This is a genomic window from Blastococcus sp. SYSU D00669, assembly GCF_054050715.1.
In genome coordinates this window covers 1-96,034 of record NZ_JBJGZV010000022.1, presented here as the reverse complement: position 1 = coordinate 96,034, position 96,034 = coordinate 1, and the positions used below count along the sequence as shown (strand labels likewise).

The following is a 96,034-nucleotide window of genomic DNA, read 5'->3' as shown; positions in this document are numbered from 1 at the left end:
GGCCCGGCTCGGTCCGAGCCGGGCCCCGCGGCACGTCCGGAGGGGGGAGATCCGGGTGAGGCGTGGTGGCGGGACGGCCCGGTCCGGGGGTGCGCGCTGAGAGGATGCCGGGCGTGATCGGACGCCTCGGTGGGCTGCTCCGGCGGCCCGCCACCGGCGCGGTCACCGGGCAGGTGAGCCAGGCCCTCGCCGGGCTGGTCCTGCAGGTCGCCGCGGCCCGCTCCCTGGGCGCGGCCGGTCTGGCCACGTTCTCCCTCGTCTACGGCGCGATCGTGCTGGTGACCGCCGTCTCCAGCGGGATGGTCGGCGACTCGCTGACCGTCCTCGACCGGCACGAGCGCGGTGTGCGCGCCGGCCTGCACGTGTGGGCGCTGGCGGTCTCGGTCGGCGCGGGCCTGGTCGGTGCGGCGGTCGCCGCGGTCACCGGTGTCGTCTCCGGGTGGGCGGTGCTCGTCCTCGCCGCAGCGACGACCGCCTACGTGGTCGAGGACGTGCTGCGCCGGCTGCTCATGGCGACCGGCCGGTTCTGGGCGCTGCCGGCGGTCGACGCCACCAGCCTCGTGGTCTCCCTCGGCGCCCTCGTGCTGTGCGCGCTGGCCGGCCCGCTGACCCTGACGTCGTTCCTGGTGGCGCTGCTGGCCGGGCAGACGGCGGCCGCCGTCGTCGCCTGGTGGCGCGCACCGGCCGGCGAGCGGCCCCGCGGCCCGTGGCGCCGACCGGCGCTCGGCGAGGTGTGGTCGTTCGGCGCGTGGCGGGCGGCGGGTCAGACGGTCCGGCCGACCCTGCTCACCGCGCTGCGGCTGGTGGTCGTCGCCGGGGTGGGCGCGGCCGCCTACGGCCCGCTCGAGGCCGCCCGCGTGTACACCGCGCCGACGCTCGTGCTGGTCGCGGGCCTGGGCTCCTTCCTGCTGCCGCACTACGTGGCCACCCGCGACCGCGAGCCCCGGTGGGCGATCCGCGCGGCCGACCGGGTGGCCCTGGGGCTGGCCGCGGCGGTCGCCGCGGTCGGGGCGCTCGCCGTGCTGCTCCAGCCGGTGGTCGAGCCGCTGCTGACCGGTGGCGCCTACGCCGTCCCCGTGCTCGCCGTCGTCGGCTGGAGCACCTACGCGGTGGCGGCGGCCTTCCTGCTGCCGTACTCCGGCCTGGCGACCGTGCACCGCCGGCAGCGGCGGGTGCTCGCGTGCCGCCTGCTCGAGTTCGCCGCCCTCGGCGGGGTGTGCGCCCTGGTGCTCCTCGTCCCCGACGGCGAGCGCTGGGCGCCGCTGGCCCTGGCCGCCGGGCCGGTGCTCGCCGCCGTCGCCGTCCGGCAGCTCGTCCTGCGGCCACTGCGCCGCACCGGCGCCGCGCCGGCGGCGGCGGAGCCGGCCGTCGCCGCGGTGTGACCCGGACTAGCGCCGGGCGGCGAGCTGCTCGAGCAGCGCCTCGCGGATGCGGGTGACGACCTCCGCCCACGTCGGCACCGCGACCTCGGGGCTCGGGCTGGGGGAGGGGAGGGCCAGCTCCGCCCGCACCCCGCGGGCGATCGACGCCGGGTCGGTGGGGTCGACGAACGACGCGCCCGGCGCGAGCTCGCGGAAGGCGGGGATGTCGCTGAGCACCATGGGCGCGCCCGACAGCGCCGCCTCCACGACCGGCAGCCCGAAGCCCTCGTCCAGGGACGGGAAGACGAACAGCCGGCACTGCTCGTAGAGCCACTTGAGCCCGGCGTCGTCGATCCCGCCGAGGAACCGCACCCGCCGGTCGCCCGGGTCGGCCCCGCGGATCGCCAGCCCGTCCGGCTCGCCGACGACCACCAGCGGGAGGTCGTCGCGCAGCAGGTCGTCGGCGAGCAGCCCGTCGATCAGCCGGTCGACGTTCTTGCGGGCGTTGAGCCGGCCGACGCAGAGCAGGAAGCGCCCGGGGGTCAGCCCGACGTCGGGGTCGGCCGCCCGGCGGGTGCGGAAGGCCTCCGGGACGCTCAGCCCCACCGGCCGCACGCGGCCGGCCAGCCGCGGCCGGACCCGGGCGATCCGGGCCGCCTCGGCCGCCGTCGAGGTGAGCACGACGTCGGCGGCGCGCGCCGAGAAGGGCATGCCGGCGAAGTACAGCCGCTCGAGCCGGGTGAAGAACTCGGGGTGCTCCTCGAACATCAGGTCGTGCACGAAGACCGCCCGCACGGCCCTCGCGCGCAGCGGGGTGTAGTTCTGCGAGAGGACGACGTCGACGCCCCCGGTCAGCCGGCCGAGCTCGGTCATCACGCTGAGCCCGTGCGGCGCGCGCCGGACCGGGTGCAGCGTCAGCGCCGCGTCCCCGGCGAGCTCGCGCGCCCGGTCGAGGTGCGCGGCCCGGACGGCGGCGCTCAGCTCGTCCTCCGGGAACTCGGTGAGCCACGTGCGGAGGAACGAGTCGACGACCCGGCGGCCCGACGGCTGGCCCTCCACCCACCAGTAGGCGTCGAAGAGCACCCGCACCGGTTGTCCTCCATAAGTCTGACGTTCGCCGAGCTTGGCGCACATTCGCGCTGCGCGCCCGTAGCATGCCGCGTCGTGACCATCGAGGCCGCCGCGGGGGCGGCATGAGGCCCCTCCTCGCGCAGGGCCCGCTCGGCCGCCTCGTCATCGCGTTCCTGCTCGTCGCCAGCACGGTGGGCTGGCGGCGCGGCCAGTACTTCTCCGGAGCGCTCGACCCGGTGGTCGTCGCGAAGGGCGGGCTGTCCTTCCTCGCGCTGCTGATCGCGTTCTACGCCGCGCAGGCGGGGGCCCGCCGGCGGCTGGGCACCGGGTCGGTCTGGCTTCTGGCGGTCGTGCTCGGCGCCTCGGTGTTCGGCGCGCTCACCTACGGCACGCTGCTGGCCAGCGGCCTGGTCGCCGTCCGCGTCGTCGTCCTGGCCCTCACCGTCTTCTTCCTGCTCCGGGTCGCCACGGTCTACGAGGCGTTCTCCGCGCTCGCCGTCGCCTGCGGCGGCATCGCGCTGGTCGCGGCCGTCACCGGCCTGCCCACGCTGTCGAGCGGCCGGCTGTCCGGCGGCCTGCCGCCGCTGACCCCGAACGAGATGGCCTTGCTGGCCAGCGTCGTCGTCCTGTTCGTCGCGTGGCGGGTCGTGCTCGGCGAGGCCGGCTGGCTGCGCGCCGCGGCCGCGCTCGGCGGGCTCGGGATCATCTGGGTCACCGGCTCCCGGACGGCGCTGCTCATGCTCGTCCTCGCCCTCGCCGTCATGGCCCTGCACATCCGCCGCGCCCGGGTCGGCCTGGTCACCGGCGCCCTCGTCGTCGCGGCGGCCGGCGTGGTCGCCGTGCTGACCACCGGGGTGCTCAGCGCCTTCGTCGAGCGCAACGGCACCGGCATCAGCACGCTCGAGTCGCGGTTCATCGCCTGGCGGGCCGCGGGGCAGTGGGCCGAGTCGGTCTGGCAGCTGGTGTTCGGCGGCGGCCTGTCGGTGAAGATCATCCAGGTCCAGGGGCAGTGGTGGAACGAGCAGCCGCTGGACAGCAGCTGGGTCTCCCTGCTCGTGCAGACCGGCCTGCTCGGCCTGCTCACGGCGGCCGTCTGGGCGCTGTGGGTGCTGCGCGGCGCGGTGCGGGCGCCGCACCCGCACCGCGTGCTCTTCCTCGGCGTCGCCGTCTTCGTGATCGGCCGCAGCCTGCTGGAGAGCGGCCTGTTCGACGCGACGCCGGCGTTCCTGTGCTTCTTCGCCGTCTCGCTGCTCGTCGAGGGCGGCTCCCGCGCCCGGTTGCGGGAGGAGTTGCCCGCCGCCGCGCCGACCTCCCGGCGCGACCGCCCGCCGCTCGAGCCGGCGGCCCCCCGCCCCTTCCTCTGATCACCCGCGCCGGACGGCCGCGACCCGCACCACGCAACGCGCGGGTGGCGGCCACCCGGCGAGGACGGTCCGCTCGTGCTGCGCTCGGCACGACGGAGCCCCCGCCTCGCGGACGAGACGGGGGCTCCGGTGCGGGGAGGTCAGCGGCCGGTGCCGGCCGGCTCGCCCTGCTCCGTGCGGCTGGGCCGCCCGTCCAGCGGGGCCGCGGTGCTCGCGGGCACGCCGGGGCGCGGCGTGGCGGCGACCGGCTCGTCGGCCGCCTTCACCTTGCGCGTGCGCCGCGGGGTGACGACGACGGCGAGCGTCTCGACCGAGGTGGCGCGCAGCAGGACGCGCATCTCGTGCAGCTCGGCGGCGTCGACCCGGCCGGCCGCGGCCACCAGGACCACGCCGTCGTAGTGCTCGGCCACCGACCGCCAGAACGACAGCGGCGCCAGCGGCTCGGCGACGGTGATGAGCACACCGGGGCCGTCGTCGGCCACCAGGCGGGTGCTGCCCTCGACGTCGCTGACGGTGGCCTTCACGCCCCGGCCGCGCAGCTCCGCGGCCACGCCCTCGGCGAGAGCGCGCGGCGCGCTCGACTCGGCCGGCGACGGCGAGAGCAGCACGATGCGGACGCGGCGCTCCTCGGCGGTGAACTCCAGCCGGCGGGCCAGCTCGGCGGCCGGGTTGCCGGTCAGCGCGCTGCGGCGGGCGCGGCCGCGGCGCGGGACGAGCACCTCGAGCCCGGGCTCGTGGCCCCAGGCGCGGCGCACGTCCTCCTCGCTGCGCACCGTGGTGTCCATGCGGCTGCGCACGACGGCGAGGGCGAGGCCGAGGAACAGGCCGACGGCGAGGCCCAGGCCGACGTCGTAGAGCGCGACCGGCGAGACCGGCTCGCGCGGGGCGGACGCCGGGTCGCTCACGGTCAGGGTGACCGGGCGGTTGCCCGACGACGGCGTCTCGAGGTCCTCGACGACGGTGGTGAGCTGGTCGGCGACGGCGTTGGCGATCTGCGCGGCCTCGCGGGGGTCGGCGCCCGAGACGGTCACCTGGACCTGCGAGGTCTCCACCGGGACGTCGGCCGACACCCGCGCCTGCAGCTCGTCGAGCGACTCGTCGAGGCCCAGCTGCCCGATCACCGGGCGCAGCACGGCGGCGCTCTCCGCGATGTCGGGGTAGCTCTTGACCCGCTGGTCGACGAACTGCGCGCTGTTCGGGATCGCCGGCGACACCGACACGAACACCCGGGCGGTCGCCTCGTACGTGCGCGGGGTCAGCTGGAACGCCGTCACGCCCAGCGCGACGCCGAGCAGGGTCACGCCGACCCAGGTGAGCCAGTAGCGACGGATCGCCGCCAGGTAGTCCCTCAGTTCCATGTCCGTCCCTGGTGCTGCTGTCGTCACTGTGCAGCCGGGAGCAGGTGGTCCGAGGCCGGTGCACCCCCGCTGTTCCGTGAGCCTCTACGGGAACCGAAGCGTAAGTGCGGCCGCGCGGGCCACCAGGCGAACCGGAGCCCGGGTCACCCGTGAGGGGGAGCCCCGGCGCCCGCCGACCGCCCGTGCGGGTGGCACCGCTCAGGCCGCCTCCACCCGCCAGCCCGGCGCCCCGACGAGGGTCACCAGGTCCGGGTCGGACGCGGTGATCAGCTTCGCCCGCCCGGCCGCCTTGGGGGCGACGACGGTGATCGGGACGGTGGTGTGGATGCAGGCGCCGGTGGTGTCGGCCGCCGTCGACGAGGCGTTGGTGGCCGGGAAGCGCGGGGCGGTGAACACGATCTCCGATCCGCCGGTGACCGTGACCAGGCCGCGGCTGGCACCGCTGACGTTGGCGTTGAACACCCACAGGTCGTCGATCGTGATGTCGGTGCCGCCGCTGATCTGCACGCCGGCGAGCTGGGTGGCCCGGGCCCCGGTGCGGTTGCTCGCGTCGACCAGGGTGCCGGCCAGCCGCAGCCCGGTCCCGCTGCCGCTGATCCGGACCCCGTAGCCGCCCTGGGCGGTGACGTAGGCGCTGCCCACCACCGACTGGCCGAGGCTGTGCAGGTCGAGGAACGCCCGCTCGGGCGGGAGGGTGCCGCTGACGAAGTGCGCGCCGCGGGTGAACAACCACGAGTCGCTGCCGCCGATCCGCACCACCGAGTCGGTGACGTCGTTGACGTAGGCCGGCTGGAAGTCCAGCCGCAGGAAGGAGCCCTCGAGCAGCGTCGTGCCGCCCTTGTAGCCCCCGCCGTGCACCCGCACGTCGGTCCAGGCGCCGCGCGAGTTGTCCCGCGGGATCGGTTCGAGCAGGTGGTCGCGCACGCGGCAGGACAGGTTGTCCAGGGTGACCGACTGCACCTCGGGGTCGAAGGCGAGCAGCCCGCCGGCCGGCAGGGTGATCTGCTGGCCGTCGAAGAACTCGTCGCCGAACGGGAAGGCCTTCAGGTGCAGCCCGGGGTACGGGCGCACCCGCCGGGTCAGGTCGTAGGCGGCGTTGGCGAAGACGATCGCCGGCTTGTGCGTCTGCGCCGCGGCGTGGGACAGCGCCGCGGCGAAGGCGTCGTCGTCGCCGAGCCCCCCGCCGCGGAAGTCCTCGACCGGCAGCAGGCCCAGGCCCGCCGGGATCGGCGTCGGGGGAGCCGGAGCGGACGGCGGCGGGGGAGTCGTGGCGGCCGACGCCGGCGGGTCCGCCGGCACGGCGGCGGCGGTCCGGGTCTCGCCGGGTGCCAGCGCGGCCCCGGCCAGCGCGCCGGCGCCGGCGCCCCCGAGCAGGAGCGCGGCCCGGCGGGTCAGCCGGCGCCCGTCGCGGCGCGGCGGCAGCGCCGCTGCGTCGTCCACCCGGTACCTCCGTCGCCCCGTGCGCAGCCCCGCCCGACGGCGGGTGGCCGCATCCTGGCACCGCGGGACGGTGCGGCGGTGCACACGGCATCCGAACGGGTGAAGTGCGCCGTGAAGGTCACCGTGCGTGACACGTCCTCCGGTAACTTCCCAGCTCGGCATGCGGTCGAGCGCCACAGCAGTCGCCCGGCACCACGGAGAGTGAGCGGGCGGGCGCGTGGCAGCCGGCGCGGACCCGGGACTACGGACGCAGGGGGAAGCAAGGGAAATGACCGTGATCGGTTACGCGCCAGGGGCCTACGACCTCTTCCACATCGGGCACCTGAACATCCTCAAGCACGCCAAGGAGCACTGCGACGTCCTCATCGCCGGGGTCGTCTCCGACGAGATGCTGCTGCGGACCAAGGGCCGCCTGCCGGTGATCCCGCTGGCCGAGCGGCTGGAGATCGTGCGCAGCCTGCGCTTCGTCGACGACGTGCACGCCGAGGTGCTGCCCGACAAGCTCGACACCTGGGAGCAGGTGCGCTTCGACGTGATCTTCAAGGGCGACGACTGGCGGGGGACGCCCAAGGGCGACAAGCTCGAGCGCGACTTCGCGCGGGTCGGCGTGGAGGTCAGGTACTTCCCGTACACCATGCACACCTCGAGCACGATCCTGCGCAAGGCGCTGACGGCGATCGACGCGGAGGAGCCGGTGGGCCGCGTGGCCCGCGCGCTGACCTCCTGATCCAGGCGGTACGACCACGGCGGGGGCCGGTTCCCGGGGACTAACCTGGGAGCCGGCCCCCGCCGTGTCCGGCGCTGCGGCCTCCCCGTCCCAGGAGGAACTGCCCCGTGACCTTGCGCGGCGTGCTGGACGTCGTCCTCACCGACCCGGGCATGGCGCGCGTCGTCGCGTCGGCCGGGGCCGCCGAGCTGGCCGTCACCGCCCCGCCGCCGGTGCAGCCGCTGGTCGCGGCCGCCCTGGCCCGCGGCGGCGACGACGGCGGGGTGCCGGTGCTGGTCGTCACCGCGGGCGAGCGGGACGCCGACGCCGTCGCCGCCCAGCTGCGCTGCTTCCTCCCCGAGCGCCGGGTCGAGACCTTCCCGGCATGGGAGACCCTGCCGCACGAGCGGCTCTCGCCCCGCGCCGACACCGTCGGCCGCCGGCTCGCGGTGCTCCGCGACCTCACCCACCCCGGCGCCAACGGCACGATCGACGTGCTGGTGGCCCCGGTGCGCAGCGTGCTGCAGCCGCTGGCCCCGGGGCTGGGCGACCTGGTCCCGGTCGAGCTGGCGCCGGGGGACTCCGCCGAGCTCGACGACGTCGCCCGCGCCCTGGTCGACGCGGCGTACACCCGCGTCGAGATCGTGGAGAAGCGCGGCGAGTTCGCCGTCCGCGGTGGCCTGCTCGACGTCTTCCCCCCGACCGAGCCGCACCCCGTGCGCGTGGAGTTCTGGGGCGACGAGGTCGACGAGCTGCGCTACTTCTCCGCGGCCGACCAGCGCTCGCTCGACGAGCGGCCCGACCGGCTGTGGGCGCCGCCGTGCCGCGAGCTGCTGCTCACCGACGACGTCCGCGCCCGGGCCGCCGAGCTGGCCGCGGAGCACCCCGGCCTGGTCGACGTGCTCGGCAAGCTGGCCGAGGGCATCGCGGTGGAGGGCATGGAGTCGCTGACGCCGGCGCTGATCCGCGGCGAGCTGCAGCTGCTCACCGACCTCGTGCCGAGCGGCACGCACGTGCTGGTCTGCGACCCCGAGCGGGTGCGCAGCCGGTCGGCCGACCTGGTGCGCACCGCCGAGGAGTTCCTCGCCGCCTCCTGGGCGACCGCCGCGGAGGCCGGCGAGGCGCCGCTGGACCTCGGGGCGTCGTCCTTCCGGGAGCTGGCCGACGTCGAGACCGCCGCCCGCGGCCGCGGGCTGCCGTGGTGGACGACCGGCGCGTTCACCCTCCAGGCCGAGGACGACGAGCGGCAGGTGACCCTGGACGCGACCACGGTCGACCGCTTCTCCGGCGACCTGCCCAAGGCGATCGACCGGCTGCGCTCCTGGTCCCGCGACGGGTGGGCCGTCGTCGTCACCTTCGCCGGTCCCGGCCCGGCGCAGCGCGCCGCCGACCAGTTCACCGAGGCCGACCTCGGCGTCCGGCTGGTCCCGGACATCGGCACCGCCCCCGAGACCGGCCTGGCGCACGTGACCCAGGGCGACCTCGAGACCGGGTTCGCCTTCCCGGGCGTGGGACTGGCGCTGCTCACCGAGCACGACCTCACCGGCCAGCGCGGCACCACGATGCGCGACGCGGTGAAGATGCCGGCCCGCCGGCGCAACGCCGTCGACCTGGTGCAGCTGCAGCCCGGCGACCTCGTCGTCCACGAGCACCACGGCATCGGCCGCTACGTCGAGATGATCAGCCGCACGGTCAACGGCGGGCAGCGCGACTACCTGATCGTGGAGTACGCGCCGAGCAAGCGGAACCAGCCGCCGGACCGGCTGTTCGTGCCCACCGACTCCCTCGACCAGCTCACCCGCTACGTCGGCGGCGAGCAGCCGGCGCTGTCCAAGCTCGGCGGCACCGACTGGCAGAAGACCAAGGGCCAGGCGCGCCGGGCGGTCAAGCAGATCGCCGCCGAGCTGATCCGGCTCTACAGCGCGCGGATGGCCACCAAGGGGCACACCTTCGGGCCGGACACCGTCTGGCAGCGCGAGCTCGAGGACGCCTTCCCGTTCCAGGAGACGCCCGACCAGCTCGCCGCGATCGACGAGGTCAAGGCCGACATGATGCAGCCGGTCCCGATGGACCGGATCATCTGCGGCGACGTCGGCTACGGGAAGACCGAGATCGCGGTGCGGGCGGCGTTCAAGGCGGTGCAGGACGGCAAGCAGGTCGCCGTCCTGGTGCCGACGACGCTGCTGGCCAACCAGCACTACAAGACGTTCTCCGAGCGGGTCGCCCAGTTCCCGGTGACGGTGCGGGTGCTCTCCCGGTTCCAGTCCGACGCCGAGTCGCGGCAGATCCTGCAGGAGCTGGCCGACGGGCAGATCGACATCCTGGTCGGCACCCACCGGCTGCTGCAGCCGACCACCCGGTTCAAGGACCTCGGGCTGGTCATCGTCGACGAGGAGCAGCGCTTCGGCGTCGAGCACAAGGAGTACCTCAAGACGATGCGGACGGCGGTCGACGTCCTGTCGATGTCGGCCACCCCGATCCCGCGCACCCTGGAGATGTCGCTGACCGGCATCCGGGAGATGTCGACGATCCTCACCCCGCCCGAGGAGCGGCACCCCGTGCTGACCTACGTCGGCGCGTGGGACGACAAGCAGATGGCCGCGGCGATCCGCCGCGAGCTGCTGCGCGACGGCCAGGTCTTCGTCATCCACAACCGGGTGCAGTCGATCGACAAGGCGGCGGCGAAGATCCGCGGCCTGGTGCCCGAGGCCCGGGTGGCCGTCGGCCACGGGCAGATGAGGGAGCACGAGCTCGAGCGGATCATGGTCGGCTTCTGGGAGAAGGAGTACGACGTCCTGGTCGCGACGACGATCGTCGAGTCGGGCCTGGACATCCCCAACGCCAACACGCTGATCGTCGACCGGGCCGACACCTTCGGCCTCTCGCAGCTGCACCAGATCCGCGGCCGCGTCGGCCGCGGCCGCGAGCGCGCCTACGCCTACTTCACCTACGACCCGAGGCGGCCGCTGACCGAGACCTCGGTCGACCGGCTGACCACGATCGCGCACAACACCGACCTCGGCGCCGGCATGGCGGTGGCGATGAAGGACCTCGAGATCCGCGGCGCGGGCAACCTGCTCGGCGGTGAGCAGTCGGGGCACATCGCCGGGGTCGGCTTCGACCTCTACGTCCGGCTGGTGGGCGAGGCGGTGGCCGACTACCGCGCGCAGGTCAGCGGCGAGGCGGCGCCGGCCGAGCCGCTGGAGGTGCGGGTCGACCTGCCGGTCGACGCGCACCTGCCGCACGACTACGTGCCGGGGGAGCGGCTGCGCATGGAGGCCTACCGCAAGGTGGCATCGGTCCAGGACGACGACCAGGCGCAGGCGGTGCTCGAGGAGCTGACCGACCGCTACGGCGCCCCGCCCGCCCCGGTGCTCAACCTGCTGGCGGTCGCCCGGTTCCGCGCGGCCATGCGGGGGCTCGGCATCACCGAGGTGTCGCTGCAGGGGCGGGCGATCCGCATCTCCCCGGTCCCGCTGCCCGAGTCCAAGCAGATGCGCCTCGCCCGGCTCGCCGACGGCGCCACCTACAAGGCCGCCGTCGAGACGATCTCGCTCAAGGTGCCCGTCGGCCCCGACCGCCGGACCCCGCTGCGCGACGTCGCCCTGCTGGAGAACCTGCACGCCCTGCTGACGTCCCTCCTGCAGGAGCCGCAGAAGGCCGCTTCCTGACGGCCCCCTGCAGGGCCCCGCCGCGAGCGTGCGAGTGGTGGGGGGCAGGGGGTCCTTCCACCACTCAGGGCTTCCAGCGGGGGTCGCGGCCGAGGAAGCCCAGCAGCCGGTCCTGCAGCGGCGCCGCCTCGTCGACCGGGACCTCGGCGCCGTACACCTCGATGCCCGGCCCGAACGCACCCGGCGTGCGGAACCGCTGCATCAGCTCGGCGGGCACGGCGGTCGCGGCGGCCCACAGCTGCGCCACGTCGCCCGGGTCGATCAAGCCGTCCTGGTCGGTCGCGCGGGCGAGGTCCCACCGGTGCACGACCAGGTCGTCGCTGACCACCCGGTCGACGTGCTCCGCGACGGTCAGGCGGCCGGCCGGGGTGTCCGCGGTGGTCGCGGCCAGCCCGGGGTCGCCGAGGACGGCCTCCACCGCGGCGCGGGCCGCGCGGAAGCCCGCGAGGGGGTCGTCGCCGGTCGGCGGCAGGGCCCGCCCGACCGGCCGCAGCATCTCCGCGTGCATGCCCACCACGTGGGCGACGACGTCGCGTGCGGTCCAGGCGGCGCACGGTGACGGCTGCGACCACTGGTCGGCCCGCACGGCGGTGACCGTGCGCTCGAACGCGGCGGCGCGGCGGCGGTACCTCTCGGCGATGGTCTCCACGAGGACGACGACCCACGCGCCCCGCAGAACTCATCGCTGCCGGCCGCCTGCGACGGGCGCTCCGACCGGTGTGGGAGTCTCGCGGCGTGCGCACGCGTCGTGTTCCCCAGGTCGTCCTGGCCGGGGCCGCCGCCGTCCTCGCGGTCGCGGGGCTGGCCGGCTGCCGGACCTCGCCCAACGTGGCCGCCTACGTCGGCGAGGAGCAGATCACCGTGACCGAGCTGGAGAGCGCGGTGGACGCCCGGCTGGAGGACGAGGACGTCGCCGCGTTCGCCGAGGCCGACCCGGACGCCTTCACCCGGCAGGTGCTCAGCCTGCTCGTCGGCGAGCAGGTCTACGCCGCCGCCGCCGAGCGCTGGGACGTCTCGGTCACCGACGCGCAGGTGCGCGGCCGCATCGACGACCTGCTGGAGGGCAACGACCCCGACGAGGTCTACGCGCAGCTCGCGGCGCAGGGCATCGGCCGCGCGGACGTCTTCGAGAACGTCCGCCAGCAGCTCGTCCGGCAGGACATCGCCCGGGCCGAGGGGCTCGACGACGCCGTCTCCGAGGAGACCCTGCGGCAGCAGTACGAGGCGAACCCGGAGCAGTTCCAGCAGTACGTGTTCGGCTACATCACCGTGCCCGACCAGCCGACCGCCGACGCCGTCCTTGCCCAGCTGACCGCCGACCCGGCGAGCTACCCGGTGGTCGCGGCCGCCTTCCCCGGTGACGCCACCCTCGCCCAGCCCGAGACGCGCGCCCCCGACGCGCTGCCGCAGGCGCTGGCCGAGCAGATCCTGGCCACGCCCGCCGGGCAGGGGTTCACGCTGCCGGTCGAGGGGCTCGGCGTGGTGGTCGCCTTCGTCGCCGACGTCACCGTCCAGCCGTTCGAGGACGTGCGCGGCGACCTGGAGGAGGCCGCCTCCTCGGGGATCGACGACGAGGTCCAGGCCGTCGTGCAGGACTTCCGCGACGGTCTCGACATCACGGTGAACCCGCGCTACGGCGTCCTGGAGGAGAACGCCGTCGTCCCCGGCGACGAGGGCGTGGTCGACATCCTCGACGGCGACGAGCCCGCGTCGGGCACGACCGGGGGCTGACGCCGGTGCCCGTCGCGCTCGGCGTCCCCGTGAGCCCGTACCGGCCGGCCCTGCTGGCCCCCTCCGCGTGGCGCGCGGTCAGCGGTGGGCAGCCGGTGCTGGCCCTGCCCGGGGCCGCCGCGACCGCCGCGGCCCTGCGCGCGGCCGGGACCGCGGTCGAGGACGTGGCCGACCTCGCCACCGCGCGGGCCCGGCCGGACGACGTCGTCTGCCTCGGCACGGCCGGGGAGCTGGCGGGGGTGCCCCTGGTGCCGCCGCCGGCCGGCGCCCGGCTGCTCGACGTGGTCGCCGTCATGGACCGGCTGCGCTCGCCCGGCGGCTGCCCCTGGGACGCCGAGCAGACGCACGCCTCGCTGCGCGGCTACCTGCTGGAGGAGGCGCACGAGGCCTACGACGCCGTGGTCGACGACGACGCCGCGGCCATGCGCGAGGAGTTCGGCGACGTGCTGCTGCAGGTCGTCTTCCACGCCCGCGTCGCCGCGGAGGCCGACGGCGACCGGCGCTTCGACATCGACGACGTCGCCGGCGACCTCGTCGACAAGCTGGTCCGCCGGCACCCGCACGTCTTCGGCGACGCCGGCCCCCGTGACGTGGCCGCGGTCGAGGCGGGCTGGGAGGAGATCAAGAAGGCGGAGAAGCAGCGCCGCTCGCCCACCGAGGGCGTCTCGCGCTCGCAGCCCGCCGCCTCGTGGGGCGCCGCCCTCGTCCGCCGCGCGGCCCGGGCCGGGCTGTCGACGCCGCCGGCGGGGGAGCTGGCGGTCGACAGCCCCGAGGCGCTCGGGGAGCAGCTGCTCGGGCTGGTCGTCGCCGCCGCCGAGCGCGGCTGGGACGCCGAGGACGCGCTGCGCGAGGCGGTCCGCCGCTACGCCGGGGAGCTGGACGCCGAAGCCGGGGCGTGAGTCAGCGCCGGCCCGCGCGGGGCGGCGGGCTGGGGTCGGAGCCGAGCAGCTGCGCGAGCCAGAACAGCACCGCCGCGGCCAGCACGGTCGCGAACACGAAGCCCGCCGTCCCGCTGCCGTCGAGGTAGGCCCACAGCAGGCCGAGCACCGGCGCGGCGATCACCACGACCACGTCGCTGCGCACCTGCCGGGCCCAGGTCGGCGGCCCGGCGGGGGCGTCGGCCGGCACGACGACGGTCCGCTCGCCGCGCGGCGGGCGCGACCGCAGCCGGCCGGAGGGCCACACCTCCGCGCCGTCGACCACCGGCAGCACGGCGCGCCCGGCGAGGTCGCCGCGCAGCTGCACCGGTCCGTCGGGCTCCAGCGCGGCCAGCTCCGACGACCAGTGCACCGGCACCCACCGCTCGCCCCGGCCGGTGGCCAGCTCCAGCCAGCTGCGCACGACCAGCCCCTGGCGGACGACGACGCGGGTGCCCACCGCGTCGGTCACGGGCGCCCCGCGCAGCCGCCGCCGGGACAGCACCCGCAGCCCGGTGACCGCCGAGGCGACCAGCAGGACGGTGACGGTCACCCCGAGGCCGAACACGAGGTCGGCCACCGCGCGGTGCGCTGCGTCGCCGTCGGTGTAGACGGCGGTGTCCTCCGGCGGCGAGTCGGGGTCGTACCGCACGGCGACCTGCGCGCCGGCGGGGACGTCGACCGGCTCCCGCAGGACCAGGGTGCCGGTGCGCCGGGCGCCGTCCTCGTCGAAGCCCACCGCCACCCCGCGGCCGTCGGGGGCCCGTCCGTCGGCGACGACGTCGGCCGTGGCGGTGGCGGTCGCGGCCGCGAGCGGCTCGCGCGCCGCCGAGAGCCGCAGGGCGAGGACGGCGAGCAGCACGAGCCCGACGGCGAGCAGCGGGAGGTAGCCGAGCAGCAGCTGGGCCGCCGCCCGCCGGTGCGGTCGGGGCGGGGCGGCGGGGGTGCTCATCGCCGTCCATCGTCGCAGGACCGGCGGCACCGACGCGGTGCGCACGGCCGGCCGCGCCGGGCTGGATAGGCTGCCCCCGTGCCCAGCATCGACGCCGTAGGCGCGCGGGAGATCCTCGACTCGCGCGGAAACCCCACCGTGGAGGTCGAGGTCGCCCTCGACGACGGGACGATCGCCCGCGCGGCCGTCCCCAGCGGCGCCTCGACCGGCGCCTTCGAGGCCGTGGAGCTGCGAGACGGGGGTGAGCGCTACGGCGGCAAGGGCGTGACCAAGGCCGTCGACGGCGTCCTCGACGTCATCGGCCCCGAGCTGGTCGGCTACGACGCCGCCGAGCAGCGGCTGCTCGACCAGCGGCTGCTCGACCTCGACGGCACGCCCGACAAGTCGCGGCTCGGCGCGAACGCCCTGCTCGGCGTGAGCCTCGCCGTCGCCCGGGCGGCCGCCGACTCCGCCGGCCTGCCGCTGTTCCGCTACGTCGGCGGCCCGTCGGCGCACCTGCTGCCCGTGCCGATGATGAACATCCTCAACGGCGGCGCCCACGCCGACAGCAACGTCGACGTGCAGGAGTTCATGATCGCCCCGATCGGCGCCGGGACCTTCGCCGAGGCGCTGGCCATGGGTGCGGAGACCTACCACGCGCTCAAGTCGGTGCTGAAGAAGGAGGGCCTGGCCACGGGCCTGGGCGACGAGGGCGGCTTCGCGCCGAACCTGTCGAGCAACCGGGCGGCCCTGGACCTCATCGCGCGCGCCGTCGAGCAGGCCGGCTACACCGTCGGCGACGACATCGTCTTCGCCCTCGACGTCGCCGCCACGGAGTTCCACGGGGACGACGGCTACACCTTCGAGGGCAAGACGCTGTCCTCGGCCGAGATGACCGAGTACTACACCGAGCTCGTCGGCGCCTACCCGATCGTCTCGATCGAGGACCCGCTGTCGGAGGAGGACTGGGACGGCTGGGTGGCGCTCACCGACGCCCTCGGCGACCGGATCCAGATCGTCGGCGACGACCTGTTCGTCACCAACCCGGCGCGGCTGGCCGACGGCATCGCCCGCGGCGCGGCCAACGCCCTGCTGGTCAAGGTCAACCAGATCGGCACGCTCACCGAGACCCTCGACGCGGTCAACCTGGCCCACCGCAGCGGCTACCGCTGCATGATGAGCCACCGCTCGGGCGAGACCGAGGACACCACGATCGCCGACCTCGCCGTCGCCACCGACTGCGGGCAGATCAAGACCGGTGCGCCGGCGCGCAGCGAGCGGGTGGCCAAGTACAACCAGCTGCTGCGGATCGAGGAGGAGCTCGACGACGCCGCCCGCTACGCCGGCGCCGCCGCGTTCCCACGCCTGGCCAGCTGAGGTCCGTCGGACGATGAGCAGCGTCCGCGGTCGGCGCGGGGCCGCGGCCGGACGGCGGGCCGGCGGTCGCGGCGTTCCCCGCGCCACCGGGCCGGTGCACACCGGCCCGGTGCGCACCGGTGCCCGCTCGACCGTGCCCAGCCGGCCGGGGCAGCGGCGCTCGGTCCGCCGTCCCGCCCGCGCGACGGGCACCCGGCGGCGGCCGCTGTTCACCGGCCGGGCGGTGCTGCTCGGCGCCCTGGTGCTGCTGCTCGCGCTCACCCTGGCCGGGCCGGTGCGGCAGTTCCTCGCCGGCCGCGCGGAGCTGGTGCAGCTGGCCGCCGAGCGCGCCGAGCTCGAGCAGCGGGCGCAGGAGCTGGAGGAGGAGCTCGACCGGCAGGCCGACCCCGACCACACGGCGCGGGAGGCCCGCGAGCGGCTCACCTACGTGCTGCCCGGCGACCGGCTGGTGGTCGTCGTCGACGGCGCGACCGTCGAGGGCGACGCCGGCACCCTGCCCGAGGAGCCGACGGGTTCGGCGACCCGGCCGTCGTGGTACGAGGGGCTCATGCAGTCCGTCGCCACCGCCGACGGCGACCCGGCGGGCTCCGGTGGCTGAGCCCGCCCCCGAGCCCGCGCCCCGGCCGGTGCCCCCCGGCGCCCGGCCCGCCGTCACCCCCGCCGAGCGCGACGTCGTCGCCCGCCAGCTGGGGCGGCCGCCGCGCGCGCTGGCCGCGGTGGCCCACCGCTGCCCGTGCGGGCAGCCCGACGTCGTGGAGACGGCACCCCGCCTGGAGGACGGCACGCCGTTCCCGACGCTGTACTACCTGACCTGCCCGCGGGCGTCGGCCGCCGCGAGCCGCCTGGAGTCGACCGGGCGGATGCGGGAGTGGCAGGACGAGCTGGGCACCGACCCCGACCTGGCCGCGCGCTACCGCGCCGCGCACGAGGTCTACCTCGCCGAGCGCGACGCCCGCGGCGAGCTGCCCACCCGCAACACCGCCGGCGGCATGCCCGACCGGGTCAAGTGCCTGCACGCCCTCGCCGGGCACGCGCTGGCCGCCGGGCCGGGGGTGAACCCGATCGGCGACCGCGCGGTCGAGGCGATGGGGGAGTGGTGGGCGAACGGTCCCTGCGCCCTGCCGGAGGACGACGGATGACGCGCGCGGCCGCGATCGACTGCGGCACCAACTCGATCCGCCTGCTGGTCGCCGACGTCCCCGAGGACGGGCCGCACGTCGACCTGGTCCGCCGGATGGAGGTCGTGCGGCTCGGGCAGGGCGTCGACGCCACCGGCCGGCTCGCGCCGGAGGCGATCGAGCGGACCCGCCGGGTGCTCGAGGAGTACGCGGCCACCGCCCGCGGGCTGGGCGCCACCGCCGTGCGCATGGTGGCCACCAGCGCCACCCGCGACGCGGCCAACCGGGCGGACTTCGAGCGGATGGTCGAGGCCACCCTCGGCAAGCTGCCCGACGTCGTGACCGGCCGCGAGGAGGCCGAGCTGTCCTTCCTCGGGGCCACCGCGTCGCTGGACGCCGCCGCCCGGGCGCACGGCAACCCCGCGCCCCGGCCGCCGTTCCTCGTCGTCGACATCGGCGGCGGGTCGACCGAGTTCGTGCTCGGCGACCCCGCCGGCGTCCGCGCCGCCCGCTCGGTCGACGTCGGCTGCGTCCGGCTCACCGAGCGGCACCTGGCCGGCGACCCGCCCACCGCCGACGAGATCCAGCGCGCCGAGGCCGACATCCGGGCCGCGCTGGCGCTGGTCGCCGAGGCGGTGCCGGTCGCCGAGGCCGCCACGCTGGTGGGCCTGGCCGGGTCGGTCACCACGGTCGCGGCGCTGGCGCTGCAGCTGCCGCACTACGACGCCGCCGCCATCCACGGCTCGCGGATCCCCGTCTCCGCCGTCCGGTCGGTGACCGCCGGCCTGCTCACCGCCACCCGGTCGCGGCGGGCCGCGCTGCCGGTCATGCACCCCGGGCGGGTCGACGTGATAGGCGCCGGGGCGCTGGTGCTGCGCGTGCTCATGGACGCCTTCGCCCTGGACGAGGTCGTCGTCAGCGAGCACGACATCCTCGACGGGATCGCGCTGCGCCTCGCCCGCGGCTGATCCGTCGTCCGCCATCCGGTCGTGCCCGTCGGGAATCGGACGGCGCCGTCCGGGGTAGCTCCCCGGCATGACGCTCACCGCCGAGAGGACCGCCCGCCCGGCCGCGCCCGGCGCGACCCGGTGCGAGAGCTGCGCCGACGGTCTCGGGCGGCCGAGGCCGATCCGGCCGGGCTCCGTCCGGGAGCGGGTGCACCGGAAGCCGTCGGTGGCCCGGCTCTGGCGGGTCGGGGTCTTCCTCGCCGGGCTGCTCCTCGTCGCCCTCGGCGTCGCGCTGGCCGTGCTGCCCGGCCCGCTCACGATCCCGCCCGTGCTGGCCGGCCTCTGGGTCTGGTCGACCGAGTTCGACTGGGCGCGCCGGCTGTTCGCCTCGTTCGCCCGCAAGGCCCGGGACGCCTGGCGGCACGCCCGGCAGCACCCGGTCGGCTCCGCCGTCGTGACCGTCGGCGGCCTGCTGGCCGTCGGCGCGGCCGTGTGGGCCGTGCAGCGGTTCCAGCTCGTGACCAGGCGATGACCGCCCTGGGGCGCTGACCCGGCTCTCCCACGACCGGGGCCGGGTGATCGGATGTCGTCGTGGCCGTCGACGAGGCCGGGTTCCCGGTCACCCGCAGCGCCGCCGGCGTCGTCCGCTCCGCGGCCGGGGTCCGCGACCTGACGGTGCTCGACGCCCGGGTCTCCGGGTGCCGCGCCTGCCCGCGGCTGGTCGCCTGGCGCGAGGAGGTGGCGCGGGTCAAGCGCGCTTCCTTCCGCGACGAGGAGTACTGGGGTCGCCCGGTGCCCGGGCTCGGGCCCGCCGACGCGAGGATCGCCGTCGTCGGCCTCGCCCCGGCGGCCCACGGCGGCAACCGGACCGGCCGCGTCTTCACCGGTGACCGCAGCGGCGACTGGATCTTCGCCGCGCTGTGGCGCGCGGGGCTGGCCAACCAGCCGACCTCCACGCACATCGGGGACGGCCTGGAGCTCACCGACGTCCGCGTCGCCGCGGCGGTGCGCTGCGCCCCACCGGCGAACGCACCCACGCCCGAGGAGCGCGACACCTGCTCGCCGTGGCTGGCCCGCGAGCTGGCGCTGCTGCCGCGGCTGCGCGTCGCCGTCGTCCTCGGCGGGTTCGGGTGGACGGCGCTGTGGCCGGTGCTCGCCGCCGCCGGCTACCCGCTGCCGCGCCCCCGCCCGGCGTTCGGGCACGGGGTGGAGGTGCACCTCGAGGGGCCGCGCGGCCCGCTGACCCTGCTGGGCAGCTACCACGTGAGCCAGCAGAACACCTTCACGGGCAAGCTCACCGAGCCGATGCTCGACGCCGTCCTCTCCCGGGCGACCGAGCTCGCTCAGACCGGTTCGACCACGTAGTCGGCCGGGTCGAACCGGCGGGTGCGCCACCGGTAGGCGAAGGTGAAGTCGGGCCAGTTGTTCGTGTTGCGCCCCGACTCGGTCCGGTACCAGCTGGTGCAGCCGCGGTCCCACACGGTGCGGGTGATCCGGGCCTGGACCTCGTCGGCGGAGCGCCGCTGGACCTCCGGCCGGACGTCGAGCGTGCGGGCGCCGGCGGCCAGCCGCCGCACCGCCTGGACGACGTACCGGATCTGGCTCTCGATCATGTAGACGATCGAGTTGTGGCCCAGGTTGGTGTTCGGCCCGTAGAGCAGGAAGAGGTTCGGGAAGCCGGCCACGGCGATGCCCAGGTGGGCCTCGGCGCCGTCCCGCCACACCTCGCGCAGGTCGCGTCCGCCGGCGCCGGTGACCGTCATGGGCACGAGGAACTCGGTGGCGCGGAAGCCGGTGCCCCAGATGATCGTGTCGGCCGGGTGCTCGCGGCCGTCGGCGGTGACGACGGCGGTCGGCCGGATCCCGGTGATCGGCTCGGTGACCACGTCGACCGAGGGCCGGTCCAGCGCCGGGTAGTAGTCGTCGGACAGCAGGATCCGCTTGCAGCCGGGGACACCGTGCGGCTGCAGCCGCGCCCGGAGGTCGGGGTCGGCGACCTGGCGGGCCAGGTGCCCGCGCGCCTGGCGGTCGATCAGCGACATCAGCCCCGGCCACCGCGTGAAGCCCAGCGCCCGGGCCTCGTACTGCACGTACGTCACCGCCCGGTTGAGCGCCAGCAGGCCGGGGACGGCGCGGAACGCCGCCCGCAGCCGCGGGCCGTAGGGGCGGTCGGGCTTGGGGATCACGTGCGGGGCGTCGAGCTGGAAGACCGTGGTCGCGGCGGCCCGCTCGGCCACGTGCGGGACGAACTGGACGGCGCTGGCCCCGGTGCCCACGACGGCGACCCGCCGGCCGGTCAGGTCGTGCTCGTGCCGCCAGCCCGAGGAGTGGAACGCCGTCCCGGTGAAGGTCGCCAGCCCGGGGATCGCCGGGACGGCGGGGCGGGACAGCTGGCCGCAGGCGGCGACGACGACATCGGTCTCCAGCGTGGCGCCGTCGGCCAGGGTGAGCACCCAGCGGGCGCGCGCGTCGTCGAAGCGGGCGTCGACCACCTCGGTGCCGAAGCGCGTGCGCTCCAGCACCCCGCTGCGCCGGGCGACTTCCTCGAGGTAGTCGCGGATCTCGGCCTGCGGCGGGTAGCGGCGGGTCCAGTCGGTCTTCGGTGCGAACGAGAAGGAGTACAGCGACGCCGGGACGTCGCACGCCGCACCCGGGTACTCGTTGGCCGCCCAGACGCCGCCCACGCGGTCGGACCGCTCGAGCACCGTGACGTCCGCGAACCCGGCGCGCAGCAGCCGCGCCGCCATGCCGATCCCGCCGAAGCCGGCTCCGACGACCGTGACGGCGGGCGAGCGCATGGGACCTCCGGGACGACGACGCTGTCCCCGACACGGTAGGTGGCTCAGCGGCCGCGGCCCGGGAGGGCCCGGCCGGCCAGCACCGCGGCCGCGAGGGCGGCGGCCCCGGCCGCCGCCAGCCCGGCGCCGAGGCTCCCGGTCGCCTCCGCGACGGCCCCGACCGCGGGCGGCCCGGTGAACGAGCCCAGGTAGCCGATCGTCGTCACGGTCGCGAGCGCGGCCGGCGCCCCGCCGGCCCCGGCGCCCGGCGCGGCGGCCAGGACCACCGGCGCCAGCGGCGCGAGCGCCAGCCCGAGCACCGCCCAGCCGGCGATCGGCAGCGCGGTGCCCGGCGCCAGGACGGCGGTGGCGAGCCCTGCCGCGGCCAACCCGGCGCCGGCTCGGGTGAGCCCGCGGCGGCCGAACCGGGCGGTCAGCCGGTCCCCGGCCAGCCGGCCGGCCAGCAGCGCGGCGGTGAAGCCGAGGTAGGCCGCGGCGGCGAGCCCCTCGCTCCCGCCCGGGGTGCCGCGGACGTGCACGGCCAGCCACGTCGACGCCGTCCCGTCCAGCAGGAAGACGCAGAACGCGAGCGCGCTCAGCGCCGACAGCCCGCGGGTCGGCCGGACGGCGGAGCGGCCGCCGTCCCGCCCCGCCGACGGCAGCCCGGCGGCCGCGAGCAGGCCGGCGGCGAGCGCGGCCGCGGCGACGCCCGCCGTGTGCGCGAGGAGGGGCACCTCGGCGGCGGTGGCGGCGAATGCGACGCCGGCCCCGAGCAGCAGGCCGCAGCTCTGACCGGCGTGGAGTCCAGACAGCAGCGGCCGCCCGGCCCGCCGCTCGACGTCGACGCCCTGGGCGTTGATCGCCACGTCGAGCACGCTGTTGGCGGCGGCCCAGCCGCCCAGGCCCACGGCGAGCACGGCCAGGTCCGGCGCGAGGGCGGCGGTCGTCAGGCCGGGGGCGAAGACGGCGAGACCGGCCGCGATCGCCCGACGGGTGCCGAACCGGTCGACCACGACCGCGCCGAGCGGCAGCCCGCACAGCGCGCCTGCCTCCACCGCGAGCGCGACCACGGCCAGCGCGCCGGGGGAGAGCCCGAGCCGGTCCTGCACCGCCGGGACCCGCGCCGCCCAGGTGGCCGTGACCAGGCCGACCGCGCAGAACAGGACCCAGGTCCGCAGCCGCTCACCCATGACCGTCCCGGTGCGCAGCCGCCGCCATGCGCATCCATGCGGATCCGTCGGGGGAGTCCTACGTTCCGGTCATGCTGGACCTCGTCAAGGTGGCGACCCTGCGGGCGGTCCTCGCCCACGGCTCGTTCTCGGCGGCCGCCCAGGAGCTGCACCTCACCCAGCCCGCCGTCTCCCGCCAGATCGCCGCGCTGGAGCGGGCGGTCGGCAGCGTCCTGGTGCGCCGCACCCGCCGGGGCGTGCTGCCCACCGAGGCGGGGCGGGTCCTGCTCGGCCACGCCGACCTGATCGCCGCGCAGGTGGAGCGCGCGGAGGCCGACCTGCGCGAGCTGCGCGGCCTGTCCCGCGGCACGGTGCGGCTGGGCTCGTTCCTCTCGGCGCTGGTGCACCTCTCGGCCGAGGTCGGCGGGCGGCTGGACCGGGCGCACCCCGGGATCATGCTCGTCGACGTCCTGGTGGACCGCGCGGACGCCGTCGACGGGCTGCGCCGCGGCGAGCTCGACCTGGCCGTCGTGTTCGAGCACGACTTCGAGCCCGCGGCACCCGCTCCCGGCGTCGACGTCCTCCCGCTGTTCGCCGACCCGCTGCGGGTGCTCCTACCGGCCGGGCACCGGCTCGCCGGGCGGACCGCGGTACCGGTGGCGGCGCTGGCGGGGGAGACCTGGATCCGGGCGCACGACGGCTCGGCGGCCCGGCGGGTGGACGCCGTCCTGGGCCGGGCCGGGCTGCACCCGCCGGTGCTGCTGGCCGGCCGCGGCGACGAGCCGTTCGAGGCGCAGGCGCTGGTGGCGGCGGGGAAGGGGGTGGCGCTCACCCACGAGCTCACCGTCGTCGTCGGCGGCCACCGCCTGGTGGCGCTGCCGCTGGCCGACGTCCCGGGGGAGCGGCAGGTGCAGGCCGCCGTGCTGCCCGGTCCGCGGCCGGCCGCCGTCGAGGCGGCGCTGCGCGCGCTGCTCGCGGTCGGGGCGGCCCGCCGGGCTACCGTTCGCACACCGCCCCCGTAGCCCAACTGGCAGAGGCAGGCCCCTTAAAAGGGTCCCAGTGTCGGTTCGAACCCGACCGGGGGTACGACCCTCGGGGTGAACCCCGGGCCTCGGGAACGCGCAGGCCGCGTGTGGCGTTGACCTGACCGAGTGGAGTCCGCCACCGTGGACCCCACGGTCCGACCAGTTCCCTCAGGGAGATGACGATGCCCAGCAGCAACCCGGCTTTCGGGCGCGCGTTCGACAGCGCCACCCGAGGCGGGCAGTACGGCGGCGGCTGGGGTTCGCCCCAGCAGTACGGCGCCCCGGCCCAGTACGACCAGTACGGCGCGCCCGCCCAGCAGGCGCCGTACACCCGGTCGACCACCCGCTACATGACGATGGACGACGTCGTCACCAAGACGGGGATCTCCTTCCTGGTGACCGTCCTCGCCGCGGCGGCCACGTGGGCGCTGCCCGGGCAGGCCGCGTGGGGCTTCGCCCTGCCGGCCGTGCTGGTGGCCTTCGTCCTCGGCCTGGTGATCGCGTTCAAGCAGATCGCCAACCCGGCCGCGACGCTGGCCTACGGCGCGCTCTACGGTGTCGCGCTCGGCGCCATCAGCGAGGCGTTCAACCAGGTCTACGGCGAGGGCATCGTCGTCCAGGCCCTGATCGGCACGTTCGGCGTCTTCGCCGGCATGCTCGTGGTCTACAAGACCGGCGCCATCCGGGTGACCCCCAAGTTCACCCGCTGGATCATCGGCGCCCTGGTCGGCGTCCTCGTCCTGGTCCTGGCCAACTGGATCGCCGCGTTCTTCACCCCGGGCGGCCTCGGCCTGCGCGACGGCGGGCCCGTGGCGATCATCTTCAGCCTGGTCGTGATCGGTGTGGCGGCCCTGTCGCTGCTGCTCGACTTCGACATGGCCGACGAGGCCATCCGCCGCGGCGCCCCGGCGAAGTTCGCCTGGTACATCGCCTTCGGCCTGCTGGTCACGGTCGTCTGGCTGTACCTGGAGATCCTGCGGCTGCTCAGCTACTTCCGCGAGTGAGCTGATCGGCCTCGTCCCGGGCCCCGCCGTGAGCTTGCGGAGGGTGGGGAGGACGAGGTCCTCCAACTGACAGTGGCCCGGTCCCCGCGAGGGGGCCGGGCCACTGCGCTGTCCGGGGTCGGTCGACCGTGATCATGGCGCCGCGACCACCGGGAACGCCGGTCCGGTGGGCGCGGCGCCATGATCGCCGCGGCAACGCGCCCTAGCTGAGGCGCTCGATCACCATCGCCATGCCCTGGCCGCCGCCGACGCACATGGTCTCCAGCCCGAAGGTCTCGTCCTTGGTCTGCAGGCCGTTGATCAGCGTGCCGGTGATCCGGGCACCGGTCATGCCGAACGGGTGGCCGACGGCGATCGCGCCGCCGTGCACGTTGAGCTTGTCGATGTCGATGCCCAGGTCGCGGTAGCTCGGGATCACCTGCGCGGCGAACGCCTCGTTGATCTCGACCAGGTCGATGTCGTCGATGGTCATGCCGGCCCGCTCCAGCGCCCGCTGCGAGGCGGCCACCGGCCCGTAGCCCATGATCTCCGGCGACAGGCCGGTCACGGCGGTCGAGACGATCCGCGCCAGCGGGGTGAGGCCGAGCTCGCGGGCCTTGGTGTCGCTCATGACGACCACCGCGGCGGCGCCGTCGTTGAGCGGGCACGCGTTGCCGGCCGTCACCCGGCCGTCGGGGCGGAAGACCGGCTTGAGGCCGGAGATGCCCTCGAGGGTGGTGCCGGCGCGCGGGCCGTCGTCCTTGCTGACCACGGTGCCGTCGGGTGTGGTCACCGGGGTGATCTCGCGCTCCCAGAAGCCGTCGGCGATGGCCTGCTCGGCCAGGTTCTGGCTGCGGACGGCGAACTCGTCCATCTCCTGCCGCGAGACGTCCTTGAGCAGGGCGAGGTTCTCCGCCGTCTGCCCCATCGCGATGTAGATGTCGGGGGTCTCGCCGCTCTCCCGCGGGTCGGTCCACGAGTCGGCGCCGCTCTCGGCCACCTTGGCGACCCGGGCCTGCGCGTCGGCGAACACCGGGTTGTGGGTGTCGGGCAGCGAGTCGGAGTTGCCCTTGACGAACCGCGACACCATCTCCACGCCGGCCGAGATGAACACGTCGCCCTCGCCGGCCTTGATCGCGTGCAGCGCCATCCGGGTGGTCTGCAGCGAGGAGGAGCAGTAGCGGGTGACCGTCGTCCCCGGCAGGTGGTCCATGCCGAGCAGGACGGCGACGACGCGACCCATGTTGTAGCCCTGCTCGCCGCCGGGCAGGCCGCAGCCGAGCATCAGGTCGTCGATGTCGTGCGGGTCGAGCTCGGGCACCTTGTCCAGCGCCGCGCGCACGATCGTGGCGGCCAGGTCGTCGGGCCGCAGGTCCTTGAGCGACCCCTTGAACGCGCGACCGATGGGCGAGCGGGCGGTCGCGACGATGACGGCTTCGGGCACGGGGCCTCCCAGGGGTGCGGGCTCCGACGGTGGAGCTCCGGACGGCGGAACACCAGCGAAACTACTCCCGGGTAGCCGGGACCGGAGCCCTAGCCTCCGACGGGCGTCTCCGCCGCCTCCTGCGCCTGCTCCGGGGTGGGCAGCTCGGTGGGGCGGCGCCGGCGCAGCAGCGCCCACGGCCCGCGCGGACCGGTGTCGGACCCGCGCACCTCGGTGGGCTGGACCTCGGTGCCCGGGCGGCTGGCCGCGCGCGCCGCCGCCTGGGCGACCGGCCGCACCGTCTCGCGGCGCAGCGGCCCGCGGGCGCGGTCGGCGGCGGCCGGCCAGACCCCGACGGCGTCGGCGACCGACGGCAGCAGGCAGGCGGCGGCGGCCGCGTAGCCGGCGGCGCTGGGGTGGAACTCGTCGGAGCTGAACAGGGTGCGGTCGCTGGCGAAGGACGGCCCGAGGATCGACCCCAGCGACACGGTCCGCCCGCCGGCCGCGACGACGGCGATGGTCTGCGCGGCGGCCATCTGCCGGCTCCACCGCCGGGCCAGCAGCCGCAGCGGCTGGCCGATCGGCCGAATGGTGCCGAGGTCGGGGCAGGTGCCGACGACGACCTGGCAGCCGGCGTCGACGAGCCGGGACACGGCGTCGGCCAGGTGCCGCACCGAGACCGCCGGCCTGGTGCGGCTGGTGACGTCGTTCGCCCCGATCATGATCATGACGACGTCGGGGTGCTCGGCCAGCGCCTCGGAGACCTGGTCGTCGAGGTCGCGCGAGACCGCCCCGGAGACGGCCAGCCGCACCAGCCGGACCGGCCGCTCGGCGAGCTCGGCCAGGGCGGCGGCGATGAGCACGCCGGGGGTCTCGGTGGCCCGCTCGACGCCGAGGCCGACGGCGCTGGAGTCCCCCAGGACGGCGAGCACGAGCGGCTTGCCGCGCCCGCGGCCGTAGACGCCGTTGCCCGAGGGCGGGTCGTCCTTGGCGGTGCGGGCCTCGACCTTGCGCCGGGCGGAGCGCGCCTGCTCCCTGAGCAGGGCGAGGAGCCCGGCGCCGGCGAGGCCGACGCCCCCGCCGCCGTAGGCGGCGCCCGCCGCCAGCCGTCGTGCCACGCTCGCCCTGGTCATGCCGCCTCCCGTCCTCCCCCCGGTAGGACCTCAACCCTCCTCCGCAGGCTATCGGCCCCCTACGGTGTGCCCGTGCCGTCGTCCCCCGTAGAGGTGTCCCCCGACCAGGCCGAAGGGCGCAGCCGGGTGATCGTCGACGTCCTCGTGGACGCCTTCGCCGATCTCATGCGCGCCGACGCCGACGCCTTCCGGACGAAGTTCCGGAAGATGGCCGCGGACCCCTTCGCCTTCTACCGCGGGTCCGCCTGCCTGTTCTACGCCGACATGGCGACGTCCGACGATCCGTGGTGCGACGAGCGGACGGCCCGCGTGTGGATCCAGGGTGACCTGCACGCGGAGAACTTCGGCACCTACATGGACGGGTCGGGGCGCATCGTCTTCGACGTCAACGACTTCGACGAGGCCTACCTGGGGCACGTCAGCTGGGACCTGCGCCGGTTCGTCGCGAGCTTCGCCCTGCTGGCCTGGCGCAAGGCGCTCTCCGACGACGTCATCGAGGAGCTGCTGCGCCGCTACCTCACCGCCTACCTCGACCAGGTCGAGGCCTTCACGCACTCCGACGAGGACCGCTCCTTCGCCCTGGTGCGGGAGAACACCGAGGGCGCGGTGCACGACGTCATCCTGGAGACCAGCGCCCGCACGCGGATCGCCCTGCTCGACCGGCTGACGGTCGTCGAGCGCTTCGAGCGCCGGTTCGCCGACACCTCGCGCAACCGCCGCCTCGACGACGGCGAGCGCGAGGAGGTGCTGGCCGCCGTCGAGCGCTACCGGCAGACCGTGCACCCGCCGGCGCGCCGCCGGGACGTGGCCTACGACGTCAAGGACGTCGTCGGCACCGGCGGCTTCGGGATCGGCAGCGCGGGGCTGCCCGCCTACAACGTGCTGCTGGAGGGCTACGACCAGGCGCTGGAGAACGACGTCGTCCTGTCGATCAAGCAGGGCAACGTCGCCGCGCCCAGCCGGATCGTCACCGACCCCGAGATCAGGGGGTACTTCGAGCACGAGGGCCACCGGACGGCGACGAGCCGGCGGGCGCTGCAGGCGCACACCTCGCAGTTCGTGGGCTGGACCGAGATCGGCGGGGTGGGCTTCGGCGTGGCCGAGCTCTCGCCCTACGAGGTCGACTTCGACTGGGACGACCTCACCGAGCCGTCCCACATGCGCCCGGTGATGACCCAGCTGGGCCGGGCGACGGCGAAGATGCACTGCGTCGGGGACGCCGACAGCGACCACACCCTGGTGCCCTTCCAGACCGAGGAGGCGATCACGGCGATGATCGGCGACCGGCGGGGGGAGTTCGTCGCCGACCTCGTGCGGTTCGCGCACGACTACGCCCGCCGCACCCAGGAGGACCACCGGCTCTTCGTCGACGCCTTCCGCGCCGGGGTGATCCCGGGCGTCAGCTCGAGCGGGCCGGAGCCGGTGGCGGTCTCAGCGGATCGGTAGCTCGATCAGCATGCCGCGGTGCGGGCCCACCGGGCGCAGGTCGTACTCCTCCGTGACGATCCTGAACCCGATGCGCTCGTAGAACCCGACGGCGGCCTTGCGGGCGTCGCACCAGACCAGCTGCGCCCCCAGGGCCGAGACCCGGATCAGCCCGTCGGCGACCAGCGCCCGCCCGACGCCGAGGCCGCGCACCCGCGGGTCGGTGGCCATGCCGCGCAGCTGCCACGAGCCCTCGGTGTCCCGCCAGGGGCAGTCGCGGGGGTGGAAGCGGACGACGCCCACGATCGCGCCGTCGTCCAGCCGGGCGGCCAGGTGCAGCGTGTACGGGGCGTCGTCCTCCTCGATCTCCGGCGGCCGGCCCTCGCGGAGCTCCTGCATGCGCAGCGGGTAGGTGGCCGCCGCGTCGACCTTCTCGATCGTGATGGTGCCGGTCAACGCCTCGGAGCTCACGCCGCCATTGTCTCAGCGCGCGCGGCGGCCCCTCCGGGTCCTCAGGTAGTCCGCCACCACGTACTCGCCGAGGCGGTCGCTGTCGGGGGTGAACACCCGCCCGCCGGCCCGCTGGGTCAGGTCGTGCACGAAGTGCACCAGCCCGGGGTCGGGGTCGAGCGCGAACACGTTCACCGTCGCGCCGGACCGGGCCACCCGCTCGACCTCGCCCACGGTGCGGGCGATCGTCTCGGGCATCGGTGGCCAGCAGAAGAACGGCGTCCCGTCGTCCTCGAGGTGGGCGGTCGGCTCGCCGTCGGTGACGATCAGCACCACCGGCTCGGCGTCGCGGTGGTGGGCCAGGAACCGGCGGGCCAGCATGAGCCCGTGCTGCAGGTTGGTGCCCTGCAGCGTGTCCACCGACAGCTCGGCCAGCGTCTCGGGCCGCAGCACCTGCGCGGTGGAGGAGAAGCCGATGATCTGGATCGCGTCCTGCGGGAACCGCGTGGTCACCAGCGAGTGCAGGGCCATCGCCGTCGACTTGGCCGCCCCCCACGTGCCGCGCAGCGCCATCGAGTAGGAGAGGTCGACCAGCAGGGCCACGGCCGCACCGGTGCGCCGCTCGGTCTCGACGACCTCGAAGTCCTCGACGGCGATGTGCACGGCCCGCCCGCCGCCCGGCCTCGGCTCGTGCGCCGTCCGCAGGACGGCGTTCTTCACCGTCCGGACGACGTCGAGCGGCTGCTCGTCGCCGAAGCGCCACTCGCGCGAGCTGCCGGTGAGCTCCCCGGCGGCGCCGGCGTCGGCGACGTCGTGCTCGCCGCGCCCGGTGGCCTGCAGCTTGGCGAACACCCGGCGCAGCGCGGTGGCGCCCAGCCGCCGCACCGCCTTGGGGGAGAGCTCCAGCTTGCCGTCGCTGCGGTTGAGGAAGCCCTGCCGCTCGAGCTCCCGCTCCAGCTGGCGCAGCGCCGCGAGGTCGTCGACGGCGTCGCGGCCCAGCGCCCGCTCGAGCAGCTCCCCGTCGACGTCGGCCAGCGAGGCGCCGGCGTAGCCCTGGGAGAGCTGGTTGGACAGCGCCTCCAGGTCGGCCAGCTCGGCGACCGCCGTCGTCGCGTCACCGAGGCCGAGCGACTCGGCGCCGTCCGGGACCTGGCCGCGCTGCCCCCAGGGCAGGTCCGGCCGGGCCTGCCGCAGGGCGTCCTGCAGGTGGGCCATCTCGCTGGCCAGGCCCATGTCCTGCATGGTCTGGGCCATCAGGTCGGCCAGCTCCGCCCGCTGCTCGGGCGACATCCCGGCCATCATCCGCTCCTGCGCGGCCGCCCGGCGGGCGAGGGAGTCGATCAGCTCGTCGATCGTCTCCGGGTTCTCCGGGAAGAACTGCCCGTGCTTGTCCATGAAGTCGCGGAACTGCTCGTCGGTGTCCTCACCGCGGTTGTGCGCGTCGAGGAGGTTCGACAGGTCGGCGACCATGTCCTTGACCGCCTGCATGTCCTCGGGCGTCGCGTTCTCCAGCGCCTGCTTCATGGAGGAGAAGGAGCTGTCGAGCACCTCCCGGCGGAGCAGGTCCTGGATCTGCTCGTAGGCCTGCCGGGCCTCGGGCGAGCGCCACGGGTACTCCTTGAGCGCCCGGACGGCGCCGGCGGTGTCGTCGGGCAGCGCGTCGAGCTCGGCCTCGGCGAGCCGGGCGGCGTCGTCGGGGTCGGGGAACAGCTCCCGGCGCTCGGCCTCCAGCGCCCGGTCGAGCAGCTCGCGGACCTCCTGCAGGGTGCCGTCCATGCGGCCGGCGGTGCGGGCCTGCCGGAGCCGGTCGCGCACCGAGCGGCGCAGCTCGTCGAGGCCGCGCCGGCCCTGCATGCCGCGGCGCAGCAGCTCGCGCAGCGCCTCCCGCACCCCGCTGCCGCCGAGCACCGAGTCGCCGATCTCGTCGACGGCGTCACCCAGGTCGTAGGGCGGGGCGAGCGGGTCGGGACCGCCGCGCCACCGGCCGTAGCGGTAGCCGCGACCGCCGTGCGGGCGCGCCACCTCAGGCCCCGTACACGGTGCGGGCGCCGTCGGTGTCCTTGGCCAGCCGGCGGGTGAGGTAGAGCCCCTCGAGGGCGAACTCCACCGCCGCGGCGGCCTGCTCCGCCGACTGCTCGCCCTCGGGCACGCCGACGCGGCCGAGCAGCTCGGCGAGCTTGGGGATCGTGCCGAGCTGGCCGAGCAGGGCCGCCGCCGGCACCAGCTCGCCGGACTCGACGGTCTCCCCGCCGGTGAAGTGCTCCTGCAGCCCGGTGAGGTCGAGCCCGGCGCAGCGGGCGCGGAAGGTCTGCGCCGTCGCCTGCCGCAGCAGGTGCTCGAGCACCTCGAGCTCGCGCTCGTCGTCGGGGTCGGAGCCGGCGTCGGCGAACTCGACCTTGCCGCGGCTGGCCGGGACGATGCTCGGCAGGTCGACCACCCGCGCGACCGGCCGGGTCTCCCCGGCGACGGCGGCCCGGCGGACGGCGGACGCGGCGATCGTCTCCAGACCGGCGATGGCGAACCGGGCGCTGACGCCGGAGCGCTGGTCGACGTGGCTGGACTCGCGGACCAGCCGGGTGTAGCGGGCGACGATCTCGACGAGGTGCTCGGGGATGAGCGGGGTGTCGAGGTGCGTCGTCCCCCAGGAGGTGAGGGCCTCCTGGTGCAGCAGCCGGATCTCGTCGACGAGTTCGAGCGGGTAGTGGGTGCGCACCTCGGCGCCGAAGCGGTCCTTGAGCGGCGTGATGATCCGCCCGCGGTTGGTGTAGTCCTCCGGGTTGGCGCTCGCGACCAGGAGGAGGTCCAGCGGCAGCCGCACCCGGTAGCCGCGGATCTGGATGTCGCGCTCCTCGAGCACGTTGAGCAGCGCGACCTGGATCCGCTCGGCGAGGTCGGGCAGCTCGTTGACGCTGAAGATGCCGCGGTTGGTGCGCGGCACCAGGCCGTAGTGGACGGTCTCCGGGTCGCCCAGCGTGCGGCCCTCGGCCACCTTGATCGGGTCGACGTCGCCGATCAGGTCGCCGACGCTGGTGTCGGGGGTGGCCAGCTTCTCGCCGAAGCGGTCGCTGCGGTGCAGCCAGCCGACGGGCGTGGCGTCGCCGTGCTCGGCGATCTGCCGGTGCGCCCACACGCTCACCGGGTGCAGCGGGTGCTCGTTGAGCTCGCTGCCGACCAGCACCGGGGTCCACTGGTCGAGCAGGCCGACGAGGGTGCGGATCAGCCGGGTCTTGCCCTGGCCGCGCTCGCCGAGCAGGACGAGGTCGTGGCCGGCGATGAGGGCCCGCTCGACCTCCGGGACGACGGTGTCCTCGAAGCCGACGATGCCGGGCAGGGTGGGCTCGCCGGCGCCCAGGCGGGCGAGCAGGTTGGCGCGCAGCTCGGCCTTGACCGTGCGGTAGGTCGCCCCGCTGTCGCGGAGCTCGCCGAGGGTGGTGGGTGCGGGAGGGGTGGACTGCTGAGGAGCCGGGTCCGTCACCCCCGCCACGGTACGACGCGGAGGGGTCTCCGGTCACCGGTGCGGTGCACGTCGGGTGCGAGGATCGGCCCGTGCCCGCAGCCGACGTCCCCCTGGTCAGCGGCGCCGACGTCGAGGCCGCCGCCGCCCTGCTCGAGGGCGTGGTCCGGCGGACGCCGCTGGAGCACTCCCGCGGGCTGGCCGAGCGGGTCGGCGGCCCGGTCTGGCTCAAGTGCGAGAACCTCCAGCGGACCGGCTCGTTCAAGATCCGCGGGGCCTACACGCGGATCGCGCGGCTGACCGCCGAGGAGCGCGCCCGGGGCGTGGTGGCGGCCAGCGCCGGCAACCACGCGCAGGGCGTGGCGCTGGCCGCGCAGCTGCTCGGCGCGCACGCCACCGTCTTCATGCCCGAGACGGCGCCGCTGCCGAAGGTGGCCGCCACGAGGTCCTACGGCGCGGAGATCCACCTGCTCGGGCAGACGCTGGCCGAGCCGCTCGTCGCCGCCGCCGAGCACGCGGAGCGCACCGGCGCGGTCTTCATCCACCCCTTCGAGCACCCCGACGTGATCGCCGGGCAGGGCACCGTCGGCCTCGAGGTCCTCGACCAGTGCCCCGACACCGGCACCGTCGTCGTCTGCGCCGGCGGCGGGGGGCTCGTGTCCGGCGTCGCGGCCGCGGTGAAGAGCCGCCGGCCGGGTGTGCGGGTCGTCGCCGTGCAGGCCGAGGGGGCGGCGGCGTTCCCCGGCTCCCTGGCCGCCGGCCGGCCGGTGCCGCTGCCGGCGATGGCCACGATGGCCGACGGGATCGCCGTCCCCGCGCCCGGTGCGCTCACGTTCGCGCACGTGAGCGAGCTGGTCGACGAGGTGCGCACGGTCGGCGAGGAGGACCTCTCGCGGGCCCTGCTGTTCTGCCTGGAGCGGGCCAAGCTGGTCGTGGAGCCGGCCGGGGTGGCCGCCGTCGCCGCCGTCCTGGCCGATCCGGGGGCGTTCGCGCCACCGGTGACCGCGGTGGTCTCGGGCGGCAACATCGACCCCGTCCTGCTGCTCAAGGTGGTGCAGCACGGCATGGCGGCGGCCGGGCGCTACCTCTCGCTGCGGCTGCGGGTGCCCGACCGCCCGGGCTCGCTGGCCGCGGTCCTGGCCGAGCTGGCCGCGGTGGGGGCCAACGTGCTGGAGGTGGAGCACGAGCGGACGGCGACCCGGCTCGACCTCGGCGAGGTCGAGGTGTTCGTCGTCCTGGAGACCCGCGGGCCGGACCACGCGGCCGAGGTGACCGCCGCGCTGGTGCGTGCCGGGTACGCGCCCACGCCGGAGTGAGGCCGATGAGTTCCCGCTGACCGGGGCGTCTGCACCGGCATGGACTTCCTGCTACGCCCCTCGCGAAAAGCGGTCGGAAACGGTCACCCCCCGGGCCTACGGTCCTGCGCATGACCGACGCGATCGTCGTCGACGGCCTGGTCAAGCGCTTCGGCGACACGACAGCACTGGACGGTGTGGACCTGACGGTGACCGAGGGCAGCGTCCTCGGCCTGCTCGGCCCCAACGGGGCGGGCAAGACCACCGTCGTCCGCATCCTGACGACACTCCTGCAGCCCGACGGCGGGCGCGCGGAGGTGGTGGGTCTCGACGTGGTGCGGGACGCCGACCGGGTCCGGGCGGCCATCGGGCTGACCGGCCAGTACGCCGCGGTCGACGAGTACCTCACCGGGTTCGAGAACCTCGAGATGGTGGGGCGGCTCTACCGGCTGCCGAAGAAGGAGGCGCGGGCGCGGGCGGGTGAGCTGCTCGAGCGCTTCGACCTCACCGGCGCGGCCGACCGGCCGGCCAAGACCTACTCCGGCGGCATGCGCCGGCGGCTGGACATCGCCGCCTCGCTCATCGCCCGGCCGCGGGTGCTCTTCCTCGACGAGCCGACCACGGGGCTGGACCCGCGCAGCCGGCTGTCGATGTGGGAGTTCATCGCCGACCTCGCCGACGGCGGGACGACGATCCTGCTGACCACGCAGTACCTGGAGGAGGCCGACCGGCTGGCCGACCGGATGGTGGTCATCGACCACGGCCGGGTGATCGCCCGCGGCACCGCCGACGAGCTCAAGGCGCAGGTCGGCGGCCAGCGGCTGGAGTTCACCGTCACCAACGCCGCGATGCTGCCCGGCGTCGCCGAGCGGCTGCGCCCGCTGGCCGTCGACGAGCCGCAGGTCGACGAGCAGATCAGGCGGCTGACCCTGCCGGTGCGCGGCGGCACCGAGGTGCTCGCCGAGGCGCTGCGCCTGCTGGAGGGCAGCGACGCCGAGCTCGTCGACGCAGGGCTGCGCCGGCCCGATCTCGACGACGTCTTCCTCACGCTCACCGGGCACGCCGCCGAGGACGGCGCCGCGGCCGGGGAGCCCGAGCCGGCGCCCGCCGGGGGAGGTGCGCGATGAGCGCCCTGGCCGCGACGCTGTCCGACAGCGCCGTCATCACCAAGCGCAACCTGATCAAGGTCAAGCGGGTCCCCGACCTGCTCGTCTTCGCGACGCTGTCGCCGATCATGTTCGTGCTGCTGTTCCGCTACGTGTTCGGCGGCGCGATCGAGGTGCCGGGGGACATCAGCTACGCGGAGTTCCTGCTGCCCGGCATCTTCGCCCAGACGGTGGTCTTCGGTTCGACGATCACCGGCTACAGCCTGGCCGAGGACCTGCAGAAGGGCCTGATCGACCGGTTCCGCTCGCTGCCGATGTCCCGGGCCGCGGTGCTGGTCGGCCGCACCGTCGCCGACGCCGCGGTCAACATCATCTCCATCGCCGTGATGGCGGTGACCGGGCTGGTCGTCGGGTGGCGGATCAACACGTCGGTGCTCGAGGCGGCGGGTGGCTTCCTGCTCCTGCTGCTGTTCGCGTTCGCCATCTCTTGGCTGATGGCGCTGGTCGGGCTCGTGGTGCGGACGCCGGAGGTCGTGAACAACGCGAGCTTCATCGTGATCTTCCCGTTGACCTTCATCTCCAACGCGTTCGTGCCGCTCGAGAGCCTGCCCTCGGTGCTGCAGACGTTCGCGGAGTGGAACCCGGTGTCGACCCTGGTCCAGGCCGCCCGCGAGCTGTTCGGCAACACCCTGGGCCCGCCGCCCTCGGACGCCTGGTCGATGCAGCACTCGGCGCTCTACACGCTGATCTGGGTGGTGATCATCCTGGCGGTGTTCGTGCCGCTGTCGGTGCGCGCCTACCGGCGGGCCGCCAGCCGCTGATGCGAGGACCCTCCTGCCCCCCACCGTTCGCACGCTCACGGCGGGACCCTGCAGGAGAGCCTGGCGCGGGCCGCGGCGACGACCGTCTCGACGTCGTCGCGGCCCGGCGGTGCGACCTCCTCCCCACGGCGGGCGCGCAGCGCCGCCTCGACCCCGCGCGGGTCGGGTAGGCGGGCCATCGCCCACCGGGCGCTGTCGGTCTTCGAGCGCCAGCGGCCGTCGGTCGCCCACGCCCACGAGCGGCAGGCGCTGAGCAGGGTCTGGGCGGGGGTGCCGGAGCGCGCCGACCACCAGTCCAGCCCCTCCACGACGGCCCTGGCGACCAGGTCCCGGCGCAGTTCCGGGAACACCTCGGCGGCCGGCGGGCCGAGCAGGGGGAGCGCCGTCAACCGCGCGATGTCGAGGTCGATCGTGAACCAGAAGCCGGGGTCGTCGGCGGGGTCGACCACCACGTGCAGGTCCATCCGCGGGCCGGTGTTGAGGTTGAGCGAGAACCGCGGGCCGCCGGGCGCGGTGAGGTCCTCGGCCGCGTACAGGACGAACTCCAGGCCGCGCGCCGGGACCGGCAGCGCCTCGGTGCGCAGCCGGGCGACCAGCTCCTGGCGTTCGTCCGAGGACACCGGGCCGGCCGCGACCGCCTGGATGTCGATGTCGCTGCGCGCCGGGTCGAAGTCGCCGAGCGCGCACGAGCCGACCAGCCAGACGCCGATCAGGCGCTCGCCGAGCACCTCGGCGACCCGGCGGGCGACCTCGTCGGCGTAGCTGCGCACCGGTCGCAGTGTGCCCAGCCGGTGGCCGGTGCGCACCCGGGGCGGCGGCAGGCGCAGGATGGGCGGCGATGAGCGCCCAGATCTCCGCCGAGAACCCGCTGGCCACCCCGTCGGACCTGCCGTTCCGGCTGCCGCCGTTCGCCGACACCACGCTCGAGCACTGCCGCGAGGCGCTGCTGGCCGGCATGGCGCAGCAGCGGGCGGAGGTCGCCGCGATCGTCGCGTCCGACGAGCCGCCGACCTTCGAGAACACCGTCGTCGCCCTCGAGCGCTCCGGCGAGCTGCTCACCCGCGCCGGCCTGGTGTTCGGCAACCTCGCCTCCTCGCTGTCGACGCCGCGGCTGCGGGAGATCGAGCGGGAGCTGGCGCCGCTGGAGGCGGCCCACGCCGACGCGCTGCGGCTCGACCCGGCGCTGTTCGCCCGCATCGACGCCGTCCACGCCGGGCGGCAGGAGGCCGGTCTGGACGACGAGGCGGTGCGGCTGGTCGAGCGCTACCACCTCGACTTCGTCCTCTCCGGCGCCCAGCTCGACGACGCCGGCCGGGCCCGGCTCACCGAGCTCAACCAGCAGCTCGCCGAGCTGTCGACGACGTTCGGCCAGAACCTGCAGATGGCCACCGAGGCCGCCGCCGTCCTCGTCGGGGACCCCGCGGAGCTGGCCGGGCTCGGCGACGAGGAGATCGCCGCGGCCGAGGGTGCCGCGGCCGACCGCGGCCAGGACGGCTACCTGCTCACCCTGCTGCTGCCCACCGGCCAGCCGGTGCTGGCCAAGCTGCGCGACCGCGAGCTGCGCCGCCGGGTGTTCGAGGCGTCGGTGTCGCGGGCGTCGTCGGGCGAGCACGACAACGGGCCGGTGGCCGCGCGCATGGCGCGGCTGCGCGCCGAGCGGGCACGGCTGCTCGGCTTCGACACCCACGCCGCCCTCGTGGTCGCCGACCAGACCGCGGGCAGCGTCGAGGCGGTCGACGCGATGCTGTCGTCGATGGTCGGCCCGTCGGTCGCCAACGCCGGCACGGAGGCCGACGCGCTGCGCGAGGCCGCCGCCCGCGACGGCGTCGAGCTCGCCGCCTGGGACTGGGCGTTCTACAGCGAGCAGGTGCGCGCCGAGCGCTACGCCGTCGACACCGCCGCCCTGCGGCCCTGGTTCGAGCTGGACCGGGTGCTGGTCGACGGCGTCTTCCACGCCGCCGAGCTGCTCTACGGCTTCCGGTTCACCCCGCGGCCCGAGCTGCAGGGCTACCACCCCGACGTGCGCGTCTGGGAGGTCACCGACGCCGACGGCGGACCGGTGGGCCTCTACCTCGGCGACTTCTTCGCCCGCGAGGGCAAGCGCGGTGGGGCCTGGATGAGCTCGTTCGTCACGCAGTCGCGGCTGCTGGGCACCCGGCCGGTGGTGCTCAACAACCTGAACGTCACCAAGGCCGCCGCCGGGTCGCCGACGCTGCTGACCCTCGACGAGGTCAACACGCTCTTCCACGAGTTCGGCCACGCGCTGCACGGGCTGATGTCGGCGGTGACCTACCCGCGGTTCTCGGGCACCAGCGTGCCCCGCGACTTCGTCGAGTACCCGAGCCAGGTCAACGAGATGTGGGCGCTGTGGCCGGAGGTCCTGGCCCACTACGCCCGGCACGTGGAGACCGGGGAGCCGCTCCCGGCCAGCGTCGTCGAGGCGATCGACGCCGCGTCGCTGTGGGGCGAGGGCTTCGCGACGCTGGAGTACCTGGCGGCCACCCTGCTCGACCAGGCCTGGCACCGGATCACCCCGGACACCGAGATCGGTGACCCGGTCGCGTTCGAGCGGGCCGCGCTGGAGGAGGCCGGCGTCGCCTCCGACCTCGTGCCGCCGCGGTACCGCACCACGTACTTCCAGCACGTCTTCGCCGGGGGCTACGCCGCCGGGTACTACAGCTACATCTGGTCGGAGGTCCTCGACGCCGACACCGTCGAGTGGTTCAAGGAGAACGGCGGCCTGCGCCGGGAGAACGGCGACACGTTCCGCGCCCGGCTGCTCTCGCGCGGCGGCTCGGTCGACCCGCTCGGTGCGTTCCGCGCCGTCCGCGGCCGGGACGCCGACCCGGCCCCGCTGCTGCGCCGCCGCGGCCTGGCTGCCTGACGTCGCCCGCCCTCCTCACGCGACGCCCGCGCTGCAGCACGGGTGGAGCGGGAGGAGAGCGGGTGACGTCAGAGCCAGGGGAGCTCGAGCACCAGGTCGAGGTCGTCGGGGGAGTCGCCGTCGCGGACGAGGCGGTTGGGCTGGCGGTGGCCGCACGCGGTGCAGCGGTGGACCACCTGCCAGCCCTTGCCCGACTTCTCGACCAGGCCGATCGGCTCCATGAGCTGCCGGCACCCGCTCGCCCGGTCGCCGGGCAGGTCGTCGACGTGCAGCGACCACAGGCAGAACGGGCAGTGGTTGCGGTAGTGCCCGTCGGTGTTGGCCGGGACGTCGGCGGCGCAGTGCCCGCAGACGAAGCCCGTGTTCTCCGCCCGCCGGGAGCGGACGTGCCCGGCCACGCCGGTTCCCCGCCCGCGCGTCAGGGGACGAACGGCTCGACCGCGACGACCTCGACGGTGATGTCCTTGCCGTTGGGCGCCCGGTAGGTGACGGTGTCGCCGGGCTTGGACCCGGTGATGGCCGAGCCGAGCGCGGACTCGGGGGAGTAGACCGAGAGGCCGGTCGTGCCGGCGATCTCGCGCGAGCCGAGCAGGAACTTCTCGGTCTCGTCGTCACCCTCGAACTTGATGGTGATGACCGTGCCGGTCACCGCCGACGTGGCGGTCTTGGGGGCGTCGCCGACCCGGGCCTTGCGCAGCAGGTCGGTGAGCTGCCGGATGCGGCCCTCCTGCTTGCCCTGCTCCTCCTTGGCCGCGTGGTAGCCGCCGTTCTCCTTGAGGTCGCCCTCTTCGCGGCGGGCGTTGATCTCCGCGGCCATGGCCGGCCGGTTCGCCACCAACTGGTCGAGCTCGGCCTTGAGCCGGTCGTGGGCCTCCTGGGTCAGCCAGATGCCCTGCTGCTGCTCGTCCGTGGGGGTCGACACGTGGAGTACTCCTGAAAGTCGGGAAGCCGCCCCCCGGAGGGAACGGCCTCGGTCGATCACGCCAAGCTAACACCGCGTTCCCGGCCGGTGCACAGCTCCGGCGGGCTCGCGGAACCGAGAACGATACTCCGCGGTGTCGTGACGAGCACCACTTTTCCTCCCGGTGGGCGACCCGAACAGGGGGTTTCCGGACGGCGCCCTCCCGGCGTCCGCCGGCGCCGTCCCCGGCCGGGGGACAATGCCCGGGTGACCTCGCCCGACCAGCTGCGCCTGCTCGCCGTGCACGCCCATCCCGACGACGAGTCGAGCAAGGGCGCCGCGACCATGGCCAGGTACGTCGCCGAGGGTGCGCGCGTCCTGGTCGCCACGTGCACCGGCGGCGAGCGCGGCTCGGTGCTCAACCCGGCCATGGACCGCCCCGAGGTGTGGGAGCGGCTGCCCCAGATCCGGGTGGAGGAGATGGCGCGGGCCCGGGAGATCCTCGGGATCGAGCAGGAGTTCCTCGGCTTCGTCGACTCCGGCCTGCCCGAGGGCGACCCGCTGCCGCCGCTGCCCGAGGGCTGCTTCGCCCTGGTGCCCGTCGAGGAGGCCGCCGCGCCGCTGGTCGCGCTGATCCGCCGGTTCCGGCCGCACGTGATCACGACCTACGACGAGAACGGCGGCTACCCGCACCCCGACCACATCAAGACCCACGAGGTCTCGGTGCACGCCTTCGAGGCCGCCGGCGACCCCGACCGCTACCCCGAGCTGGGGGAGCCCTGGCAGCCGAGCAAGCTCTACTACCACATGAGCTTCACGCTCGACCGCACGCGGGCACTGCACGAGGCCATCGTCGCCCGCGGCCTGGAGTCGCCCTACGAGGAGTGGCTGGCGAACTGGGACCCCTCGCGCGACGTCTCGCACCGGGTCACCACCCGGGTGCCCTGCGCCGACTACTTCGAGGTCCGGGACGCCGCGCTGATCGCGCACGCCACCCAGATCGACCCCGACGGCCGCTGGTTCGCCTGCCCCATCGAGGTGCAGCAGGACATCTGGCCGACCGAGGACTACGAGCTCGCCCGGTCGCTGGTGGACACGCCGGTGCCGGAGGACGATCTGTTCGCCGGGATCCGCAGTGAGGTGGGTGTCCGATGAACCTGCTCGCCGTCGCCGACGAGCAGCTGCCCGAGGACGTCGGCAAGGCCGGCCCCCTTGGGCTGCTCCTCGTCGTCCTGCTCCTGATCGCCGTCGTCCTGCTGGTCAAGTCGATGAGCCGGCACCTCAAGCGGGTGCCGCCGAGCTTCGACCCGGCCGACCGCGAGCCCGAGGTCGTCGTCCCCGACGACGCCGCCGAGCTGTTCGAGCAGCCGTCCCCGCCCGGCCAGGACCTGCTCGACACGCTGCGGCGGGCGCCGCGGGCGATCGAGCCGCCCCGGCCGGACCGGCCGGCCGACCCCGACGCGCAGGGCTGACCGGCCGGCCGCGGGCCGCTACAGCGACCGCTGGTAGGCGCCGAACGCCCGCGTGGCCAGCCACGCCATGACCGCCGCCAGCGCGGTGAGCAGGCCGAGCCGCGACCACACCACCGCCCAGTCGGTGCCCGACGAGAGCGCCTCCCGGGCGGCCACGACCGCCCAGTCCACCGGGTTGTAGCGGGCGACGGTGGCCACCCAGCCGGGCGCGAGCCGGGTGTCCATCAGGGCCGAGGACAGGAACTGCAGGGGCAGCACGATGAACTGGCTGATCCCGATGAGCGCCTCCTGCTGGCGCAGCAGCAGGGCCAGCGCGTCCGACAGCGACGCGACGACCACCGAGATCAGCACGGCCGCCAGCAGCGTGACCAGCACGCCGGACGCGCCGCCGGGGAACCGGGCACCGGCGGCGAAGGCGATGAGCAGGACCACCAGCGTCTGGAGGACCGTGGTCAGCGCCTGGTGGGCCAGGGTGCCGGCGATCATCGCGCCGCGGCGCACCGGCGAGGCCAGCAGCCGGTCCATGACCCCGCGGTCCATGTCCTCGATGTAGACGGTCCCCGCCCAGCCGCTGGAGAACAGCGCGGTCATCACCACGATCCCCGGCGTGATGAACTCCAGGTAGGACCCGTGCGCGGCCGCGAAGCCCGGCACGTCGGCCACCGACTCGAACAGCGCGCCGAACAGCAGCAGCCAGATCATCGGCTGGACCAGCGTCATGACCGCGTACGCCGGCTGGCGCAGCAGCGCCCTCGTCGACCGGGCGGTCAGGAAGCCGGCGTGCCGGAGCAGCGAGGCCCGCGGTGCGCGGGGGGTGCCGACGGCGTCGGCGACGAGGGTGCTCACGCTGCCACCTCCAGGCTGCGGCCGACGTGGCGCAGGTACACGTCGTCGAGCGAGGGCCGGGCCACGGTCACCGAGGCGACCGCCACGCCGGCCCCCTCCAGCGCCGCGAGGACGGCGGGGACGGCGCCCGCCCCGCCCGTGGCCCGCGCGCGCAGCGTCGTCCCGTCGACGGCGACGTCGCTCAGCCCGCGCAGCCGCGACAACGCCCCCGCGCCCGCCGGGGCGTCGCGTTCGGCCACCTCGACGGCGACGGCGTCCCCGTGCAGTCCGCGCTTGAGGGCGTCCGGCGTCCCCTCGACGACCACCCGGCCGGCGTCGACGATCGCCAGGCGGGCGGCCAGCCGGTCGGCCTCGTCGAGGTAGTGCGTGGTGAGCAGGACGGTGACGTCCTCCTCGGCGGCGAGGTGACCGATCTCGGCCCACATCCCCGCCCGGGCCTCCGGGTCCAGCCCGGTGGTGGGTTCGTCGAGGAAGAGCACCCGCGGTGCGTGCACGAGCCCCAGGGCGACGTCGAGCTTGCGGGCCATGCCGCCGGAATAGGTCTTCACCAACCGGTCGGCGGCGCCGGTCAGGCCGAAACGGGCGAGGAGCCGGTCGGCCCGGGCGGCCGCCTCCGCGGCGGTGAGGCCCTGGATGCGGGCAGCCAGGACGAGGTTCTCCCGGCCGGTCGCCATCGGGTCGCCGGAGGGCTTCTGCGAGACCAGGCCGATCGCCCGCCGGACGGCGTCGGGCGCCCGGCGGACGTCGATGCCGGCGACGGTCGCGGCGCCGGAGTCGGCCCGGGACAGCGTGGTGAGGATCCGGACCGTCGTCGACTTGCCGGCGCCGTTGGGGCCGAGCAGGGCGAAGACGGTGCCGGGCGCGACCTCGAAGGTGAGGCCGTCGAGGGCCCGGACCGGCGGCGCGCCCCGGCCTCCCGGATAGGTCTTGACCAGGTCGGCGGCGCGGAGGGCCGCCGAGGGGTGGACGGGCATGACGGTGCTCCCTTTCGGGTGAGGGGGAGCGGGACCGGCGCGCCTATCGTGGGGGTGCGCCTCGGGACGGGCCGCGTGCGGTCCCGCTCGGGTGTTCGGGCCCCCGTCCGGTGTTGCCGCACCGGGCGGGGGTTCTGCGCTCCTACCGGCCGGTCGCCGGGGGGAGCCCTTCGAGCGGGCGGGCCTCCTCTCCGAGATGGGCGACCGGGTCGCGGAGGACCTCCTCGAAGGTCATCCCCTCGGCCACCAGTTCGTGCATCCGGCGCCAGACGGCGGTGCCGCCGAAGGCGCCGCTGCGGATGTCCTCGGCGAGCCGGCCGACGAAGGCCAGCTCGGCGGCGAGCATCGCCCGGCGGAAGTGGCTCTCGACGAGGAAGACCTCGGGGAGCTTCTGCTCGGCGGTGTAGGCGAGGACGGCGTCGAGCGCGCCGATCTCCATCTGCAGCTTGCTCGCCCGCTCGGTCAGCAACCGCGCCACCTCGTCCGGCGGCAGACCCGCCATCAGCGACAGGCCGGCCTCGAGGGAGTGGAAGTCGCGCGCGGGCGTGCTGAGCAGCTCGGCCAGCCAGTCCTCGAACTCGTCGCGGCCGGCGGCGGTGATCTCGTAGACGGTCCGCTCGGGACGCCGTCCCTCCCGCGTCGTCTCCCGGGCGGTGATCAGGCCGTGCTTCTGCAGCGACTCGACCACGGAGTAGAGCGAGCCGTAGTTGAGCCGGATGCTCGCTTCCTTGCCGCGCGTGCGCAGCGTCGTCGAGATCTCGTAGGGGTGCATGGGCCGCTCGGCCAGGCAGCCGAGCACGGCGAGGGCCAGCGGGTTGGACACCCGGCGTCGGGACATCGCTCCTCCGATTACTCCAAACCGAGTATCCGGAGGCGAGTCGTGCGGGTCAAGCCCCCCGGACGGCGGGCGGCCGGCTCCCCGGGTGGGGAACCGGCCGCCGCGTAGCGGTTCGGAGCTACCAGGCGTGCGCCACGTCCAGGACGAGCCGGTGGCCGGTGCCGGGGCCGTCGAGGACGAACACCCGGAACGGCAGCCGGGCGCGGACACCGACGCCGAGGGTGGTCAGGCCCTCGAAGGAGCCGGCGTAGGCCACCTGCCGGAACGTCCGGTAGCCGGCGACGTCCACGAGCTCCGGCCCGATCGGCGCGAACGTCGGCCGCCCGTACCGGTCGTAGGCCGCCGCGCCGGCGGTCACCTGCAGGTAGGCGCCGCCGCGCAGCGGGACGACGGCGCCGGACCCGTCGGCGGTCACCTGGGAGACGTACTCGACGCGGTAGTCCGGCGCCGGGCCGGCCACCTCGAGCACGAGGCGGTCGTAGCAGGTGTGCTGACCCGAGCGGACGTCGGTGATCGTCGTACCCGCGGCCGGCTGGACCGGCAGGTCCCCCTCGGCCGTGGAGCCCCAGGTGATGCCGCAGTACGGGGTGGTCGCGGCCTGGGCAGGAGCGGGGAGGGCGAGTGCGGCGAGCACGCTCGCCAGGGCGAGAACGAGAAGGCGGAGTGGTGTTCTCATGGCGGGACCTCCTTCGGGTGTGCGCCGACGTCAGAATCCGCCGACGCATCGGCAGGGGCCATGGGCGAGATCTCGTCACCGACACGAATTTCGTGGCCGTCGATAGGCAAGACATGACAGTTCGATTGGCGTGGCGACCGAACTCTGAGCGCGTCGTGTGCTAGTGCCACCGCCGTCTCACCGTGGGTGAGCGCCGCCCGAGCGGCTGAACGCGGGGCGCTCGACCCGGCGGCCGGCCCCGTCGTGCCCCAAGATCACCCCCGTGACGCAGCGACGCGAGGCCGATCCCGAGCAGCGGGAACGACCGTCCGCCATGGGCCGGAGGACGACCCGGGCCCTCGAGGTGGCCGAGAACGTCGTCTACGGCGGGATCGCGGTCCTGCTCCTCGGCGCGGCCGTCGTGCTGCTCGGTGTGGCGGCGAAGACGGCATGGGGTGTGGTCGGCGACTTCTCGCAGCAGCCGCTGCTGGAGATGCTCGACGTCCTGCTGCTGGTGTTCATCGTCGTCGAGCTGCTCTTCGCCGTCCGTGCCACCGTCGAGCGCCGTGAGCTGGTCGCCGAGCCGTTCCTGATCATCGGGATCATCGCCTCGATCAAGGAGATCGTCGTCCTGTCGGTCGAGGCGGCGGGCGCCGTCGCCAAGGGCCGCGAGTTCACCAACCGGATGGTCGAGATCGGCGTGCTCGGTGTCCTGGTGCTCCTGCTCGGCCTGACCTCCTGGCTGCTGCGCCGCAAGGAGCGCGAGCCCGAGGAGGCCTGACGGGGTAGGGACGGCGTGTGCCGAACCGACTCTCCCGGGCGACCAGTCCCTACCTGCTGCAGCACGCCGAGAACCCCGTCGACTGGCGGGAGTGGGGCGAGGAGGCGTTCGCCGAGGCCCGGCGGCGTGACGTCCCGCTGCTGATCTCCATCGGTTACGCGGCCTGCCACTGGTGCCACGTCATGGCCCACGAGTCGTTCGAGGACGACGCCACCGCGGCGCAGATGAACGCCGACTTCGTCTGCGTCAAGGTCGACCGCGAGGAGAGGCCGGACGTCGACGCCGTCTACATGACCGCCACCCAGGCCCTGACCGGGCACGGCGGCTGGCCGATGACCGTCTTCGCCACCCCCGACGGCCGGCCGTTCTACTGCGGCACCTACTTCCCGCCCCGCCCCGCCCACGGCATGCCCGCCTTCCGGCAGGTCCTCGCCGCCACGGCCGACGCGTGGCGCAGCAGGCGCGACGACGTCGAGGCAGCAGGTGGCCGGGTCGCCGCCGCGATCGCGGGTCGGCTGCAGCTGGAGCCCGGGCCGCTCTCGGCCGAGCTGCTCGACCGGGCGGTGGACGCGCTCGGGCGCAGCTTCGACGCGCGCGCCGGCGGGTTCGAGGGCGCGCCGAAGTTCCCCCCGTCCATGGTGCTGGAGTTCCTGCTCCGGCACTCCGCGCGGACCGGCGACGAGCGGGCGCTGCACATGGCCAGCCGCACGCTGGAGGCGATGGCCCGCGGGGGCGTGTACGACCAGCTCGCCGGCGGCTTCGCCCGCTACTCGGTCGACGCCGGCTGGGTCGTGCCGCACTTCGAGAAGATGCTCTACGACAACGCCCTGCTGCTGCGGGTCTACCTGCACCTGTGGCGCGCGACGGGTGCGGACTGGGCCCGGCGGGTCGCCGACGACACCGCCGCCTTCCTGCTGCGCGACCTGGCCACGCCCGAGGGCGGGTTCGCCTCGGCGCTGGACGCCGACACCGACGGCGTGGAGGGGCTGACCTACGTCTGGACGCCGGACCAGCTGGTCGAGGTCCTGGGTGAGGACGACGGCCGGTGGGCCGCCGGGGTGTTCGAGGTGACCGCCGCCGGCACCTTCGAGCACGGCTCGTCCACCCTGCAGCTGCTCCGCGACCCCGACGACCCCGCTCGCCTGGCCGAGGTCCGGCGTCGGCTGCTCGAGGCGCGGGGCAGGCGACCCCAGCCGGCCCGCGACGACAAGGTGGTGACCGCCTGGAACGGGCTGGCCGTCGCCGCCCTCGCCGAGCACGGCGTGCTGACCGGTGCGGGGGAGTCGCTGGCCGCCGCCCGGCGCGCGGCCGGGCTGCTCGCCGACGTGCACCTGGTCGGCCGCCGGCTGCGGCGGGTGTCCCGGGGAGGCGTCGCGGGGGTCCCGGCCGGCGTGCTCGAGGATTACGGCGACCTCACCGAGGGACTGCTCGCGCTGCACCAGGCGACCGGGGAAGGCCGGTGGCTGGAGCTGGCCGGGGATCTGCTCGACGTCGTCGTCGACCAGTTCGTCGACGCCGACGGCTGGCACGACACGGCGGCCGACGCCGAGGCGCTGGTGCACCGGCCGTTCGACCCGGGGGACGGTCCCACCCCGAGCGGCATCGCGGCGGCGGCCGGCGCGGCCGTCACCTACGGCGCGCTGGCCGGCGCCCCGCGGCACCGGGAGCTCGGGGAGGCCGCGCTCGCGCTGCTGGCGCAGCTGGTCGAGCGGGCGCCGCGCGCGGCGGGCTGGGCGGCGGCGGTCGGTGAGGCGCTGCTCGCCGGCCCGCTGGAGGTGGCGGTGAGCGGCCCGGCGGGCCCGGCGCGCGACGCGCTGGCCGCCGCGGCCCGGGCCTCGGCCAGTCCCGGCGCGGTCGTCGTCGTGGGCGAGCCCGACGCCCCGGGCGTTCCGCTGCTGGCCGACCGGCCGCCCGTGGACGGCCGGCCGGCCGCCTACGTCTGCCAGGGGTTCGTCTGCTCGGCACCGGTCACGGACGTGTCCGCTCTCAGCGCAGCGATGGCGTCTTCCTGATCCCAGTCATCGTGCTTACCGTGTAACCGTGTAATCAACGACGCCAGGGAGGGTGTCATGCACGGACATCGGTTCGCCGGAGAGCACTTCGCCCGCGAGTTCGCCCGCGCCTGGGGCGGCAAGGGTCGCGGCCGCGGTGCGGAGACCGGTCCGCCGGTCGACCGCGGCGAGGTGGCCGGCTGGTTCGCCGGGCGGCTGCCCGACGGCTGGTTCACCGGCCCCGTGGAGCTGATCGTGGACCGCGACGAGATCACGGTGATCGGCACGCTGGCCGAGCCCGAGGCCGGCGAGGGTGACCCGGCCGCCGCCCGCGCCGGGCGCATCGCGCGCTTCCGCGAGGACACCCGCGAGCAGCGGATGGCCATCGCCGACGCCGCCCAGGAGCGTTACGGCCGCTCGGTGGCCTGGGGCGCGGTCTGCGGGGACGTGCGCGAGGTCTTCACCAACCTGTCGGTGCCGGTGATGACCCGGCTGCGGCAGCCCGAGCGGCTGGTGCTCGACACCCTCGTCGACGCCGGTGTCGCCCGGTCCCGCTCCGAGGCGCTGGCCTGGGCGGTGCGGCTGGTCGGCCGGCACACCGACGACTGGCTCACCGAGCTGCGCGAGGCGATGGCGACGGTCGAGGAGGTCCGGGCCCGCGGTCCGCAGTAGGAGGACCCTCGGGGGCATGGCCGAGCTCTGGGTGCTGCGGGCGGCCTACGGCCAGCTCGCCGACGTCCTGTCCTCGGTGACCCCCGAGGAGCAGTGGCGGCCGACCGGCTGCACCGGGTGGTCGGTGCTCGACCTGGCTCTGCACCTGGTGGAGGACGCGCACCGTGCGCTGGTCGCGCTCGCGACGCCGGTCGAGGGGCCGCCCCTGCTCGACGCGGTCGCGTACTGGCGGCCGGACGCGCCACCCTCAGGGGAGGGGTCCGACGACCTGGTCGCCGTCCGCGTCGCCGCCGCGGTGCAGGGCGGGATCGAGGCTCTGGCCCGCCGGTACGCCGCCGCGTCGGCGGCCGTGCTGGTGGCGGCCGGCCGGGTGCCGGCCGGCGAGCTGGTCGGCAACCAGGGTGCGCCGATGACGCTGTCCGACCTGACCTCGACCCTCGTGGTCGAGGCGACCGTGCACCACCTCGACCTGGTCCGGCACCTCGACCGGCCCGGCCCGGTGGCCGGCCCGCTGGCCGAGGTCCGCCGGGTGTTCGAGGGGCTGTTCGGCGGGCCGCTCCCCGCCGGGTGGGACGACGCCACCGCCGCCCTGCGCGGGGCGGGACGGGAGCCGCTGACCGACGCCGACCGCGCGGAGCTCGGCGCCGCGGCGGGCCGACTGCCGGTCCTCGGCTGACCCGGGCGCCGGCAAGGGACACTGGGGGCGTGACCGCCGCCGAGCCGACCTCGACCGACGTCCTCGTCGTGGGCGCGGGGCCGGCCGGCGCCGCCGCTGCCGCGTGGGCGGCCCGGGCCGGCCGGGACGTCGTCCTGGCCGACGCCGCGGTGTTCCCCCGGGACAAGGCGTGCGGCGACGGGCTGACCCCGCGCGCGATCGCCGAGCTGGAGCTGCTCGGCCTCGGCGACTGGGTGCGCAAGCGCGGCCGCAACCGCGGGCTGCGCGCGGCGGGCTTCGGGCAGGAACTGCTGCTGCCCTGGCCCGGCGGCTCGCTGCCCGACCACGGCGGCGCCGTCCCGCGGGCGGTGCTCGACGCGCGGATCCGCGAGGTCGCCCTCGCCGACGGTGCGGTGCCGGTCGAGGGGGCGCGGGCGGTCGACGTGGAGCGGGACGGCGACCGGGTCACCGGCGTCGTGTTCGACCGCGGTGACGCCGTCCGGACGACGATCGGCTGCCGGCGGCTCGTCGTGGCCGACGGCGCGCGCTCACCGCTGGGCCGCGTGCTGGGTCGTGAGTGGCACCGGGAGACCGCCTACGGCGTCGCCGCGCGGGGCTACGTCCGGTCGGGCCGCAGCGACGACGAGTGGATCTCCTCGCACCTGGAGCTGCGCGGCGTCGACGGCGAGCTGCTGTCGGGCTACGGCTGGGTGTTCCCGCTGGGCGACGGCGAGGTCAACATCGGCGTCGGCACGCTGGCGACGGCGAAGCGGCCGGCCGGCGTGCAGCTCAAGGCGCTGATGGAGGTCTACGCCGAGAGCCGCCGCGAGGAGTGGCAGCTCGACGGGCCGGTGCGCGCGCCGGCGTCGGCGCTGCTGCCGATGGGCGGCGCCGTCTCCGGCGTGGCCGGGCGCAACTGGGCGCTGGTCGGCGACGCGGCCGGCTGCGTCAACCCGCTCAACGGCGAGGGCATCGACTACGGGCTGGAGACCGGCCGCGACCTCGCCGCGCTGGTCGACGAGCCCGACTGGTCGCAGGCGTGGCCGGCGACCCTGCGCCGCAACTACGGCACCGCGTTCTCGATCGCCCGCCGGCTGGCCGGGCTGCTCACCGTGCCGCGGCTGCTGCCGGCGGCCGGTCCGGTCGGCATGCGCTCGCGGGCGCTGATGACGCTCGCCCTGCGGGTGATGGGCAACCTCGTGACCGACGAGGACGCCGACTGGGTGGCCCGCACCTGGCGCCGCGCGGGCGCGTGGTCCACCAGGCACGACGCCCGCCCGCCCTGGACCTGACGCCCGCTTTCGGCGCCGAAAGCGGTGGGGTCTAGATGAACGGAGAGTTGTACATCGCGAAGTAGACGGCGATGTAGTGGCAGATCGCGGCCACGATGGTCATCGCGTGGAAGACCTCGTGGTAGCCGAAGACCCCCGGCCAGGGGTTCGGCTTCTTGAGCGCGTACGCCACCCCGCCGAGCGTGTAGAGGACGCCGCCGACGGCGAGCAGCACCAGCGACGCGACGCCCGCGATGTGCAGGATGTCGGTGAGCACGAAGACGGCGACCCAGCCCAGCGCCACGTACAGCGGGACGCCGACCCAGCGCGGCGCCGTCGGCCAGGTGAGCTTGAGCGTGACGCCGGCCAGCGCGCCCGCCCAGACGATGCCCAGCACCCAGTAGCCGGTCGGGTCGTCGACGGCGAGCAGGGAGAACGGCGTGTAGGTGCCGGCGATGAACAGGAAGATCATCGAGTGGTCGAGCCGCTTCATGATCTTCCAGCCGCGCGGTGACCAGCGGCGCCGGTGGTACAGCGCGCTGATGCCGAACAGCCCGCAGATGGTCACCGAGTAGACGGCCACCGAGAAGCCCGCCCGCGCGCCGAGCACCGAGGCCAGCGGGATGAGGACGGCGCCGCCGACGATCGCGCCGAAGAACGCGAACAGGTGCAGCCAGCCGCGCAGGCGCGGGCGGGTGTCGGGGTGGTCCCAGTCGTCGTCGGCGAAGTCGGCGGCGGTCCACGCGCGCTGTACCTGCTCGCCCTCCTCGAGGACGGTGGCCACGGCCTGGGTGCGCGGCGCCTCGAGTTCCGCCCCGTCGGCCTCGACCCGGACGGGCTCGCGGTCAGGGGGAAGAGCGCTCATGCCCCGAGGTTACGGACCCGTAGGTAATGCGGCACCAGGAGTGGGCTGTGAGCTCGGGAACGGACGGCGACGGCATCCGCGCAGGTACGGCGCGGTACGAGTGGGTGACCGCCCGGGGGCCTAGGGTGACCCCCGTGGGGGCGCGCCAGATCGTTCGCGACGCACTGACCCGGGTGTACGAACGACGGCTCGCGCGCGCCCTGGAGGGCGCCGACATCCCGCGCCACGTCGGCGTGATCATCGACGGCAACCGCCGCTGGGCGCGCGACATGGGGCTGGACGACGTCAGCGAGGGCCACCGCCGCGGCGCCGACACGATCGCCGACTTCCTGGGCTGGTGCGACGAGGCCGGCGTCGAGGTCGTCACGATCTTCATGCTCTCCACCGACAACCTCTCCCGCCCCGAGCCGGAGCTGCTCCCGCTGCTGCGGATCATCGAGGGCGTCGTCGAGGACCTGTCCGCCGTCCACCGCCGCTGGCACCTGCGCGCGGTCGGCGCGCTGGAGCTGCTGCCGGCCGAGACCGTCGCCGTCCTCAAGCAGGCCGAGGAGCTGACCCGCGACCGGCCGGGAGCGACGGTCAACCTCGCCGTCGGCTACGGCGGGCGGCGGGAGATCGCCGACGCCGTCCGATCCCTGCTGTCCGAGCACGCCGAGCGCGGCACGTCCCTCGACGAGCTGGTCGAGGTGCTCGACGTCGAGCACATCGCCGAGCACCTCTACACCCGCGGCCAGCCCGACCCCGACCTGATCATCCGCACCAGCGGCGAGCAGCGGCTGTCGGGCTTCCTGCTCTGGCAGACCGCGCACGCCGAGTTCTACTTCACCGACGTCTACTGGCCGGACTTCCGCCGGGTCGACTTCCTGCGGGCGTTGCGCGACTACTCCGCGAGACACCGCCGTTTCGGCTCCTGACAGACTCGCGCGCATGGTCGACGTCCCCCTGGAGTACGTGCGGTTGGGCCTGCGGTTCGACCGCCTCGAGTCCGGCTTCGTCGACGCCTACACCGGTGACCCGCGCATCCGCGCGGAGGTCCAGGACGAGCCGGCGCCCACCCCGCAGCAGCTGCGCGACCGGGCCCGCGACCTGCTCCGCGAGCTCGACTCCGCCGACCTGCCCGACGACCGGACGGCGTTCCTGCGCGGCCAGCTGACCGGCCTGGAGTGCAGCGCCCGGAAGATGAGCGGCGAGCCGGTCCGCTTCGTCGAGGAGGTGTCGGCCTACTTCCAGGTCGACGTCGAGCTCGGCGACCCGGCGGTCTACGCGGCCGCGCACGCCGAGCTGGAGACGCTGCTGCCGGGCAGCGGCCCGCTCGCCGAGCGCTACGCGGCGCACCGCCGCCGCGAGGAGTGCCCGCCGGACCGGCTGGAGGCGGCGGTGCACGCGCTGTCCAGCGCGCTGCGCGACCGGGTGCGGGTCGACTACGGGCTGCCCGAGCTGGAGACCGTCGCCTACGAGGTGGTCACCGACCAGCCCTGGTCGGGCTTCAACTACTACGAGGGCGGCTTCCGCTCTCGCGTGGCCATCAACGCCGACCTGCCTCACCGCCTCGGGCAGCTGCCGCACCTGGTCGCGCACGAGTCCTACCCGGGCCACCACACCGAGCACTGCCGGAAGGAGCAGGGCCTGGTCGACAAGGCCGGCCGGGTCGAGCACACCGTCTTCCTGGTCAACACCCCCGAGTGCCTCATGGCCGAGGGCCTCGCCGACCTTGGCGTCGAGGCCTCGATCGGGACCGGCTGGGGGCCGTGGGCCGCGGAGATCCTGGGCGACCTCGGGCTCCGGCTCGACGGCGAGCTCGCCGAGCGGATCTCCGCCGCGGCCGCCCCGCTCAACCGCGTCCGCCAGGACGCCGCCGTCCTGCTGCACGACCGCGGGGCCGACGCCGCCGAGGTGACGGCGTTCCTCCAGCGCTGGTCGCTGGTCAGCGCCGAGCGGGCGGCCCAGCAGCTGCGGTTCCTCACCCACCCGCTGTGGCGGGCCTACATCTCCACCTACGTCGAGGGCTTCGAGCTGCTGGCCCGCTGGCTGGCCGCCCGCCCGGAGGGCGTGCCGGTCGCCGACCGCTTCCTGCGCCTGCTCGACGAGCCGCTGACCCCGGCCGGGATCGCCGGCGAGCTGCGGACCGTTTGACCGGCATGGCTCGGCGCACCCCCCGTCAGGCCCGCGCCCTGGGCCTGTGGACGGCGGCGTGGCTGTTCGTGCTCCTGGTGGCGCTGCTCGTCTGGCTGGGCGACCTGACCCTGCAGTGGCCGGTGCTGCTGGTGCCCGTGCTCTGGGCGCTGGTGGCGGTCCGCCCGCGGCGGGGCAGCGGCGCCGTCCGCCGTCGTCCCCCCGACCGGTGGGACGACGAGCAGCACGACGACCGGTGGGACGACGACCGGTGGGACGACGAGTGGCCCCCTGCGCACGACGACCGGCCGCCTGCCCACGACGACTGGCCGCCTGCGCACGACGACCGACCCCCCCGGCCGCGCACCCCGCCGACCCGCGAGCTGCCGTGGCTGCCCGAGGTGCCCCGGGATCGCCGGGAGGAGTGAGCCCGCTGTCCGCGACCGCCGCCCGCGCGGCACAGTGGGCGCATGTCGACCACGCGGCTGCTGCTGCTCGGGGCGGTCCGGATCTTCCAGCCGGTCCACGGCTACCTGCTGCGCCGTGAGCTGCTGAGCTGGCAGGTGCAGGACTGGGCGCACCTCAACCCCGGCTCCATCTACTCGGGCCTGCGCACGCTGGCCAAGCAGGCGCTCGTCGAGGAGCTGCCCGGCGACACGGTCTCCTACCGGCTCACCGCCGACGGCGAGGTGGAGTACCACCGGCTGCTGGACAGCGCCCTGCGCCAGCCCCAGGCCGGCGACCCCAGCCGGCTGCTCGCCGGCCTGTGCTTCTTCACCACGCTGCCGCGGGCCGAGGTGCGGGAGGCGCTCCGCGCGCGCGACCTGGTGCTCGAGGCCACCGTGTCCACGGTGCGGTCGGCGGCGCGCAACGTCGAGACCTCCCGCCTGGCCCCGGCGAGCACGGTGGAGCTGTTCCACGTCACGCGCGCGTGGGTCGAGGGGGAGCGGGCGTGGGTGCAGGAGATCTGCGCGCGCCTGGACGCCGGTCACTACCGCTTCGCCGGCGAGCAGCCGGGCCCGGACCACCCGGTCGACGGCCTCTGGCCACCCGCCGTCCTCGGCGGTGCGCCGACGGAGAAAAGCGCTTGACCCTCGGCTAGTCAAACTTGAATACTCCGCGGCGTGATCCACGCCCGCGGGCTCGCCCGCACCTTCCGGAGGAAGAAGCAGGAGGTCCACGCCGTCGCCGGGGTGGACCTCGACGTCGAGGCCGGTGAGATCGTCGGCTTCCTGGGACCGAACGGCGCCGGCAAGACCACCACCCTGCGCATGCTCACCACGCTGCTGGAGCCCACGGCCGGCACGGCCACGGTGGCCGGCTGCGACCTGCTCGCCGACCCGGTGGGCGTGCGCCGCCGCATCGGCTACGTCTCGCAGAGCGGCTCCACCCAGCCCGAGGCCCTGGCGGGGGAGGAGGTCGTCGACCACGCCCGCCTGTACGGCATGAGCACCGCCGACGCGACCGCCCGCGGCCAGCTGCTGTTCCGCGAGCTCGACCTCGACGGGCTGTGGGACCGCAAGCCCAAGGCGATGTCCGGCGGTCAGCGCCGCCGGCTCGACATCGCGATGGGCCTGGTGCACGAGCCGGGCCTGGTGTTCCTCGACGAGCCGACCACCGGCCTGGACCCGCAGGCGCGGGCCAACCTCTGGCAGCACATCCGCGGGCTGCGCGAGGAGCGGGGGACGACGGTCTTCCTGACCACGCACTACCTGGACGAGGCCGACGCGCTCTGCGACCGCATCCTCGTCATCGACCACGGCTCGATCGTCGCCTCGGGGACGCCGGACCAGCTGAAGTCCGGCGTCGGCGGCGACGTCCTCACGGTGACCGCCGCGCGGGCCGAGCAGGCCGCGGAGGTGGCCCGGCTGGTCGGCGGGCTGCCCGGCGCCGAGCCGCCGCAGGTGCAGGACGCCCGGGTCGTGGGCCGGGTGCCCAACGGCGGCCCGGCGCTGGTGCAGCTGGTCCGCGAGCTGGACGCCGCCGGCATCGAGGTCGCCGGCATCGAGAGCCGGCGGCCCAGCCTGGACGACGTCTTCCTCGGCCTGACCGGGCGATCGCTGCGCGAGGAGGGCGCGGCCCCGGCCGCCGCGTCGGCCCCCGAACCGGAAGGAGCCCTGCGATGACCACCCCGGCGGCCCTGACCCCCGAGGAGGCGGTGCACGAGCAGGGCAGCAGCGTCGCCCGCGACACCTGGACGATCTTCGCCCGCGCCATGCGGCTGTCGCTGCGCAACCCGGCGTGGGTGGTGATCGGCCTGTCGCAGCCGGTGCTCTACATCGTGCTGTTCGGGCCGCTGCTCGAGCCGCTGTCGGGCTCGCTCGGCGCGGCCGGCAACGCCTACCAGATCTTCGTGCCCGGGATCCTGGTCCAGGTCGGCATGTTCGGCGCGCTGTTCGTCGGCTTCGGCCTGATCGCCGAGTGGCGGGCCGGCGTCGTTGAGAGCCAGCGGGTCACGCCGGCCAGCCGGACGGCGCTGCTGCTCGGGCGGGTGCTGCGCGACGTCGTCGTCCTGCTGGTTCAGGGCGTGCTGCTCGTGCTCGTCTCGGTGCTGTTCGGCCTGCGCGCCCCGCTCGTCGGCGTCGTCCTGACCCTGGTGGTGGTCGCGCTCTTGGGTGCCGCGCTGTCGGCGGTGTCCTACGCGCTGGCGCTGACCCTCAAGAGCGAGGACGCGTTCGCGCCGCTGCTCAACGCCGTCGTCTTCCCGATCCTGCTGCTCTCCGGGATCCTGCTGCCGATGAGCCTGGCCCCCGGCTGGCTGCAGGGCATCAGCGACGTGAACCCCTTCAAGCACATCGTCGAGGGGGCGCGGTCGTTCTTCGCCGGCGACTACGCCAGCGGGACGGCGTGGTGGGGGCTCGGCCTGACCGCCGCGCTGGCGGTGCTCGGCTGGTGGTTCGGCGTCCGGAGGTTCCGCCGCGAGTCCAGTTGATGCGACTGGGGCGGGTGGTTCCCTCGCAGGGGGGACACGCCGCCTGCTCGTCACGCAACTGTCACCGGGCCGTCCTACCGTCCTGCGTGGAGGGCGAGCACACCTCGTCCTCCACGGGAGGCCCGGTTGGTGCTGACGAGTTCGTCGACCAGGGGGGCCGGTGCCCGGCCCCTGCGCCGGGACCCGGTCACCTTCGAGCCGGGGCGCAGCACGCGCTCCAGGGGAGTCGACTCGTGAGTACTCGCCGCACGTACGTCCTCGACACCTCCGTCCTCCTCTCCGACCCCGGGGCGCTGCTGCGCTTCGGCGACTCCGACGTGGTGCTCCCGCTCGTCGTGATCGGGGAGCTCGAGGACAAGCGCAACCACCCCGAACTGGGCTGGTTCGCCCGTCAGGCGCTGCGGATCCTCGACGAGCTGCGGGTGGCCCACGGCCGGCTCGACGCCCCGGTGCCGGTCGGCGACTCGGGCGGCACGCTGCACGTCGAGCTCAACCACAGCGACGCCTCGGCGCTGCCGGCCGGGTTCCGCAACGACAGCAACGACTCGCGGATCATGGTCGTGGCGCTCAACCTGCGGGCCGAGGGGCGCGACGTCTGCCTGATCACCAAGGACGTGCCGCTGCGGGTCAAGGCCGCCGCCGTCGGCCTGGACACCGACGAGTACCGGGCCCTGGACGCCGTCGACGCCGGCTGGACCGGCATGGCCGAGCTGGCGCTCGACGACGCCGAGCTCGACACCCTGTACGAGGCCGGCGAGGTCTTCGTCCGGGGCGCCGCCGAGCTGCCGACGCACACCGGCCTGGTGCTGCTGTCCTCCCGCGGCTCGGCGCTGGGGCGGGTGACGCCCGACAAGCAGGTGCGGCTGGTGCGCGGCGACCGCGAGGCGTTCGGGCTGCACGGCCGCTCGGCGGAGCAGCGGGTGGCGCTGGACCTGCTGCTCGACCCGGAGATCGGCATCGTCTCCCTCGGCGGCCGGGCCGGCACCGGCAAGTCCGCGCTGGCGCTGTGCGCGGGCCTGGAGTCGGTGATGGAGCGGCGGGCGCACAAGAAGGTGGTCATCTTCCGGCCGCTGTACGCCGTCGGCGGTCAGGAGCTCGGCTACCTGCCGGGCAGCGAGGGCGAGAAGATGTCGCCCTGGGCGCAGGCCGTCTACGACACCCTCGGCGCGCTGGTCTCCAAGGACGTGCTCGACGAGATCGCCGGCCGCGAGCTGATCGAGGTCCTGCCGCTGACCCACATCCGCGGTCGCTCGCTGCACGACTCGTTCGTGATCGTCGACGAGGCGCAGTCGCTCGAGCGCGGCGTCCTGCTCACCGTGCTGTCGCGGCTGGGCAGCGGCTCGCGCGTGGTGCTCACCCACGACGTGGCGCAGCGGGACAACCTGCGGGTCGGCCGGCACGACGGCGTCACCGCGGTGGTCGAGAGCCTCAAGGGCCACCCGCTGTTCGCGCACGTGACGCTCACCCGCTCGGAGCGCTCCGCGATCGCCGCGCTGGTCACCGAGATGTTGGAGGACCTCCCCCTCTAGCGGCCTGATCGCCCGCTCTCCGCGCGCTCCACCCGTGCTGCAGTGCGGGTGCTCCGCGCGGAGAGCGGGCGATCAGCGCAGGCGGGCGAGCACCCGGCGGCCCAGCAGCCCCGGGGTGTCCAGCTCCGACCACACCCAGCGGACCATGCCGAAGCCCTCGTCGCGCAGGGCGTCCTCACGCCGCTTCTCCGCGAAGACGGCGTCCCCCGGCGACTGCCCCGGTCGCAGCAGCCGGCCGTACTTCACACGCCCGTCGAACTCACCCAGCAGTCGGGCTTCCCGCCAGCCGAAGTCGCACCGGCCCACCAGCAGCCCGTCCGGTCGGCGGACCTCCACCTGCAGATCGGGCAGCGGCAGCCCCAGTTGGATCATCACCGCTCTGCTGCGGCTCTCCCCGACGCTCTCGCTGCGGCCGTCCGCCGCCTCCACCACCCGCCTCGCGGAGCGACTCCCCCGGCTGCCGGCTGTCGCCTCGAGCACCCGGCGGAGGTCGTCGGGGGTGGTGGTGCCGGCGTGCAGCGCGGCGTCGGCGACCGCGAGGGCCGGTGCGAACGGGAGGGTCCGCGCCACGTCCACGACCGTGCGCGCGACCGCCGTGACGGGGACGGTCCCCACCGCCACGACGTCCTCGTCGGCGAGTCTGGCCGCATGGGAGCGGAGCCGGGTGCCGCTGTCGGTGCGCGCCGGTGGCCGGCGCGTGATGTGCACCTGCGTCAGCGGAACGCCCCACAACGGGAGGCCGTGCAGTGCGGCGGCGGAGGCGTGGCTGACCACGGCCGGCGTGCGCAGCCCGGCGAGCGTCGCGTGCACGACCAGCAGGTGACGAGCCCGGCGGCTCAGCGGACGGTCGCCGGCGAGGTAGGCGCCCCGCTGCAGCGGCAGCCAGTCGCCGCGTCGGCGCATCCGGGCGATCTCGTCGTCCACAAACCCCTGCCGCAGCGCCGTCCGGCGCAGCACCAGCGGGGGCAGGTCCTCGTGCGGCTCCGTGCTCACGCGGCAAGGTTCGCGGCTGGGCGCCCGGCACGGCACCGCCCGACGGGGACCTGTGCACCGCCACCGCGGCTGTGGACACGCGACGCAGCACCCGCTCTCCACGCGGACAGCACGCGCTGCAGCGCGGGCGGCGCGCGAGAAGAGCGGGCGAAGCGGGGCAGGCGGGGTCAGACGGTGGGCGTCGGGTCGGCCGGCTCGGCCGTGCGCTTGGCGGGGGCAGGGGTGCGGGGCTTGCTGGCCCAGCGGAGCAGCGCCACCGCCAGGTAGGCGGCCAGCAGGCACCAGGGCAGGCGAGCGGTCATCTCCTCGACGGTGAGGTCGCCGCGCACGTACATCGCGAGCAGCGGCAGCGACAGCAGGAAGCCCACCCCCAGGACGTCCCAGCGCAGCGGGCTCATGCCTCGAGCGTCTCCAGCCGCTCGCACAGCACCGAGGCCCAGCGGTGCGGCGTCGCCGGGACGCCGTCGAGGAGGGCCACGGGGGTGTCGATCCGCGCCAGGACGGCGGCCGGGTCGGCGGACAGGTCGCTGTCCTGGACGACGAGGGCGTCGACCCGGGGCAGCCCGCCGAGCCACTGCTCCAGGTCCTCGGGCTTGCGGGTGGCCTCGACGACCGCCCAGACCGCCGACGGCGACCAGATGGCCAGCATCTGCGACATCCAGTACGCGTCGGTGCGCAGCGGCGCGTCCACCGCGACGATCGTCATCGTGCCGGCGCGGGCGGCGTCGGACCGGCGCTCGATCGCGGCGTCGATGGTGGTGATCCGGCTGCTCTTCGCCGCCAGCGCGGCCAGGTCGCCGCGGGTCGCCCACTGCACCCGCTCGGGGTCCAGCCGCAGCGTCGCGGCCAGCGAGCGCGCCGCGCGGAGGGTCTCCACGCCCGGCCCGACGAGGAACAGCACCTCACCGGGGCCGGTGGGGACCGCCGGCGCCACCGGCAGCCCACCGGCCAGCGCCGAGGTCAGCGCGGCGTAGGTGCCCGAGGTCGCGGCCGCGCCGGCGAAGCCGTCGCCGAGCAGCCCGGCGGGGACGCCGAGGGCGGTCAGCCGGGCGGCGACGTCCGCGGCGGGCGCCGGGGCCGGAGCGGCCGGGACCGGGTCGGCGGCCGGGGCGGCCACCGGAGCGGCGGCACGGACCGGCGCCGGGGCGTCGTCCTCGAAGCGGAGGGCGGCGGAGGACTGGGGCACGGGCGTCTCCTCGACGGTGGACTCGGCCGGCTCGACGTAGTCGACGTCGGGCAGCGGCGCGAACGGCAGGCGCACCACCCGGGCCAGGGGAGCGGCCGGCGCGGGGGCCGCCATCGGCGCCGTCGTGGGCGCCGTCGTCGGCTCGACGGACCGCGCCGACGCCGAGGCGGCAGCGGGCGACGGGGCCGGGCGCGACGGGGCGGGCGGGACCGGGGGCAGTCCGCCGCGCCGCCCCGACAGCGGCGGCAGCAGCGACAGCGGGGACATGACGGTGGTGGCGTCCAGCGGCATCGGCGCCGGGTCGCTGGCCGTCCGGGCCAGCGGCGGCATCGGCAGCTCGGCACGCGCCTCGGCCACCGGCTCGGGCTCCACGGCCACCGGCTCGGGCTCCACGACCACCGGCTCCGGCTCCACGGCCACCGGCTCGGCGACGGCCTGGACCCTCGGCTCGGCGACGGCCTGGACCACCGGCTCGGCCACGGGCTCCTCGACGACCGGCTCGGCGGGCCGGGCCGGCTCGTGCAGCACGACCTCCGCGAAGATCGGCTCGTCGACCGGCGTCTCGGCCGGCAGGTCCAGCGCGACGGTCACCGACTCGGCCGTGTCGGCGGGGACGGCGGCGTCGTGGCCCGGGCCCAGGTCGGTGCCGGCGAAGACGGGCTGGACCGGCGACGGCTCGCTCCACAGCGGCTCGGCGGGCAGCTGCGGCTCGGCCAGGGCGGTGGCGGGCGAGGAGCCCGCCAGCACCGTGCGCAGCAGGTCGGCGAGCGCCTCGTCGGACTGCCCCTGCGCCAGGGCCGCGCGCAGGACGTCGGCGATCGCCTCCTCGCGGGTGGACGACGCCGGAGCCGGCTCGGGCACGGGCGCCGGCTCGGGCGCAGCAGCCTCGGCCGCCCACGCCGGGAACACCATCGGGCGCACCCCGGGGGACTGCTCGCCCTGCTCGTCCACCGGTTCCTCCTCCTGGTGCCGCGCACCCGGCTCCGGGTGCTCGGCACCCGACTGTGCTGACTTCTCGGCCGCGCGGACGATCGCCGCCCAGTTCGGCCGCGGGAGCTCGTCCTGGCCCTGCTCCCCGGCCGGCTCGGCGAGCGCTTCCTGCACCGCCTGGCGGACCTCGCGGTCCCCCGACACCATGCGCGCCAGCGCGGCCGTGAAGGGGGACGGCGCGGCCGACGCGCCGGTCTCCGGGACCACCTCTCCCTCGTCGTCCGCGTCCACCACCGGCCACACGGGCACCGCGGCCGTCGCCTTCGACCGGGCGGGCTCGGCACCGCCGGTGCGCATGGCCCGCGCCGCCATCGCCGCCGGCACGACGGCCGACCTGCGGACGCTCTCGGTGGTCGCGCGCTGGAAGGCGCTGCGCGTGTAGGTGGGCACCGGCTCGGCGGGCGTGTCCGAGCCGAGCAGGTCGGCCAGCTCGTCGACCGGGTCCGCGGTGCGGGCGGTCAGCCGCGCGAGCGACTCGGCGGCGACGCGGGCCCGCTCGTCGAGCGAGGCGGAGCGGGCGGTCGAGGGGACGGTCGACGGGGCGGCCGGGGCCTCGGGGTCGACCTCCGCGATGTAGCGCTCGGTCGCGAAGAAGCCCAGCACGCCACCCGAGCGCACCCGCCGGACGCCGACGACGCGCGCCGTGGGCCCGAACTGCTCCCGGGCCGCGGCGATGGCGTCGTCACGCGAAGCGGCCTCAACGGATCGCAACGGCACCGCTCACCACTCCCAGCGACTCGATCTGCGCTGTCCGGGAGACCTCGGTGTAGGAGATCACCGGCAGCCTGGGCAGGACCTGGCGGACGAGCCGGGCGAGGGCCGCCCGGACCTGCGGGGAGCAGACCAGGACCGGGGAGAGGCCGGAGCGCTCGGCCTCCTCGAGCATCCCGGAGCAGCCGTGGACGAGGGCGTCCACGGTGCCGGCGTCGAGGGCGAGCACCTGGCCGCCGTCGGTCTGCCGGATCGACTCCAGCAGCCGCTGCTCGAAGGCCGGCTCCAGGGTCATCACGTGCAGCCGCTCGTCGGGGGTGACGTAGGGCTGGCTGATCGCCGAGCCGAGGGCCGAGCGGGCGGCCTCGACCAGCCCGTCGAGGTCGGTGGAGGTCTTCGCGCGCAGGGACAGCGCCTCGAAGATGCGCACCAGGTCGCGGATCGAGACGTTCTCCTCGAGCAGCGCGTGCAGCACCCGCTGGATCTCGCCGAGCGTGAGCAGCGTCGGGGTGAGCTCCTCGACCACGATCGGGTGCGAGCGGCGCACCATCTCGACCAGTAGCTTGACGTCCTCCCGGCCCAGCAGGTCGGCGGCGTTCTGCCGCACGACCTCGGCCAGGTGGGTGGTGATGACCGAGGAGCGGTCGACGACGGTGGCGCCGGCCATCTCGGCCTGCCGCTGCAGCTCGACCGGCACCCACTTGGCGGGCAGCCCGAACACCGGCTCCCGGGTGGCCTTGCCCGGCAGCCCGTCGAGGTTGTCGCCGATGGCCAGGACGGTCCCGGCCGGGGAGATGCCCTTGGCCGCGGGGACGCCGTTGAGCCAGATGACGTACTGCGAGGCCGGCAGGTCGAGGTTGTCGCGGGTGCGCACCAGCGGGATCACCAGGCCGGTGTCCATGGCGACCTTCCGGCGCAGCGCCTTGACGCGGTCGAGCAGGTCGCCGCCGCGGGCGGAGTCGACCAGGTCGACCAGGTCGAAGGCGACCTCGAGCTCGAGCGGGTCGACCCGCATCTTCTCGGCGATGGCCTCGGGGGAGTCGGGCTTCGGCTCGTTCTCGGCCGCGCGCGCCCTGGCCTCGGCCTCCGGGTCGACGACCGGGGCCTCCTTGATCCGCGAGGCGATCACCAGGAAGAGCACCCCGACGGCGAGGAACGGCAGCTTCGGCAGGCCGGGGATGAGGCAGAGCGCCAGCGACGCGCCACCGGCGATGCGCAGCGGCTGCTTGTAGCGGCCGAGCTGGCTGAGCAGGTCGCTGCCCATGTCGGCGTCCGACGCCGAGCGGGTGACGATGATGCCGGTCGCGGTGGAGATCAGCAGCGCCGGGATCTGGGAGACCAGGCCGTCGCCGACGGAGAGCAGCGAGTAGGTCGTGACGGCGTCGGCGGGGGCCATGCCGAGCTGCATGACGCCGATCGCGAAGCCGCCGATGAGGTTGATCAGCGTGATGATGATCGCCGCGATCGCGTCACCCTTGACGAACTTCGAGGCGCCGTCCATCGAGCCGTAGAAGTCGGCCTCGGAGGTGACCTCCTCGCGCCGGTTGCGGGCGGTCTTCTCGTCGATCAGCCCGGCGTTGAGGTCGGCGTCGATCGCCATCTGCTTGCCGGGCATGGCGTCGAGGGTGAAGCGGGCGCCCACCTCGGCCACGCGGCCGGCACCGTTCGTGATGACGACGAACTGGATGATCGTCAGGATCACGAAGATCACGAGGCCGACGATCAGAGAGCCGCCGATGACGAAGTGGCCGAACGCCTCGATGACCTGGCCGGCGTAGCCGTCGGTGAGCACCAGGCGGGTCGAGGAGACGTTGAGCGCCAGCCGGAACAGCGTGGCGATCAGGATCAGCGACGGGAAGATCGCGAAGTCGAGCGTGCGCTTGATCTGCATCGCGACGAGCAGGATCAGCAGCGAGGCCGTGATGTTCAGGCCGATGAGCAGGTCGAGCACCGCCGCGGGCAGCGGGACGACGAGCATGAGCACGATCGCCACGACGCCGATCGGGACGGCGGCCTTGGACATCGTGCTCACGCCGTCCTACATCGGCAGGTCGGAGGGGGAGCGGTACCCCCGTCTCAGGCCGCGGCGCGGCGGCGGCCGGCCCGGGGCAGGCCCTCGACGTCGGGCGCCTCGAACCCGGGCCGGTGGAACCCGCCGCGCACGCCGCGCGCCGACAGGTGCATGACGAAGGCGAGCACGCGGGCGACCGCGGTGAACAGCTGCGCCGGCACCTCCTGGCCGATCTCGCACGAGGCGTGCAGGGCCCGGGCCAGCGGGACGTCCTGCACCATCGGCACCCGCGCCTCGGCGGCGATCTCGCGCAGCTTGGCGGCGATCACGTCGGCGCCCTTGGCGACCACCCGGGGCGCGCCCTTGTCCGGCTCGTACTTGAGGGCGACCGCGACGTGGGTGGGGTTGACCAGCAGGACGTCGGCGTCGCGGACGTCGCTCATCATGCGGTTGCGCGACATCGACATCTGCACCGACCGCCGGTGCGCCTTGACGTGCGGGTCGCCCTCGGACTGCTTGTGCTCCTGCTCGATCTCGTACTTGCTCATCTTGAGCTGCTTCATCGTGCGCATGCGCGCGATCGTGTAGTCGGCGGCGGCGATGACCAGGCCGGTGACCGCGACGGACCGCATGAGCAGGACGGCGGCGTCGGCGAACGTGCTCACCACCGTCGACAGCGGCATCGCGCCCGACGCCGAGACCAGCCCGGTCACCCGGTCGCTGAGGGTATAGACGACGGCGCCGAGCACGGCGGTCTTGATCAGCGCCTTCGCGGCCTCCCACCAGCCGTGGACGCCGAAGATCCGCTTGATCCCCTTGAGCGGGTTCATCTTCTTCAAGCTCGGCTTGATCGACTTGGTGGCGAAGAAGATGCCGCCCTGGGCGGCCGACGAGGCCACGCCCACCAGCAGCAGGCTCAGCGCCAGCGGCAGGATCGTGGTGAGGAAGACCTCCAGCGACTCGCCCAGCAGCGCGCCGATCGCCTCGATCTCGGGGTCGTCGGCTACCGCGCCCACGTGCACGAAGAGGGCGCGGACCTCGGTGAACGTGTTCTCGACCAGCACGGGCAGCAGCACGCTCGCCGCCGCGACCCCGGCCCACGTCCCCAGTTCGGGGGTGCGGGCGACCTGCCCCTCCTTGCGCGCCTCCTTCAGGCGCTTGGGAGTCGGCTTCTCCGTCTTCTCACCACCCGGTCCGTCCTTGGCCACGGGTCACCCGCTCTTCAGCGAGACGATGGCGCGGGTGGCGTGCTCGAGGAGCGTGTCCACGGCAGCGGGCAGCAGCGGGAAGCTCAGCGCCAGCATCATCAGCGTGAGGAAGATCTTCAGCGGGAAGTTGAGCGCGAAGATGTTCAGCGACGGTGCGGCGCGGTTGAGCAGGGCCAGCGCCACGTCGGCGAGCAGCAGGACGGCGACCATCGGGCCGGCGATCTGGATGGCGGCCAGGAACATCATCGACAGCGCCGTCATCAGCACCTGCGCCAGCTGCTCGGTGGGCACCTCCCCGCCGACGGGCAGGCCCTCGTAGGAGGTGGCGAAGCCGCGGACCAGCAGCAGGTGCCCCCCGCTGGTGAACAGCAGCGCGGTGGCCAGCATGTAGTGCAGGCGCCCGATCGTGCTGTTCATCGACAGCGACAGGGGGTCGTAGGCCGGCTGGAGGGAGAAACCGCCGGTCAGGTCGATGATGTTGCCCGCCAGCTGCACCGCGGAGAACAGCAGTTGGACGACGAAGCCGAGGCCGGCGCCGATGGCCACCTCGGTGACCGCGGCGACGATCAGGAACCCGGGGGTGATCGTCGCGGGGAGGCCGGGCGTCACCAGGTGCAGCAGGGCGACCGACAGCGCGAGGGCGAGCGCGCCCTTGACCGCCGCCGGGACGCCGCTGGAGCTGAACGGCGGGGCGAGCAGCACGAAGCCAGCCGCGCGGGCGGTGGCCAGCAGCAGGCCGGCCAGGGTGACCGCGGGGACCGTCAGGTCCATGGCCGCCTCAGGTCTGCCCGAGCAGGCTCGGCAGCATGTCGAACAGGCCCTGGGTGAACGAGACCATCTCCGCGAGCACCCAGTTCCCGGTCACCAGCAGGGCGATGGAGACCGCGATGACCTTGGGCACGAAGGTGAGCGTCTGCTCCTGGATCTGCGTCGCGGCCTGGAACAGCGAGATGGCGAAGCCGACCAGCAGCGCGGTCAGCAGGACGGGTGCCGAGACCTTCGCCGCCATCGTCATCGTCGCGACGGCGATCTCGGTGACCTGGGCGTCACTCATGGCGCTACCCCGCTCCGTACGAGTGGACGAGCGCCGTGGTGACCAGGGCCCAGCCGTCGACGACGACGAACAGCAGGAGCTTGAAGGGCAGCGCCACGATCGAGGGCGGCACCATCATCATGCCCATCGACATGAGCGCGGCGCTGACCAGCATGTCGAGCACCAGGAACGGGATGAAGACGACCAGCCCGATGATGAACGCGCTCTTGAGCTCGGAGAGGACGAAGGCCGGGATGAGGGTGGTCATGCTGACCTCCTGCGGGGAGGCCGGGGCCTCCTCGCCGGAGAGCCCGATCATCAGCTGCAGCTCGTCCTCGCGGGTGTTGGCCAGCAGGAACTCCCGCAGCGGGACGCTGCCGGCGTCGTAGGCCTGGCTCACGCCGATCTGCCCGTCCAGGTATGGCTGGACGGCGACGTCGTTGATGTCGGAGAACACCGGCCCCATCACGAAGAGCGTGAGGAACAGGGCGATGCCGGTCATCACCTGGTTGGGCGGTGACTGGGCCAGGCCCAGCGCGTTGCGCACCAGCGACAGGACGACGACGATCTTGGTGAACGAGGTGCACAGCAGCAGCACCGACGGCGCCACCGAGAGCACCGTGATCGCGAGGATCAGGGTGATCGACGTGCTCGGGCTGCCGCCGCCGACGGAGATGTCGACGCCGCCGTCCACGGCCGGCGCCGCGGGGTCGACCGGGGCGGTGGGCTCGGTCGGCGCGGTCGGTGCGGCGTGCGCCGGCCCGGCCACCAGCAGCGCGACCACCACGGCGGCCAGCGTCAGCAGCAGGACCAGCGCCAGCCGGCGCCGCGTGACCAGCGGGCGCCGGGCAGCCAGCGTGCCCGGGGCGCTCACGAGCGCCGGACCGTCTTCTCGCGCAGCTCCTGGACGAAGCTGCCCCAGCCGTTGCGGTCGAACACGCTGCCGGCCATCGCACCGGACGACGACCGCGCCGCGACCACCGGCGCCGCCGGGGCGAGCTCCCGGCCGCCGTCCTCGGCCGGCACCGGCACAGGCACCGGGGCCGGCCGGGGCGACTGCGCCGCCCGCGCGGCCTCGACGGTCTCGGGGTCGACCTCGGCGAGCAGGGTGACCTGCTCCTCGGTCGCCCCGACGACGAGGCAGACGTCGCCGATCCGCACCACGTTGACCGTGCTCGACCGGCCCATGCGCTGGCGGGCGACGACCTCGATGATGCCGTTGCCCGAGCCCAGCCCGCGCTTGCGGGCCACCCGCGCGGCGAACCACAGGACGAGGCCGACGAACGCCAGCGACAGGACCAGCCTGATGACCATCCACGTCATGTCGGGCGCCCGCTCAGAAGGCTTCGGCCGCGTCGGTGACGATCTCGCTGATCCGCAGGCCGAAGTCCTCGTCGACGACGACGACCTCGCCACGGGCGATCAGGGTGCCGTTGACCAGCAGGTCGGCCGGCGCGCTCGCGGCGCGGTCGAGCTCGACCACCTCACCGGGGTGCAGCGAGAGCAGCTCCTGCACGGTCATGCGGGTGCGGCCGATCTCGACGGTGACCTCCATCGCCACGTGCCGCAGCAGGTCGAGGCTGCGCGAGCCGCCGGGCGCGGCCGCCGGCCGCGGGAGGTCGACCTGGAGCGCGAAGGTGGCCTGGTGCTCGCCGTCGGCCAGCAGGGGGACGGCGACGAACATGCCCTTGTCGCGCAGCCCGTCCAGGGCGGCGACCGGCTCCTCGACCCGCTCCGAGGCGACGCGGACGCGGCCGAGGGTGGCGGCGGCGGCCTCCAGCGCGGGGCGCAGGGCGGCGGCGACGTCCAGCTTGCCGACGGGGGAGTTGGACAGGGCCTCCACGACGTCGGCCGAGACGACCAGGACGACGTCCCCGCTGACCTCGCCGGAGAGCCCGGCGGCGATCGCCGACGCGGCGGCCGGCGGGAGCGGGACGGTGTCCGGGTCGCTGACCGGCAGGCCGGGGACCAGCTCGCTGGTCGCCGGCACCAGCGCGGCCGCGGCACGCGCGGCCGCCGAGACCACCGCGGTGACGGTCTCGGTGTCGGAGTGCTCGGCGGTGCGGGGCGCGCTCATGCGGAGTCCTTCACGGATGCAGCGGGGGTGGGGACGATCGCGGCCGACAGCCGGCGGCGGTGGTTGCTGGCGATCGCGTAGGCGAAGACGGCGTCGTTGGTGGTGACCTCGAGCGGGCTGTCGCGCGGGTGCCGCAGCAGCAGCACGTCACCGACCGCCAGCGAGAGCAGGTCCTCGGAGGAGACGGTCAGCGGCGCGAAGCGGACGCTCACGTCGACCGGGACGAGGTTCAGCCGCGCGGCGAGGGCCTCCGTGGCGCGCTTGCGCTTGCGCAGCGCCGACTCCGACAGCTGCGGCGAGGCGGCGTTGTTCAGCGCGTGCGCGAACGAGGAGAACGGCAGCACCAGGGTGGCCTTGCCCTCGCGCTGGCCGATGGCCATCGTGAAGGAGGCGACCATGACCGTGTCCGAGCCGGCCGCGGCCTGGGCCAGCTGCGGGTTGTACTCGATGCTGTCTACCTCGGGGTGCACGGTCGTGACCGGCGCGAACGAGGCGGCGAACTCGTGCAGCAGGCGGTCGAGCAGGTGCCCGTGGATCGCGCTCTCCATGCCGGTCATCGGCCGGTTGGGCTGCTCCGCCGTGCCGGACCCGCCGAGCATGTGGTCGACGGTGGCCATCGCCATGTCGAGGGGGTAGGCGAGCATCCCCTTGCCGGCCAGCGGCTCGATGGTGAAGGTCGCGATGAAGACGGGCTCGGGCAGCGTCGCGACGTAGTCGTCGTAGGAGAACTGCTCGATGCCGTCGAGCTCGAGCCGGGCGCCGGCGCGCAGCATCGAGGTCAGGTGCGTGGTCGCCTGGCGGGCGAACGCCTCCTGGGCGATCTGCAGGACGCGGACGTGCTCGCGGGAGAGCTTCGTCGGCCGGCGGAAGTCGTACGTGCGGGGGGCGTGCCGCCTGCCGCGTGAGCCGAAAACCTGGGACGAGGGGCCGTCGGGGGTCACAGCCCCGGGGGCGGCACCGGTCTCGGGTCGGGTCACGTCCCCCCTCATCGGCGGGAGGGGTGGTCACCCTGACGGGCTGTCGGGACTTGCCGTCGTCCCGCGGGAGAGCTGTGACTGCTGGGACCAGCACGTGCGCGAAGTGCCAGTCCCGGGGCCCGGAACTGGCACTTCGCGCACGTGGTGGAGCCGGCTCGTCGGCTACTGGGTGACGTACTCCGTGAAGTAGATGCCCATGACCATCGGGACGCCGTCCTCGGTGTAGGCCTCGACGATCTTCTGCTCGAGCGCCTCCTTGAGCGCGTCCCGGGCGCTGGTGACGTCCGCCGGGCTGGCCTGCGAGTACGTCGAGATGATCAGGTCGAGGGCCTTGGAGCCGTCGACGCCGCCGCTGCCGTGGCCGCCGCCCGCGGCGTCCGCGGTGTACTCGAGGGTGATGCCGATCTTGAGGTAGCCGCCCCCGGCCAGGTTGACCGCGATGGGCTCCAGCGCCGTGTACCCGCCGTGCACGGGCTCGGCGGCCTCGGCCTCGCCGCTGCCCGAGAACAGGAAGAAGTACGCCGCGGCGCCCGCGGCCACGAGGGCGACCACCGCGATGAGCAGCAGCTTCTTCTTGCCGCCGCCCTTCTCCTCGGTCTCCTCGCCGTCGGTCTTCGGCTTGTCTGCCATCTTTCGCTCCTAGTTGCCGTTCGCGGCGTCGAGGGAGGCCAGCTGCGCGTTGGCCTCGGCCGAGGCGGTGGACACGACGACGATGTCCACGCGGCGGTTGACGGTGACCGCTGCCGGGTCGGCGTCCGGCACCAGCGGCCGGGTGTCGGCGTACCCGGTGGCCGACACCTCGTTCGCGGGCAGCCCGCGGCTGATCAGGTGGCGCACCACGGCGGTGGCGCGGTCGGTCGAGAGCTCCCAGTTGGACGGGTAGGGCCCGCCGGGGGTGACCGGGACCGAGTTGGTGTGCCCCTCGACGCGGAGCTGGTTGGGCAGGCCGGCCAGCTCGGGCGCCACGGCGTTGAGCACCCGGATGCCGTCGGCCCGCAGCGCCGCGGACTCGGCGTCGTAGAGCACGCCGTCGGAGATGACGTGCACGACCAGGCCGCGCTCGTCGATCTCGTACTGCGCGGCCCCCTCGTAGCCGGCGGCGGTGAGCGCGGCGTCGATCCGGTCGCGCGCGGCGGCCAGCTCGGCGTAGGCGGCGGCCGCCTCGGCCCGCACCTGCTCCGCGCGCTCCAGCGCCGCCTGCGCGGCTGCGGCGTCCACCTCGGCGTCGGGGACCGTCGGGTCGGGCGGGATGTTGGACGCGATGTCGATCGCCCCGGGCAGCCCGTCGAGCACGGCGCCGTCGGGGGTGGGGGTGGTCATCACGGTCACCGGGGCGCCGAAGGCGTCGGAGAGGCCGGCTGCCAGCGCGGCGAACTTCTCCTTGTCCACCTGGCTCATCGCGAAGAGGACGACGAAGAGGACGAGGAGCAGCGTCATCATGTCCGCGTAGGACACGAGCCACCGCTCGTGGTTCTCGTGCTCCTCCTCCTCGTGCTTCTTGCCGCGGCGCCGGCCTCCGCCGGAACCGGAACTCATGCGGCCTCCCGTTGGACCGCGCTGGGCGGCACCAGGGAGTTGAGCTTCTGGCGGACCGCGCGCGGGCTGGTGCCGGCCTGGATCTCGCAGATGCCCTCGACGAGCAGCTCCATCTGGGCGGCCTGCAGCTCGCTGACCCGCAGCACCTTGGCGCCCATGGGCAGGAACCAGAAGTTCGCGGCCATGACGCCCCACAGCGTGGCGACGAACGCCGAGGCGATCATCGGACCCAGCGCCTCGGGGTTGCTGAGGTTCCCCATGACGTTCATCAGGCCGACGATGCAGCCGACGATGCCGATGGTCGGGGCGTAGCCGCCCATGGCGTTGAAGAACTTGGCGGCGACCTTGTCCTCGGCCTTCTTGGCCGCGATCTCGCCCTCGAGGACGGTGCGCAGCTCCTCGGGGTCGGTGCCGTCGATGCCCATCTGCAGACCGCGCTTGAGGAACGGGTCCTCGATCGCCTTGACCTGGGCCTCGAGCGCGAGCAGGCCCTCCTTGCGGGCCTTCTCGGCGAGGGTCACGAGGATCTGGATCTGCTCGGTCGGCGGCGGCACCTTGGCCGGGAGGGCGGCCATCTTGAACCAGGCGCCGATCTTCTTGATGTCGTCCATCGCGAACCCGGACATCGCCGCGCCGAACGTGGCCACGATGACGAGGACGATCGCGGGGAGGAACAGCAGCGACGTCGGGTCGGCGCCCTCCAGGACCATGAAGACCAGGAGGGCGACGAGCGAGACGACGAACCCGATCAGAGTGGCCGGATCCACGGGTCAGCGCTCCTCACGGGACGGGAAGGGCACGACCGAGCCGGTGTCCCCGTCGTCCTCGACGACGGAGCGGTAGGCGCCGCGGTCCATCTCGTAGGAGAGGGCGAGGATGCTCGCCCGGAACTCACGGATCTCCTGCAGCACTTCGTCCACGCTCTCCCGCACGACGTACTTGGTCCCGTCGACGAGGAACGCCACCGTGTCGGGGTGTGCCTCGACCCGCTCGATCAGGTCGGGGTTGAGCGCGAAACCCTCGCCGTTGAGGCGCGTCACACGGATCACGGTGGGTCCTCTGCTCTCCGGACAGCCCCCGGACGGGGCAAGAATGGCACTCTCCGTATCGGCTCGCGGACGCTCCGTCTTGAGCCGAACGGGCTGCTCACCCCCTGGGGGTGAGCGTTCGGGGCGGCGCCGCGCGGGCGCGCCGGGGACGCCGGACGGCCCGGTCGCCGGGGGGACGACCGGGCCGTCGGGTCGCGCGCGGCCGGGGGAGTACCGCGCCCGAGGCGGCGCCGAGGGGGAGCGGCGCCTGGTGACGTGCTGGAGCGGCCCCGCTGCAGGGACCTGCCGCGAGGTGCGAGCGGTGGGGGCAGCGGGGTCCTTCTGCTACTTCATGTTGACGAGGGTCTGCAGGATCTCGTCGGACGTGGTGATCACCTTGCTGTTCGCCTGGAAGCCGCGCTGGGCGACGATCAGGCCGGTGAACTCCTCGGAGAGGTCGACGTTCGACATCTCCAGCGCGCCGGCGGAGAGCGTGCCGCGCCCGCCCGTGCCGGCGGTGCCGACCAGCGCGTTGCCCGAGTTGTCGCCCACCCGGTAGGAGCTGTTGCCGGCCTTGGTCAGGCCGCTCGGGTTGGCGAAGGTGGCGAGGGACAGCTGGCCGATGGGCTTGCGCAGGCCGTTGGAGAAGATGCCGGTGATCGTGCCGTCGTTGCCGAGCGCGAAGGACTCGAGCGTGCCGAGCGCCGAGCCGCTGTTCACCGTGGTGGTCGCCGTGACCGTGGCCTTGCCGCCGAACTGGGTGACCTTCGACAGGTCGATCGACAGCGCGCCCCAGCCGGCGGTCGCGGCGAGCGTCTGGTCGGCGACCGGCGTGATGTAGCCGGTGGCGGCGTCGAAGTCGACCGTCGGCAGCGGCGAGGCGACCAGCGAGGTGGCGCCGTCGAGCACGTTCACGGTCCACTCGCCGGCCGTCGCGGTCTTGGTGAAGACGTAGCTGACCTCGTGGGCGTTGCCCAGGTCGTCGTACATGGTGATCTGCGTCTGGAACTGGTCGCCGGTCACGGCGTCGGCCGGCAGGTTGCCCGCGGCGGCGCCGCCGGTCGTCGCGACCGGGGCCACGACCTGGCCGTAGGGGATCGAGAGGTTGCCGATCGGGCCGTTGGTGTTGATCGTGCCGTCGGCCTCGGCCATCCAGCCCTGCAGGATGCCGCCGTCCGGGGTGACCAGGTTGCCGACGCCGTCGAAGTCGAACGAGCCCGCCCGGGTGTAGAGCGTCTCGTTGCCGACCCGGGTCATGAAGAAGCCGTCGCCGCTGATCATGAAGTCGGTCGAGCGGCCGGTGTTCTGGGTCGAGCCCTGGCCGAAGTTGGTCGTGATGCCGGCGACCTTGACGCCGAGGCCGACCTGGGCCGGGTTGGTGCCGGCGGTGTCCTGGGTCGGCGCCGACCCGTTGCGCAGGACCTGCGAGAGCGTGTCCTCGAAGACGGTCGAGCTGCTCTTGAAGCCGACGGTGTTGACGTTGGCGATGTTGTTGCCGACGACGTCCATCTTGGTCTGGTGGGCGCGCAGGCCGGAGATGGCCGAGAACATCGAACGGAGCATGGGGAGGAACTCCTCGTGGGGTGGCGGGTTCGCTGGGGAGAGGGCTGGGGGAGGGCCGGGGTCAGGAGACCTCGGTGATCCGGCCCATCGGGACCGGCTTGCCGCCGACGGTGGCGGTGGCCTCGGTGTCCTCGTCGCCGAGGACGACGGAGGTGACGACGCCGGTCTGCTTCACGCCGTTGTCGTCGGTGTAGGTGACCGTGTGCCCGACCATGGCGCCCGCGGAGAGCGACCGCTGCAGGGCCAGCAGCGACGCGTTCTGCGTGCTCAGCTCCTCGAGCTTCTCCACCTGGGTGAAGGCCGCCGTCTGGGACATGAACTGGGTCGGGTCCGTCGGGTTGCTGGGGTCCTGGTAGCGCATCTGCGCCACCAGCAGCTGGAGGAACGTGTCCTTGTCCATCTGGTCGTCGCGGCCGATCGACGGCGTGGCGCTGTAGGTGGCCTGCGTGCCGGTCGTGCCGCCCACGGGGCTGGTCATCGTCTCTCCGTCTCAGACGCGCACGTCCACGCCCTGCAGCGCGGACGACGTGGGGGAGGCCGGGCCGGGGCGGTCCGGGCCGTGGTCGGGGGAGCGCAGCCAGGAACCCGTCCGGGGCTCGCCGCGGTGCTGCGGCTGCTGCTGGCCGCCCGGCGAGCCCTGCTGCTGTGCCGTCCACGCGCCGCCGGTGTCGCGGGAGACGTCCAGGCGGGCGGTGTTGACGCCGGCGCTCTGCAGGTCGCGGCGCAGGTCGGGCAGCGCCTCGAGCAGGGCGGCGCGGCCGTGCTCGTGCGCACCGGCGAGGGTCAGGTCCACGCTGTCGCCGCGGACGGTCACCTGCACGTGCACCGGGCCGAGGTTCTCCGGCGTCAGGACGACGGTGATGGTGTGCACGCCGTCCGGACGGCTGGCCAGGACGGCGACCGGCTGGCTCAGCTGCGCGTTGACCGGGAGCTGGGCGGCCGGCGCCGCGGCCGCGGCCGACGACGTCGCCGGGGCGGTGGGTGCGGTCGGCTGCGCGGCGGCCGGGCCGGTGACGAACGCCGGCTGCGGCGGGGCGCCGCCGTCCCCCGCCGGCTGGTCGGACCCGCTGCCGGTGCCGGCGGGCAGGGAGCCGCCGTCGGCCCCCGCAACCAGGGCCTCGAGCGGCGCGGCGTCGGGTGCAACCGCCGTCGCGTCGGGGGTCGCGACCGCCGGGACGGCCGCGGCCGGGGCGGCGGCTCCCGCCGGAGCGGTCAGCACGGTCACCCCGTCGAGCACCGCGGCGGTGTCCGCCGGCAGCGCGGTCCCCGTTGCCGGCGTCGGCGCGGCAGCGGCCGCAGCCGGCTCGGGGGCTGGGCCGGCCGGGGCGGGGAGCGCCGTCGACGAGGGCAGGACGGCGGGGGTGGGCAGCGCCGCGGGGTCGGCCGGGACGGAGGCGGGGAGCGGGGCCCCGGCGGCGGGCGCGAGGGTCAGCGGGAGCGCGGGGCCGGCCGCGGCGGCGGTGCCGCCCACCACCGGCGCGGTCGCGGCACCGGCGACGCCGGGGACCGGAGCGGTCGGCGCGGCGTCCGCGGCCGGCGTCGCGGAGTGCAGCGCGCCCTGCATCAGCAGCGCCCAGGCGGCGGCCGTCGGCAGAGGGTCCGCCGCCGGCTCGGCCGCGGTGTCCTCGGCGTCGTCGGTGTCGTCAGGGGTCGCCGGCGCCTCCTCCGGGCGGCCGGTGTCCTCGCGCGGCCCGACCGCGCGGCCCTGGGGCTCGGGGGCGTCGCCGTCCTCCCGCTCGGCGGCCCGCCGCTCGTTGCGCGCGTGGGCCTCTTCGCGGCCCACCCCGCGCTCCGAGGCCGGCGCGCGGTCCGGCCGGCCGGCCGACAGCGCGCCGTCGAGCGCGGACGCGAAGGCGGCGCCGTCGCCGGAGCCGCGGTCGGCACCCGACGGGGAGGCCGGCCGGGGCGCCGGCGCCATCGGCATCAGAGGAGTCGTCACCGGTAGGCCTCCGCCTTGCTCATCACGGCGCGGACGTAGTTCTGGGTCTCGCTGAACGGCGGGACGCCGCCGTACCTGCGCACGTTGCCGGGCCCGGCGTTGTACGCGGCGAGCGCGAGCTCGGTGGAGCCGAACTGCCGCTGCAGGCTCGCCAGGTACCGGGCGGCGCCGTCGACGGCCGACGCCGGGTCGAAGGCGTCGACCCCCAGGCCCTTGGCGGTCGCCGGCATGAACTGCATGAGGCCCTGTGCCCCCGCCGGGGACACCGCGCGGGAGTCGAAGCCCGACTCCTGGGAGGCGACGGCGGCCAGCAGGGAGGCGTCGACCCCGTGCCGGGCGGCGGCGGAGGTGAACAGGTTCGCGTACGGCACGCCGGTCAGCGAGGCGGACGACGCCGCGGCCGCGGTGCCGGCGGCCTGCTCGGGCAGCACGCGGCGGATCACCGTGGGGTTGCCGACCGGCTGCACCTTGACCACCTCGCCCTCCTGCGGCGCGGCGATCATCTGGCCGTCGCCGATGTAGACGCCGACGTGGTCGATGCCGGGTCGCGCGGAGCTGTGGTCGAAGAAGACGAGGTCGCCGGGGCGGGCGTCGGCGAGCGAGGCGACCGCCCGGCCGGCGGTGGCCTGCTGCGACGAGGTCCGCGGCAGGTCGACGCCGAGGTTGCCGAACACGAGCTGGGTGAACCCCGAGCAGTCCAGGCCCTTCGACGGGTCGGTGCCACCCCACACGTAGGGCACGCCCAGGTACTTCATCGCCTCGCCGACCGCGCCCCGCTCCGAGGCCGTCCCGGCGGTGCCGGTCGCGTAGCCGGTGCCGGTGCCACCGAGGCCGGCCGCCGCGGCGGCCGACGCCCAGTTGCCGCTGGTGGTCGCCCGGGTGCCGAGCACGAACCGGGTCTGGATCTCGGCGATGCGGGTCTGCACCGCGCCTAGTCCCTCCACGGCACCTCCTCGGTGCGCGGGCGGCCGGCGCGGCCGGTGACGAGGTCGTCCACGGCTCTCTCCTCGGCAGCCTGGTCGGCCAACCGGATCGCCGCGGCGTGCCGATCCTTCAACCGCTCGAGCGCCTTGGTGCGCTGCGCGGCCGCCGTCCACTGCCGGCGGACGAGCTCGGCCTGCTCGGCGGTGGCGGTGGCCACGGCGCGCTGCGCCGCGGCGTCCTCGGCGGCGAGCCGCTGCAGGGCGACCGCGGCGAGGAACGCGCCGGCCGGCGCGGACGCCGGCAGCCGCGCGGCCGCCACGGCGTCCTCGCACTCGGTGGCCCGGCGGTCGGCGTCGTCGGCCGACTGCGCGGCCCGCGCGGCGGCGAGGGCCGCCGCCTGCTCCTGGCTGCGGCGCAGCTCCAGGACGGGCTGCAGCCGGAAGGCGGCGCGCTTGCCCATCGGCCGGTCAGCCGGCCGTGGCGATGCGGTGCAGCATCGACCAGGCGTCGTCGGCCGGCGTCAGGTCGCCGGTGGGCTGCTGGAGGAAGGCGTCGATCACGGGGGCCAGATGCCGCGCCCGGTCGACCAGCGGGTCGCTGCCGGGCTGGTAGGCGCCGATCTCGATGAGCTCCTTGGCGTCGCGCAGCGCGCCCATCAGCCGGCGCACCTCGCGGGCGTCGGCCATCCGGTCCGGGGCCACCACCGCACCGGCGACCCGGGAGATCGACTCCAGGACGTCGATGGCGGGGAAGTGGCCGACCGTTGCCAGCTTGCGGGTCAGCACGATGTGGCCGTCGAGGATCGACCGGGCCGTGTCGGCGATCGGCTCGTTGTGGTCGTCGCCCTCGACCAGCACGGTGTAGAGCCCGGTGATCGACCCGGTGGCGCCCGTGCCGGCCTTCTCGAGCAGCTTCGGCATCATCGCGAAGACGCTCGGCGGGTAGCCGCGGGTGGCCGGCGGCTCGCCGGCGGACAGGCCGACCTCGCGCTGGGCCATCGCGGTCCGGGTGATCGAGTCCATGAGCAGCAGCACGTCGCGGCCCTGGTCGCGGAACGCCTCGGCGATCCGGGTGGCGACGAACGCGGCCTTGAGCCGCACCAGCGGCGGCTCGTCGGACGTCGCGACGACGACGACGGTGCGGGCCATCCCCTCGGGGCCGAGGTTCTCCTCGAGGAACTCGCGCACCTCGCGGCCGCGCTCGCCGATCAGCCCGATGACGCGGACGTCGGCATCGGTGCCGCGGGTGATCTGGGAGAGCAGGGTGGACTTGCCGACGCCGGAGCCGGCGAAGATGCCCAGCCGCTGGCCCTTGCCGCAGGGCACCAGGGTGTCGAGGGCGCGGACGCCGAAGGTGAGCGGCTCGTCGACCCGCTTGCGCGACAGCGCGTGCGGGGTCTCGCTGGACAGGTCCACGTAGGAGACGCCGGGCCCCAGCGGGCGGCCACCGTCGACGGGCCGGCCGAGGCCGTCGAGCACACGGCCGAGCAGACCCGCCCCCACCGGCACCTGCAGCGGCATGCCGGTGGCCCGCACCGGGGCGCCGGCGTGCACGCCGGAGAGGTCGCCCAGCGGCATGCAGGTGAGCCGCTCGCGGCCGACGGCGACCACCTCGGCGAGCATCGCCCGGTCGCTGCCGGGGTTCACCTCGACCAGGTCGCCGACCGCGGCGGCGACGCCGTCCACCGACAGGGTCAGCCCCATGGCGCCGACCACCTGGCCGGTGACCTGCGGCCGGGCCGCGGAGCGCGCCCGGGGGAGCAGCGCGGCGAGACTCACAGCGCGAGCACCGCCTGCACCCGCTCGAGGGCGGCGGAGAGCTGGGCGTCGATCCGCTGCAGCCCGGTCTCGGCGACGGCGCCGGCCCGCTCGACCGCCGGGTCGCCGGCCACCGTGACGGTCGCCGGCAGCGCCTCGAGCGCCTCGGCCGGGATCTCGGCGAGATCGTCCGGGTGCACGCGGACGAGGACCGGCGCGTCCAGCGGGCTGAGGGTGAGGGCGCGGCGCACGGCGTCGAGCCCGGGCGACTCGGCCAGCGCCAGCTCCCGCCCGAGCAGGTCCTCCACGAGCGTGACGACGGCGCCGAGGATCGACTCGCGGACGTCCTCGGCGGTCGGCAGCGACGCCTGCTCCAGCGCGGTCACCGCGGCACCGAGCGCGGCGGTCGCCGACACCAGCCGGCGCTCCCACCGGGCCTGCACCTCGGCCAGCCGCTCGGCGGCGGCCCGCTCGGTCTGCGCCACGACCTCCCCGGCGGCGGTCAGCCCCTCGGCGTGGCCGGCGGCGAAGCCCTCGGCGTGCGCCTGCCGGCGCAGCCGGTCGAGCTCCTCGGCGTAGACGTCGCCGAGCCGGAACGTGGGCCGCGCCTCGCCCGTGGCATCCGCCGGCACCGGCTGGTCGGCGGCCCGGCGGATCGTCGTCCGCCGGTCGGTCGGCGACGGCCCCACCTCGGCGTAGGTGAGCGGCCCGTCGACAGGGGCCTCCGGGGCGCTGCGCGGGGCCGGGACGGCGTCCCGGTAGGACACCGCCCGGGCCGCCGACGCGCCGCGCAGCAGCGCCCCCGCGCGCGGGGCGCGGGCCGGCTCAGGAGACGAAGTCATCCTCGCCCCCTCGGCTGATGGTCAGCACGCCCTGCTCCTCGAGGGTGCGGATGGCTGCGACGACCTTGCCCTGGGCCTCCTCGACGGTGCGCGTGCGCACCGGGCCGAGCAGCTCGATCTCCTCCAGCAGGTTCTCGGCGGCGCGCTCGGAGAGGTTGCGCACGACCTTGTCCCGGACGTCGGGGCGCACGCCCTTGAGCGCGGTCGCCAGGTCGTTGGCCTCCACCTCGCGCAGCACCAGCTGCAGCGAGCGGTCGTCGATGGTGACGATGTCCTCGAAGACGAACATCTGCGCCCGGACCTGCTCGGCCAGCTCGGGGTCGGTGTTGTCCAGCCACTCGAGGATCGAGCGCTCGGTGGGCCGCGGCGACCGGTTGATGATCTCGACCAGGGTCTCCACGCCGCCGACCGTCGTCATGTCCTGGTGCGCCAGCAGCGAGCCCATCCGGCGGCCGAGCTCCTCCTCGACCAGGCGGACCATCTCGGGGCTGGTGCGGTCCATGGTGGCGATGCGGTGCGCCACCTCGGCCTGCTGCTCCGGGGCGAACCCGGAGAGCACCTCGGCCGACTGGGCGGCGGTCAGGTGGGCGAGCACCAGCGCGATGACCTGCGGGTGCTCGTCCTTGAGGAAGGTGACCAGCTGCCGGACGTCGGCGTTGCGCAGCGAGGCGAACGGCACCTCGGTGTAGACGACGTTGAGCCGCTGCAGGATGCCGTCGGCCTTGTCCTCGCCCAGGCCCGCGGCCAGGATCTCGCGCGCGAAGTCGACGCCGCCGCGGCCGATGAAGCGCTGCGCGGTCATCATCTGGTGGAACTCGGACAGGACGCCGTCGACGTCCTCGGGCTCCACCGTGTTGAGCCGCATGAGCTCGCGGGTGATCGACTCGACCTCCCGCGGGCGCAGCTTGGCCAGCAGGATGCCGGCCTCCTCCTTGGTCATCTGGGCGATGAAGACCGCGGCCTTGCGCAGCCCCGGCAGCTCCGGCCGCGCCGGCACCGCCGACGCGGTGGGGGCGGGGAGGTTCTGGGTCGAGCCGATCCCGACGAGCTGCTCCACCGACGCGATGCTCACTTCTTCGCTCCGCTCGTCTCGCTGAGCCAGCCGCGCAGCATCGCCGCGACCTCGTCGGGCTTCTCGGCCACCATCGAGGAGATCTCCGAGCGCACGCGCTGGCGCTCGGCGGCCTCGAGCTCGAGCGCCGCGTTGTCCAGGATCGGCTCGTCGCGGATGCTGGCCACCCGCAGCCGCTCGAGCTCGGCGAGCATGTCGTCGTCGAGCTCGAGGGCCTCGTAGTCCTCCTCGACGTCGCCGCGGCGGCGCGAGCGCAGCCACACCAGGACGATCACCAGCAGGATGCCCAGGCCGATGCCGCCGGTCTTGATCAGCGACCACATCTGCTCCTGCCGCTCGGCCTCCTCGGCGGCCTCGAGCTCCGCGGCGGCCTGGTCGGCGGCGGTGGTGTCGAAGGGCATGGCCGCGACGGTGATCGCGTCGCCGCGGGCGGTGTCCAGGCCGACGGCGTTGCCGATCAGCGCCTGCACCTGCTGCTGGTTGAGGTTGCCGGCGACGGTGCCGTCCATGACCACCGAGACGGTGAGCCGGTTGATCGAGCCGGGGGCCTCGATGACGGTCTCGGTGGTGGTGTCGACCGAGTTGTTGACCGTCGACTGCTCCGACTCGTAGGTGGAGTTGCCGCCGCCGGCGGTGGCGTCGGCGGTGTTCTCGGGGCCGAGCACGCCGCCGACGCCGGTGCCGTCGCCGGTGTAGGTCTCGGTCGACGTGCTCTCCGAGGTCGGTGGGGTCCCCTCGTTGTACGCGTGCGTCTCCGACACCGACTGCCGCTGCGACAGGTCCAGGTCGGCGCGCACCGAGACCACGGCGCGGTTGGGGCCGACCACCCGGTCGAGGATCTGCTGGGCGTTGGCGGCCAGCCGGTTCTCGTACTCCTGCTCCATCTGCGAGCGCTGGTCGCCGGCGGCGGCGGTCAGCCCGGTCCCGGCGGCCGAGAGCACCCGGCCGCTGGAGTCGGCGACCGTCACGTCGTTGGGGTCCATGCCCTCGATGCTCGAGCTGACCAGGTTGGTCACCGCGTTGATCTGCTCGCCGGACAGGGTGGTGCCCGGGGAGAGCTTGAGCAGCACCGAGGCGGTCGGCTTGCCCTGGTCGGTCACGAAGACCTCGTCCTTGGGCAGCGCGATGTGGACGACGGCGGTGTTGACGCCCTCGATCGCCTCCAGCGTGCTGGCCAGCTCGCCCTCGATGGCGCGCTGGTAGGTCACCTGCTGCTGGAACTCGCTGGTGGTGATGCCCTGCTCGTCGAGCAGCGCGTACCCCGTGTCCTGGCCGGCCGGCAGCCCCAGGCCGCTCATGGTCAGGCGCAGGTCGTAGACCTTGTCGTTGGCGACCATGATCGTCGAACCGCCGTCGGCGAGCTCGTAGGCGACGCCCTGGGCGTTGAGCTCGTCGACGATGGCCGAGGCGTCGGTCGACGACAGGTTGGAGAACAGCGGGGACAGCGTCGGTGCGGTCACCCAGCTGTAGAAGAAGAACCCGCCGAGGACCAGCCCCAGGGTCAGCAGGCCGATGACGACCTTCTGCCCGAGGCTGATCGTCGAGAGCACGGACCGGATCCGCGCCAACGGCCCGGCGAGCGCAGCAGGCATCAGACAGGCATCCTCATGATCTCGTTGAAGGCGTGGACCGCCTGGTTCTTGATCGTCACGACCATCTGGGTGGCGAGCGCCGCCTGGTTGCTCGCGATCATGTAGTCGTGGACGTCCTTCAGGTCACCGGTGGCGGCCTGGGTGGCGAGCTCGTCGGCCGTCGCCTGGGAGCTCTGCAGCTGCTCCAGCGAGTCGGCCAGCACCGAGGCGAAGTCCGGGCCGTCGGTCGCCGGCGCGCTCGTGGTGCGCTCGACGCCGGGGGTGCCGACGATCCCGGTGATCCCGGGCAGGCCGATGGCGGAGATGGGCGAGCTCACGGTCAGCCCTTGCCGAGCTGCAGGGCAGCCTGGTAGGCGGCGGTCGCCCGCTCGATGACCGTGGCGTTGGCCTGGTAGCCGCGCTGGGCGATCATCAGCTCGGTCATCTGGTCGCCGAGGTCGATGTCGGGGTACCGGACGTACCCGTTCGCGTCGGCCAGCGGGTTGTCCGGCTCGTGCACCAGCCGGCCCTCGCCGCTGCCGAACTCCACCCCGGCCACCCGCACGCCGCCCTCGCCCGAGCCGTACTCCACGGCCTGGACGTTGACGAAGCGCTGCTTGAAGGCCTCCTCGTTGGTGGCCGACACCGTGTTGATGTTGGAGATGTTGTCGGAGACGGCGTCGAGCCACTTGCGGTGCGCGAGCATGCCGGAGCCGGCGATGCTCATCGCGTCGAACAGCGCCATGTCAGCCCGTCGCCAGCGCGCTGCGCAGCAGCGAGTACTTGCCACCGAGGGCGTTCAGGGCCAGCTGGTAGCGCAGCCCCGTCTCGGTCGCGATGACCGTCTCGCTGTCGAGGTTGACGTTGTTGCCGTTGGTGTTGGTCGGCTCCAGCGACCGCCGGACGGTGCCCCCGGAGATGGTCGGCGTCCCACCGTCGGAGACGGCGCTCTTGAGCGCCGACTCGAAGTCGGTGCGGCCGGCGAGGAAGCCCGGGGTGTTGACGTTGGCGATGTTGTCGGCGGTGACCCGCTGACGCTGGGCCAGGCCAGAGAGGGCGCTGTGCAGCGTCGTCATGGTGCGGTCCTCGATCAGCATGGACCGGACCGCCGGCAGGGGGCGCAGGACACGAGGGACCTCCGGATGTGCGGCAGGAGCGCTCGCGCGCAGGCGCGAGCGCAGGGTCCGCCGATCCGTGGCGTGACATGTGCTTTCCGTGCTCCTGCTTCATCGGCACCGGCGGGTCCGGAGCTGACCGGCGCGGGGTCACACGACGGGTGGAAGTGCCGCTCGGTGCGCGCGGTGCGGCTGTGACCGCGGGGTCACCCGCGAGCCCCGGAACGCGCGACGCCCGCCGGCCTCGGGGGCCGGCGGGGCGTCGGGGGAGCGGGAGCGCGGAGGTCAGGCGAGCTTGCGCTGGTCGCGGGTGCGGAAGTCCCGGGCCTTGCGCCAGGCGGTCGCCCACAGCTCGGCCGTGTGCTCGGTCAGGTGACCGGCGAGGACCTTCTGGTGCGCGGCGGCGGCCTGCTCGCGCCGGCGGTCGGCGTCACCGGCGAGGGTGGCGATGCCCTTGGCCCAGTCCTTGGGCGCGCGGGCCGCCCAGCCGAGGCCGAGCCGCTGGTACTCGTCGGTGGTGGCCCGGACGCAGGCGACCCCGCGGGCGGAGTACTCCAGCGGCTTGAGCCAGCTCTTGGCGGTGTTGAAGGCGTCGATCCGCAGCGGCGCGACGCCGACGTCGAAGACCTCGCCGATGGTCCTGACGTACTGGTCGACGCCGGTGATCCAGCCCATCTCGTCCGGCTCCTCGGGCAGGCGGAGCCGGTCGCGGGCGTCGAACTTCTGGCCCAGGACGACGAACCGGCTGCGGCCGCGGGTCCGGTCCAGCGCCTGCTGCATCCCCGACCCCATCTCCTGCAGGTCGTAGGGGTGCACGAGGACGTTGCCGGTCCAGCCGATCGTCACGACCTCGGGCTCGCGCTCGTAGGCCGGCGGCAGCTCGGCGTTGCGACGGGGGATGGCGTTGGGCACCACCATGCCGCGGCCGTGCGGGGCGTACTCCTCCAGCAGGTACGGCGTCGACACCGTGACGAAGTCGGCCTCGAGGGCGCACTGCCGGGGGATCTTGCCGATGCCCCGGCGGACCAGGACGTCGTGGCCCTGGTGGCCGTAGGGCACTGCGGTGGCGAGGTCGTCCATCTCCACGACCACGGCGATGCCGCGCCCCTTGAGGATCCGCATCATGTGCAGGCTCTCGACGGTCTTCGGCAGCTGGAAGACCACGACGTCGGCGTCCCGCGCGTCGACCTCGCCGATCACGCGACCCTCGCCGTCGGGGTTCGGGTACATCGTGGTGGCGAGCCCGAGGCGGGACTCGACCGTGATGCCGAGGTCCGCCTCGTTCACCGCCCGCGCGGGTTCGTCGGCCCGGTAGTACTCGGAGCCGTCGTAGCGGGTCTTGGAGATGAGCACCTTCATGAGGCGGGTCCTTCCGGGGGTGGCCCTTCCAGGGCGCTCCCGGCAGCGGTGGCCGGGGGCAGGTCGAGAGACGGCCCGCACCAGGGGGCCATGTCCTGTTCTCGGCAGTCCGGCGCCGATCCGGCACCGATCCGGCACCGCGCGGCCCGGGCGGGACGCCGCGGGCCGGGGGAGAGGGGGCGCGACGGGCGCCCCGGGCTCAGAGGGCCCGGTCGATGTAGGCCGGCACCGGCCGGCTGGGACCGTACGACATCCGCGCGGCGACCTCCCGCTGCCGCTGGCTCTGGGTGATGCGCTCGACCAGTCGCTCGGCGACGGCGAGCTGGTGCTGGAGCAGCCGGGCGGCCCGCTCGCGCAGCTCCTCGGGGAGCGGCCCCAGGGAGGAGGGGTGCACCCAGTCCTCGGAGCGCCGTCCCCAGGCCGCGATCTCGTCGGCGCGGTCGCGCGCCAGGGTCGCCTCGGCCTCGAGCACCTGCCCCTCGAGGTCGTCGAGGACGGTGTTCCAGGTGACCGGCCGGGCCGTCCCGCCGTCGTTCATGCCGGGTACGACGCGAGGGAGGCAGCCGCCTCCCTCCAGGCGTCGCGGAGCGGCTCGACGACCTTGCGGCAGTCGGCGACCCGGCGGACGTCGCCCTTCACGTTGGCCTTGATCAGCTCGGTGATCAGCCAGCTGTAGAGCGCCGACAGGCGGGGACCGCCCTCCCAGGCGTCGACGTCGAGGCTCGACTGGAGCTCGATCAGGATGTCCTGCGCGTGCTGCAGCTGGGTGTTGGCCTCCGCCCGGTTGCCCTCGGTGAGGGCGACGTGGCCCCGCTCGAGGTCGAGCGCCAGCCGGTCGTACAGCATCACCAGCAGCTGCTGCGGGGAGGCGGTGGTGATGGAGTCACCGAGGTAGCGGGCACGCAGGGCGGCCGTGCTCATGGGAATTCCTCCGTGCTGTGGGGCGGGTGCGGTGGATCAGGGCTACTTCGACGTGGTCGGCAGCGTGCTGAGCTGCGCCGCGAGCCACGACGACTGGCTGTTCAGCTTGCTCAGCACGGTCTCCATGGCGGTGAACTGCGCGGTGAGGGTGGCCTGGCGCTGCTCCAGCCGGAGGTCCCAGGCGTCGATCTGGTCCTGGATGTCCTCGGCGAGCGAGTCCTCGCTCTTGGCCAGCAGGGTGAGCGTGCCGGTGGTCGAGTCGGTCGCCGCCTTGGCGACGGCGAGCAGCCGCTGCGCGACACCGGGGACGGCGGCCAGCTCGTCGCCGTTGCCCGGGACGCCGTCGGGGTCGGCCGCGGCCTGCCCGTCGACCAGGCGCTGCACCAGCGCGGGGTCGGCCTTCAGCTTGTCGACGAAGGCCGTCTTGTCGAACGCGATCTGCCCGTCCCGGGTGAGCTGGATGCCGGCGCGTGCGGAGGAGCCGTCGGCACCGATCGCGAAGGCGACGGCGTCGAGCACCTTGCCGGTCAGCCCCTGCAGCACGGTGTCGCCCTTGAGCACGGCCTTGCTGTCGGTGCTGCTGTCGGTATGCTCCGCGATCTCCGAGAGCACGTTGTTGGCCGCCGTCACGAGGTTCTGGACGGCGGTCGCCACGGCGTCGGGGTCGCTGGTCACGGTGACGCTGGCCTTGCCCGTCTGGTTCACGGTCACCGCGGTGCCGGGCATCAGGTCGGAGAAGGTGTTGGTGGCCGAGGTGACGTCGTAGCCACCGCCGACCGGGCCGACGTGGATCGTCGCGTCGGCGCCCTGGGTCAGCGTGGGGAAGTCGGTGGTGGGGCCGCCGGCGGCGTTGAACGTGAACGAGCCGGCGGCGCCGGAGGTCGTGGAGGTCAGCTGCAGCCGGTACCCGGTGGTCGTCTTCACGGCGGCGGCGGTCACCCCGGCGCCGGCGTTGTTGATGGCCGTCACCGCGTCGCTGAGGGTGGCGCTCGAGCCGAGGGTGACGGTCTTGGCCGTGCCGCCCTTGGTGATGGTGAGCGGCGAGGCCAGCCCGACGGGGTCGGTGGCGTTGGTCCACGTCCGGTCGCTCAGCACGGAGTGGCTGGTCGCGACGGCGGTGACGTCGAAGGACAGGGCGCCCGGCGTGGCGCCGGCAGCCGAGGTCGCGACGATCCCGGTGGAGCTGCTGCTCGCCCTGGCCGCGCCCCAGGTGGCCGCCTTGCCGAGGGCCTCGGCGGCGGTGCGGAGGGCGTCGAACGTGGTGTTGATGTCGCGGTAGGCCGTGGCGTCGGCCTTGGTGTCGGAGAGCTTGGTCTTCAGCAGGTTCTGCGGTCGGGCCTCGAGCGACATGAGCTGGCTGATCAGGGTGGAGGTGTCCAGGCCCGAGACCAGGCCACTGATGCTCGCCGTCGCCATCGCTGCTCCGATCGTCACGGCCGGTCGCCCGGCGGATGTGGGTGAGGGGGGAGGCCGGGGCCTCCCCCCTCACCGGGGTGGTGCTAGGTGGTGCCGGCCGGCGATCAGCCCAGCAGCTGCAGGATGCCCTGCGAGGACTGGTTCGCCTGGGCCAGCATCGCGGTACCGGCCTGGCTCAGGATCTGGGTCCGGGAGAAGTTGGTCATCTCCTGGGCCATGTCGGTGTCGCGGATCCGGCTCTCCGACGCGGTGAGGTTCTCGATCGTCGCGTTCAGGTTGTTGATCTTGTGCTCGAGCCGGTTCTGGATGGCGCCGAGGCTGGCACGCTGGTTCGACACGGTGCCGATGGCCGCGTTGACCGCGCTGATGGCGCCGGAGGCGCCGGAGGCGGTGCCGATGGCCAGGCCCGTGACGGCCAGGCCGCTGGTGCCGGAGGCCGAGCCCATGCCGCTGATGGTGACCGACAGGGTCTCACCCGCGTTGGAGCCGACCTGGAAGTTCTTGCCGGAGAAGGAGCCGTTCAGCAGGTTGGTCCCGTTGAACGTCGTCTTCGAGGCGATGTCGTCGAGCTCCTTGATGAGCTCCTGGAACTCCTTGTCGGCCTTCTCCTTGTCGGTGTTGCTGAGAGCACCGTCGTTGGCCGCCTGCACCGCCAGGTCGCGCATGCGCTGCAGGATCGAGTGCGTCTCGGTGAGCGCACCCTCAGCGGTCTGGACCACCGAGATGCCGTCCTGCGAGTTGCGGACGGCGACCTTCAGGCCACCGATCTGCGACCGCAGGCCCTCCGAGATCGCCAGACCCGCGGCGTCGTCGGCAGCACGGTTGATCCGGAAGCCGCTGGAGAGCTTCTCCAGCGACTTCGCCATCGCGCCCTGGGTGACCGACAGGTTCCGGTACGAGTTCAGAGCTGCGACGTTGGTGTTGACACTCAGACCCACGGTTTTCCTCCTTGGAATCGGGTCTCGGGGGTTGTCCGCTGCATCCGTGCTGCGGATTGCTTGCAGTGGTCATTACGGCGCGGGAGCGTCCCCACTTGAGGCGAACGGGACGAAAGTTTTGCCTTCCTCCCCCCACCCGGGGCCGCTCAGGCCGGCTGCACCGCCGTTCCGCGGCCGGGCACCTGCCAGGGCGTCCGGGGCCGGGGGAGCGGGGGCGCCGACGGGGGGAGCGGCGAGCGGCCGGCCACCCGGTCGACGTAGAGGCGCTGCTGGTTGCGGGCCCGCACCCCGCCCTCGGCGGCCACCTGGCGGCCCTCCCACACCTCGCTCATCGCCGCGTGCAGCAGGGTGAGGGCCCGGGCGCGCATCTGCGAGACACGCGACAGGGTCACCCCGAGGTCGTCGGCTATCTCGGTCAGGGATTCATCACCGAAGAAATTGCGCTCGATGACCTCGTCCAGCCGGTCGGGCAGGGCGCGGATGGCGTCCTGCAGGTGCCGGGTGCGCTCGCTGCGCAGCAGGGCGCGCTCGGGCGACTCGCCGGTGTCGGGCAGGTCGAAGGACCCGCCGTCGCCGCCGTGGTCGGCGTCGATGCTGACCATCACCGCCCGGTGGACGTCGACGTGCAGCGCGTCGATCTCGCTGGTGGCCACGCCCAGGCGGGCCGCCAGCTCCGCCTTGGTGGGCGGCCGGCCGAGCTCGATGGCGAGGGCGTCGGTGGCCGCCTCGGTGCGCCGCGCGGCGGCGCGCACCGAGCGGCTGGCCCAGTCGCCGCTGCGCAGCTCGTCCAGGACGGCGCCCTGCAGGCGGGCGAGGGCGTAGGTGGCGAAGGAGGCGCCGGCCGACGGGTCGAACCGGCGGGCGACCTCGACCAGGGCGACCTGCGCGCAGGAGACGAGGTCCTCCCGGCTGACGTGCCCCGGTAGCGAGATCCTCGAGGCGACGGCGTTGACCGCGAAGTGCGCCAGGGGGAGGTGCTCGGTCACCAGCGCGTCGACGTCGGCCGCCGACCGCCGGTACGCCGGCGGCCTGGGGCCGGCCTCGACGCGCTGGCGATCGGGCGCGAAGGCTCGGGCAGGTCTCACGCCGTCTCTTCTCGGCGGGTTCCGCGGTCCCCGGCACCGTCGCCGCCAACTTTCCTCGCGCCCCGGACGGTTCATCCGTTCGTGTCGCCGTTTCGGCTTGAGGGGCTCCCGCCGGGTGCCGATGCCCTGTGTCGACGAAGCGATACGAGGAAGGCGGTGGGGACGTGGACTACCAGCACCTGTCGACGCTGCTCTGGCGCGAGCAGGAGCTGCTCGACCTCCTGCTGTTCAAGGCCGAGGAGAAGCAGTACCTGATCCTCACCGGCAAGACCCGCTGGCTGGCCCGCATCGCGCACGAGATCGAGGTGGTGCTGGACCAGCTGCGCACCCTCGAGGTCGAGCGCGCGGCCGCCACCGAGGCGCTCGCCGTGCACCTGGGCATCGGCGCCAGCCCGTCGCTGCGGCAGCTGGCGGAGAAGGCGCCCACCCCGTGGAACGACCTGTTCGCCAAGCACCACGAGGCGCTGCTGGTGCTGGTGACCGACCTGCGCAGCCTGTCGGACGCCAACCGCGAGCTCATCGAGGGCGGCATGGCGCTCATCGGCGAGACGCTGCTGTCGGTGCGCACCCCCAGCGCCGGCACCTACGGCGCCAGCGGCCGGGCGCAGAACGGCGACTCGCGGGCGGTCACCCTGGACGGGGCGCTGTGACCGGCACCTTCGGCGGGCTGAACACGGCCCGCACCGCCCTGTGGGCGAACCAGCGCGGCATGGACGTCACCGGCCAGAACCTGGCCAACATGAACACCGTCGGGTACTCGCGCCAGCGCGCCGAGCTGCAGTCGCTCGGCGGCACCGCCGTCCCGGCCGTCCACGCCGTCAGCAGCAACGTCGGCGAGGGCGTCAACGCCGAGAAGATCGCCCGCATCCGCGACGTCTTCCTCGAGTCGCGGGGCCAGCTCGAGCACGCCACCACCGCCACCCTCACCGTCGCCGACGACACGCTCGCCGAGATCGAGGACGCGTTCCGCGAGCCCGGGGCCCATGGCGTCCAGTCGCAGCTGGCCGACATGTGGTCGGCGTGGGGCGACGTCCACAGCAACTCCACCGAGCCGGGTGCGCGCACCCAGGTCCTGCAGCGCACCGAGACGCTGGTCTCCGGCATGCGGACCACGCGGGCCGCCCTCGACCAGCAGTGGGCCGGGAACTACGCCAGCCTCGGCACGCTGGTCGACGACGTCAACGCCACCGCCGCCTCGATCGCCGACCTGAACGCGCAGATCCGCCGGAGCACGCAGGCCGGCCTGGCGAGCAACGAGCTGGCCGACAAGCGCGACATGCTGATCATGGAGCTCGCCGACAAGGTCGGCGCGACCTCCAGCCCCGCCGGCGACGGATCGCTGACCGTCTCCGTCGGCGGCGTGACCCTCGTCAACGGGGACAAGACCATCACGCTCGCCCTGCAGGGCGCCGACGACCCCGACCTCCTCGGCAGCGACCCGCCGCGGATCGTGACCTCGCCGGCCGGCGTCGTGGTGCGGGCCGGGGGCACCGCGGAGGGCCAGCTCACCGCGCTGACCTCGACGATCCCGAAGTACCGCGAGGCGATCGACGACCTCGCCCGCCAGCTGGCGACCGACCTCAACGCCGCGCACACCGCCGGCTACGACCTGGCCGGGGCCGCGGGGGAGCCGCTGCTCGACGACGGCACGGGCACCCTGCCCGTCGACCCGGCGACGATCACGGCGGCCAACCTGCGGCTGCGGATCTCCGACCCGGCGAAGCTCGCCGCGGCCTCGCTGTCCCCGACGGCCGTCGGCGGCACCCCCTCGGCCGACAACGCCAACGCCGACAAGATCTACGAGCTCAGCCTCAAGACCGGCGGGGTGGACGCGAACTACCGGCAGATGATCGTCGGCCTCGGCGTCGACGCGCAGACGGCGTCGAACCGGCTGACCACCCAGTCGGTGATCAGCACGCAGGTGGACGCGTCGCGCGAGGCGGTGGCCGGGGTGAACCTCGACGAGGAGGTCACCAACATGCTGCAGTACCAGCACGGGTACGCCGCCGCCGGCCAGCTCGTCTCGGCGATCAACTCCATGCTCGACACGCTGATCAACATGGTGCGGTGACCCGACGATGACGATGCGCATCACCCAGCGCGCGATGGTGCTGACCAGCCTCCAGGGGCTGACGAGCAACCAGCTGGCCGTCGACAAGCTCAACCAGCAGCTGACGTCCGGCCGGACGATCAGCCGCCCGTCGGACTCGCCCACCGGGACGAACACCTCGCTGATCACCCGCAAGGCGATCAGCGCCAACGACCAGTTCGCCCGCAACATCACCGACGGCAAGACCTTCCTCGACGCCACCGACTCGGCGATGCAGAGCATGCTCACCCAGCTCCGTCGCGTCCGGGACCTCGCGGTCCAGGCCCTCAACGAGGGCGGGAGCACCGACCAGTCGCTGGAGGCCATCTCGACCGAGGTCGGCGGCATCCGGCAGAGCATGCTGCAGCAGGCCAACCAGGTCGTGCAGGGCCGGCCCCTCTTCGGCGGGGTGACCAGCGGGGACAAGGCCTACGACACCACCACCGGCGCCTACGTCGGGGTCGGCGGCGCGGGCGGGATCCCGGTGCAGCCGCTGGAGCGGCGGGTCTCCGCCGTCGAGACGATCCGGGTCGACATCACGGCCGTGGAGGCCTTCGGCGACCCCGCGACGGGCAAGGACCTGTTCTCCGTGGTCGAGGACGTCGCGGCGGACGTCGGGGACCGGACGGCGCTGGAGGGCCACGTCGCCGACCTCGACGCGGTGCTCGACCGCCTGCTGGAGGCGGCCGCCGACGTCGGCACGCGGTCGACCCGCATGGAGACGGCGGCGGCGGTGAACGTCGACACCGCGCTGAACCTCAAGAGCCGGCTCTCCGACACCGAGGACGTCGACCTGCCGAAGACGATCATGGAGCTCAAGATGCAGCAGAACAACTACCAGGCCGCGCTGCAGGCCACCGCGCAGTCGATCCAGCCCACCCTGCTCGACTTCCTGCGCTGAGCGGACGGCCGACCCGATGACGTTGTCGCCCGCCGCCACCAGACCGGCGTCCCTCGCGGTGCTCGCGCTGGCCGAGCCGATGCCCGGGTTCCCGCGCTACCGGGACTACGTGCTCGTCGCTGCCGACACCGACGGGCTGCTGTTCTGGCTGCAGTCCGTCGCCCCCGACGGGCCGCGGTTCCTGGCCGCCTCGGCGGCCCGCTTCTTCCCCGACTACGCCCCGGTCCTCACCCGGACCGTCTGCGCCGAGCTGGACCTGGAGGACCCGGCCGACGCCCAGCTGTACTGCCTGCTGACCGTCCCCCGCGGGGACGTCGGCTCCGCCACGGCGAACCTCCGGGCTCCCGTCGTGGTCAACCCCGTCGCCGGGCGCGCCTGCCAGGTCGTGCTCGCCGACGGGACGCATCCGATCCGGCGTCCCCTGCGCCGATAACGATGCTGGGCGGCCGGTGCACACCTGCCGGGCCGCCCGCGCCAGGAGGCCACCACAACCCATGGAGGGGTAACAGATGCTCACTCTCACGCGCAGCGTCGGCGAGACCATCCGCATCGGCGACGACATCGAGGTGCACGTCGTCGAGGTCCGCGGCGGCACGGTCCGGCTGGGCTTCAAGGCCCCCCGCGAGGTGCCGATCCACCGCGAGGAGGTCTACCGGCAGATCGCCGAGGCCAACCTTCTCGCCGCGCAGGTGACCGCCGACAGCCTCGGTGCGCTGGCCGCGTTCGTGCCCGCCGTCCCGGCGGAGCCGGCGGCCGACGGGACCACGGCGACCCCGAAGGCACCGACCGCCTGACAGATCTCGCAGGTGGAGCCCGGCAGATTCGTCAGGCCTCGCCCGCGGGTCCGCGGTCGGTTGCGCGCGTAGCCACGACACGGGCAAGAACTGCCGAACCGCACCCCTCACAACTGGGAGGGACACGGCAGGTCTTGTGCCGTGTCGCGGGCTGGCATGAGGCAGATTTCCCCCAGGCACGTAACAGGGGGCGATCACCATGCAACGCACTGCATCGAACAACGCAGCCACGGTCGACGACGAGACCGTGGTGGTGCACGTGCAGCTGCGCCCGCGCCGCGGAGCGACCCGCAAGTGCCTGGCGGCGCTCGCGGCGCTCGCGGCCGAGCACGAGTCGGTCTCGTTCGCGGTCACCGGCGTCAGCAAGGACGACCGCGTCGTGCGGCTGACCGTCGGCGTCGAGCTGGGCCCGCGCACCGCCATCGCGAAGTTCTCGCCGCAGGCGCAGGCGGCCTACGCCTTCGTCAGCGGGATCTTCACGTCGCTGTACGACCACATGCCGGTCTACACCGCCGAGCCCAGCGCCGAGGAGCGCGCCGCGGCCGCGACGCTGATCGAGACCGCCGCCCGCGGCGCCGGCGCGGCCGTGCCCGCGCCCCGCGAGGCCGCGCTCGTCGAGCGCGTCCCCGCCTGACCTCCCCCTCTCCTGTCTTCCCCGCAGTTCGAGGAGTCCCGGTGTCCGACCGTGCGCTGTCCGAGTCCCGATCCGGTGCGGCCGCGTCCCGCGCGCCCCTGGTGTTCGGTGGCATCCCCGAGGCCGAGGGGTGGGAGCTCGCGCCGATCTCCCTGCTCGACCGGGTGCACTTCCGCGTGGACCGGGAGCTGCCGCTCGAGCAGTTCCGGGCCGACGCGCCCGACGGCGTGACGGTCACCTACGACCAGGGCGACGGCCTCTACCGCGTGGACGGCGCCCCCGGGTCGGCGTCGGTGCTGGCCGACTGGGTCAAGGCGTGGTGCGCCCGGCACGGCGCCACCACCGTCGGCCTGCGCGCCGAGACCGACGTCCGCCGCCGCGCGCCGCGCGACCTGCCGCCGGCGTTCCTGGCCGACCTGTGCCGGCACTACGGGCCGGTCAGCCTCAAGCGGCTGCAGCGCAACATGAGCACCATCCGGCTGCACCTGCCCGACCCGGACGACCTCGGCCAGCAGGTCTACGAGTGGGTGCTCAAGGCGGTCAGCCAGTACGACGAGTCCAAGGGCGTCCCGTTCGGCGCCTTCCTGGCCACCCAGCTGTCCAAGTGGGTGCACGACCTCGGCCGCAACGCCCACGGCCGGACCGCGGCCGACACCGAGCACAAGCAGCAGAAGGCGATCGCGGCGTTCATCGCCGAGCACCAGCGCCGGCCCAGCGAGCGTGAGCTCGCCGCCCACATGGGCCAGAGCGTGGAGACCCTGCGCCGCAACTCGCAGACCGTGGCCACCCTCAACGGGCTGCGCAACCTGCAGTCGCTCGACGGCGGGCCGGACACCACCGAGGTGCTGCTGCCGGACTCCTCCGAGGCGCCGGACGAGATCATGGGCGAGGCGGAGCAGACCCTGCTCTCGCACGCGCTCACCGCCGCCTGCGCGCCCGACCCGGAGGCCCGCCGCGACCAGCGCGCCGGCCAGCCCAACGTGCTCGGCTGGGCCACCTGGTACCTCACCACGTGGGGCGGCCAGACGAAGACGCAGCTGTCGAACGACCTCAACACCTCGGTGCGCAACATGAACGTCTACGCCGACCGGGTGGAGAAGGCGCTCAAGCAGCGCCTCGCCGAGCTCGCCGACTGACGGTCCGCCGCCGCCGACCCACCTCGCCGTCCGGCCAGGTGGGTCGAGGCGTTCCGGGGCCTGCGCGGTTCCGCCGAACCGTGCCGGTCGACTCTGTGGGAAACAGCCCGTGACTAGGGTCCATCCAGCCTCCGCGCTGCCGATATCCAACGTGTGACACCGCGCCCGACTCCCAGCCGCCGCACAGCGGCCGGGGCGCCGGGCCGACACGGGGAGGGACAGCGGTGACCGCGATCCACGGGGACCCGCTGCCGCAGGTCCTGGTTCCGCACTGGCTGACGGCGCGGCACCGCGACCAGCTGGCCGCCGTCCTGCACGAGGAGATCGCCGGTGCCCAGCTGCACCCGGTGGCCGCGATCCGGCTGCAGGACGTGCTGACCGAGCTGCACGTGGCCGCGGCGCGCGACGCGGTGTGGCCGGCCTCGGCCGACCGCGTGCGGCGGGCGACCGGCTGGGAGGCCGACGTGCTGCCGGTGCGGCTGTCGGCCGAGGAGCTGGCCGGGGTGCTCGCCGTGCCGACGCTCTCCGACGAGCTGCGGGCGGTGCTCTCCGGGGTCCCCGCCTGATGGGGGAGAGCCCCTTCGGACGCTCCTCGCTCGGCCTGCTGCAGCGGTTGCGGCCGGAGCCCGTGCGCGTCGACGTCCTCCGCGATGCCGCCGAGGCCGTGCTGCCGCACCTGCGCACCGCCCGCCTGCGGCTGGCCGTGGAGCGCTCCGCCGTCGTCCTCGAGGAGGACGAGCGCCGCCTGCACGTGCACCTCGCCGACCTGGCCGCCGACATGACCGACGCCGGGGTGCGCGCCACGCCCGAGGCCGTCTCGGCGGCGCTCGCCACCTGGGTGGCGCACCGGCCGGTGCCCGATGCCGCCGCCATCGCCACCGGGATCGCCGTCCTCGACTGGACCGACGCGACCCGGACCGCTGTCGCGTGGCGGGTCGTCGTCCGCCGCGAGGACCTGCTCGTGCCGTGGACGCCGTCGCCGTCGGCCGACGCCCGCCTGGTGCGCCGCGCTCGCGCGGCCGCCGCCGGCCGGGCCGGCGAGGTGGCGCTGGACCTGCGCACCGAGGGGCCGGTCGGCCTGTGGTCGCACGCCTCGGCACCGCTGCTGGCCACCGCCGGCCTCGTGGAGCCGGAGCGGCTGCGGGCGCGCACCGCCGCGGGCGGTCTCGAGCTGACCGAGATGACCGTGGTCGTGACGCCGCGGCGGCCGGTCGCCTGCGCCGAGCCCGGGGTGGCCGCGCGCCTGGCCGGCGAGACCGGCGAGGCCTGCGTGATCCTCCCCTGGCGCCGCCTGCCCGACCTCTCCTGGTCATGACCGCTTTCGGCGCCGAAAGCGGGGAGTGCTCTATCCGAGGTCGCCGTACTCCCAGTGCCAGGGCTCGGGCTTCTCGCCGCCCGGCTGCGCCCACGGCGGGTTGACGAAGCCGAACCGGCCGGCGTTGGCCTGCATCCACGTCCACTGCGGGCTCCCGGCGACGTTGATGCCGCCGCACAGGTCCACCGCCAGCGCCCAGCCGTGGTTCGACGTGCCGGGCCAGGCCGCCAACCGGGGCTTGGCGCGGTATGCCGCCACCTGCGACGCGTAGGACCGATAGGAGTCGGTGATGCACAGCGGGCTGCCGAACGCGGCCCGGAAGGCATCGCTCAGCGCGGCGTACGACGCCGCGGCGTCGCAGCGCAGCGCGTGCCCGCCCACACCGAGCCGGCACAGCGACGACGGTGGGATGCGGCCGTTGGCGAAGCCGCCCCAGGCGGGGTCCACCACGCCCGGCGGGGGGAGCGCGGCGCCGCAGCCACCCATGCCGGCGGCGGGCGCCAGCGCCGGGTTCGCGGCGTCCGGCGCGGGCAGCGTCACCCGCACGGCCGTGTCGGCGGTGCCGAGGGAGCGGACGGCGACGGTGTGCCCGGCGGCGGAGGCGCCGACGACCTCGCCGGCGCCCAGGTAGATCCCGACGTCCTGGCCGCCGTCGCCGATCACCAGGTCGCCCACCTGCAGGGCCGACACGGGCACGGCGGCACCGGTCGCCCACTGGGCGGCGGGCGTCAGCGGCAGCGCGTAGCCGGCGAGCAGCCACGTCGCGGCGGTGAAGCCGCCGCAGTCGTAGGCGTCGGGGCCGGTGCCACCGGGGACGTAGGGCTTGCCGAGCTGCGCCAGCGCGGAGCTGACCGCGGCGACGGTCTCGGCCGGCAGCACGGTGACCGGGCTGCTGCCGATGACCGCCCACGCCACTCCGGGGATCGGCTGCCCGGCGGCGTCGAGCGCGGGGGACATGCCCGCGGGCAGCGCGTCCCCGTCGGCCAGCTCGCGCGCCGACGGCGGGTCGATGCCGGCGGCCGCCAGCGCGGCGAGGTAGTCCTGCCAGCGGCGCAGCGCGGCGGCGTCGCGGTCCCGCTGGACGCCGCCGGTGGTCAGGCCGGCCAGGCCGAGCGCGACCTCCGGCGCCAGGTCGTCGGTGGTCTCGCGGACCTCGGCCAGCGCCTCCGCGGCGGTCCGCTCGGCGGCGCGCAGCCCGGCCCGGGCGTCGGCGACGACCTCCTCGGCGGCCGCCACCGCGGTGGCGGCCCGCTCGGCGCGCACGACGGAGCCCTGCAGGTCCCGGTCGGCGCGGTCGGCGAGCGCCTGCCGGTAGAGGACGCCGGCGGTGGCGTCGGGGTGCGCGACGTCCAGGCCCAGCAGGGGGTACCGGGCGGTCGCCGAGGCGCGGTAGAGGTCGGCCGACGCCGTGCCGACGACGTCCTGCTCCGAGGCGGCGGCGGCCCGGGCGGTGGCGGCGGCGGACTCGGCGGCGGCCAGCTCGTCGCGCCGCTGGGTGACCTGCTGCTCCAGCTGCCGGTAGCGGCCGGCGGCGTCGACCAGCGTGGCCTGGGCGGCGAGCGCGAGCGAGGCGGCGTCGGTGGGGGTGCCGGCGGCACCGGGGGTGGGCGTCGTCGGCAGCAGGACGGCGAGGACGGCGGGCACGGTCAGCGCGCCGACGGTCAGCGAGATCCGCTTCGACCACCGCCGGCGGGCCAGCCGCCGCCGCTCCCTGCGCGCCGCGCGGGCGGCGCGTGCACGGGCCTGGGCGCCGCGGGGCCGGGGACCGCGGGCCGCCGGCCGGCGGACGACGGGCTGACCGGCCGAGGTGCGCTCGTCGAGCAGCTGCCGCAGCAGCGCCGCCTCGCGGGCCGACAGCGGCGGCCGGGCGGCGGGGGCGGCCGGGCGGGTCCGGGACGGCGGAGCCGTGCGCGTGCCAGGCACTGCGTCGTCCCCCCGCGGTCTCGTCCGGACTGGCCGGCCCCGGCTGCGGTGCGCAGCGGGGCCTCAGCCCGTCCATCGACGGGGTGCGGGGGCCGCCCGAGGGGCGGGGGAGGGGCGCTCACCCCATGGGGGGAGGGTGGATCCGGTGCCGGTTCGCCCGATCAGGTGACCGTCAGGGGGCCCACCAGGCGCCGTGCCGGTGGACGAGGGGGATGCGCAGCTCGCCGCCGTCCTCGGTGGAGACGACGAACTCGAGCTTGGTGATCCGGACCGGGCGACCGTCGTCCTCGGGTTCGACGACGCTGCCGGTGGCGAGCGGGATCGGGGGCAGCATGAGGACGTCCTCGGCGGGCTGCTCGGCCATGGTCGGTCCTCCAGGAGAGCGCGTGCGTCCCCACCGTAGGGGCCCCGACCAGCGCCGGACCGCCGGGTGGACGCACCGCGGGGGGGGGGGGGGGGGGGGGGGGGGGGGGGGGGGGGGGGGGGGGGGGGGGGGGGGGGCGGGGGGGGGGTTGTGGGGGGGGGGGGGGGGGGGGGGCTGGATGCGGCGGCCCCCGCT

General features: G+C 74.7%; 97 protein-coding genes and 1 tRNA gene. 43 read left to right on the top strand and 55 right to left on the bottom strand.

Going from position 1 to position 96,034, the window contains the following annotated elements; translation table 11 throughout:
- The first annotated feature begins 113 nt into the window (after positions 1 to 113).
- Positions 114 to 1,382 (top strand): hypothetical protein, encoded by a 1,269-nt coding sequence (locus ACI8AF_RS16620; RefSeq protein ID WP_456540841.1) that lies wholly within the window; start codon positions 114 to 116, stop codon positions 1,380 to 1,382.
- Between the two features lie 6 nt (positions 1,383 to 1,388).
- On the opposite strand, the gene ACI8AF_RS16615 is transcribed toward ACI8AF_RS16620, so the two are convergent.
- Positions 1,389 to 2,450: a glycosyltransferase family 4 protein gene (locus ACI8AF_RS16615; protein WP_456540840.1), complete on the bottom strand. Its 1,062-nt coding sequence runs from the start codon at positions 2,448 to 2,450 to the stop codon at positions 1,389 to 1,391.
- A 104-nt stretch (positions 2,451 to 2,554) separates the two neighbouring features.
- On the opposite strand from ACI8AF_RS16615, the gene ACI8AF_RS16610 reads away from it, so the two are divergent.
- Positions 2,555 to 3,796 carry a hypothetical protein gene (locus ACI8AF_RS16610; RefSeq protein WP_456540839.1) on the top strand — a complete coding sequence of 414 codons (1,242 nt, stop codon included), beginning with the start codon at positions 2,555 to 2,557 and terminating at the stop codon, positions 3,794 to 3,796.
- A 140-nt stretch (positions 3,797 to 3,936) separates the two neighbouring features.
- Here the strand turns inward: ACI8AF_RS16610 and ACI8AF_RS16605 are convergent, their stop codons facing one another.
- Positions 3,937 to 5,154, bottom strand: coding sequence for a YveK family protein (locus ACI8AF_RS16605; RefSeq protein WP_456540838.1), 1,218 nt, complete (start codon positions 5,152 to 5,154; stop codon positions 3,937 to 3,939).
- Between the two features lie 198 nt (positions 5,155 to 5,352).
- Positions 5,353 to 6,594, bottom strand: a complete 1,242-nt coding sequence (locus ACI8AF_RS16600; protein ID WP_456540837.1) for a hypothetical protein — start codon at positions 6,592 to 6,594, stop codon at positions 5,353 to 5,355.
- Between the two features lie 268 nt (positions 6,595 to 6,862).
- Between ACI8AF_RS16600 and ACI8AF_RS16595 the strand changes: the two genes are divergently transcribed.
- Entirely contained in the window at positions 6,863 to 7,321 is a 459-nt protein-coding gene (locus ACI8AF_RS16595; RefSeq protein ID WP_456540836.1) for an adenylyltransferase/cytidyltransferase family protein, read from the top strand.
- Positions 7,322 to 7,428: 107 nt separating this feature from the next.
- Positions 7,429 to 10,971, top strand: coding sequence for a transcription-repair coupling factor (gene mfd, locus ACI8AF_RS16590; RefSeq protein WP_456540835.1), 3,543 nt, complete (start codon positions 7,429 to 7,431; stop codon positions 10,969 to 10,971).
- 64 nt (positions 10,972 to 11,035) lie between these two features.
- On the opposite strand, the gene ACI8AF_RS16585 is transcribed toward mfd, so the two are convergent.
- The gene (locus tag ACI8AF_RS16585) at positions 11,036 to 11,620 is read right to left on the bottom strand and encodes a TIGR03086 family metal-binding protein (RefSeq protein ID WP_456540834.1); all 585 of its coding nucleotides are present in this window, start codon (positions 11,618 to 11,620) and stop codon (positions 11,036 to 11,038) included.
- A gap of 86 nt (positions 11,621 to 11,706) precedes the next feature.
- Between ACI8AF_RS16585 and ACI8AF_RS16580 the strand changes: the two genes are divergently transcribed.
- Together ACI8AF_RS16580 and ACI8AF_RS16575 are read left to right on the top strand one after the other, a co-directional pair.
- Positions 11,707 to 12,702 carry a peptidylprolyl isomerase gene (locus ACI8AF_RS16580; RefSeq protein ID WP_456540833.1) on the top strand — a complete coding sequence of 332 codons (996 nt, stop codon included), beginning with the start codon at positions 11,707 to 11,709 and terminating at the stop codon, positions 12,700 to 12,702.
- Between the two features lie 5 nt (positions 12,703 to 12,707).
- Positions 12,708 to 13,601, top strand: coding sequence for a MazG family protein (locus tag ACI8AF_RS16575; RefSeq protein WP_456540832.1), 894 nt, complete (start codon positions 12,708 to 12,710; stop codon positions 13,599 to 13,601).
- A 1-nt stretch (position 13,602) separates the two neighbouring features.
- Here ACI8AF_RS16575 and ACI8AF_RS16570 read toward each other — a convergent pair whose 3' ends face one another.
- A complete protein-coding gene (locus ACI8AF_RS16570; protein ID WP_456540831.1) occupies positions 13,603 to 14,571 on the bottom strand; it encodes a hypothetical protein in 969 nt (322 codons plus the stop codon).
- Positions 14,572 to 14,649: 78 nt separating this feature from the next.
- On the opposite strand from ACI8AF_RS16570, the gene eno reads away from it, so the two are divergent.
- The 6 genes from eno to ACI8AF_RS16540 all read left to right on the top strand — a co-directional run bounded on the left by eno (position 14,650) and on the right by ACI8AF_RS16540 (position 19,357).
- The gene (gene eno, locus ACI8AF_RS16565; protein WP_456540830.1) at positions 14,650 to 15,927 is read left to right on the top strand and encodes a phosphopyruvate hydratase; all 1,278 of its coding nucleotides are present in this window, start codon (positions 14,650 to 14,652) and stop codon (positions 15,925 to 15,927) included.
- A gap of 13 nt (positions 15,928 to 15,940) precedes the next feature.
- Positions 15,941 to 16,525, top strand: a complete 585-nt coding sequence (locus ACI8AF_RS16560; protein WP_456540829.1) for an FtsB family cell division protein — start codon at positions 15,941 to 15,943, stop codon at positions 16,523 to 16,525.
- Positions 16,518 to 17,066: a DUF501 domain-containing protein gene (locus ACI8AF_RS16555; protein ID WP_456540828.1), complete on the top strand. Its 549-nt coding sequence runs from the start codon at positions 16,518 to 16,520 to the stop codon at positions 17,064 to 17,066. The genes ACI8AF_RS16560 and ACI8AF_RS16555 overlap by 8 nt, the downstream gene beginning before the upstream one ends.
- Positions 17,063 to 18,013 (top strand): Ppx/GppA phosphatase family protein, encoded by a 951-nt coding sequence (locus ACI8AF_RS16550; RefSeq protein WP_456540827.1) that lies wholly within the window; start codon positions 17,063 to 17,065, stop codon positions 18,011 to 18,013. The genes ACI8AF_RS16555 and ACI8AF_RS16550 overlap by 4 nt, the downstream gene beginning before the upstream one ends.
- Before the next feature lie 67 nt (positions 18,014 to 18,080).
- Entirely contained in the window at positions 18,081 to 18,524 is a 444-nt protein-coding gene (locus tag ACI8AF_RS16545) for a PGPGW domain-containing protein (protein ID WP_456540826.1), read from the top strand.
- Between the two features lie 59 nt (positions 18,525 to 18,583).
- Positions 18,584 to 19,357, top strand: a complete 774-nt coding sequence (locus ACI8AF_RS16540) for a uracil-DNA glycosylase (RefSeq protein WP_456540825.1) — start codon at positions 18,584 to 18,586, stop codon at positions 19,355 to 19,357.
- Here the strand turns inward: ACI8AF_RS16540 and ACI8AF_RS16535 are convergent.
- Together ACI8AF_RS16535 and ACI8AF_RS16530 are read right to left on the bottom strand one after the other, a co-directional pair.
- Complete coding sequence (locus ACI8AF_RS16535; protein WP_456540824.1) at positions 19,336 to 20,790, bottom strand: flavin-containing monooxygenase; 1,455 nt, start codon at positions 20,788 to 20,790, stop codon at positions 19,336 to 19,338. The two genes, ACI8AF_RS16540 and ACI8AF_RS16535, sit on opposite strands and share 22 nt — an antisense overlap.
- Before the next feature lie 44 nt (positions 20,791 to 20,834).
- On the bottom strand, positions 20,835 to 21,959 hold the full coding sequence (locus tag ACI8AF_RS16530; protein ID WP_456540823.1) for an MFS transporter: 1,125 nt from the start codon (positions 21,957 to 21,959) through the stop codon (positions 20,835 to 20,837).
- A 71-nt stretch (positions 21,960 to 22,030) separates the two neighbouring features.
- Between ACI8AF_RS16530 and ACI8AF_RS16525 the strand changes: the two genes are divergently transcribed.
- From ACI8AF_RS16525 to ACI8AF_RS16515, 3 genes are all read left to right on the top strand, one after another.
- A complete protein-coding gene (locus ACI8AF_RS16525) occupies positions 22,031 to 22,960 on the top strand; it encodes a LysR family transcriptional regulator (RefSeq protein WP_456540822.1) in 930 nt (309 codons plus the stop codon).
- Positions 22,951 to 23,024, top strand: a tRNA-Leu gene (locus ACI8AF_RS16520). The genes ACI8AF_RS16525 and ACI8AF_RS16520 overlap by 10 nt, the downstream gene beginning before the upstream one ends.
- Before the next feature lie 121 nt (positions 23,025 to 23,145).
- Positions 23,146 to 23,967 (top strand): Bax inhibitor-1/YccA family protein, encoded by an 822-nt coding sequence (locus ACI8AF_RS16515; protein ID WP_456540821.1) that lies wholly within the window; start codon positions 23,146 to 23,148, stop codon positions 23,965 to 23,967.
- A gap of 202 nt (positions 23,968 to 24,169) precedes the next feature.
- Here the strand turns inward: ACI8AF_RS16515 and ACI8AF_RS16510 are convergent, their stop codons facing one another.
- Together ACI8AF_RS16510 and ACI8AF_RS16505 are read right to left on the bottom strand one after the other, a co-directional pair.
- The gene (locus ACI8AF_RS16510) at positions 24,170 to 25,390 is read right to left on the bottom strand and encodes an acetyl-CoA C-acetyltransferase (protein WP_456540820.1); all 1,221 of its coding nucleotides are present in this window, start codon (positions 25,388 to 25,390) and stop codon (positions 24,170 to 24,172) included.
- An 89-nt stretch (positions 25,391 to 25,479) separates the two neighbouring features.
- Positions 25,480 to 26,502 (bottom strand): SGNH/GDSL hydrolase family protein, encoded by a 1,023-nt coding sequence (locus ACI8AF_RS16505; RefSeq protein WP_456540819.1) that lies wholly within the window; start codon positions 26,500 to 26,502, stop codon positions 25,480 to 25,482.
- Positions 26,503 to 26,574: 72 nt separating this feature from the next.
- Here ACI8AF_RS16505 and ACI8AF_RS16500 point away from each other — a divergent pair, with 72 nt between their 5' ends.
- Complete coding sequence (locus ACI8AF_RS16500) at positions 26,575 to 27,948, top strand: DUF2252 domain-containing protein (RefSeq protein ID WP_456540818.1); 1,374 nt, start codon at positions 26,575 to 26,577, stop codon at positions 27,946 to 27,948.
- Here ACI8AF_RS16500 and ACI8AF_RS16495 read toward each other — a convergent pair.
- From ACI8AF_RS16495 to ACI8AF_RS16485, 3 genes are read right to left on the bottom strand one after another with little or no spacing between them, the layout of a single operon-like run.
- Positions 27,934 to 28,398, bottom strand: a complete 465-nt coding sequence (locus ACI8AF_RS16495; RefSeq protein ID WP_456540817.1) for a GNAT family N-acetyltransferase — start codon at positions 28,396 to 28,398, stop codon at positions 27,934 to 27,936. The two genes, ACI8AF_RS16500 and ACI8AF_RS16495, sit on opposite strands and share 15 nt — an antisense overlap.
- A 12-nt stretch (positions 28,399 to 28,410) precedes the next feature.
- The gene (locus ACI8AF_RS16490; RefSeq protein WP_456540816.1) at positions 28,411 to 30,399 is read right to left on the bottom strand and encodes a VWA domain-containing protein; all 1,989 of its coding nucleotides are present in this window, start codon (positions 30,397 to 30,399) and stop codon (positions 28,411 to 28,413) included.
- 1 nt (position 30,400) lies between these two features.
- Positions 30,401 to 31,852, bottom strand: coding sequence for a sigma 54-interacting transcriptional regulator (locus ACI8AF_RS16485; protein ID WP_456540815.1), 1,452 nt, complete (start codon positions 31,850 to 31,852; stop codon positions 30,401 to 30,403).
- A gap of 71 nt (positions 31,853 to 31,923) precedes the next feature.
- Between ACI8AF_RS16485 and ilvA the strand changes: the two genes are divergently transcribed.
- The 3 genes from ilvA (at position 31,924) to ACI8AF_RS16470 (ending at position 35,053) form a co-directional block, all read left to right on the top strand.
- The gene (ilvA, locus tag ACI8AF_RS16480) at positions 31,924 to 33,147 is read left to right on the top strand and encodes a threonine ammonia-lyase (protein WP_456540814.1); all 1,224 of its coding nucleotides are present in this window, start codon (positions 31,924 to 31,926) and stop codon (positions 33,145 to 33,147) included.
- 110 nt (positions 33,148 to 33,257) lie between these two features.
- Positions 33,258 to 34,253 (top strand): ATP-binding cassette domain-containing protein, encoded by a 996-nt coding sequence (locus tag ACI8AF_RS16475; RefSeq protein ID WP_456540813.1) that lies wholly within the window; start codon positions 33,258 to 33,260, stop codon positions 34,251 to 34,253.
- Positions 34,250 to 35,053 (top strand): ABC transporter permease, encoded by an 804-nt coding sequence (locus ACI8AF_RS16470; protein ID WP_456540812.1) that lies wholly within the window; start codon positions 34,250 to 34,252, stop codon positions 35,051 to 35,053. Before ACI8AF_RS16475 ends, ACI8AF_RS16470 begins: the two co-directional genes overlap by 4 nt.
- Positions 35,054 to 35,088: 35 nt before the next feature.
- Here the strand turns inward: ACI8AF_RS16470 and ACI8AF_RS16465 are convergent, their stop codons facing one another.
- Positions 35,089 to 35,823: an aminoglycoside adenylyltransferase domain-containing protein gene (locus ACI8AF_RS16465; RefSeq protein WP_456540811.1), complete on the bottom strand. Its 735-nt coding sequence runs from the start codon at positions 35,821 to 35,823 to the stop codon at positions 35,089 to 35,091.
- Between the two features lie 68 nt (positions 35,824 to 35,891).
- Here ACI8AF_RS16465 and ACI8AF_RS16460 point away from each other — a divergent pair, with 68 nt between their 5' ends.
- Positions 35,892 to 37,937, top strand: coding sequence for a M3 family metallopeptidase (locus ACI8AF_RS16460; RefSeq protein WP_456540810.1), 2,046 nt, complete (start codon positions 35,892 to 35,894; stop codon positions 37,935 to 37,937).
- 68 nt (positions 37,938 to 38,005) lie between these two features.
- Here the strand turns inward: ACI8AF_RS16460 and ACI8AF_RS16455 are convergent, their stop codons facing one another.
- The gene (locus ACI8AF_RS16455; RefSeq protein ID WP_456540809.1) at positions 38,006 to 38,335 is read right to left on the bottom strand and encodes an RNHCP domain-containing protein; all 330 of its coding nucleotides are present in this window, start codon (positions 38,333 to 38,335) and stop codon (positions 38,006 to 38,008) included.
- Positions 38,336 to 38,355: 20 nt separating this feature from the next.
- Positions 38,356 to 38,859, bottom strand: a complete 504-nt coding sequence (gene greA, locus ACI8AF_RS16450; RefSeq protein ID WP_456540808.1) for a transcription elongation factor GreA — start codon at positions 38,857 to 38,859, stop codon at positions 38,356 to 38,358.
- Positions 38,860 to 39,105: 246 nt separating this feature from the next.
- On the opposite strand from greA, the gene mca reads away from it, so the two are divergent.
- Both mca and ACI8AF_RS16440 read left to right on the top strand, forming a co-directional pair.
- Entirely contained in the window at positions 39,106 to 39,993 is an 888-nt protein-coding gene (gene mca, locus ACI8AF_RS16445; protein ID WP_456540807.1) for a mycothiol conjugate amidase Mca, read from the top strand.
- Positions 39,990 to 40,310, top strand: a complete 321-nt coding sequence (locus tag ACI8AF_RS16440) for a hypothetical protein (protein WP_456540806.1) — start codon at positions 39,990 to 39,992, stop codon at positions 40,308 to 40,310. The genes mca and ACI8AF_RS16440 overlap by 4 nt, the downstream gene beginning before the upstream one ends.
- A gap of 18 nt (positions 40,311 to 40,328) precedes the next feature.
- Here the strand turns inward: ACI8AF_RS16440 and ACI8AF_RS16435 are convergent, their stop codons facing one another.
- The 4 genes from ACI8AF_RS16435 to ACI8AF_RS16420 form a co-directional block, all read right to left on the bottom strand.
- Entirely contained in the window at positions 40,329 to 41,156 is an 828-nt protein-coding gene (locus ACI8AF_RS16435; RefSeq protein WP_456540805.1) for an ABC transporter permease, read from the bottom strand.
- Complete coding sequence (locus ACI8AF_RS16430; RefSeq protein WP_456540804.1) at positions 41,153 to 42,130, bottom strand: ATP-binding cassette domain-containing protein; 978 nt, start codon at positions 42,128 to 42,130, stop codon at positions 41,153 to 41,155. Before ACI8AF_RS16430 ends, ACI8AF_RS16435 begins: the two co-directional genes overlap by 4 nt.
- 142 nt (positions 42,131 to 42,272) lie before the next feature.
- The gene (locus tag ACI8AF_RS16425) at positions 42,273 to 42,968 is read right to left on the bottom strand and encodes a PadR family transcriptional regulator (RefSeq protein ID WP_456540803.1); all 696 of its coding nucleotides are present in this window, start codon (positions 42,966 to 42,968) and stop codon (positions 42,273 to 42,275) included.
- Between the two features lie 118 nt (positions 42,969 to 43,086).
- Entirely contained in the window at positions 43,087 to 43,644 is a 558-nt protein-coding gene (locus ACI8AF_RS16420; RefSeq protein WP_456540802.1) for an AMIN-like domain-containing (lipo)protein, read from the bottom strand.
- A gap of 262 nt (positions 43,645 to 43,906) precedes the next feature.
- On the opposite strand from ACI8AF_RS16420, the gene ACI8AF_RS16415 reads away from it, so the two are divergent.
- Genes ACI8AF_RS16415 through ACI8AF_RS16395 form a run of 5 tightly spaced genes read left to right on the top strand, consistent with a single transcriptional unit; the run spans position 43,907 to position 49,014 of the window.
- On the top strand, positions 43,907 to 44,404 hold the full coding sequence (locus tag ACI8AF_RS16415) for a phosphate-starvation-inducible PsiE family protein (protein ID WP_456540801.1): 498 nt from the start codon (positions 43,907 to 43,909) through the stop codon (positions 44,402 to 44,404).
- Between the two features lie 17 nt (positions 44,405 to 44,421).
- Entirely contained in the window at positions 44,422 to 46,416 is a 1,995-nt protein-coding gene (locus tag ACI8AF_RS16410; protein ID WP_456540800.1) for a thioredoxin domain-containing protein, read from the top strand.
- Between the two features lie 57 nt (positions 46,417 to 46,473).
- A complete protein-coding gene (locus tag ACI8AF_RS16405) occupies positions 46,474 to 47,067 on the top strand; it encodes a hypothetical protein (RefSeq protein WP_456540799.1) in 594 nt (197 codons plus the stop codon).
- Between the two features lie 16 nt (positions 47,068 to 47,083).
- A complete protein-coding gene (locus ACI8AF_RS16400; RefSeq protein WP_456540798.1) occupies positions 47,084 to 47,743 on the top strand; it encodes a maleylpyruvate isomerase N-terminal domain-containing protein in 660 nt (219 codons plus the stop codon).
- Between the two features lie 29 nt (positions 47,744 to 47,772).
- On the top strand, positions 47,773 to 49,014 hold the full coding sequence (locus tag ACI8AF_RS16395) for a geranylgeranyl reductase family protein (RefSeq protein WP_456540797.1): 1,242 nt from the start codon (positions 47,773 to 47,775) through the stop codon (positions 49,012 to 49,014).
- A gap of 31 nt (positions 49,015 to 49,045) precedes the next feature.
- On the opposite strand, the gene trhA is transcribed toward ACI8AF_RS16395, so the two are convergent.
- Positions 49,046 to 49,858, bottom strand: a complete 813-nt coding sequence (trhA, locus tag ACI8AF_RS16390; protein ID WP_456540796.1) for a PAQR family membrane homeostasis protein TrhA — start codon at positions 49,856 to 49,858, stop codon at positions 49,046 to 49,048.
- Between the two features lie 47 nt (positions 49,859 to 49,905).
- On the opposite strand from trhA, the gene ACI8AF_RS16385 reads away from it, so the two are divergent.
- The 7 genes from ACI8AF_RS16385 to ACI8AF_RS16355 all read left to right on the top strand — a co-directional run bounded on the left by ACI8AF_RS16385 (position 49,906) and on the right by ACI8AF_RS16355 (position 56,431).
- Complete coding sequence (locus ACI8AF_RS16385) at positions 49,906 to 50,772, top strand: isoprenyl transferase (RefSeq protein WP_456540795.1); 867 nt, start codon at positions 49,906 to 49,908, stop codon at positions 50,770 to 50,772.
- A gap of 13 nt (positions 50,773 to 50,785) precedes the next feature.
- Complete coding sequence (locus ACI8AF_RS16380) at positions 50,786 to 51,991, top strand: DUF885 domain-containing protein (protein WP_456540794.1); 1,206 nt, start codon at positions 50,786 to 50,788, stop codon at positions 51,989 to 51,991.
- Between the two features lie 5 nt (positions 51,992 to 51,996).
- Entirely contained in the window at positions 51,997 to 52,398 is a 402-nt protein-coding gene (locus ACI8AF_RS16375) for a hypothetical protein (protein ID WP_456540793.1), read from the top strand.
- Positions 52,399 to 52,440: 42 nt separating this feature from the next.
- On the top strand, positions 52,441 to 53,061 hold the full coding sequence (locus tag ACI8AF_RS16370) for a PadR family transcriptional regulator (protein ID WP_456540792.1): 621 nt from the start codon (positions 52,441 to 52,443) through the stop codon (positions 53,059 to 53,061).
- 33 nt (positions 53,062 to 53,094) lie between these two features.
- The gene (locus ACI8AF_RS16365) at positions 53,095 to 54,096 is read left to right on the top strand and encodes an ATP-binding cassette domain-containing protein (protein WP_456540791.1); all 1,002 of its coding nucleotides are present in this window, start codon (positions 53,095 to 53,097) and stop codon (positions 54,094 to 54,096) included.
- Positions 54,093 to 54,902, top strand: a complete 810-nt coding sequence (locus ACI8AF_RS16360; RefSeq protein ID WP_456540790.1) for an ABC transporter permease — start codon at positions 54,093 to 54,095, stop codon at positions 54,900 to 54,902. Before ACI8AF_RS16365 ends, ACI8AF_RS16360 begins: the two co-directional genes overlap by 4 nt.
- Before the next feature lie 233 nt (positions 54,903 to 55,135).
- On the top strand, positions 55,136 to 56,431 hold the full coding sequence (locus ACI8AF_RS16355; protein ID WP_456540789.1) for a PhoH family protein: 1,296 nt from the start codon (positions 55,136 to 55,138) through the stop codon (positions 56,429 to 56,431).
- Between the two features lie 72 nt (positions 56,432 to 56,503).
- Here the strand turns inward: ACI8AF_RS16355 and ACI8AF_RS16350 are convergent, their stop codons facing one another.
- The 33 genes from ACI8AF_RS16350 to ACI8AF_RS16190 form a co-directional block, all read right to left on the bottom strand.
- On the bottom strand, positions 56,504 to 57,424 hold the full coding sequence (locus ACI8AF_RS16350) for a type IV toxin-antitoxin system AbiEi family antitoxin domain-containing protein (protein WP_456540788.1): 921 nt from the start codon (positions 57,422 to 57,424) through the stop codon (positions 56,504 to 56,506).
- A gap of 167 nt (positions 57,425 to 57,591) precedes the next feature.
- The gene (locus tag ACI8AF_RS16345) at positions 57,592 to 57,822 is read right to left on the bottom strand and encodes a hypothetical protein (protein ID WP_456540787.1); all 231 of its coding nucleotides are present in this window, start codon (positions 57,820 to 57,822) and stop codon (positions 57,592 to 57,594) included.
- A complete protein-coding gene (locus tag ACI8AF_RS16340; protein ID WP_456540786.1) occupies positions 57,819 to 60,311 on the bottom strand; it encodes a hypothetical protein in 2,493 nt (830 codons plus the stop codon). Before ACI8AF_RS16340 ends, ACI8AF_RS16345 begins: the two co-directional genes overlap by 4 nt.
- Positions 60,298 to 62,334, bottom strand: coding sequence for a flagellar biosynthesis protein FlhA (gene flhA / locus ACI8AF_RS16335; RefSeq protein ID WP_456540842.1), 2,037 nt, complete (start codon positions 62,332 to 62,334; stop codon positions 60,298 to 60,300). The genes ACI8AF_RS16340 and flhA overlap by 14 nt, the downstream gene beginning before the upstream one ends.
- A 53-nt stretch (positions 62,335 to 62,387) precedes the next feature.
- Entirely contained in the window at positions 62,388 to 63,530 is a 1,143-nt protein-coding gene (locus ACI8AF_RS16330; RefSeq protein ID WP_456540785.1) for an EscU/YscU/HrcU family type III secretion system export apparatus switch protein, read from the bottom strand.
- A gap of 3 nt (positions 63,531 to 63,533) precedes the next feature.
- Positions 63,534 to 64,301 (bottom strand): flagellar biosynthetic protein FliR, encoded by a 768-nt coding sequence (fliR, locus tag ACI8AF_RS16325; protein WP_456540784.1) that lies wholly within the window; start codon positions 64,299 to 64,301, stop codon positions 63,534 to 63,536.
- A gap of 7 nt (positions 64,302 to 64,308) precedes the next feature.
- Entirely contained in the window at positions 64,309 to 64,584 is a 276-nt protein-coding gene (gene fliQ, locus ACI8AF_RS16320; RefSeq protein WP_456540783.1) for a flagellar biosynthesis protein FliQ, read from the bottom strand.
- A 4-nt stretch (positions 64,585 to 64,588) separates the two neighbouring features.
- The gene (gene fliP, locus ACI8AF_RS16315) at positions 64,589 to 65,437 is read right to left on the bottom strand and encodes a flagellar type III secretion system pore protein FliP (protein WP_456540782.1); all 849 of its coding nucleotides are present in this window, start codon (positions 65,435 to 65,437) and stop codon (positions 64,589 to 64,591) included.
- Positions 65,434 to 65,886, bottom strand: a complete 453-nt coding sequence (locus ACI8AF_RS16310; RefSeq protein WP_456540781.1) for a FliO/MopB family protein — start codon at positions 65,884 to 65,886, stop codon at positions 65,434 to 65,436. Before ACI8AF_RS16310 ends, fliP begins: the two co-directional genes overlap by 4 nt.
- 13 nt (positions 65,887 to 65,899) lie before the next feature.
- On the bottom strand, positions 65,900 to 66,640 hold the full coding sequence (gene fliN / locus ACI8AF_RS16305; protein ID WP_456540780.1) for a flagellar motor switch protein FliN: 741 nt from the start codon (positions 66,638 to 66,640) through the stop codon (positions 65,900 to 65,902).
- Positions 66,637 to 67,617: a flagellar motor switch protein FliM gene (locus ACI8AF_RS16300; protein ID WP_456540779.1), complete on the bottom strand. Its 981-nt coding sequence runs from the start codon at positions 67,615 to 67,617 to the stop codon at positions 66,637 to 66,639. The genes fliN and ACI8AF_RS16300 overlap by 4 nt, the downstream gene beginning before the upstream one ends.
- Before the next feature lie 162 nt (positions 67,618 to 67,779).
- Positions 67,780 to 68,247 carry a flagellar basal body-associated FliL family protein gene (locus ACI8AF_RS16295; RefSeq protein WP_456540778.1) on the bottom strand — a complete coding sequence of 156 codons (468 nt, stop codon included), beginning with the start codon at positions 68,245 to 68,247 and terminating at the stop codon, positions 67,780 to 67,782.
- Positions 68,248 to 68,256: 9 nt separating this feature from the next.
- Positions 68,257 to 69,153, bottom strand: coding sequence for a flagellar motor protein MotB (locus tag ACI8AF_RS16290; protein WP_456540777.1), 897 nt, complete (start codon positions 69,151 to 69,153; stop codon positions 68,257 to 68,259).
- Positions 69,150 to 69,920 carry a motility protein A gene (locus tag ACI8AF_RS16285; RefSeq protein ID WP_456540776.1) on the bottom strand — a complete coding sequence of 257 codons (771 nt, stop codon included), beginning with the start codon at positions 69,918 to 69,920 and terminating at the stop codon, positions 69,150 to 69,152. Before ACI8AF_RS16285 ends, ACI8AF_RS16290 begins: the two co-directional genes overlap by 4 nt.
- Positions 69,921 to 69,923: 3 nt before the next feature.
- Positions 69,924 to 70,202: a flagellar FlbD family protein gene (locus ACI8AF_RS16280; RefSeq protein WP_456540775.1), complete on the bottom strand. Its 279-nt coding sequence runs from the start codon at positions 70,200 to 70,202 to the stop codon at positions 69,924 to 69,926.
- 324 nt (positions 70,203 to 70,526) lie between these two features.
- Positions 70,527 to 71,744, bottom strand: coding sequence for a flagellar hook protein FlgE (locus ACI8AF_RS16275; protein WP_456540774.1), 1,218 nt, complete (start codon positions 71,742 to 71,744; stop codon positions 70,527 to 70,529).
- A gap of 61 nt (positions 71,745 to 71,805) precedes the next feature.
- A complete protein-coding gene (locus ACI8AF_RS16270; RefSeq protein ID WP_456540773.1) occupies positions 71,806 to 72,222 on the bottom strand; it encodes a flagellar hook assembly protein FlgD in 417 nt (138 codons plus the stop codon).
- Positions 72,223 to 72,234: 12 nt separating this feature from the next.
- Entirely contained in the window at positions 72,235 to 73,683 is a 1,449-nt protein-coding gene (locus tag ACI8AF_RS16265; RefSeq protein WP_456540772.1) for a flagellar hook-length control protein FliK, read from the bottom strand.
- Complete coding sequence (locus tag ACI8AF_RS16260) at positions 73,680 to 74,627, bottom strand: lytic transglycosylase domain-containing protein (protein WP_456540771.1); 948 nt, start codon at positions 74,625 to 74,627, stop codon at positions 73,680 to 73,682. The genes ACI8AF_RS16265 and ACI8AF_RS16260 overlap by 4 nt, the downstream gene beginning before the upstream one ends.
- Positions 74,615 to 75,067, bottom strand: coding sequence for a flagellar export protein FliJ (locus tag ACI8AF_RS16255; protein ID WP_456540770.1), 453 nt, complete (start codon positions 75,065 to 75,067; stop codon positions 74,615 to 74,617). The genes ACI8AF_RS16260 and ACI8AF_RS16255 overlap by 13 nt, the downstream gene beginning before the upstream one ends.
- Before the next feature lie 7 nt (positions 75,068 to 75,074).
- Positions 75,075 to 76,385 carry a FliI/YscN family ATPase gene (locus tag ACI8AF_RS16250; RefSeq protein ID WP_456540769.1) on the bottom strand — a complete coding sequence of 437 codons (1,311 nt, stop codon included), beginning with the start codon at positions 76,383 to 76,385 and terminating at the stop codon, positions 75,075 to 75,077.
- Complete coding sequence (locus ACI8AF_RS16245; RefSeq protein ID WP_456540768.1) at positions 76,382 to 77,206, bottom strand: FliH/SctL family protein; 825 nt, start codon at positions 77,204 to 77,206, stop codon at positions 76,382 to 76,384. Before ACI8AF_RS16245 ends, ACI8AF_RS16250 begins: the two co-directional genes overlap by 4 nt.
- Positions 77,190 to 78,278, bottom strand: a complete 1,089-nt coding sequence (gene fliG / locus ACI8AF_RS16240) for a flagellar motor switch protein FliG (RefSeq protein WP_456540767.1) — start codon at positions 78,276 to 78,278, stop codon at positions 77,190 to 77,192. The genes ACI8AF_RS16245 and fliG overlap by 17 nt, the downstream gene beginning before the upstream one ends.
- Positions 78,275 to 79,870, bottom strand: coding sequence for a flagellar basal-body MS-ring/collar protein FliF (fliF, locus tag ACI8AF_RS16235; RefSeq protein ID WP_456540766.1), 1,596 nt, complete (start codon positions 79,868 to 79,870; stop codon positions 78,275 to 78,277). Before fliF ends, fliG begins: the two co-directional genes overlap by 4 nt.
- Complete coding sequence (gene fliE / locus ACI8AF_RS16230; protein WP_456540765.1) at positions 79,870 to 80,187, bottom strand: flagellar hook-basal body complex protein FliE; 318 nt, start codon at positions 80,185 to 80,187, stop codon at positions 79,870 to 79,872. The genes fliF and fliE overlap by 1 nt, the downstream gene beginning before the upstream one ends.
- A gap of 2 nt (positions 80,188 to 80,189) precedes the next feature.
- Complete coding sequence (locus ACI8AF_RS16225) at positions 80,190 to 80,594, bottom strand: flagellar basal body rod protein FlgC (protein ID WP_456540764.1); 405 nt, start codon at positions 80,592 to 80,594, stop codon at positions 80,190 to 80,192.
- A 1-nt stretch (position 80,595) separates the two neighbouring features.
- Positions 80,596 to 80,925, bottom strand: a complete 330-nt coding sequence (locus tag ACI8AF_RS16220) for a flagellar basal body rod protein FlgB (protein WP_456540763.1) — start codon at positions 80,923 to 80,925, stop codon at positions 80,596 to 80,598.
- Positions 80,926 to 81,249: 324 nt separating this feature from the next.
- Positions 81,250 to 82,323: a hypothetical protein gene (locus tag ACI8AF_RS16215; RefSeq protein ID WP_456540762.1), complete on the bottom strand. Its 1,074-nt coding sequence runs from the start codon at positions 82,321 to 82,323 to the stop codon at positions 81,250 to 81,252.
- Positions 82,324 to 82,522: 199 nt separating this feature from the next.
- Complete coding sequence (locus ACI8AF_RS16210; RefSeq protein WP_456540761.1) at positions 82,523 to 82,861, bottom strand: hypothetical protein; 339 nt, start codon at positions 82,859 to 82,861, stop codon at positions 82,523 to 82,525.
- Positions 82,858 to 83,244: a flagellar export chaperone FliS gene (gene fliS / locus ACI8AF_RS16205; protein ID WP_456540760.1), complete on the bottom strand. Its 387-nt coding sequence runs from the start codon at positions 83,242 to 83,244 to the stop codon at positions 82,858 to 82,860. The genes ACI8AF_RS16210 and fliS overlap by 4 nt, the downstream gene beginning before the upstream one ends.
- 42 nt (positions 83,245 to 83,286) lie before the next feature.
- On the bottom strand, positions 83,287 to 84,678 hold the full coding sequence (gene fliD, locus ACI8AF_RS16200) for a flagellar filament capping protein FliD (protein WP_456540759.1): 1,392 nt from the start codon (positions 84,676 to 84,678) through the stop codon (positions 83,287 to 83,289).
- Between the two features lie 86 nt (positions 84,679 to 84,764).
- A complete protein-coding gene (locus ACI8AF_RS16195; RefSeq protein WP_456540758.1) occupies positions 84,765 to 85,598 on the bottom strand; it encodes a flagellin N-terminal helical domain-containing protein in 834 nt (277 codons plus the stop codon).
- Positions 85,599 to 85,744: 146 nt separating this feature from the next.
- Positions 85,745 to 86,683 (bottom strand): sigma-70 family RNA polymerase sigma factor, encoded by a 939-nt coding sequence (locus tag ACI8AF_RS16190; protein ID WP_456540757.1) that lies wholly within the window; start codon positions 86,681 to 86,683, stop codon positions 85,745 to 85,747.
- A gap of 164 nt (positions 86,684 to 86,847) precedes the next feature.
- On the opposite strand from ACI8AF_RS16190, the gene ACI8AF_RS16185 reads away from it, so the two are divergent.
- From ACI8AF_RS16185 to ACI8AF_RS16145, 9 genes are all read left to right on the top strand, one after another.
- Positions 86,848 to 87,333: a flagellar protein FlgN gene (locus ACI8AF_RS16185; protein WP_456540756.1), complete on the top strand. Its 486-nt coding sequence runs from the start codon at positions 86,848 to 86,850 to the stop codon at positions 87,331 to 87,333.
- Positions 87,330 to 88,754, top strand: a complete 1,425-nt coding sequence (flgK, locus tag ACI8AF_RS16180) for a flagellar hook-associated protein FlgK (RefSeq protein WP_456540755.1) — start codon at positions 87,330 to 87,332, stop codon at positions 88,752 to 88,754. The genes ACI8AF_RS16185 and flgK overlap by 4 nt, the downstream gene beginning before the upstream one ends.
- Positions 88,755 to 88,761: 7 nt before the next feature.
- Entirely contained in the window at positions 88,762 to 89,673 is a 912-nt protein-coding gene (gene flgL, locus ACI8AF_RS16175) for a flagellar hook-associated protein FlgL (RefSeq protein ID WP_456540754.1), read from the top strand.
- A gap of 16 nt (positions 89,674 to 89,689) precedes the next feature.
- Positions 89,690 to 90,106, top strand: coding sequence for a flagellar assembly protein FliW (gene fliW, locus ACI8AF_RS16170; RefSeq protein ID WP_456540753.1), 417 nt, complete (start codon positions 89,690 to 89,692; stop codon positions 90,104 to 90,106).
- A gap of 76 nt (positions 90,107 to 90,182) precedes the next feature.
- On the top strand, positions 90,183 to 90,467 hold the full coding sequence (gene csrA, locus ACI8AF_RS16165; protein ID WP_456540752.1) for a carbon storage regulator CsrA: 285 nt from the start codon (positions 90,183 to 90,185) through the stop codon (positions 90,465 to 90,467).
- Between the two features lie 199 nt (positions 90,468 to 90,666).
- Positions 90,667 to 91,101: a hypothetical protein gene (locus ACI8AF_RS16160; protein WP_456540751.1), complete on the top strand. Its 435-nt coding sequence runs from the start codon at positions 90,667 to 90,669 to the stop codon at positions 91,099 to 91,101.
- A gap of 41 nt (positions 91,102 to 91,142) precedes the next feature.
- Entirely contained in the window at positions 91,143 to 92,237 is a 1,095-nt protein-coding gene (locus ACI8AF_RS16155; RefSeq protein ID WP_456540750.1) for a flagellar biosynthesis protein FliA, read from the top strand.
- 224 nt (positions 92,238 to 92,461) lie between these two features.
- Positions 92,462 to 92,803: a hypothetical protein gene (locus tag ACI8AF_RS16150; RefSeq protein ID WP_456540749.1), complete on the top strand. Its 342-nt coding sequence runs from the start codon at positions 92,462 to 92,464 to the stop codon at positions 92,801 to 92,803.
- The gene (locus ACI8AF_RS16145; RefSeq protein WP_456540748.1) at positions 92,803 to 93,552 is read left to right on the top strand and encodes a hypothetical protein; all 750 of its coding nucleotides are present in this window, start codon (positions 92,803 to 92,805) and stop codon (positions 93,550 to 93,552) included. Before ACI8AF_RS16150 ends, ACI8AF_RS16145 begins: the two co-directional genes overlap by 1 nt.
- 30 nt (positions 93,553 to 93,582) lie before the next feature.
- On the opposite strand, the gene ACI8AF_RS16140 is transcribed toward ACI8AF_RS16145, so the two are convergent.
- Positions 93,583 to 95,475 (bottom strand): NlpC/P60 family protein, encoded by a 1,893-nt coding sequence (locus ACI8AF_RS16140; protein WP_456540747.1) that lies wholly within the window; start codon positions 95,473 to 95,475, stop codon positions 93,583 to 93,585.
- 172 nt (positions 95,476 to 95,647) lie between these two features.
- Positions 95,648 to 95,839: a hypothetical protein gene (locus tag ACI8AF_RS16135; protein WP_456540746.1), complete on the bottom strand. Its 192-nt coding sequence runs from the start codon at positions 95,837 to 95,839 to the stop codon at positions 95,648 to 95,650.
- Positions 95,840 to 96,034: the final 195 nt, after the last annotated feature.

What these genes read in the sequence shown, in the direction of transcription:
- ACI8AF_RS16610 (WP_456540839.1), top strand. Translation starts at nt 2,555, where the DNA reads ATGAGGCCCCTCCTCGCGCAGGGCCCGCTCGGCCGCCTCGTCATCGCG.
- ACI8AF_RS16605 (WP_456540838.1), bottom strand. Translation starts at nt 5,154, where the DNA reads ATGGAACTGAGGGACTACCTGGCGGCGATCCGTCGCTACTGGCTCACC.
- ACI8AF_RS16595 (WP_456540836.1), top strand. Translation starts at nt 6,863, where the DNA reads ATGACCGTGATCGGTTACGCGCCAGGGGCCTACGACCTCTTCCACATC.
- ACI8AF_RS16570 (WP_456540831.1), bottom strand. Translation starts at nt 14,571, where the DNA reads ATGAGCACCCCCGCCGCCCCGCCCCGACCGCACCGGCGGGCGGCGGCC.
- ACI8AF_RS16560 (WP_456540829.1), top strand. Translation starts at nt 15,941, where the DNA reads ATGAGCAGCGTCCGCGGTCGGCGCGGGGCCGCGGCCGGACGGCGGGCC.
- ACI8AF_RS16550 (WP_456540827.1), top strand. Translation starts at nt 17,063, where the DNA reads ATGACGCGCGCGGCCGCGATCGACTGCGGCACCAACTCGATCCGCCTG.
- ACI8AF_RS16545 (WP_456540826.1), top strand. Translation starts at nt 18,081, where the DNA reads ATGACGCTCACCGCCGAGAGGACCGCCCGCCCGGCCGCGCCCGGCGCG.
- ACI8AF_RS16535 (WP_456540824.1), bottom strand. Translation starts at nt 20,790, where the DNA reads ATGCGCTCGCCCGCCGTCACGGTCGTCGGAGCCGGCTTCGGCGGGATC.
- ACI8AF_RS16530 (WP_456540823.1), bottom strand. Translation starts at nt 21,959, where the DNA reads ATGGGTGAGCGGCTGCGGACCTGGGTCCTGTTCTGCGCGGTCGGCCTG.
- ACI8AF_RS16525 (WP_456540822.1), top strand. Translation starts at nt 22,031, where the DNA reads ATGCTGGACCTCGTCAAGGTGGCGACCCTGCGGGCGGTCCTCGCCCAC.
- ACI8AF_RS16515 (WP_456540821.1), top strand. Translation starts at nt 23,146, where the DNA reads ATGCCCAGCAGCAACCCGGCTTTCGGGCGCGCGTTCGACAGCGCCACC.
- ACI8AF_RS16505 (WP_456540819.1), bottom strand. Translation starts at nt 26,502, where the DNA reads ATGACCAGGGCGAGCGTGGCACGACGGCTGGCGGCGGGCGCCGCCTAC.
- ACI8AF_RS16475 (WP_456540813.1), top strand. Translation starts at nt 33,258, where the DNA reads ATGACCGACGCGATCGTCGTCGACGGCCTGGTCAAGCGCTTCGGCGAC.
- ACI8AF_RS16470 (WP_456540812.1), top strand. Translation starts at nt 34,250, where the DNA reads ATGAGCGCCCTGGCCGCGACGCTGTCCGACAGCGCCGTCATCACCAAG.
- ACI8AF_RS16460 (WP_456540810.1), top strand. Translation starts at nt 35,892, where the DNA reads ATGAGCGCCCAGATCTCCGCCGAGAACCCGCTGGCCACCCCGTCGGAC.
- ACI8AF_RS16440 (WP_456540806.1), top strand. Translation starts at nt 39,990, where the DNA reads ATGAACCTGCTCGCCGTCGCCGACGAGCAGCTGCCCGAGGACGTCGGC.
- ACI8AF_RS16430 (WP_456540804.1), bottom strand. Translation starts at nt 42,130, where the DNA reads ATGCCCGTCCACCCCTCGGCGGCCCTCCGCGCCGCCGACCTGGTCAAG.
- ACI8AF_RS16425 (WP_456540803.1), bottom strand. Translation starts at nt 42,968, where the DNA reads ATGTCCCGACGCCGGGTGTCCAACCCGCTGGCCCTCGCCGTGCTCGGC.
- ACI8AF_RS16420 (WP_456540802.1), bottom strand. Translation starts at nt 43,644, where the DNA reads ATGAGAACACCACTCCGCCTTCTCGTTCTCGCCCTGGCGAGCGTGCTC.
- ACI8AF_RS16405 (WP_456540799.1), top strand. Translation starts at nt 46,474, where the DNA reads ATGCACGGACATCGGTTCGCCGGAGAGCACTTCGCCCGCGAGTTCGCC.
- ACI8AF_RS16400 (WP_456540798.1), top strand. Translation starts at nt 47,084, where the DNA reads ATGGCCGAGCTCTGGGTGCTGCGGGCGGCCTACGGCCAGCTCGCCGAC.
- trhA (WP_456540796.1), bottom strand. Translation starts at nt 49,858, where the DNA reads ATGAGCGCTCTTCCCCCTGACCGCGAGCCCGTCCGGGTCGAGGCCGAC.
- ACI8AF_RS16380 (WP_456540794.1), top strand. Translation starts at nt 50,786, where the DNA reads ATGGTCGACGTCCCCCTGGAGTACGTGCGGTTGGGCCTGCGGTTCGAC.
- ACI8AF_RS16375 (WP_456540793.1), top strand. Translation starts at nt 51,997, where the DNA reads ATGGCTCGGCGCACCCCCCGTCAGGCCCGCGCCCTGGGCCTGTGGACG.
- ACI8AF_RS16370 (WP_456540792.1), top strand. Translation starts at nt 52,441, where the DNA reads ATGTCGACCACGCGGCTGCTGCTGCTCGGGGCGGTCCGGATCTTCCAG.
- ACI8AF_RS16360 (WP_456540790.1), top strand. Translation starts at nt 54,093, where the DNA reads ATGACCACCCCGGCGGCCCTGACCCCCGAGGAGGCGGTGCACGAGCAG.
- ACI8AF_RS16345 (WP_456540787.1), bottom strand. Translation starts at nt 57,822, where the DNA reads ATGAGCCCGCTGCGCTGGGACGTCCTGGGGGTGGGCTTCCTGCTGTCG.
- flhA (WP_456540842.1), bottom strand. Translation starts at nt 62,334, where the DNA reads ATGTCCAAGGCCGCCGTCCCGATCGGCGTCGTGGCGATCGTGCTCATG.
- fliR (WP_456540784.1), bottom strand. Translation starts at nt 64,301, where the DNA reads ATGGACCTGACGGTCCCCGCGGTCACCCTGGCCGGCCTGCTGCTGGCC.
- fliQ (WP_456540783.1), bottom strand. Translation starts at nt 64,584, where the DNA reads ATGAGTGACGCCCAGGTCACCGAGATCGCCGTCGCGACGATGACGATG.
- ACI8AF_RS16310 (WP_456540781.1), bottom strand. Translation starts at nt 65,886, where the DNA reads ATGACGTGGATGGTCATCAGGCTGGTCCTGTCGCTGGCGTTCGTCGGC.
- fliN (WP_456540780.1), bottom strand. Translation starts at nt 66,640, where the DNA reads ATGAGCGCGCCCCGCACCGCCGAGCACTCCGACACCGAGACCGTCACC.
- ACI8AF_RS16295 (WP_456540778.1), bottom strand. Translation starts at nt 68,247, where the DNA reads ATGGCAGACAAGCCGAAGACCGACGGCGAGGAGACCGAGGAGAAGGGC.
- ACI8AF_RS16290 (WP_456540777.1), bottom strand. Translation starts at nt 69,153, where the DNA reads ATGAGTTCCGGTTCCGGCGGAGGCCGGCGCCGCGGCAAGAAGCACGAG.
- ACI8AF_RS16275 (WP_456540774.1), bottom strand. Translation starts at nt 71,744, where the DNA reads ATGCTCCGTTCGATGTTCTCGGCCATCTCCGGCCTGCGCGCCCACCAG.
- ACI8AF_RS16270 (WP_456540773.1), bottom strand. Translation starts at nt 72,222, where the DNA reads ATGACCAGCCCCGTGGGCGGCACGACCGGCACGCAGGCCACCTACAGC.
- ACI8AF_RS16255 (WP_456540770.1), bottom strand. Translation starts at nt 75,067, where the DNA reads ATGGGCAAGCGCGCCGCCTTCCGGCTGCAGCCCGTCCTGGAGCTGCGC.
- ACI8AF_RS16245 (WP_456540768.1), bottom strand. Translation starts at nt 77,206, where the DNA reads ATGACTTCGTCTCCTGAGCCGGCCCGCGCCCCGCGCGCGGGGGCGCTG.
- fliF (WP_456540766.1), bottom strand. Translation starts at nt 79,870, where the DNA reads ATGCCTGCTGCGCTCGCCGGGCCGTTGGCGCGGATCCGGTCCGTGCTC.
- ACI8AF_RS16225 (WP_456540764.1), bottom strand. Translation starts at nt 80,594, where the DNA reads ATGGCGCTGTTCGACGCGATGAGCATCGCCGGCTCCGGCATGCTCGCG.
- ACI8AF_RS16220 (WP_456540763.1), bottom strand. Translation starts at nt 80,925, where the DNA reads ATGACGACGCTGCACAGCGCCCTCTCTGGCCTGGCCCAGCGTCAGCGG.
- ACI8AF_RS16215 (WP_456540762.1), bottom strand. Translation starts at nt 82,323, where the DNA reads ATGAAGGTGCTCATCTCCAAGACCCGCTACGACGGCTCCGAGTACTAC.
- ACI8AF_RS16210 (WP_456540761.1), bottom strand. Translation starts at nt 82,861, where the DNA reads ATGAACGACGGCGGGACGGCCCGGCCGGTCACCTGGAACACCGTCCTC.
- fliS (WP_456540760.1), bottom strand. Translation starts at nt 83,244, where the DNA reads ATGAGCACGGCCGCCCTGCGTGCCCGCTACCTCGGTGACTCCATCACC.
- flgL (WP_456540754.1), top strand. Translation starts at nt 88,762, where the DNA reads ATGACGATGCGCATCACCCAGCGCGCGATGGTGCTGACCAGCCTCCAG.
- fliW (WP_456540753.1), top strand. Translation starts at nt 89,690, where the DNA reads ATGACGTTGTCGCCCGCCGCCACCAGACCGGCGTCCCTCGCGGTGCTC.
- csrA (WP_456540752.1), top strand. Translation starts at nt 90,183, where the DNA reads ATGCTCACTCTCACGCGCAGCGTCGGCGAGACCATCCGCATCGGCGAC.
- ACI8AF_RS16160 (WP_456540751.1), top strand. Translation starts at nt 90,667, where the DNA reads ATGCAACGCACTGCATCGAACAACGCAGCCACGGTCGACGACGAGACC.
- ACI8AF_RS16145 (WP_456540748.1), top strand. Translation starts at nt 92,803, where the DNA reads ATGGGGGAGAGCCCCTTCGGACGCTCCTCGCTCGGCCTGCTGCAGCGG.
- ACI8AF_RS16135 (WP_456540746.1), bottom strand. Translation starts at nt 95,839, where the DNA reads ATGGCCGAGCAGCCCGCCGAGGACGTCCTCATGCTGCCCCCGATCCCG.